At 37.9% G+C, this 115,343-nt stretch carries 111 protein-coding genes (1 of these 111 only partly in view); 59 read left to right on the top strand and 52 right to left on the bottom strand.

The genetic code is table 11. From position 1 onward, the window contains the following. Positions 1 to 92: 92 nt before the first annotated feature. The 3 genes from ACVWYG_RS04975 (at position 93) to ACVWYG_RS04965 (ending at position 2,686) form a co-directional block, all read left to right on the top strand. On the top strand, positions 93 to 452 hold the full coding sequence (locus tag ACVWYG_RS04975; RefSeq protein WP_457269050.1) for a winged helix-turn-helix transcriptional regulator: 360 nt from the start codon (positions 93 to 95) through the stop codon (positions 450 to 452). A gap of 564 nt (positions 453 to 1,016) precedes the next feature. Continuing rightward, positions 1,017 to 1,463 (top strand): DUF1003 domain-containing protein, encoded by a 447-nt coding sequence (locus ACVWYG_RS04970; RefSeq protein ID WP_457269049.1) that lies wholly within the window; start codon positions 1,017 to 1,019, stop codon positions 1,461 to 1,463. Positions 1,464 to 1,996: 533 nt separating this feature from the next. Further along, positions 1,997 to 2,686 carry a VIT1/CCC1 transporter family protein gene (locus ACVWYG_RS04965; RefSeq protein ID WP_457269048.1) on the top strand — a complete coding sequence of 230 codons (690 nt, stop codon included), beginning with the start codon at positions 1,997 to 1,999 and terminating at the stop codon, positions 2,684 to 2,686. Between the two features lie 299 nt (positions 2,687 to 2,985). On the opposite strand, the gene ACVWYG_RS04960 is transcribed toward ACVWYG_RS04965, so the two are convergent. Then, on the bottom strand, positions 2,986 to 4,185 hold the full coding sequence (locus ACVWYG_RS04960; protein ID WP_457269047.1) for a multidrug effflux MFS transporter: 1,200 nt from the start codon (positions 4,183 to 4,185) through the stop codon (positions 2,986 to 2,988). A gap of 313 nt (positions 4,186 to 4,498) precedes the next feature. Here ACVWYG_RS04960 and ACVWYG_RS04955 point away from each other — a divergent pair, with 313 nt between their 5' ends. After that, on the top strand, positions 4,499 to 5,605 hold the full coding sequence (locus ACVWYG_RS04955) for a glycoside hydrolase family 18 protein (RefSeq protein WP_457269046.1): 1,107 nt from the start codon (positions 4,499 to 4,501) through the stop codon (positions 5,603 to 5,605). Between the two features lie 241 nt (positions 5,606 to 5,846). On the opposite strand, the gene prfB is transcribed toward ACVWYG_RS04955, so the two are convergent. After that, positions 5,847 to 6,921, bottom strand: a protein-coding gene (prfB, locus tag ACVWYG_RS04950; RefSeq protein WP_457269045.1) for a peptide chain release factor 2 whose coding sequence is annotated in 2 segments (ribosomal slippage) — positions 5,847 to 6,860 and positions 6,862 to 6,921 — 1,074 coding nt in all. Because the reading frame shifts where the segments join, the coding sequence is not laid out codon by codon here. Between the two features lie 83 nt (positions 6,922 to 7,004). Between prfB and rlmF the strand changes: the two genes are divergently transcribed. Then, positions 7,005 to 8,012, top strand: a complete 1,008-nt coding sequence (gene rlmF / locus ACVWYG_RS04945; RefSeq protein ID WP_457269044.1) for a 23S rRNA (adenine(1618)-N(6))-methyltransferase RlmF — start codon at positions 7,005 to 7,007, stop codon at positions 8,010 to 8,012. Positions 8,013 to 8,209: 197 nt separating this feature from the next. After that, positions 8,210 to 9,160, top strand: a complete 951-nt coding sequence (locus ACVWYG_RS04940; protein ID WP_457269043.1) for a zinc dependent phospholipase C family protein — start codon at positions 8,210 to 8,212, stop codon at positions 9,158 to 9,160. A 23-nt stretch (positions 9,161 to 9,183) separates the two neighbouring features. Here ACVWYG_RS04940 and ACVWYG_RS04935 read toward each other — a convergent pair whose 3' ends face one another. The 8 genes from ACVWYG_RS04935 to ACVWYG_RS04900 form a co-directional block, all read right to left on the bottom strand. Then, complete coding sequence (locus tag ACVWYG_RS04935) at positions 9,184 to 9,858, bottom strand: DedA family protein (protein ID WP_457269041.1); 675 nt, start codon at positions 9,856 to 9,858, stop codon at positions 9,184 to 9,186. Positions 9,859 to 9,913: 55 nt separating this feature from the next. After that, positions 9,914 to 10,600: a DUF4397 domain-containing protein gene (locus ACVWYG_RS04930; protein WP_457269040.1), complete on the bottom strand. Its 687-nt coding sequence runs from the start codon at positions 10,598 to 10,600 to the stop codon at positions 9,914 to 9,916. A gap of 126 nt (positions 10,601 to 10,726) precedes the next feature. Continuing rightward, a complete protein-coding gene (gene dnaN, locus ACVWYG_RS04925) occupies positions 10,727 to 11,851 on the bottom strand; it encodes a DNA polymerase III subunit beta (protein WP_457269039.1) in 1,125 nt (374 codons plus the stop codon). Positions 11,852 to 11,884: 33 nt separating this feature from the next. Continuing rightward, positions 11,885 to 13,561: a gliding motility-associated ABC transporter substrate-binding protein GldG gene (gene gldG, locus ACVWYG_RS04920; protein ID WP_457269038.1), complete on the bottom strand. Its 1,677-nt coding sequence runs from the start codon at positions 13,559 to 13,561 to the stop codon at positions 11,885 to 11,887. Continuing rightward, entirely contained in the window at positions 13,558 to 14,283 is a 726-nt protein-coding gene (gene gldF / locus ACVWYG_RS04915) for a gliding motility-associated ABC transporter permease subunit GldF (protein ID WP_457269037.1), read from the bottom strand. Before gldF ends, gldG begins: the two co-directional genes overlap by 4 nt. A gap of 35 nt (positions 14,284 to 14,318) precedes the next feature. Then, on the bottom strand, positions 14,319 to 14,855 hold the full coding sequence (locus ACVWYG_RS04910; RefSeq protein WP_457269036.1) for a hypothetical protein: 537 nt from the start codon (positions 14,853 to 14,855) through the stop codon (positions 14,319 to 14,321). Continuing rightward, entirely contained in the window at positions 14,855 to 15,571 is a 717-nt protein-coding gene (locus ACVWYG_RS04905; protein WP_457269035.1) for an ATP-binding cassette domain-containing protein, read from the bottom strand. Before ACVWYG_RS04905 ends, ACVWYG_RS04910 begins: the two co-directional genes overlap by 1 nt. Before the next feature lie 124 nt (positions 15,572 to 15,695). Next, complete coding sequence (locus ACVWYG_RS04900) at positions 15,696 to 16,280, bottom strand: hypothetical protein (RefSeq protein WP_457269034.1); 585 nt, start codon at positions 16,278 to 16,280, stop codon at positions 15,696 to 15,698. A 265-nt stretch (positions 16,281 to 16,545) separates the two neighbouring features. On the opposite strand from ACVWYG_RS04900, the gene ACVWYG_RS04895 reads away from it, so the two are divergent. The 7 genes from ACVWYG_RS04895 to ACVWYG_RS04865 all read left to right on the top strand — a co-directional run bounded on the left by ACVWYG_RS04895 (position 16,546) and on the right by ACVWYG_RS04865 (position 22,105). After that, positions 16,546 to 18,027, top strand: a complete 1,482-nt coding sequence (locus ACVWYG_RS04895) for a glycine--tRNA ligase (protein WP_457269033.1) — start codon at positions 16,546 to 16,548, stop codon at positions 18,025 to 18,027. Positions 18,028 to 18,200: 173 nt separating this feature from the next. After that, complete coding sequence (locus ACVWYG_RS04890; RefSeq protein WP_457269032.1) at positions 18,201 to 19,475, top strand: hypothetical protein; 1,275 nt, start codon at positions 18,201 to 18,203, stop codon at positions 19,473 to 19,475. A gap of 213 nt (positions 19,476 to 19,688) precedes the next feature. Then, on the top strand, positions 19,689 to 19,856 hold the full coding sequence (locus tag ACVWYG_RS04885) for a hypothetical protein (protein WP_457269031.1): 168 nt from the start codon (positions 19,689 to 19,691) through the stop codon (positions 19,854 to 19,856). A 250-nt stretch (positions 19,857 to 20,106) separates the two neighbouring features. Continuing rightward, a complete protein-coding gene (locus ACVWYG_RS04880) occupies positions 20,107 to 20,568 on the top strand; it encodes a PIN domain protein (protein WP_457269030.1) in 462 nt (153 codons plus the stop codon). Further along, positions 20,561 to 20,713 (top strand): hypothetical protein, encoded by a 153-nt coding sequence (locus ACVWYG_RS04875; protein WP_457269029.1) that lies wholly within the window; start codon positions 20,561 to 20,563, stop codon positions 20,711 to 20,713. The genes ACVWYG_RS04880 and ACVWYG_RS04875 overlap by 8 nt, the downstream gene beginning before the upstream one ends. Positions 20,714 to 20,764: 51 nt before the next feature. After that, a complete protein-coding gene (locus ACVWYG_RS04870; protein WP_457269028.1) occupies positions 20,765 to 21,004 on the top strand; it encodes a DUF6364 family protein in 240 nt (79 codons plus the stop codon). A gap of 207 nt (positions 21,005 to 21,211) precedes the next feature. Next, positions 21,212 to 22,105, top strand: a complete 894-nt coding sequence (locus ACVWYG_RS04865) for an NAD(P)-dependent oxidoreductase (protein ID WP_457269171.1) — start codon at positions 21,212 to 21,214, stop codon at positions 22,103 to 22,105. A gap of 62 nt (positions 22,106 to 22,167) precedes the next feature. Here the strand turns inward: ACVWYG_RS04865 and ACVWYG_RS04860 are convergent, their stop codons facing one another. Next, a complete protein-coding gene (locus tag ACVWYG_RS04860; protein WP_457269027.1) occupies positions 22,168 to 23,553 on the bottom strand; it encodes a DASH family cryptochrome in 1,386 nt (461 codons plus the stop codon). Positions 23,554 to 23,757: 204 nt separating this feature from the next. On the opposite strand from ACVWYG_RS04860, the gene ACVWYG_RS04855 reads away from it, so the two are divergent. Beyond that, positions 23,758 to 24,732, top strand: a complete 975-nt coding sequence (locus ACVWYG_RS04855) for an NAD(P)H-quinone oxidoreductase (RefSeq protein ID WP_457269026.1) — start codon at positions 23,758 to 23,760, stop codon at positions 24,730 to 24,732. Positions 24,733 to 24,875: 143 nt separating this feature from the next. Here the strand turns inward: ACVWYG_RS04855 and ACVWYG_RS04850 are convergent, their stop codons facing one another. Beyond that, positions 24,876 to 25,352 carry a DinB family protein gene (locus ACVWYG_RS04850; protein WP_457269025.1) on the bottom strand — a complete coding sequence of 159 codons (477 nt, stop codon included), beginning with the start codon at positions 25,350 to 25,352 and terminating at the stop codon, positions 24,876 to 24,878. A gap of 120 nt (positions 25,353 to 25,472) precedes the next feature. Between ACVWYG_RS04850 and ACVWYG_RS04845 the strand changes: the two genes are divergently transcribed. From ACVWYG_RS04845 to ACVWYG_RS04835, 3 genes are all read left to right on the top strand, one after another. Further along, positions 25,473 to 26,252: an NIPSNAP family protein gene (locus tag ACVWYG_RS04845; RefSeq protein ID WP_457269024.1), complete on the top strand. Its 780-nt coding sequence runs from the start codon at positions 25,473 to 25,475 to the stop codon at positions 26,250 to 26,252. Between the two features lie 8 nt (positions 26,253 to 26,260). Next, positions 26,261 to 27,379 carry a sialidase family protein gene (locus ACVWYG_RS04840; RefSeq protein ID WP_457269023.1) on the top strand — a complete coding sequence of 373 codons (1,119 nt, stop codon included), beginning with the start codon at positions 26,261 to 26,263 and terminating at the stop codon, positions 27,377 to 27,379. A gap of 81 nt (positions 27,380 to 27,460) precedes the next feature. Then, entirely contained in the window at positions 27,461 to 31,021 is a 3,561-nt protein-coding gene (locus ACVWYG_RS04835) for a glycoside hydrolase family 2 TIM barrel-domain containing protein (RefSeq protein WP_457269022.1), read from the top strand. A gap of 73 nt (positions 31,022 to 31,094) precedes the next feature. Here ACVWYG_RS04835 and ACVWYG_RS04830 read toward each other — a convergent pair whose 3' ends face one another. Then, positions 31,095 to 33,245 carry a DPP IV N-terminal domain-containing protein gene (locus ACVWYG_RS04830; protein WP_457269021.1) on the bottom strand — a complete coding sequence of 717 codons (2,151 nt, stop codon included), beginning with the start codon at positions 33,243 to 33,245 and terminating at the stop codon, positions 31,095 to 31,097. A gap of 129 nt (positions 33,246 to 33,374) precedes the next feature. Beyond that, positions 33,375 to 33,554, bottom strand: coding sequence for a hypothetical protein (locus ACVWYG_RS04825; protein WP_457269020.1), 180 nt, complete (start codon positions 33,552 to 33,554; stop codon positions 33,375 to 33,377). A gap of 340 nt (positions 33,555 to 33,894) precedes the next feature. Between ACVWYG_RS04825 and ACVWYG_RS04820 the strand changes: the two genes are divergently transcribed. The 18 genes from ACVWYG_RS04820 to ACVWYG_RS04735 all read left to right on the top strand — a co-directional run bounded on the left by ACVWYG_RS04820 (position 33,895) and on the right by ACVWYG_RS04735 (position 50,667). Next, positions 33,895 to 35,469: a glycoside hydrolase family 3 protein gene (locus tag ACVWYG_RS04820; RefSeq protein WP_457269019.1), complete on the top strand. Its 1,575-nt coding sequence runs from the start codon at positions 33,895 to 33,897 to the stop codon at positions 35,467 to 35,469. Between the two features lie 78 nt (positions 35,470 to 35,547). Further along, the gene (locus tag ACVWYG_RS04815; protein WP_457269018.1) at positions 35,548 to 35,763 is read left to right on the top strand and encodes a hypothetical protein; all 216 of its coding nucleotides are present in this window, start codon (positions 35,548 to 35,550) and stop codon (positions 35,761 to 35,763) included. Between the two features lie 52 nt (positions 35,764 to 35,815). After that, positions 35,816 to 36,364 (top strand): hypothetical protein, encoded by a 549-nt coding sequence (locus tag ACVWYG_RS04810; protein WP_457269017.1) that lies wholly within the window; start codon positions 35,816 to 35,818, stop codon positions 36,362 to 36,364. Positions 36,365 to 36,724: 360 nt separating this feature from the next. Next, on the top strand, positions 36,725 to 37,438 hold the full coding sequence (locus tag ACVWYG_RS04805) for a GNAT family N-acetyltransferase (protein WP_457269016.1): 714 nt from the start codon (positions 36,725 to 36,727) through the stop codon (positions 37,436 to 37,438). Between the two features lie 35 nt (positions 37,439 to 37,473). Continuing rightward, positions 37,474 to 38,664: an argininosuccinate synthase gene (argG, locus tag ACVWYG_RS04800; RefSeq protein WP_457269015.1), complete on the top strand. Its 1,191-nt coding sequence runs from the start codon at positions 37,474 to 37,476 to the stop codon at positions 38,662 to 38,664. Positions 38,665 to 38,759: 95 nt separating this feature from the next. Continuing rightward, entirely contained in the window at positions 38,760 to 39,797 is a 1,038-nt protein-coding gene (gene argC, locus ACVWYG_RS04795) for an N-acetyl-gamma-glutamyl-phosphate reductase (RefSeq protein ID WP_457269014.1), read from the top strand. 79 nt (positions 39,798 to 39,876) lie between these two features. Beyond that, positions 39,877 to 40,245 carry a four helix bundle protein gene (locus tag ACVWYG_RS04790; protein ID WP_457269013.1) on the top strand — a complete coding sequence of 123 codons (369 nt, stop codon included), beginning with the start codon at positions 39,877 to 39,879 and terminating at the stop codon, positions 40,243 to 40,245. 33 nt (positions 40,246 to 40,278) lie between these two features. Then, positions 40,279 to 41,415: an aspartate aminotransferase family protein gene (locus ACVWYG_RS04785; protein WP_457269012.1), complete on the top strand. Its 1,137-nt coding sequence runs from the start codon at positions 40,279 to 40,281 to the stop codon at positions 41,413 to 41,415. 18 nt (positions 41,416 to 41,433) lie between these two features. Next, complete coding sequence (locus ACVWYG_RS04780) at positions 41,434 to 41,808, top strand: four helix bundle protein (RefSeq protein ID WP_457269011.1); 375 nt, start codon at positions 41,434 to 41,436, stop codon at positions 41,806 to 41,808. A 29-nt stretch (positions 41,809 to 41,837) separates the two neighbouring features. Then, positions 41,838 to 42,836, top strand: a complete 999-nt coding sequence (locus tag ACVWYG_RS04775) for an acetylornithine carbamoyltransferase (RefSeq protein WP_457269010.1) — start codon at positions 41,838 to 41,840, stop codon at positions 42,834 to 42,836. Positions 42,837 to 42,917: 81 nt separating this feature from the next. Beyond that, on the top strand, positions 42,918 to 43,739 hold the full coding sequence (gene argB / locus ACVWYG_RS04770) for an acetylglutamate kinase (RefSeq protein ID WP_457269009.1): 822 nt from the start codon (positions 42,918 to 42,920) through the stop codon (positions 43,737 to 43,739). Between the two features lie 102 nt (positions 43,740 to 43,841). Beyond that, complete coding sequence (locus ACVWYG_RS04765; RefSeq protein WP_457269008.1) at positions 43,842 to 44,372, top strand: STM3941 family protein; 531 nt, start codon at positions 43,842 to 43,844, stop codon at positions 44,370 to 44,372. Between the two features lie 331 nt (positions 44,373 to 44,703). Continuing rightward, positions 44,704 to 45,513, top strand: coding sequence for a pyrroline-5-carboxylate reductase (gene proC, locus ACVWYG_RS04760; protein WP_457269007.1), 810 nt, complete (start codon positions 44,704 to 44,706; stop codon positions 45,511 to 45,513). Between the two features lie 143 nt (positions 45,514 to 45,656). Then, entirely contained in the window at positions 45,657 to 46,736 is a 1,080-nt protein-coding gene (locus ACVWYG_RS04755) for a M20 family metallo-hydrolase (RefSeq protein ID WP_457269006.1), read from the top strand. Positions 46,737 to 46,776: 40 nt separating this feature from the next. Continuing rightward, positions 46,777 to 47,019: a four helix bundle protein gene (locus ACVWYG_RS04750; RefSeq protein ID WP_457269005.1), complete on the top strand. Its 243-nt coding sequence runs from the start codon at positions 46,777 to 46,779 to the stop codon at positions 47,017 to 47,019. A gap of 218 nt (positions 47,020 to 47,237) precedes the next feature. After that, the gene (argH, locus tag ACVWYG_RS04745) at positions 47,238 to 48,569 is read left to right on the top strand and encodes an argininosuccinate lyase (protein WP_457269004.1); all 1,332 of its coding nucleotides are present in this window, start codon (positions 47,238 to 47,240) and stop codon (positions 48,567 to 48,569) included. Between the two features lie 94 nt (positions 48,570 to 48,663). Beyond that, the gene (locus ACVWYG_RS04740) at positions 48,664 to 49,311 is read left to right on the top strand and encodes a DUF6036 family nucleotidyltransferase (RefSeq protein WP_457269003.1); all 648 of its coding nucleotides are present in this window, start codon (positions 48,664 to 48,666) and stop codon (positions 49,309 to 49,311) included. A 102-nt stretch (positions 49,312 to 49,413) separates the two neighbouring features. After that, a complete protein-coding gene (locus ACVWYG_RS04735; RefSeq protein ID WP_457269002.1) occupies positions 49,414 to 50,667 on the top strand; it encodes a pyridoxal phosphate-dependent aminotransferase in 1,254 nt (417 codons plus the stop codon). A gap of 243 nt (positions 50,668 to 50,910) precedes the next feature. Here ACVWYG_RS04735 and ACVWYG_RS04730 read toward each other — a convergent pair whose 3' ends face one another. Next, positions 50,911 to 52,494 carry a peptide chain release factor 3 gene (locus tag ACVWYG_RS04730; RefSeq protein WP_457269001.1) on the bottom strand — a complete coding sequence of 528 codons (1,584 nt, stop codon included), beginning with the start codon at positions 52,492 to 52,494 and terminating at the stop codon, positions 50,911 to 50,913. A gap of 283 nt (positions 52,495 to 52,777) precedes the next feature. Here ACVWYG_RS04730 and ACVWYG_RS04725 point away from each other — a divergent pair, with 283 nt between their 5' ends. Then, positions 52,778 to 53,764, top strand: a complete 987-nt coding sequence (locus ACVWYG_RS04725) for a pyruvate dehydrogenase complex E1 component subunit beta (protein ID WP_457269000.1) — start codon at positions 52,778 to 52,780, stop codon at positions 53,762 to 53,764. An 81-nt stretch (positions 53,765 to 53,845) separates the two neighbouring features. Here the strand turns inward: ACVWYG_RS04725 and ACVWYG_RS04720 are convergent, their stop codons facing one another. Next, positions 53,846 to 54,544, bottom strand: coding sequence for a DUF2490 domain-containing protein (locus ACVWYG_RS04720; protein ID WP_457268999.1), 699 nt, complete (start codon positions 54,542 to 54,544; stop codon positions 53,846 to 53,848). Between the two features lie 145 nt (positions 54,545 to 54,689). On the opposite strand from ACVWYG_RS04720, the gene fabV reads away from it, so the two are divergent. The 3 genes from fabV to ACVWYG_RS04705 all read left to right on the top strand — a co-directional run bounded on the left by fabV (position 54,690) and on the right by ACVWYG_RS04705 (position 58,415). Further along, the gene (gene fabV, locus ACVWYG_RS04715; RefSeq protein ID WP_457268998.1) at positions 54,690 to 55,883 is read left to right on the top strand and encodes an enoyl-ACP reductase FabV; all 1,194 of its coding nucleotides are present in this window, start codon (positions 54,690 to 54,692) and stop codon (positions 55,881 to 55,883) included. Positions 55,884 to 56,506: 623 nt separating this feature from the next. Then, a complete protein-coding gene (locus tag ACVWYG_RS04710; protein WP_457268997.1) occupies positions 56,507 to 57,712 on the top strand; it encodes a DUF4185 domain-containing protein in 1,206 nt (401 codons plus the stop codon). A 421-nt stretch (positions 57,713 to 58,133) separates the two neighbouring features. Then, positions 58,134 to 58,415 carry an ATP-dependent Clp protease adaptor ClpS gene (locus ACVWYG_RS04705; protein ID WP_457268996.1) on the top strand — a complete coding sequence of 94 codons (282 nt, stop codon included), beginning with the start codon at positions 58,134 to 58,136 and terminating at the stop codon, positions 58,413 to 58,415. Positions 58,416 to 58,437: 22 nt separating this feature from the next. Here the strand turns inward: ACVWYG_RS04705 and porN are convergent, their stop codons facing one another. The 6 genes from porN to ACVWYG_RS04675 form a co-directional block, all read right to left on the bottom strand. Further along, positions 58,438 to 59,313: a type IX secretion system ring subunit PorN/GldN gene (porN, locus tag ACVWYG_RS04700; RefSeq protein ID WP_457268995.1), complete on the bottom strand. Its 876-nt coding sequence runs from the start codon at positions 59,311 to 59,313 to the stop codon at positions 58,438 to 58,440. Positions 59,314 to 59,320: 7 nt separating this feature from the next. Further along, positions 59,321 to 60,853: a type IX secretion system motor protein PorM/GldM gene (gene porM / locus ACVWYG_RS04695; protein WP_457268994.1), complete on the bottom strand. Its 1,533-nt coding sequence runs from the start codon at positions 60,851 to 60,853 to the stop codon at positions 59,321 to 59,323. 36 nt (positions 60,854 to 60,889) lie between these two features. Further along, positions 60,890 to 61,696 carry a type IX secretion system motor protein PorL/GldL gene (gene porL, locus ACVWYG_RS04690; protein WP_457268993.1) on the bottom strand — a complete coding sequence of 269 codons (807 nt, stop codon included), beginning with the start codon at positions 61,694 to 61,696 and terminating at the stop codon, positions 60,890 to 60,892. Positions 61,697 to 61,732: 36 nt separating this feature from the next. After that, on the bottom strand, positions 61,733 to 63,049 hold the full coding sequence (porK, locus tag ACVWYG_RS04685) for a T9SS ring complex lipoprotein PorK/GldK (protein ID WP_457268992.1): 1,317 nt from the start codon (positions 63,047 to 63,049) through the stop codon (positions 61,733 to 61,735). Between the two features lie 219 nt (positions 63,050 to 63,268). Continuing rightward, entirely contained in the window at positions 63,269 to 64,039 is a 771-nt protein-coding gene (locus ACVWYG_RS04680) for a uroporphyrinogen-III synthase (protein ID WP_457268991.1), read from the bottom strand. Between the two features lie 15 nt (positions 64,040 to 64,054). Beyond that, a complete protein-coding gene (locus ACVWYG_RS04675; protein WP_457268990.1) occupies positions 64,055 to 65,029 on the bottom strand; it encodes a DUF4271 domain-containing protein in 975 nt (324 codons plus the stop codon). A 173-nt stretch (positions 65,030 to 65,202) separates the two neighbouring features. Here ACVWYG_RS04675 and ACVWYG_RS04670 point away from each other — a divergent pair, with 173 nt between their 5' ends. Genes ACVWYG_RS04670 through hemW form a run of 3 tightly spaced genes read left to right on the top strand, consistent with a single transcriptional unit; the run spans position 65,203 to position 68,207 of the window. Continuing rightward, a complete protein-coding gene (locus ACVWYG_RS04670) occupies positions 65,203 to 65,952 on the top strand; it encodes an HAD-IIB family hydrolase (RefSeq protein ID WP_457268989.1) in 750 nt (249 codons plus the stop codon). Between the two features lie 9 nt (positions 65,953 to 65,961). Further along, entirely contained in the window at positions 65,962 to 67,023 is a 1,062-nt protein-coding gene (locus ACVWYG_RS04665; RefSeq protein ID WP_457268988.1) for a glycoside hydrolase family 130 protein, read from the top strand. A gap of 53 nt (positions 67,024 to 67,076) precedes the next feature. Further along, a complete protein-coding gene (gene hemW, locus ACVWYG_RS04660; RefSeq protein WP_457268987.1) occupies positions 67,077 to 68,207 on the top strand; it encodes a radical SAM family heme chaperone HemW in 1,131 nt (376 codons plus the stop codon). Between the two features lie 65 nt (positions 68,208 to 68,272). Here hemW and typA read toward each other — a convergent pair whose 3' ends face one another. After that, complete coding sequence (gene typA, locus ACVWYG_RS04655) at positions 68,273 to 70,078, bottom strand: translational GTPase TypA (RefSeq protein ID WP_457268986.1); 1,806 nt, start codon at positions 70,076 to 70,078, stop codon at positions 68,273 to 68,275. 515 nt (positions 70,079 to 70,593) lie between these two features. Between typA and ACVWYG_RS04650 the strand changes: the two genes are divergently transcribed. The 4 genes from ACVWYG_RS04650 to ACVWYG_RS04635 all read left to right on the top strand — a co-directional run bounded on the left by ACVWYG_RS04650 (position 70,594) and on the right by ACVWYG_RS04635 (position 73,350). Next, a complete protein-coding gene (locus ACVWYG_RS04650) occupies positions 70,594 to 71,136 on the top strand; it encodes a ferritin (protein ID WP_457268985.1) in 543 nt (180 codons plus the stop codon). Between the two features lie 107 nt (positions 71,137 to 71,243). Next, positions 71,244 to 72,131 carry a DMT family transporter gene (locus ACVWYG_RS04645; protein WP_457268984.1) on the top strand — a complete coding sequence of 296 codons (888 nt, stop codon included), beginning with the start codon at positions 71,244 to 71,246 and terminating at the stop codon, positions 72,129 to 72,131. A gap of 40 nt (positions 72,132 to 72,171) precedes the next feature. Beyond that, complete coding sequence (locus tag ACVWYG_RS04640; protein ID WP_457268983.1) at positions 72,172 to 72,570, top strand: GlcG/HbpS family heme-binding protein; 399 nt, start codon at positions 72,172 to 72,174, stop codon at positions 72,568 to 72,570. A gap of 117 nt (positions 72,571 to 72,687) precedes the next feature. Continuing rightward, the gene (locus ACVWYG_RS04635) at positions 72,688 to 73,350 is read left to right on the top strand and encodes a nucleoside-diphosphate sugar epimerase (protein ID WP_457268982.1); all 663 of its coding nucleotides are present in this window, start codon (positions 72,688 to 72,690) and stop codon (positions 73,348 to 73,350) included. Between the two features lie 171 nt (positions 73,351 to 73,521). Here ACVWYG_RS04635 and ACVWYG_RS04630 read toward each other — a convergent pair whose 3' ends face one another. Next, a complete protein-coding gene (locus ACVWYG_RS04630; RefSeq protein ID WP_457268981.1) occupies positions 73,522 to 74,298 on the bottom strand; it encodes an alpha/beta hydrolase in 777 nt (258 codons plus the stop codon). Between the two features lie 293 nt (positions 74,299 to 74,591). Between ACVWYG_RS04630 and ACVWYG_RS04625 the strand changes: the two genes are divergently transcribed. From ACVWYG_RS04625 to ACVWYG_RS04580, 10 genes are all read left to right on the top strand, one after another. Beyond that, positions 74,592 to 75,299, top strand: a complete 708-nt coding sequence (locus ACVWYG_RS04625) for an esterase family protein (RefSeq protein ID WP_457268980.1) — start codon at positions 74,592 to 74,594, stop codon at positions 75,297 to 75,299. Between the two features lie 69 nt (positions 75,300 to 75,368). Next, positions 75,369 to 76,490, top strand: coding sequence for an ATP-grasp domain-containing protein (locus ACVWYG_RS04620; RefSeq protein WP_457268979.1), 1,122 nt, complete (start codon positions 75,369 to 75,371; stop codon positions 76,488 to 76,490). A gap of 26 nt (positions 76,491 to 76,516) precedes the next feature. Beyond that, a complete protein-coding gene (locus ACVWYG_RS04615) occupies positions 76,517 to 77,617 on the top strand; it encodes a carboxylate-amine ligase (RefSeq protein ID WP_457268978.1) in 1,101 nt (366 codons plus the stop codon). Between the two features lie 3 nt (positions 77,618 to 77,620). Continuing rightward, complete coding sequence (locus tag ACVWYG_RS04610; protein WP_457268977.1) at positions 77,621 to 78,448, top strand: glutamine amidotransferase-related protein; 828 nt, start codon at positions 77,621 to 77,623, stop codon at positions 78,446 to 78,448. 77 nt (positions 78,449 to 78,525) lie between these two features. Then, positions 78,526 to 79,713 (top strand): hypothetical protein, encoded by a 1,188-nt coding sequence (locus ACVWYG_RS04605; protein ID WP_457268976.1) that lies wholly within the window; start codon positions 78,526 to 78,528, stop codon positions 79,711 to 79,713. Between the two features lie 78 nt (positions 79,714 to 79,791). Further along, positions 79,792 to 79,944: a FeoB-associated Cys-rich membrane protein gene (locus ACVWYG_RS04600; RefSeq protein WP_457268975.1), complete on the top strand. Its 153-nt coding sequence runs from the start codon at positions 79,792 to 79,794 to the stop codon at positions 79,942 to 79,944. A 19-nt stretch (positions 79,945 to 79,963) separates the two neighbouring features. Further along, a complete protein-coding gene (locus tag ACVWYG_RS04595) occupies positions 79,964 to 80,551 on the top strand; it encodes a Crp/Fnr family transcriptional regulator (protein ID WP_457268974.1) in 588 nt (195 codons plus the stop codon). A 125-nt stretch (positions 80,552 to 80,676) separates the two neighbouring features. Beyond that, positions 80,677 to 81,207: a YceI family protein gene (locus ACVWYG_RS04590; protein WP_457268973.1), complete on the top strand. Its 531-nt coding sequence runs from the start codon at positions 80,677 to 80,679 to the stop codon at positions 81,205 to 81,207. A gap of 37 nt (positions 81,208 to 81,244) precedes the next feature. Then, positions 81,245 to 82,117 carry a pirin family protein gene (locus ACVWYG_RS04585; protein ID WP_457268972.1) on the top strand — a complete coding sequence of 291 codons (873 nt, stop codon included), beginning with the start codon at positions 81,245 to 81,247 and terminating at the stop codon, positions 82,115 to 82,117. Positions 82,118 to 82,352: 235 nt separating this feature from the next. Then, the gene (locus tag ACVWYG_RS04580; RefSeq protein WP_457268971.1) at positions 82,353 to 85,757 is read left to right on the top strand and encodes a glycosyltransferase; all 3,405 of its coding nucleotides are present in this window, start codon (positions 82,353 to 82,355) and stop codon (positions 85,755 to 85,757) included. Between the two features lie 105 nt (positions 85,758 to 85,862). Here ACVWYG_RS04580 and ispF read toward each other — a convergent pair whose 3' ends face one another. Together ispF and porV are read right to left on the bottom strand one after the other, a co-directional pair. Beyond that, complete coding sequence (ispF, locus tag ACVWYG_RS04575) at positions 85,863 to 86,342, bottom strand: 2-C-methyl-D-erythritol 2,4-cyclodiphosphate synthase (protein WP_457268970.1); 480 nt, start codon at positions 86,340 to 86,342, stop codon at positions 85,863 to 85,865. A gap of 37 nt (positions 86,343 to 86,379) precedes the next feature. Beyond that, positions 86,380 to 87,570 (bottom strand): type IX secretion system outer membrane channel protein PorV, encoded by a 1,191-nt coding sequence (porV, locus tag ACVWYG_RS04570; protein WP_457268968.1) that lies wholly within the window; start codon positions 87,568 to 87,570, stop codon positions 86,380 to 86,382. Between the two features lie 287 nt (positions 87,571 to 87,857). On the opposite strand from porV, the gene ACVWYG_RS04565 reads away from it, so the two are divergent. Next, positions 87,858 to 89,495 carry an SUMF1/EgtB/PvdO family nonheme iron enzyme gene (locus tag ACVWYG_RS04565; protein WP_457268967.1) on the top strand — a complete coding sequence of 546 codons (1,638 nt, stop codon included), beginning with the start codon at positions 87,858 to 87,860 and terminating at the stop codon, positions 89,493 to 89,495. Between the two features lie 89 nt (positions 89,496 to 89,584). On the opposite strand, the gene ACVWYG_RS04560 is transcribed toward ACVWYG_RS04565, so the two are convergent. The 26 genes from ACVWYG_RS04560 to ACVWYG_RS04435 form a co-directional block, all read right to left on the bottom strand. Beyond that, positions 89,585 to 90,085, bottom strand: coding sequence for a biotin/lipoyl-containing protein (locus ACVWYG_RS04560; RefSeq protein WP_457268966.1), 501 nt, complete (start codon positions 90,083 to 90,085; stop codon positions 89,585 to 89,587). A gap of 2 nt (positions 90,086 to 90,087) precedes the next feature. Beyond that, positions 90,088 to 90,672: a DUF4159 domain-containing protein gene (locus tag ACVWYG_RS04555; protein WP_457268965.1), complete on the bottom strand. Its 585-nt coding sequence runs from the start codon at positions 90,670 to 90,672 to the stop codon at positions 90,088 to 90,090. A gap of 123 nt (positions 90,673 to 90,795) precedes the next feature. After that, positions 90,796 to 91,500, bottom strand: coding sequence for a 16S rRNA (uracil(1498)-N(3))-methyltransferase (locus ACVWYG_RS04550; RefSeq protein WP_457268964.1), 705 nt, complete (start codon positions 91,498 to 91,500; stop codon positions 90,796 to 90,798). Positions 91,501 to 91,510: 10 nt separating this feature from the next. Next, complete coding sequence (locus ACVWYG_RS04545) at positions 91,511 to 92,827, bottom strand: hemolysin family protein (protein ID WP_457268963.1); 1,317 nt, start codon at positions 92,825 to 92,827, stop codon at positions 91,511 to 91,513. After that, positions 92,827 to 93,378, bottom strand: coding sequence for an inorganic diphosphatase (locus ACVWYG_RS04540; RefSeq protein WP_457268962.1), 552 nt, complete (start codon positions 93,376 to 93,378; stop codon positions 92,827 to 92,829). Before ACVWYG_RS04540 ends, ACVWYG_RS04545 begins: the two co-directional genes overlap by 1 nt. A 5-nt stretch (positions 93,379 to 93,383) precedes the next feature. Next, positions 93,384 to 94,043 carry a DedA family protein gene (locus tag ACVWYG_RS04535; protein WP_457268961.1) on the bottom strand — a complete coding sequence of 220 codons (660 nt, stop codon included), beginning with the start codon at positions 94,041 to 94,043 and terminating at the stop codon, positions 93,384 to 93,386. Positions 94,044 to 94,090: 47 nt separating this feature from the next. Next, positions 94,091 to 95,467 (bottom strand): NADH-quinone oxidoreductase subunit N, encoded by a 1,377-nt coding sequence (locus ACVWYG_RS04530; RefSeq protein WP_457268960.1) that lies wholly within the window; start codon positions 95,465 to 95,467, stop codon positions 94,091 to 94,093. 7 nt (positions 95,468 to 95,474) lie between these two features. After that, positions 95,475 to 96,950 carry a complex I subunit 4 family protein gene (locus ACVWYG_RS04525; protein ID WP_457268959.1) on the bottom strand — a complete coding sequence of 492 codons (1,476 nt, stop codon included), beginning with the start codon at positions 96,948 to 96,950 and terminating at the stop codon, positions 95,475 to 95,477. Between the two features lie 21 nt (positions 96,951 to 96,971). Further along, the gene (gene nuoL, locus ACVWYG_RS04520) at positions 96,972 to 98,873 is read right to left on the bottom strand and encodes an NADH-quinone oxidoreductase subunit L (protein WP_457268958.1); all 1,902 of its coding nucleotides are present in this window, start codon (positions 98,871 to 98,873) and stop codon (positions 96,972 to 96,974) included. A gap of 16 nt (positions 98,874 to 98,889) precedes the next feature. Continuing rightward, positions 98,890 to 99,219, bottom strand: coding sequence for an NADH-quinone oxidoreductase subunit NuoK (gene nuoK / locus ACVWYG_RS04515; RefSeq protein WP_457268957.1), 330 nt, complete (start codon positions 99,217 to 99,219; stop codon positions 98,890 to 98,892). 13 nt (positions 99,220 to 99,232) lie between these two features. Then, positions 99,233 to 99,724, bottom strand: coding sequence for an NADH-quinone oxidoreductase subunit J family protein (locus tag ACVWYG_RS04510; protein WP_457268956.1), 492 nt, complete (start codon positions 99,722 to 99,724; stop codon positions 99,233 to 99,235). A gap of 123 nt (positions 99,725 to 99,847) precedes the next feature. After that, positions 99,848 to 100,351, bottom strand: a complete 504-nt coding sequence (locus tag ACVWYG_RS04505) for a NuoI/complex I 23 kDa subunit family protein (protein ID WP_457268955.1) — start codon at positions 100,349 to 100,351, stop codon at positions 99,848 to 99,850. A 74-nt stretch (positions 100,352 to 100,425) separates the two neighbouring features. Then, positions 100,426 to 101,463 (bottom strand): NADH-quinone oxidoreductase subunit NuoH, encoded by a 1,038-nt coding sequence (nuoH, locus tag ACVWYG_RS04500; protein WP_457268954.1) that lies wholly within the window; start codon positions 101,461 to 101,463, stop codon positions 100,426 to 100,428. After that, positions 101,463 to 102,473: a 2Fe-2S iron-sulfur cluster-binding protein gene (locus tag ACVWYG_RS04495; RefSeq protein ID WP_457268953.1), complete on the bottom strand. Its 1,011-nt coding sequence runs from the start codon at positions 102,471 to 102,473 to the stop codon at positions 101,463 to 101,465. Before ACVWYG_RS04495 ends, nuoH begins: the two co-directional genes overlap by 1 nt. A 25-nt stretch (positions 102,474 to 102,498) precedes the next feature. Then, entirely contained in the window at positions 102,499 to 103,863 is a 1,365-nt protein-coding gene (gene nuoF / locus ACVWYG_RS04490; RefSeq protein ID WP_457268952.1) for an NADH-quinone oxidoreductase subunit NuoF, read from the bottom strand. Between the two features lie 81 nt (positions 103,864 to 103,944). Further along, entirely contained in the window at positions 103,945 to 104,457 is a 513-nt protein-coding gene (locus ACVWYG_RS04485) for an NADH-quinone oxidoreductase subunit NuoE family protein (protein WP_457268951.1), read from the bottom strand. Next, a complete protein-coding gene (locus ACVWYG_RS04480; protein WP_457268950.1) occupies positions 104,450 to 105,664 on the bottom strand; it encodes an NADH-quinone oxidoreductase subunit D in 1,215 nt (404 codons plus the stop codon). The genes ACVWYG_RS04485 and ACVWYG_RS04480 overlap by 8 nt, the downstream gene beginning before the upstream one ends. Before the next feature lie 88 nt (positions 105,665 to 105,752). Beyond that, positions 105,753 to 106,253, bottom strand: a complete 501-nt coding sequence (locus ACVWYG_RS04475) for an NADH-quinone oxidoreductase subunit C (protein ID WP_457268949.1) — start codon at positions 106,251 to 106,253, stop codon at positions 105,753 to 105,755. After that, entirely contained in the window at positions 106,253 to 106,795 is a 543-nt protein-coding gene (locus ACVWYG_RS04470; protein WP_457268948.1) for an NADH-quinone oxidoreductase subunit B, read from the bottom strand. Before ACVWYG_RS04470 ends, ACVWYG_RS04475 begins: the two co-directional genes overlap by 1 nt. 148 nt (positions 106,796 to 106,943) lie before the next feature. Beyond that, on the bottom strand, positions 106,944 to 107,318 hold the full coding sequence (locus ACVWYG_RS04465; RefSeq protein WP_457268947.1) for an NADH-quinone oxidoreductase subunit A: 375 nt from the start codon (positions 107,316 to 107,318) through the stop codon (positions 106,944 to 106,946). Positions 107,319 to 107,390: 72 nt separating this feature from the next. Continuing rightward, positions 107,391 to 109,112, bottom strand: a complete 1,722-nt coding sequence (locus ACVWYG_RS04460) for a tetratricopeptide repeat protein (protein ID WP_457268945.1) — start codon at positions 109,110 to 109,112, stop codon at positions 107,391 to 107,393. Positions 109,113 to 109,240: 128 nt separating this feature from the next. Continuing rightward, complete coding sequence (locus ACVWYG_RS04455) at positions 109,241 to 110,146, bottom strand: substrate-binding domain-containing protein (RefSeq protein ID WP_457268944.1); 906 nt, start codon at positions 110,144 to 110,146, stop codon at positions 109,241 to 109,243. A gap of 226 nt (positions 110,147 to 110,372) precedes the next feature. Continuing rightward, positions 110,373 to 111,191, bottom strand: a complete 819-nt coding sequence (locus ACVWYG_RS04450) for an energy transducer TonB (RefSeq protein ID WP_457268943.1) — start codon at positions 111,189 to 111,191, stop codon at positions 110,373 to 110,375. 18 nt (positions 111,192 to 111,209) lie between these two features. Then, complete coding sequence (locus ACVWYG_RS04445; RefSeq protein ID WP_457268942.1) at positions 111,210 to 111,716, bottom strand: ExbD/TolR family protein; 507 nt, start codon at positions 111,714 to 111,716, stop codon at positions 111,210 to 111,212. 3 nt (positions 111,717 to 111,719) lie between these two features. Then, positions 111,720 to 112,334: an ExbD/TolR family protein gene (locus ACVWYG_RS04440; RefSeq protein WP_457268941.1), complete on the bottom strand. Its 615-nt coding sequence runs from the start codon at positions 112,332 to 112,334 to the stop codon at positions 111,720 to 111,722. Positions 112,335 to 112,407: 73 nt separating this feature from the next. Further along, on the bottom strand, positions 112,408 to 113,244 hold the full coding sequence (locus ACVWYG_RS04435; RefSeq protein ID WP_457268940.1) for a MotA/TolQ/ExbB proton channel family protein: 837 nt from the start codon (positions 113,242 to 113,244) through the stop codon (positions 112,408 to 112,410). Between the two features lie 554 nt (positions 113,245 to 113,798). Between ACVWYG_RS04435 and ACVWYG_RS04430 the strand changes: the two genes are divergently transcribed. Then, positions 113,799 to 114,440, top strand: coding sequence for a DUF47 domain-containing protein (locus ACVWYG_RS04430; RefSeq protein ID WP_457268939.1), 642 nt, complete (start codon positions 113,799 to 113,801; stop codon positions 114,438 to 114,440). Positions 114,441 to 114,451: 11 nt separating this feature from the next. Continuing rightward, a protein-coding gene (locus ACVWYG_RS04425) for an anion permease (RefSeq protein WP_457268938.1) crosses the window boundary here: on the top strand, positions 114,452 to 115,343 show its 5' portion. 128 nt of this gene lie beyond the right edge of the window; 892 of the gene's 1,020 nt are visible here — the first part of the coding sequence; the start codon lies at positions 114,452 to 114,454; its stop codon lies off the right edge, out of view.

Raw genomic sequence — 115,343 nt, 5'->3', positions numbered from 1 at the left:
GTTTGATTTATTTATTTAGCACAAAAGTAGTATTTTTGCTTTCCAAAATATAGTTATTACCTTTAGGTAAGTAGTTACCCTAAAGTAACTAGATGAATATTAAGATAATCATGAGCCAAAAACAAGACATGTGCCAGCATAAATTATTGATTTTGCGAGATACCATGGAGGTAATTCAAGGAAAGTGGCGCTTACCAATCATTATATCTTTAAATCACGGCAACAAGCGCTTCGGCGAAATACAGAGAGACATAAGCGACATTTCTCCAAAAATGCTCTCGCAGGAATTAAAAGCGTTGGAAACGAATAAAATCATCACTCGTACTTTATACGATAGCATGCCGGTAACGGTGGAATATTCGCTAACTCCATTAGGTAGAACGATGAACAAACTGCTTGACGAAATTTTGAATTGGGGCACGCATTTCCGAAAGACTGTCGTAGGAAAATAGTACCATAAAATGCACGCCCATTGAGTATTCATTAACCTTTGCAAATTCCTTTGGGTTCGTTTTAGCTATGTGTTGAAAACAGAATTCTTATCATTAAAACGGGGAAAGCAAACAGGAACAATCAAAATTGGATAAATGAAATAAGCAAAGATCAGTAATATGGCCAATAAAATAAATGCTTCCTCAGCATGCGTCATTAAGCCGACGCTGATCACTTGAAAGATTTCTGAAGAAATTCATTTAAACTTCATTCTTGAAAATTATGTTTACAGATAATTTTTTTTCAATAAACCTCTAACAATAAAAAGACATGTTATAGCATTTCGCTGGCACTGATTATTTAGTCTGGTAGTGTTTTCTAACTTTCTAGAAAGTTGTCGGAACAACAAACATGTTGGTTCAATCGACCAATTTCACCGCATAATTCAATCTCGTACTAATACATTGTCTAGATCGTTTGACCGCGCTAAGCACATTATAAAAAGTACGGAGGTTAGATGAGTAACTAAATCTATTATCAAAAGCAAAGACAAACTATCGAAGAAAATTGATCAAACTGTAAATATGAAAAAAACCAAGGATACTTTGGAACCAAAAACCTGGCATGAGACCCACCGACATTCCTCTACATTTGGGCAGAAAATAGCCGATTCCGTTGCGCAGGGAATGGGTTCTTGGAGATTTATCATCATTCAAACTATTTTTGTAGTGGTATGGATGGTTTTAAATGTAGTCGCCTTTGTACATCATTGGGATGTGTACCCTTACATATTGTTGAATTTGCTGTTTTCTACACAAGCAGCATATGCAGCACCGATCATTATGATGGCACAAAATCGACAGAGCCAGCGTGACCGAGCGCAAGCAGATAATGACTACAGAACTAATGTCGCGGCAAAAAAAGAAATCGAACATTTAGTAAAACGGCTAGATGCCATAGAAATAGAGAAACTGGACAGAATTATCTCCTTACTTGAAGGTGAAAATAAGCAGGCAAAAGATGTTAAATAAACTTTATCCAGTAAAAGGTATTTGCATTACTTATTCCACGAGACCAACTGTCGAATCTGAAACCAAAATTTGTTAAAGTGCGCAGTGTTAATAAGTGGAGAAAAAGAGGAACTAGTTTGCATCAACTCGTATTGTCTATTGGGATTTTCCTCAATACTGAAGGATAGGTGACAGATAAAGAGGCTATAAAATTACTTATTGATGGAGCGACTTCATTACAAAAGGGAGTATATATTTTAGTTACGCATACCAATAATAAGGATCGTATAACTAGTAACGGGAGGAATTCGATTAATAAGCGCGTGTAAAAATGCCCAAATAACTATTAGTAGACCTTTTTAAGTTCAGATTAATAATAAACTTCATGACTTACCTTGGACAGCGAAACAAGTAGAGACCGTACAAATGAGTTTTTTCTATATTTACCTTATAATCCTTAGTATGTGGTGTAACAGGCATGTTTTAAGAATTTGTTATATTTATAGATGGTTGGATAAGGGTAAGATTGCAAGATTAGTCTTAATAAGAAATAAATGAACGGAGAACATCACTATGGTTCCCGAAGCGGATGGCTGAGGGCGGCAGTATTGGGTGCAAATGATGGCATACTTTCTACAGCAAGTATAATTATTGGCGTATCGGCAGGAAGTGCGTCAAAGGAAAACATATTTTTAGCTGGAGTTGCCGGTTTAGTGGCCGGCGCATTCTCGATGGCTGCTGGAGAATATGTTTCGGTAAGTTCTCAAAGCGATATTGAAACCGCTGATATTGAACGGGAACGAAAAGAGCTCTCGGACACTCCAGATGCAGAATTGAAGGAACTTGCAAACCTATATGAAAACAGGGGCTTAGAAAAGGAATTGTCGGTAGAGGTTGCCAAGCAGCTGATGGCACACGGTGCTTTGGAAGCGCACGCGAGAGACGAACTCGGAATTAACGAGATTACTCAAGCCAAACCTTTCAAGGCTTCTTTATCCTCTTTTGCTGCATTTGCGTTTGGAGGCATAATGCCCGTATTAGTTACCCTATTGGCACCCTTAAAAGACATGGAGTATGCGCAATATTTAACTGCCATTATTTTTTTAATGATTTTGGGCATCGTATCAGCTAGGGCCGGTGGATCTAATGTTAAGATAGCAGTTGTTAGAATTGCTTTTTGGGGGACCTTCGCTATGGGGATGACTGCGCTGATTGGGTATTGGTTTGGCACAATTATTTCATGATCATTACTACGAGCGCGTAGGTTAACTCTCTTAACACATTTTAAAATTTATCGCTATCAATTCTAAATAAAACTCGCTAAAGACTTTAATAATGCTCCAAAAGCACTTTTTATACATTTTATTTGGACTGAGAAGTTTAGGCAACTATGTAAAAAATATTTTCATAACTCAATACATAAAAAATAATCCCATTCCGATTTAAATATCGTAAACATTAAACTTAGACTTTTAATCCAAATGCAATGATCGTTTTGTGGAAACTGAGAAAATATCACCATAATTAGTTGGTGTTATTTCTTTTAGACATTGGTATTCTTGTCATTGTCTCTTGCAAATAGAAACAAAATCATTGCGCCCAATATCGTTGCAATTGTCATTATAAGTGGCATTGGGAGCACAGAACTACTTGGAAACGAGCTCACCACCACAGATGCCAACGCTCCCAAACCCATTTGGCCGGCGCCCATTAACGCAGATGCACTGCCTGCATTCTTCTCAAAAGGAGCAAGCGCAAGTGCAGCCGCATTTGGATTAATAAAACCCAATCCTATTAAATACAAGCTCAAGAAAACTAGTGTGTTGATTAGATTGAGCCATCCTTCAAAGGCAAATAGGAGAAAGACAATACTCGCCAAAACCTGTAACACAATTGCATAGCCGATAATTTTCTTGCTCTCATACCATCTTAATAATAGGCTATTTAACTGACTAGAGCCAATAAACATAACGGATAACCCTGCAAATATCCAACCATAGCCAGTCTCAGAAACCCCATATAACTCTATAAATACGATTGGCGATGAGGCAACGTAAACGAATAATCCTGAAAACACTAAAGCGCCTAAACCGGCATAAATCGCAAACTGCCTTTCTTTAATAACTGCTATGAAATTTTTGACGATTGGAATGGGCTTTAAAGAATAATTGGGATCTGGCACAAAGACATCTGGAATAAAAAAATAAGACAACGCCAATGTTACAAGCGCCATAAAACTTAAGAAAATAAAAACAGATTGCCAACCGAAAGCACCTATTAAATACCCGCCGGCAGTAGGTGCAAGCATTGGTGAAAGTGCTATAACCAACATTAAGGAAGCAAAAACCTTGGGCCGCTGATCAGCCTCGAACAAATCTCTTACCAACGCAATCGCTGCAACTGCGGCTGCACAACTTCCAACCGCCTGAATAAACCTAAATAGGATAAGCTGATTGATATTAACTGCCATAAAACAAGCAGCAGAAGCCATAAGGTAAAGTGCGATCCCGAAATACAGTGGCTTTTTACGGCCAAACTTATCAAGTAATGGACCATATAATAGTTGTCCGGCAGAGATTCCGATAAAATAGCCTGATAGCGTTAAAGCAACCTCATTTACGGTGGTATTTAATCCAACAGCAATCACCTTAAAACCTGGCAAATACATATCGATAGAAAACGGACCTAAAGCCGCTAGCATGCCCAATACAAAGATAAGGAAGGTGTTTGATTTGTGTTTCATAAGCAATTTGACGCGCAAAGATGACTATCTTTTCCATATAATCCTTGATAATTAGCTTCAAATTGACAAACTGAAGGTCAATCTGGATCGCCTGCGCGAAATTAGGAAGTCTGTCCATAATTAGTTTTTGGTTGTGCATAACATAAACACGTCGACTGAAACTATAAACTTCTTAAATTTTCGGCCATGGCGCAGGAGATCTTTTTTTGCCTTATTATGCTATCTTCAAATTTTCTGTTGTGAAACCATTTCAATTATTGTAACTTATCCAGATTTAAAAATCCAATTTTATTAGCTATAAAGCCCTAAATCATTGAAATACCCTGCAGTTTTAACACTTCTATTTCTGTCGTTTTTTACGACTTTATTTGCTCAACATAGCCAAAAACCAAATGTAATTGCTTACGATAAAAGCTCGAACACCGTTATTGACAGTTTTCCAGTTGAAAAAATTACCCACCTAATATATAGTTTCGTTCATTTAAAAGGTGACAGTATGCAGATTGGAACTGCAAAAGATTCCTTAATCATCAAACAAATGATAGCCGTAAAGAAACGAAATCCCGATTTAAAAGTGATGTTAGCATTAGGAGGTTGGGGCGGTTGTGCAACTTGTTCTGATGTTTTTTCTAGTAAGCAAGGAAGGAAAACATTTGTGAATACAGCAAAAGAACTACTAAAAAGCTTTGAGGCCGACGGCATCGATTTAGATTGGGAATATCCAGCTGTTGAAGGTTTCCCAGGCCACACCTATAAACCCTCTGATAAACAAAATTTTACTTTATTGATAAAAGAGCTGCGCAAAAAATTGGGTAAAAATGCCGAAATAAGTTTTGCAGTAGGCGCGTCAGAGAACTGTTTGGATTCCTGCTTCGAATGGGAAAAAGTAATGCCTTTGGTTAACAGGGTAAATCTTATGACGTACGACTTGGTGAGTGGCTATGCGACGGTTAGCGGACATCATACCGCGCTATATTCAACTCCTCAACAACAGCTTTCTGGAGATTTTGCGGTAAAATATCTTCTAAAAAAAGGAGTGCCGTCCAATAAAATTGCATTAGGTGCAGCTTTTTACGCAAAACTTTTTACCAACTCAACCGATGCAAATCAGGGATTAAATCAACCCACAAAGTATGTTGGGGGAACTTCATATAAAAACTTCGAGGAGGAATTTTCAGTAGAAAAGGGATACATTTATTACTGGGATGACACGGCGAAGGCACCGTATTATTACAACGCAACTACCAAAACCTTGGCTACTTGTGATGATCCGAGATCGATTGCCTTGAAAACGAATTATGTAATCGATCACAATCTAAATGGACTTATGTTCTGGGAACTTAATGATGATCGCTATCTGAACGGATTGTTGGATGTAATAGACAATACCATTAAAAAGCATTCTGAAAATGAAAAATAAGTTTTTTTTTAGCAAAGTTCAGCGAAAAATGCGACATAATTATTTATTTAAATCTATCGTAGATTAGATGCGCTCCTGGATCTACTCCTATTAGAATATGTCACAGATAGAATTCTAAAGCCATGTTAACAACGTCATAACCTTTAAGTAAACCAGCTGTTTAGAAACAGCTACTTTACCCTAGAAACTTTTTATTCTCGAAAAAATCCAATAATTACGTCACACCACAAAGAATAGTAACTTAAAATTCCATTAGATAAGCCTTTATAAAATCGTCTATCTCGCCATCTAAAACTGCCTGAGGGTTACTTGTTTGGAAATTGGTGCGATGATCTTTCACTCGCCTATCATCCAACACATAACTGCGAATTTGCGAGCCCCATTCTATTTTCATTTTTGATCCCTCAATTACGGCTGTCTCTTCGGCACGTTTACGTTCCTCTAATTCATACAATTGAGATTTTAAAAGTCTGATGGCATTTTCTTTATTTTGCAGTTGGGATCGTGATTCCTGGTTTTTTATAACAATGCCAGAGGGCTTGTGATGTAACCTAACGGCAGTTTCTACCTTATTTACATTTTGACCCCCAGCGCCACCGGCCCTAAAAGTCTCAAACTCTATGTCTCCCGGGTTTACATCGATTTCTATTGTATCATCTACCAATGGATACACATAAACTGATGCAAAAGAGGTATGTCTACGGGCATTACTATCAAATGGAGAGATGCGTACCAAACGATGTACGCCATTTTCGCCTTTTAAATAACCGTAGCTAAAATCTCCGTCAAATTGAATGGTTACGGTTTTAATTCCTGCCACATCTCCATCTTGCCTGTCTTGCTCACTAACTTTATAGCCATTTCTTTCGCCCCACATTAAGTACATTCGCATAAGCATGGCTGCCCAATCACAACTTTCTGTACCGCCTGCGCCAGCTGTAATTTGCATAACCGCAGAAAGCTGATCTTGCTTACTGCTTAGCATATTTTTAAGTTCTAGACCATTTAACGCGTCCAGAGCTGCATCGAACTGCTCTTGCATTTCTTCTTCAGAGGCTTCATTGGCTTGAAAAAAATCGTGCATTACCGCGGCATCTTCAATCAACGCATTAGTTCCTTCCCAACCGTCGGTCCATTTTTTCAGAACGCTAATTTCGGCAAGGATTCTTTCGGCTTTTTTAGGATCATCCCAAAAATTGGGTGCCATGGTAAGCTTTTGTTCTTCTCTTATTTGGTAAAGTTTCTCGTCGACGTCAAAGATGCCTCCTCAGAGACGTTATTCTGTCCCTTAAATCCTGAATTTGTTCTTTTGTCATAGACGCAAAGATAGTGGTTTTCCTAGGATGTAACCGCGAGTTAAACTCCAAAGACGCAAAAACAGATTAAAAATTCTATCTTTGTGACAGAAACCTATGGCACAGTAGGATTACTTAACTTACACCACTTGGAAAATTTAAAACAGAGTAACCGAAATAAAAAGAGCGAGTTACATCCCCGCAATCGTCATCGCGCACGGTACAACTTTAAGCAACTCATTACAAATTTTAAAGAGCTTAGGCCATTCGTTTTTAAAAATGAACATGGCGATGAATCCATCGATTTTGCCGATCAAAAAGCTGTAAAAGCATTGAACCAAGCGCTTTTAAAACAATTTTACAACATCGCACATTGGGACATTCCACAAGATTATCTTTGTCCGCCCATACCAGGCCGTGCAGATTACATCCATTACGTGGCTGATTTATTAGGTTCAAGCAACAAGGGCAAAATCCCCAGCGGCACCGATATAAAGGTATTGGACATTGGCGTTGGTGCCAATTGCATCTATCCAATTATTGGTCATCAAGAATATGGTTGGAGTTTTGTTGGAACGGATATAGATACGCACTCCGTCGATTCTGCAAAACGCATAGTTGAGCATAATAAAGATTTAAAAGACAGCATCGAAATTCGCTTGCAAAGTTCTAAAATGGGAATTTTTAGAGGAATTGTAAAAACCACGGATCAATTTGACGTAACCGTTTGCAACCCACCATTTCACTCGTCATTAAAAGAAGCTGAACAGGGAACTCGCCAGAAGTGGAAGAATCTGAAAACAGGCTCTGAAATTAAACATGTATTAAACTTCGGTGGAAATAAGGCCGAACTTTGGTGCCCAGGCGGTGAACGCGCATTTGTTGAACAGATGATTATACAAAGTGCAGAAATGCCAAATAAAAGCTTATGGTTCACTTCTTTGCTAAGTAAAAGCGCAAACCTTAAAAAAGTCTATAATTCTTTAGTTAGGGCTAATGCTTTTGAAGTGAGAACGGTACAAATGGAACAGGGACAAAAAATAAGTCGGTTTGTGGCCTGGACTTTCCAAGATGATAAAGCCAAAGCAGAATGGGCAAAGCGCTGGAAATAACAAAGCATTGTTTTAAGGAAATTATTTTTCAAATATTAGTTTTTAGCCTTTGGATGGTGCGCTAACGATTGCCGCGGCATCCTATTTAGCTTTTTTGCTAAAGAGATACAGCAGAAAGCGTGTAAAAGCGCCCAAATACTTCTTAAACAACACCTTAAGTTTCGTAGGTTTTAAGGTAAAAACATTTATCTTTAGTTATGAAAAGGTCGACGCTCTTGCCTTTACTCCTAACCACTCTGATTTTATGCAGTTCTTGGGGGTTTTTCGCACATCAAAAAATTAACCAAACGGCAGTTTTCACACTTCCTAGCGGGATGATTGGTTTTTACAAACGGAACATTGTTTACCTAACAGCGCATTCGGTAGATCCCGATAAACGCAGGTATATTGACACCGCAGAGGCGCCGAGGCATTATTTGGATGTCGAAAATTTTGAAGCCGATATAGACAGTATCCCCGAAAAATGGATAGATGCTGTTGCCAAATATGGGCGAGTAAAACTGCATGAAGACGGTGAAGTGCCTTGGCAGATTCAGAAAACTTATTACCGCTTAGTTAATGCTTTTAAAACGCTGGATTCTGTCCGAATTCTTAAATACTCCGCAGATTTAGGCCATTATATCGCCGATGCACATGTTCCGCTGCATACAACCAATAACCACAACGGACAACTGACCAACCAGGTAGGAATTCACGCCTTTTGGGAAAGTAGGTTACCAGAACTTTTTTCTAAAGATTACAACCTTTTCGTCGGAAAAGCAAGTTATTTGGAAAACCCTTTAAAGGAGGCTTGGAAAATCATAAAACACACGCATGGTTTATTGGACAGCGTTTTAATGCTAGAGGCATCGCTAAACAATACTTTTCCATCCGACCAGAAATATGATTATTCTGAGCGAAATAATGTAGTACTTAAACAATATTCTTTTGCATATTCTAAAGCTTACCATGAAAACATGCAGGGAATGGTAGAGAAACAAATGCGTTCCTCTATTCTTAAAATCGGTAGTTTTTGGTTTTCTGCTTGGGTAGACGCGGGTCAACCGGTACTCAAAAATCTTATTTTAACGCCGCTTACCGAAGATGAACTACTAGAAAACATGCACCGCTCTGCAACAAATAAAGACCCGATTCGAGAAGAAATGTAAGAAAAACTGGACTATGCAGAAAATTAAAGTTCCTCATCCATCACCGCAGCTACCTTTTTTGGCTTCATTTTACTTTTTACCGCAGCCCAAATGGCTGGTACAAAAGTTACTACCGCAATAAAAATAATAACCAGCTCGAAGTTTTCTTTTATAAACGGAATTTGCCCTAATAGAAAACCACTGAACAGCAGTAGCACAATCCAAGTAACACCGCCTACCACGTTGTAAAATGTAAATCTACCAAAAGGCATTTTTGCAATGCCTGCGACAAAGGGTGCTATTGTCCTAAAAATTGGCAAAAATCTACTCAAAACTACGGCCTTCCCACCATGTTTTTCAAAAAACTCGTGAGATTGATGGTAGTATTTTAACTTTAGAATTTTATTGTTTTCCTTAAAAACGCCGGCACCTAGAACCGTGCCCAATTTATAATTTAAAGAGTTGCCTAAGATAGCAGCAACCATAAGTATTATAGCCATTACCCAAATGTTTAATCCAGTTGCACCTCCAGCAATTAATGCGCCCATGGCAAATAACAAAGAATCGCCTGGCAAAAATGGGGTTACTACAAAGCCAGTTTCAGCAAAAATTATTAAGAATAAAATGAGGTATGTCCAGGTTTGGTAATTCCGCACAATTTCTGCCAAATGAACGTCTATGTGCAGTATAAAATCCAATAGTTGCTTTAATAGTTCCAATATTTCTGATTTTTTTAGTAAATTAATTTAAGGAGGGCGTTTTTAAAACAGGGATTTAGTTCTCTGTTACCAACCGGGTTCTCATCGCTCCAGTTGAAGAGCCATCTATTAATATGGTATAGACTTTACCTTTCGCCAATGATTTGCTGACGACACTATCCTGTCTGGTCGAATCGACTTGTTTAAAATATAGCCTAGTAGTTGCGGGATCTAGTTTTACATATCCAAACGTATCATTGTATCCAAGATTTGTGTCGGCAAATGTCTTTAAACTATCACTTACCAAAACCTTTGAAAGCAGCGTATAGCCCAAATTGATGATAAAAATCTTTGCCTTATCGGGATCTGGTGTTACGTCATCTCTTTTAATAAAGAGCAAAGAATCTGTTGCTGAACTTTTAGTGTAGAAGACAGAATAATTTTTGCCAATGTTAAAACTATATTCAGCACTTGCGTTAGGACCGGCAGTAGGCGAAGCGGTATTTTTAGAAATTACATTGTATTTAATTGCAGAATCACCTGGTACAACTACGTAAGGTGTATTTGCGCCATAAACAACTCCAGAACCATAGCGATCTGGTCCGAGGTAAAAATCTTGCGCTTTCCCCGTCTCTACGGTGTTGTAGAACTTAACTTTTGCATCGCCTTTAATAAAATCGCTATTTTTTATACACGACGAAATAAATAAGGAAGACAATCCCAAAAAAGTTAAGCCAAGAACAACGCCAAATTTATTTTTCATCTCTCACTAACTAGTATTCTTTACAAAGATAACACAAGAATTTAAATAGGCTTAAGATTAGAAAAATTTGACTATAAAAAAGGATTCGAATTAATCGAATCCCACGTATTTTCTATTTAGAAAAAATTAATAGCTGTTGTTGAGCATAACTGGCATGACCAACATCAGCACATCCTCATTTTCATCGTTGCTTTGTGGAATTAATAATCCGGCTCTATTTGATGTAGAAAGTTCTAGTGTAACCTCATCGCCGCTAATGTTGCTTAACATTTCTATCAGAAAACGCGCGTTAAACCCAATTTCCATATCCTCGCCATCGTATTGACAACTTAATCTTTCGTGCGCTTCGTTTGCAAAATCCAAATCCTCGGAAGAAATATTAAGTTCGCTGCCGTTAATTTTTAGTCTAACTTGATGGGTTGTTTTGTTTGCAAAAATAACAACCCGACGTAACGTATTTAAGAACAAGCTCCTATCTATAACCAACTTATTTGGATTATTGGTTGGAATAACCGCCTCATAATCCGGATAACGTTCATCAATCAATCTACAAATTAGATTTATATTTTCGAATTTAAAAAATGCACTCGTCGCATTGTAATCTACAGAAACATTAATATCTGTGGTAGGCAATGCAGCTTTTAAAAGCGTTAACGCTTTCTTTGGCAATATAAAAGATGCAGCTTTGTCTGCCTTTGCATCCATACGGCGATAACGTACCAGTTTATGTGCATCAGTTGCAACAAACGTAATATTTGTTGGAGACAATTGACAAAATATACCGGTCATCGCAGGCCTAAGTTCATCATTGCTAACTGCAAAAATAGTTTTCGTTATTGCTTCATTTAGCACAGAGGCAGGTAAATTTACAGAGGAAGCGTTCTCTACCACTGGTATCCTTGGAAAATCATCTCCATTTTCGCCACTCAGCTTATATTTTCCATCTCCTGCACTGATTTCTATCGCAAAAGTGGAATCGTCGATGTTGAATGAAATGGGTTGGTCAGGAAGCGTTTTTAAGGTGTCGAGCAAAATCTTAGAGGGAACTGCAACTTTACCATCTTCTTTAGAATCTACAGCCATGGCCGTTGTCATGCTGGTTTGTAAATCGGTAGCAGAAATGGTTAAGTTTCCTTCTTTAATTTCGAAAAGAAAGTTTTCTAATATTGGTAGAACAGTACTGCTGCTTGCGGCGCCATTAACGGTCTGTAAATGTTTTAAAAGGGTCGATGTGGATACTATAAATCTCATGATCTTGTTTAGTCTTCCTCAAAAATATAAAAATTATCTTGCGTACCTGTATTTGCGGTAATAATGTTGAAAAATTGCGAACAACCCCAACAACAATAGTGGTGCAACAACATTAATAAATTGCCATTTTCCTTTTTCCGCTCTCACCTTTTCTTTGTTTAGCAACCTAAGTTTAAGTTCTTTGTTTCGTAGGGTGATTAGATTGTCTGTATCGGTAAAATAATCGACGATATTTTGAAGCAAAATCTTATTGCCATAGGTTCTTTGCGTATACCTATCATAACCTAGTGCAAGTGGTGAATTGTCTTTCTCTACCACCTGATTTTTAAACACATCACCATCTCCAATTACCACCATTTTGGAAGGTTTACTTTTTATTGGAGTGGGATAGGCTTCTTTAATGCCATCGGGAATTGGCCTACCGGCAAAAACTGATGGGAAAATCCCTTCTAACAATACTGCTACATGTTGCGGAATGTGGCTAAATTTTTTTGGATCGGGCTTTTCGGCAACCATATTTAAGCTGAACAACTTAGGTGCGTCAAAAACGAGGTTATATGATGAGGTACTTAACAAAAACCGCTTTTTTATGCCTTTTGCGCCAATGGTGTCTACAGTGCTTGGGAACTCCGACTTTATCCCATCTAGCTTTTTTGCCAAGGCAACAGAACTATCGGGAATTAAAATTGGATAGTACAACCAAGGCACAAGTTGAATTTGGCTCTGGCCACCAACATTTCCGGTAGCAACCGGGATTTCGCTACAATTTACATCGGCGATAATGTTATAGTTTATGCGAACGCCATACACAAAAAGCATGTCGTTTAAATTTAACTCATTCCCGACAACCATTTGTCCGTTTTTGCCGCGAAGACTATCCAAATCTGCATTGACTTGATCGATGCTCCAAATTACCCGGCCGCCATTCATCACAAAATAGTTTATTTTATATTTTTCTGCTTCGGTAAACGGCTTCTTTGGTTTTGCAATTACCATTAGGTTTAGTGCGTTCAAGCCCGCCTTAGTAATGGTATTTAAATCTACTCTGCCAACTACATAACTGTTAGACAGGGTATGCAATGCGTCATACAATTGCAGATCACTTAATTCGCCGTTACTTTCTGTAAAGCCGATCCGCGCATTTGCCCCGGTTAATAATTTTTTTAAACCTGAAGTAAATGTGTATTCAAGGTTTTCGATAGATTGGTTGATGTTTTCGTCATAACTTTTCCCGGTATCAAAATTTTGAAACAACCTAACGGGATACTGTTTCCCATCAGCCTCTAACATGGCCATTGGAAATACCAATTTTTGGGTAAGGCCGTTTTCTGTCTTTACACTCAAATTTGTAGCTTCTATTCCATTTTGATAAAGATTGTTGATTACTGTATCCTGCTCTCGATTATTTAAACCGACCAAAGGATCTAAAAAAACGATTTTTACATCTGCTGCAGAATAGCTTTTATAATCAGCAAGCAAATCTTTTACACTTGTTTGTAAACGCTTGAAAGCCGGCGGCAAACTTCCATCTAAAAATACGGTAATGGTGATAAGCTTTTTATTGTTGTGTAGGAGTTTCTTAGTTTTCTCCGTTAAGGTAAATCGCTTATCCGCAGTAAAATCAAAGCGGTGGAAGAAACTATTGCCAAAAATATTTATCGCGACAAGCACAACAATTAAAACAAGAAACTGCATTTCAGGTCTTTTCATCCTTTTCCCTCCATGATCAGTTTGCTGCCCGCTAAAAAGACAGCAATAAAACTTAAAAAATAGGTAAGATCTCTTGTGTCTAATACACCCCTACTTACCGCTTGATAATGTTGATTGATGCCAAATTCCCTAATGACGTTGCCAAAGTTTTGAAGGGATAGAAATTCGCTACTTAAATCGAACCCTAAAAATGAAAAGGCACAAAGGGCAACACAAATAACAAAGGCAACAACTTGATTTTTAGTGAGCGTAGAGGCAAAAATGCCAACTGAAGTAAAACAACCGCCCAATAAAACTAAGCCCAAATAAGAACCAATCACTTCGCCAGTATCGATATTTCCTTTCGGAAAACCAAGCTGATATAGCGTATAATAATAAATTAATGTGGGCAATAAGGCTAAAATGATCAGCGCAAAGCAAGCCAGATATTTTGCCCAGATAATATGCCAAATGGTTATGGGTTTAGTCACTAATAGTTCATAAGTTCCTTCGCGTCTTTCTTCGGCAAAAGAGCGCATGGTGATCGCCGGGATCAAAAACATGAAGAGATAGGGAACTAAGCTAAAAAATCCGCCAAGTTCTGCATACCCATATTCTAATAAAGAGGTATCTGGAAAAAACCACATAAGCAGACCGCTTACGAGTAAGAAAATCCCAATAGCCATATAAGCGACCATGCCATTTAGAAACCCAAAAAACTCTCTTTTAAAAACTGCAAACATGTAAGTTTTTTAATGAATCTGCGCGATTCGTTCAATTAAAATCCAAATACATAACCAACGCGCAAAGCAATATACCCAAAATTGGTTTTACTGCTTGTTTGGATTACCTGTTGGATGGTGTTCGTTAAGGCCTGGTACCTTAATCCAATGTCGAACTGCCCATCATTATTCATGGTTTTTACAAAACTACCAACGCCAAGTGCCCAAGTAAGATTGGATTTTCCTTGGTTGTTTATTGGAATAGCGAGGCCACCTTGACCTTCAAGATAAAAATTTTCGCTAGGAAAATATTTCAAACCCAACTTAACAGGTAAATAGGATAGGTTTTGGGAGCGGACATTCAAAAATTTCTTACCGAAAAAAGTAACTAATTCTGCGGTTTCTGTAACCGCAACCTTTGGTGCAACAGCTTGTTCAAATTTCACGTATCCGCCAATACCTATATTGGTAATGTTTGAGGAATTGCCGGTGGGCACCCCAAGTTCTGTTCCAGCGCCAAATTTAAAAATTTGGGCTTTTGCAGCTCCGCCAAGCATCAGCCCGGTAAATAAAATAAGCATTGACTTTTTCATTAAGCTTCTATCAAGGTAAGTTTCTTAAATATCTCTTCTAATCCTAATGGCGAAAATTGCTTTTTTAGGTCACATAATGGAGAATTTGCCACTATTTTTCCCTTGGTAATGATGACTACATCGTCGCAGATGGCTTCAACTTCCTGCATAATGTGCGTACTTAAAATCACGGTTTTGTCAACTGACAGATTTTTGATCAACATTCTAATTTCTACCAATTGATTTGGATCTAAACCGGAAGTGGGCTCATCTAAAATCAAAACTTTTGGGTTGTGAAGGATGGCTTGAGCAAGACCGACACGTTGACGATATCCCTTAGATAGAGACCCAATTTTTTTATGCTGCTCAGGCATTAAGCCAACCATGTTTATCACCTCATTGATTCTTTGCGATAAGTGTTGCAATTTATAAGCTTGTCCGATAAATGTTAAAAATTCTTTCACGTACATTTCAGGATAAAGCGGCGTATTTTCTGGCAAATACCCTATGTTTTTTTTAGCCTCAATTTGCGATGAACCCATATCGAAACCTGCAATTTTAATGCATCCTCCACTGGGAGTCAAATAGCCGGTCAGCATGCGCATAGTGGTTGATTTACCAGCTCCATTTGGACCCAAAAAACCCAAAATTCTCCCTTCTTTTCCCTCAAAAGTTACCTCATCAACCGCCTTTTGATTAGCGAAATTTTTAGATAAATGTTCTACTAGGATGCTCACATCCAAAGATGCAAATTTTTATCTGCATCAAAAACTTTCTTGCTACGTCAAAAAGGTGCTTAAAAAAAAGGGATGATCCATTTATGGACCATCCCTTTTTAAAAAATTGAGCTAAAGCTAATTTTTAGTTCATATCATTTTGAACTTTCTTAGCAGTTGCACGACCCGGAAGATAAATCTGTAGACCTACACCTAAATTTAATCCATGGGCATAAGCGCTACTTCCAAAACCAACTGTTCCGTTATACTTTAATAAAGTCTCTAAACCAATGTTAGGTGTAACAAAATAAGCAAAACCAGGGCCAAAGCTAAAGCCTAAGCCATTTGTAGAACCACCACCTGATAAGTTTCTTCCATTAATGCCTACTGTAGCTTCACCAAAAAACCGTGAATGTTTAACCACTTCATTAGCGCCTGTAGAACCGTAATACCGACCCAAAGCAGCAATACCATAGTTAATTGTCGTACCTAATCCTTTACCGGCAGTTGCAACACCCAAATTTAAGTCTGCACCGATAGCTAAACCATCTTGAATGAACCAAGCTGCTTTAGGATTAAGGTCTAAGCTAAATGCATTAGGCTTGTCTAATGTATAACCAATGTTAGCAATGTTTGCTCCAACCAACACATTTCCTTTTTGAATTTGTGCATTTGCGGCACCTGCGATCCCAGCGGCTGCAAAAATTGTAAATAGTAATTTTTTCATCATGTAATTTTTAAGGGTTTTTAAATAATTGTTATTTTTTTGAATCTTAGCAACAATTGAACCAAATGTTTAAAATTGTGCCATTTAGTAGTACAAACACCTTTTTTTTGATTATGTTTTTTTATTTTTAGAAATTTTAACTTGTATTAAAAACGACTAAATAATCGCATCCTTCGTCACCTTATACAAATCTTTTAGGAAATCCAAATCATTAAACGCCAGGATTACAACAGCAAGTAGACAGCCTTTTATTATCTTTGCGCCTAATATGGCACAGAAAAACAACGACGAGCAATTTAAAAATGTAATATCACATGCTAAAGAATACGGCTTCGTATTTCAGAGTAGCGAAATATATGATGGACTTAGTGCAGTGTACGATTATGGGCAAAATGGCGCAGAACTGAAAAACAACATCAAAACCTATTGGTGGAAAGCCATGGTGCAAATGCATGAGAATATCGTAGGCATAGACTCTGCGATTTTTATGCATCCAAAAATTTGGAAAGCTAGCGGTCACGTAGATGGTTTTAACGACCCGATGATCGATAACAAAGATTCGAAAAAACGTTATCGTGCCGATCAATTGCTAGAAGATAAGATTACCAAATATGAAAAAGATGGTAAAATCGAAAAAGCTGCTAAACTCCAAAGTGATATGGATAATGCGTTGCTTGCTGAAGACTTGCCTCAACTAAAAACACTTATAGAAGAACACGAAATTGCCTGCCCAGTTAGCGGTACCAAAAACTGGACTGATGTGCGCCAATTTAATCTAATGTTCAGCACTCAATTTGGTGCGATGGCAGAAGGTAGCGATGAGATTTATCTCCGCCCGGAAACCGCACAGGGAATTTTTGTTAACTTTTTAAATGTGCAGAAATCTGGAAGGATGAAAATTCCGTTTGGTATTGCCCAAATTGGAAAAGCCTTTAGAAACGAAGTGATTGCACGTCAATTTATTATGCGCATGCGCGAGTTTGAGCAAATGGAAATGCAATTTTTTGTTCGCCCGGGTGAAGACCAAAAATGGTTTGAATATTGGAAAGAAGCCAGACTAAAATGGCATAAAGCTTTAGGAACGCCTGCAGAAAAATACCGTTTCCACGACCATGTGAAACTTGCACATTATGCAAACGCAGCAACAGATATAGAATTCGAATTCCCATTTGGATTTAAAGAAGTAGAAGGCATTCACAGTCGTACAGATTTTGATTTAAGTCAGCACCAATCTTTTTCTAATAAGAAGATGCAATACTTCGACAACGACTTAAACGAAGAAGGCAAACCTTATGGTAACTACATTCCTTATGTAATAGAAACCTCAATCGGTTTAGACCGTATGTTTTTGCTTACGATGATTAATGCGTTCGAGGTGGAAGATTTAAGCACAGACGAAAAGCAAGACAGCAGAACGGTATTGCGACTTCACCCTGCTTTGGCGCCAGTTAAAGTCGCCATTTTTCCATTGACCAAAAAAGATGGCTTGCCAGAGAAAGCGCGCTTGATTATGGACACTTTGAAATTTGATTTCAATTGTACGTTTGAAGAAAAAGATGCTATTGGCAAACGCTACCGCAGACAAGATGCGATCGGAACACCTTTCTGCGTTACCGTAGATCATCAAAGTTTAGAAGACGATACCGTTACGATTAGACACCGCGATAGCATGGAACAAGAACGTGTTGCCATTGCAGATTTAGGAAAGATTATTGGAGAGCAGGTGAGCTGGAAGAATTTGTTGGGGTAGATTTTTGTCTTTAAATATTATTGAAACCACGCTGGAAATAGGGTGGTTTTTTTTGTGGATTAAGTGTTGTACAAATAAAAAACTATAGGGCAGAAAAACAAAATAGTTTCGCATATTTGGAAGATAGACTTTTTTCCTTGGCAAAGGCTTGAAAGAAACAGCAGATTATACTTATGACAAAAGAATATACTTTCGAATTATTGATTATTGACCCAAATGGAAATAGTGAAATTCAATCACAAAAGAGTTTGTTGTACGGGCTTTTATCCACAGAGAAACTATGGGAAAATCCCGAAGAAATAGATGAGAAAGGCAAAAAGTATATAAAAGATACAAATCTAACTCTAAAAATAAAACCTGTTGACACCAGTTCAGTTCTTTATAACCTTTATGAAGCTGCCTTCATATTAAAACTTGAGTCGAGTAATTTTGAAAAATTGGAAAAATTTAGATATCCTTTGGTTGTTCATTTAAAGAGCAGATTGAGATTCGACCATATAAGAATTTTAACGGATGATATTTCAACTGAGATTTCAAATAAAATTTATCCTCTAATAAATGAGTTAGAAAACATATTAAGACGGTATTTAGCAAAGTTTTTTACGCAAAAAGTAGGATTAGATTGGTGGAAGCAAGCAGTGCCTGATAAGGTGATTGAGAAAACCAAAATGAGACAAGATAATGAAAATGTATTTTCAAAAATTGTTGAAACAGATATGACTTTAATCGATTTTAATGATTTGGGAGAAATTATCTACAAGCATAAATTAGGCTTTAACAAACCTGAGAATCTGATGGATAAGATTCTATCCATAAATTCAGAAGACGAACTTCAGAAACTTAAACAGGATCTTGATGGAAACTACAATCGTTTTTTCAAACAACACTTTAAAGATTTTAACTTTGACACAAAGTGGAAACAACTCTTTCAATTAAGAAACAAAGTCGCCCATAATAATTTATTTATCAGACCCGATTTAGATAATTCACAGATCTTACATAAAGAGATAAAAGACATTATTTTAAAAGCTGAAGAAAAAATAGATGAATTTAGATTTTCTGTTGAAGAACAGGAGGCAATGATTAAAACATCCACTACTCCATCGACTATTATTTCAGAAGGTTTGCCAACAAATAGTGTAAAGGTTATCGGGAAAATTGATTTGCCTGAAAAACTCGAAAATAATTATGAGATTATTTCCGAAGAGACGTTATTAAAAGAGTTAGTAAAAGCCGAGGATTCATTAAACCACAAAAATCTCACCTTTATAGGTTTGAAATCATTCGTTACAAATGTTTTAGCGAATAAAGGGTACTCATTTGGCCCAACTTATGCTCAGATTAATGTGCTTAAGGATAAAGGGAAAATAGAAATATACGATGTCGAAAATGCAAACGAAAATTCACCTTGGCCTGTCAAAGCAATTCGGATTGTCACGGCAGGTTAAATGAATGAAAAACCCCTCTTGGCGCACGAATGTCCCGTGTGAGATACACGTAAACGAACAGTAATAACAATTAGGTTTGCCAAGAATAAACATTGAAACCCACAGGAACAAGCAAAAAAATCTTTCTTCGATTTAACATCTCGCTTAATGTCGTAAAAACTGCAGAGTGCTATAAACCAATAGATATTCGTTCACCAAGAGAATTAATGAATTATGAAGACTGAAGAAAGAAAAACAAAGAAAACTTTTGATGCCGTAAAATTTATGCGCGAACAAAGCGACAGAATTTCTACAGACATAATGGATTTAAGTCCAGAGGATGTTGTTAAATATTTTGAGCAGAATAAAAATCATGGTTCGCTGTCATCCGTGAATAGCTAGAGCATAACTGATGTAATATAGGACATGAACAAAAACCTCCCCCATTAGCGCACGCGTGCCGGTGTGAGATAACAAGCAAACGAGCAATAATTATATCGAACCGTCGCAGAACAAACTTTTATCTTTAAAACTATTGTCATTGCAAAGATAGAATACTCTAAACTTCAAGCGTTTGAGCTTCAACATCGACAGCCCAGGCCGTTACCATCGGATGCAAAATTTTGAGAAATAATATTTGTATTTTTGTTTAATGAGTAAACCAAGATTGTATTTTGATACTTCTGTTTTTGGTGGAATATTCGATATTGAATTTCAGCAAGAAACCGAATTGCTCTTTGAAATGGTTAAAAATGGAGAGATAATTTGTGTATATTCTGACCTTTGCGAGTATGAACTCGAAAATGCGCCAAAAATTGTAAAAAAACATTTTCTAAGTCTCAAAAAAAATGAAACAGAGTTTGTAGAAGTAACTGAAGAAATTAACCAACTTGCTGAAGAATATGTCAAGGAAAAAGTGGTAGGAGAAACGAGTATAGATGATTGCCGACATATTGCCTGTGCTACCATAAACAAAGTTGATTATTTAGTAAGTTGGAATTTTAAACACATCGTAAATGTTTTTAGAATAAGAGGTTATAACGCAATAAACATAAAACATGGACACTTTCAACTAGATATCCGTTCACCTAAAGATATAATTACGAATGAATAACAAATCGAGCATTAAAGAAAAAGAATTTGACACTGTCAAATTTTTTAGAGAAGTAAAAGTAAAAATAGCCAAGGAAACTAAGGGAATGTCTTTTGCCGAATTTAAAGAATATTTAAACAAAAGAAAATTGAGGTTGGCGAAGTGAATGTACGGCAACAGCGCCTGCCCGCGGCGTATGATGTAATATCTACATGACATGAACAAAAAACTCACTTTAAATATCGACAAGGAAATAATTCTCAAAGCTAAAACGTATGCTAAAAGTCATAGTGTAAGCTTATCTAAACTTGTAGAAAATTATCTCATTTCTATAACTAATGCGTCAAAAACAAACTCGACGGTTAGTCCGTTAGTTGAAAGTTTAACGGGAATAATTCCAAGTGATTACGACGAGCGGGCTGACTATAGAGATTATTTTGACAAAAAATATTCATAATAGAGGTTTTATATTTATGAATAACGAAGCAGATGTTATAGTTACTCGAAACAAGAAAGATTTCAGAAGTTCTAAAATCCCTCTAATGACTGCTTAAGAATATTTGAGCAGTATTTTATAAAATTAGCATCACAAAACACTTCCCTTCAAAAACTTTTCCTAGAGCAAAACGTTCAAACGTAGAATTTTGAGCTATCGTCTCAATATATTACCAAAAACGATTTTAACTTAAAGACCATGAACATTACCTTTATAGGATTAGGAATTATGGGAACCGAAATGGCTTCCAACTTAGCTAAGAACAACGTAAATTTAACGGTTTACAACAGAAGCAAAATAGAAAATAGTCCTTTCGGCGAGCATGTGACTATTGCAGATTCTTTAGAAAACGCGGTTAAAGACGCCGACCTAGTTTTTAGCATGCTTTCTACGCCAAAAGCAGTTAATGACGTATTTTTTGGTGAAAAAGGCACGCTGAGTTTAATGAAGAAAAATGCCATTTGGGCAGATTGCTCTACCGTTAATCCATCCTTTAGTTTGGAAGCTTCCGCGGAAGCGAAATCACACGACATTCGATTTTTAGATACGCCGGTTTCTGGATCTAAAGTTCCGGCGCAAAAAGCGGAATTACTGTTTTTAGTAGGTGGCGATAAAGAAACAGTTAAGGAAGCAGAACCATTTATGAATATGATGGGCAAAGAGGTGTTGCACGTTGGCGATACCGGGAAAGGCGCATCGCTTAAAATGTTGATCAATATGATGCTCGCGCAGTCGATGTTGATTTTTGCGGAAGCGGTACTATTAGGCAAAAAAATGGGCATTGATAAAGATTTCTTGCTCGATTTTCTGCCAAATTTACCTGTATGTGCGCCTTTTACAAAATTGAAAGCAGCAGCTATAAAAAACGACAATTATGATGTTCAATTCCCTTTAGAATGGATGCACAAAGATTTGCATTTAGCAGCGCTTACTGCGTACGAGCTGAATCAACCTTTGTACATCGCAAATTTGACCAAAGAAATTTATGCAGCGGCAAATAAAAATGGCTTGGGCAGGTTGGATTTTTCAGCAATATTTAAGTATTTGGAGGAAAGTAAGTAATATGAGTTGATGATGTATAAGATTTAAAGTGATTGAAAGATCAAATTTCCGTCTCTTTATAGCTATAGCTTTTCTATCAAACCAATTGCCCTCCCCCATTTGTTATAAACTTCAATTGGTTTTGGGTAATCGGGAATATCAAACTCCCAAGGAATTAGTACTTCGATATTGTTTTTATCACTGATTTCGGGAATCCATTTGCGGATAAAATCTTGTGCTTTGTATTTGTTAGATTGATGCACCGGGTTTGTATACCAAATTTCGAACGCCTGCATGTGCCAATTCATCCAGTTAGAGCTTACATCATAATCTATTAGTTTGCTTTCGAAATAAGCGGCACCCCATGTCCAGTTTATTTTTAAATCATGTACAAAGTAACTCGCGCAATTTACACGCCCGCGATTGCTCATATAACCGGTTTCATTTAATTGACGCATGTGTGCATCTATAAATGGAACTCCGGTGTTGCCACCGCACCATTTTTGGAATTTTACGGGGTCATTTTCCCAATCAATTTCTTTGTTTTTGTAACCTTTGGTATAAAAAATTTTGTCGCCAAAACGCATTCCTTTAAATGTAAAATAATCTCGCCACACCAATTCGAAAACCAACCACCAAGTACTTTGGTTCTTTTTTACTTTTGCCTCGTAGTCTTTTACAGTTTTATAAATTTCTCGCGCGGAAATGCAACCTAAAGCCAAATAAGGCGAAAATTTGGAGCTATAATCCAATCCATCCGATCTATTTCTACTCCATCTATAACCAGTTAAAAGTTCAGAGTTGAAGGTGTAATACTGTACCCTTTCTAACGCTGCAGTTTCCCCTCCATCTACAAAAGGCTTTGCTTGATCATATTCTTGTTTGGTAAAACCATAAACTTGATAAGAAGGAAATGGATCGCTTTTGACTTTTGCAAACGCATTTAACTTGGTTGGAGTTTTAAAAGTTTGTCGCGGCTCAGCGTTTTTTCCAGCAGGAATTCTATACGCTTTGCTCGTGAGCGGAACGGCGGCGATTTCGAAAGGAATGTCGTCCTTATGATAAAGTGTTTTACCCCAAAAGAAATGAAAATTGGTTTTCGGCAATACTTTTTTAAGTTCTTCAATTAAACTTAGCTCCTCGCTCGCATATTCTTCTTCTGCATAAATATCTGTGATGGCAAATGCCGCAATTAATTTGGGTAAGGTTTCCAGAGCAGAAGTTTTTCCAACAATTAAATGTGCGTTCAGGTCTTCTAAATTTCTCTGCAGGTTGAGCACGGATTGTTCCAAGAATTTAAATCTCAGAACATCTGTTTTTCGGAAACCCAAATCAAGATGCTCAAAGATTCTTTGCTCTAAACAGAAGCAAAATAGTAATTCCTCACATTCTTCCTGAGCTTTTGTTAAAGCTTCGTTATCGTGTAATCGCAAATCATTTTTGAACCAAACCAAACCGCGTTTCGCCATTTACAAATTATTTTAGGTGTAGTTCCAAATATTTTGGTACTATGGAGTGCTCTTTTATATGTCTTAAAAAATTAGACTTTTAGATTAACTCAAAACCGATAAAAAAGTTCACGTTAAATTCAATCGAATTAAAAACCTTTCATACTCTTGCAATCTATTCTGCGTAAATTTTGTTTATAAAGTTTGATTAAGAAAACACATAAAATGAGAGCAATTCAAATAACAAAATCGGGCGGACCAGAGGTTTTAAAATTAATTGAAACACCAAAGCCTCGACCGATGGAAAACCAAGTTTTAATCAAAGTGAAAGCTGCAGGTGTAAATCGGAGCGACGTAATCAGCCGTCAAAATCTAAGTGCTTATGGCAAAGGATCTGAGAAATTGCAAATTCCAGGATTAGAAGTTTCCGGTGAAATAATCGAACTTGGAAATGAGGTAAAAGACAAGAAAATTGGCGACAAGGTATGTGCGCTAATTGCGAATGGGGCTTACGCAGAATATGTTGCTGTCGACGCTTCTCACTGCCTATCTATACCTGGGGGGATAAGTTTAACAAATGCTGCTGCGCTGCCAGAAACTACTTTTACTGTTTGGTTTAACGTATTTAAATTGGGGAACCTTCAACGAGGTGAAAAATTATTGATTCATGGCGGCACAAGCGGCATCGGAACCATGGGGTTACAAATGGCCAAAGCTTGGGGTTGTAACACTTATACGACGGTCGGTAGTGATAAAAAACTCGACTTTATAAAGGGAATGAATCTTGGTCGTGTAATAAACTATAAAAAAGAAGCTTTCGAAGAAGTTTTTAAGGCTGAAAAAATAGATGTAATATTAGATATGGTCGGTGGAGATTATACGCAAAAGAACCTCGAAATCCTCAATGAAAGCGGTCGCCTAGTTTATATCAATGGTATGAAGAGTGCCAACGCAACTATTGATTTGCGTACCATAATGAGCAAAAATCTACTCGTAACTGGCAGCTTTCTAAAACCCCAATCAGCAGTAGTAAAAACTCAGATTGCTAGAGAAGTGGAAAAAAACATATGGCCAATGTTTCAATCGAAAAAAATAAATCCGGTGATTTACAAAACTTTTCCGTTAGCAGAAGCCGCCGAAGCTCATAAATTAATGGAAAGCAGCGAGCACATTGGTAAAATTTTATTAACTATGGGATAAACGAGAAAACTGTGCGTGGTGCTAGATAAAAGTGAAATTAACTTTAACTTGTTTATAGACAATTAACCTAGCAAGAGGTTTATATTCTTCCAATAGGACTTGTGAACTACGAACTTAATGGTGTACGCGCAATTTATGGTGGATTAGCTAAGCCAATTTCCTTGCAATCTCCGTATGACTACAATTTCTGCAATATGGTAAGCATTGTGATCGGCAATTTGTAAGGCTTCTAATAAAACCGTTTGCCCATCACCGGCAGCTATTTTTTCATACACATCTGCTCTGTGCAGAAACGAGATAAATACCTCTAAGTCTGCATCAATTTGCCTGATCGTATCCTCCCATTCTTGATCATTTTTCGGGGCAACTTCTTTTGGCCAATATTCATTTGGCCATTCTGGCGATTGATGATTAGGGTTTTTACAAAATTCGAGCATGTCCCATTGTGCAATTTTTATATGCGCAACGAGTTGCCAAATACTATAAGGAAGCTTTGCTACAATTTGTCCTCTCGCAGCTTTCGGCAAGTCTTTTAATGAATCTGCAAAACCAACGTGCGCGATTCCGCCATGTAGCAGTTTTTCTAACGTTTGGATTAATACTTGATGATGATTTTCCATTGATAAAGTTTAAACAATTGGTTTAATTAACAATCAATTTACAATTTTGATTGCAATAATATTTAAGAAATTCAAGTGATTAAAGCTAAAAGTGTATCTTGCTTTCAAAAATTTATAGATATGTTTAAAAAGTTAAATTTACTGTTCTGCCTATTCTTTACATTGTTTTCTTTTTCAGGCAAGGCAGATGCATTCGCCGAGAAATCCTCAAATATATATCAGCTGCAAATATTTCAGCTGTCTACTAAAGCACAAGAAACACGTTTAGATGCCTATTTAAAAAATGCTTATATGCCTGCTTTACATCGATTCGGGATTAAAAGTGTAGGCGTTTTTAAAACAATAGAAAAGGACAGTTCAGCGAATTTAGTCTATGTTTTTGTCCCGTTCAAAAGTTTAAATGATTTAGATAAACTATCGAAGCACCTAAAAACGGATGCGGACTATTTGAACAACGGTAAGGAATTTATAGATGTTCCTTATAATAACGTTCCATACGTACGCATGCAGTCGATTATATTAGAGGCTTTTTCGGGTATGCCAAACTTTGCGGCTCCAAATTTAACATCGCCAAAGAGTGAACGCATTTACGAACTAAGGGATTATGAGAGCGCAACAGAAAAAATTGGATTGAATAAAATAGAAATGTTTAATAAATATGAGATAGACATTTTTTCTAAGTTAGATTTCAACGCCATCTTTTATGGACAGGTACTGTCCGGACCCAAAATACCAGATTTAATTTACCTGACGACATATAACAATATGGCAGATCATGAAACAAAATGGAAAGCATTTGGAGCAGCATATGATAAAGTAAATAAACTTCCCCAGTATCAAAATAATGTATCGCACATTACCTCAACCTTTTTAAGACCGACGGAATATTCTGATCTATAGAACAACAAATGAGATACCTATTATATTTATGTTGCTGTCTACCTATTTTAGCCACGGCACAAAATATAAAATGGGATAAATCAACGTTGAGAAAAGTAGCGCCTATTGGCAATGATCAATCCGCCAACTATGCTAGGATAATCCAGTTGGCCTCAGGCCAGTTAATTTGCATTTATGAAACAGCCGGGAATGTTGCTTGCCTATTTAGCAACGACTTTGGAAACAGCTGGAGTGGCGAAACGACTATCGCCAAGCAAGAACTTGGACTAAGCATGACCGTTCCAGAGATTTTGGAACTTCAAGATAAATCGTTGTTGGCCTCTTATAATCCACGGCCATACCTGATAGATGGCAAGGCCGATACTAGTAAACATTTCGAAATTCGCACAAAAAAAAGCTATGACAGCGGTAAAACATGGAGCGATGAAAAACTTGTTTATCAAGCCAGTCATAGATTTGAAGATGGTTGCTGGGAACCTGCCCAAGTACAACTGGAAAGTGGCAAAATTCTATTGTTCTTTTCAAACGAAAACATCTATAGAAAATCAAATGAGCAAAATATTTCTTTATTAACGTCTACCGATGGCGGATTAAATTGGAGCAAAAACCCGAAAATTGTTTCATTTACGCCTCATTTTAGAGATGGTATGCCCGTTCCAATCGTATTGAAAGGCAAGAATAAGGTATTGTTTTCTATCGAAGACAATGCGGTAGGAAACTTTAAACCAACACTTGTTGAACTTCAATTAACCAAGTTACAAGACAAAACTAAAACGCTTACCATAAGGCATCAACCCTTTGCAAATCCTTTACCCGATACGGTTTATGCAGGCGCCCCTTATGTACGCCAGTTGCATAATGGAAAAATGATCTTGTCTTTTCAAAGCACGTTAAACAGACCGAATAATTGGCAGCATGCTACCATGCAAGTAGCACTTGGAAATAAGTTTGGGCAAAATTTTAATTTGGTAGACGATCCCTTCGAAGTACCGAAAAACAAACACGCTTTGTGGAATTCTTTGTGTGTACTTTCAGATGACACGATCATCGCAATATCATCAACCAACACATACAACAGCAAAGGTGCTATTTGGATGATAAAAGGAAAACTTATTGACAAAAAATAAGTACGTATTGATCGCATTTAAACACGATGAATTGAGCTTTGTTTTTTACATTTGACATCTTGTTATGTTAAAAAACAAATTATGAAATTAAAATTTTTTACCTTTTTCATCTCCATTTTATTCATTTCCCTCAATTCTTTCTCACAGCTTTTTCAAAACGGGGTAAACTACAAGCTTACTAATAGTAGTGGCCTCTCTGTAGACACGCGCGGAAGTTTAGCCGATGACGATAACATCTTTTTAGAAAAAGAAATGGCAACCAGTGCGAGCCAAGTCTGGCTACTTTCTACCTTAGGGAATGGATATTACACCTTTACCAACCCTGTTAGCTTTAAAAGTATAGACAATGCGAATGCCGGCGGCGGCAACGGCAATGCCGTTGTATTATGGACAAAGGACGAAAACAATCCAAATCAACAATGGAAACTAACTGAAAACGGTAAAGGCCGATACACCATAACCTCAAAACCTAGTGGTTATAATTTGGCTCTACGCAATGGCAAGGTGTATCAGTTAAAACCAGATTTAAATGATCTTACCCAACTTTGGAGCATTACAGAAACTAAGGAAAAAATTAAAATTGTTAAGCGTGTTAGCGAAAATGACTGGGAAAATGAAACCATTCTTGGAATAAACAAAGAACTACCACACGTTCCCTATATCCCGTTTGCAACAGAGGCAAATCTTAAAAAAGATGCCTCTTTTGATAAACCGTGGCAGCGAAATAATTCTTCTCTTTACCAATTATTAAATGGGAATTGGAAGTTCAATTGGGTAAAAAAACCATCTGAACGCCCGATGGATTTCTTTAAATCTAATTTTAACTCTTCTTCATGGAAAGAAATTCCTGTGCCTTCTAATTGGGAAATGCTCGGATATGGAACTCCTATATATACGAACATTACCTTTCCTTACAAAAATAACCCTCCGTTTATCGAGCCACAAAAAGGCTATACAAACGAAACAGAAGTTAATCCGGTTGGCAGTTATCTAAGAAACTTCGATGTCCCTCAAACTTGGAATGGAAAAGCAATTTACCTACGTTTTGATGGTGTTTACAGCGCAATGTACGTTTGGGTAAATGGAAAAAAAGTTGGCTACAGTCAAGATTCTAACGGCATTGCAGAATTTAATGTGACGGGCTTTGTAAAGCCAGGCAATAATAGTTTAGCTGTTCAGGTTTTTAGATGGAGCGACGGCAGCTATATAGAAGATCAGGATATGTTTAGGCTGAGCGGCATTCACAGAGATGTAGCAATTTATGCAGTACCAAAAACACATATTAGCGACTTTGAAATCACGACCAAATTTAGCGGAGACGATCTTACATCTTCTACGATGAACGTTAAATTAAATGTTGTCAATGCCCGAGATATGGCTAACAAAGGCGGAAATATTAAATTAACCGTACTCGATATTGCAGGAAAGGAAGTTGTCACCGTAAATTCAAAGTTTGCTGCAGTTAAAAATGCCGGCGAAAGTATATTCAATTTATCCTCCGTTTTTAAAAATCCAAAATTATGGTCGGCAGAGATGCCAAACCTCTACACCGCAATGCTATCTGTATTCGATAACTCAGGGAAATTGACCGAAGTTCTTTCTTCTAAGTTTGGCTTTAGAAAAATTGAAGTAAAAAATAACCGTGTTTACATCAACAACAAACAAATATTTTTTAAAGGTGTAAACAGGCATGACATGGACCCAATAATGGGCAACGCATTGCCTATTGAGACGATGTTGAAAGATGTTACTATGATGAAGCAAAACAACATAAATACCATTAGAACTAGCCATTACCCGAACGACCCGAAAATGTACGCCATGTATGACTATTATGGTTTGTATACGATGAGCGAGGCAAATTTGGAATGCCACGGAAATCAATCCATTAGCAAAATGGCAAGTTGGATACCTGCATTCGTTGATAGGAACGTACGCAATGTGCAGGAGCATAAAAACCATGCGGCAGTTATATTCTGGTCTATGGGCAACGAATCTGGTAATGGAAACAATTTTGATGTCGTTTATGCAGCCATTAAAAAGTTAGACGCTGTTCGGCCAATTCATTACGAAGGTAAAAATGCCATTGCCGATATGGATTCTCAAATGTATCCGGATCTTGTAGATATGGCAAAACAAGACAAAAATGGCAAGCAAAAACCATATTTTCTCTGTGAATATTCGCACTCAATGGGCAATGCAATTGGTAATTTGCCAGATTATTGGGATTACATCGAGAACAAATCAGAACGAATGATTGGAGGCTGTATTTGGGATTGGGTAGATCAGGGAATAATTAAATTTGGTGGACCAAAAGATGAATACTATTATGGGGGCGATTTTGGAGATAAACCCAACGATGGCAATTTCTGCCTCAATGGTATTGTAACGCCCGATAGAAAGGTTACACCAAAGCTTTTGGAAGTTAAAAAGGCTTATCAATACATAAAACTCGCCGCAGTTGATTTAGAAGGGGGATTGATCAAGATTACAAATAAATATGATTTCTTAAATCTAGATCAGTTTAACATTCGCTATAGTATATTGGAAGATGGAAAAGTGATTGAGAACGGAAATCTTGCGCCGTTAAACCTAAAACCAGACGAATCTAAAATCGTTAAATTTAATTTTAAAACTAAGACGGATAATAAGCATGAATATTTCATTAACCTTTATTTCTCGAAAATAAAAAATCTACCTTACGCAGATGCAGGGCATGTAGTAGCGACAGAACAGTTTGCGTTAAACCAAAGGCCTGCTGTCGTTTCGGTTCCAAACTTTGCAAAAGCGCAATTGACTTCCCATAAGACTGATGCGCAACTAACCGTTGATGGAAGCAACTTTTCTGCAAATTTTAATGCTCAGAACGGCATGATTACTTCCTTAAAAATGAACGGTGACGAAATGATCTACAAAGGCAAAGGGTTTACGTTTAACTGGTACAGAAGTATTGATAATGATAAGCGCGACTACATAAACCCCGATACAAAATTGACTGGCTTTAGTACAGAAAACATTGGGAACGGCGATAAAATTTTGGTTAATACGAAGATGGAAACTACTTTAAAAGGCGCAAAAACAAGCATAATTCCATTTGCTATCAACTATACCTTTTATAAAAGTGGCGCTGTAGACGTTGCGGTTTCTATAGATAATACCAAGGACGATAATAAAGTGCCGCGCCTTGGTTTGCAAATGGCAATGACTCCAGGTTTTGAAAAAGTAGCCTGGTATGGTCGCGGTCCTCAAGAAAATTATCAAGATAGAGAAGCTTCTGCCTATTTTGGTTTGTTTAACAATACTGTTACCGGGATGGAGGAAAGTTATGTGCGCAGCCAAAGTATGGGAAACAGGCAAGATGCAAGATGGCTGACTTTTTCTAATGGAAAAGGCGGTTTCAAAATAACTTCCTTAAACAAGTTAAACTTCACTGCACTACATTTTTACGATAAAGATTTGTGGGAAATGGCACACGATTTTAAATTAAAAAATAATCGCTTGCCAGAAACTATTTTGAGTCTAGATTATATGCAACGCGGACTTGGAAATGCGAGTTGCGGTCCTGGTCCTTTGGCGAGATGTGAGTTGCCAGTTTCTGCAAATAATGATTATGCATTTCGGATAGAACCAATTGAGAAATAAGAAATAGCATTGTATCCATAAAAAAAAGGGTTGCAAATTTCATTTTGCGACCCTTTTTTAATCTTTAATCGTTTTATTTCACCACAGTGTATTTCATTTTGTAATTAATTGGCGGCTCTTTATCTAGAAGATTTTTAACAAAGTAATCCCAACGGCGACGCATCATATAATAAGAATCCGTTCCGTACCCATGAGCTGCCTGCGGAAACAAAACAAGATCAAATGTTTTATTTGCCTTTATAAGCGCATCCACCACCAACATGGTATTGCTCAATGGTACGTTATCATCCATCATTCCATGCGCCAGCATTAACTTCCCTTTCAAATTCTTTGCGTATTTCTGATTTGCCTGCGCTTCATAATCTGAGTTCTGCAACAGACCATTGTAGCGTTCGCCCCAATCATCTTCGTAGTTTCGATTTTCGTGATTGCCAGATTCTGCAATGCCAACCTTGAAGAAATCTGGATATCTAAACATTGCGGCGGCAGTTGCAAAGCCACCACCAGAATGCCCCCAAATACCAACCTTATTAGTGTCAATCGGGAACTTTAAAGACAGTTGTCTGATAGCGGTAACCTGGTCGGGCAAAGTGTTTTCTGCCATATTTCCATAGCTCATGTCATGAAAACTTTTAGATCGATTTGGGTTGCTAGTTCCTTCCATCACAACCACAATAAAGCCTAGTTCCGCTAACGCTTGATTATCTCCTCGAGATGCTGCAAAATTCCAACTTCCCACGCTTCCACCCTGCGGACCGGGATAGATGTAATCTATTACCGGATATTTTTTTCCTTCAACCATTTTTGTGGGCGTAAATACCAGCCCATAAATATCAGTTTTCCCATCATGCGCTTTTGCTGTGAATTCAATTGGGGGTTTCCATCCGGTCGCTTCTAGCGCAGTTAAATCTGCTTTTTCAAGGGTGGAGATTAGTTTTCCTTTATTATTTTTCAAAGCAGAAATTGGCCCGGAGCTCGGCGTAGAATAAGTATCTACAAAATAATCTGCCGATGGCGAAAAATCTATTTGATGAGCGCCTGATTCTGGAGTTAGGTCTTTAAAACTTTTGCCATCGAATTTAATACTGCAGAGATGAGTAAAATATGGGTTTTTAGGATCTAAACCATCTGCCTGAAAAAAGATCAATCTGTTTTTTTCATCAACTTTGATCAATTTAGTTACGACATAATCTCCCTTAGTAATTTGATTTCTTAACTTACCTGTACTCGAATCATATAAATATAAATGACCCCAATTGTCTCGCTCAGAGTACCAAATGATTTCTTTTGATGCCGGTAAATACCGCCAATTAATGGCGCCTTGTCCAGACTCATATTGTGTTTTTACTTTCTCTTCAAACACCTCTCTAACGACACCAGTTTCTGCATTTGCGATGCGAAATTTTTCTTCTTTGTGATCTCGAGACGTTGATACGAAGGCCATTTCGGTTCCGTCGGCCTTCCAACCAATGTCATCAAAAGTGCCACTGCTGGAAACATCATCGCTTAAAGTAGCGCGGTGTGGGTCCGGTGGGATTTGCAAGCTAACAACTTTTGGCTCTTCAACGTCAATAATTATCCGCCTAATTGTGGCTATAACAGAATCGCCTGGCAATGGATATTTCCAAGTGGTTAATTTTGGAGCGCCAACATTGGTGCTCACCATATACATATCGCTCACCTTTCGCTGATCTTGTTGAAAAGTGGCTACTTTTTTAGAATCTGGGGACCAACGGACAATTGCTGCATCACTATGTTTCCAACCTGCATTATCTGTAGCATAACCGTAATTCTTTACGCCATCGAAAGTAAGTTGTTTTTCTTTTGCTGTTTCCAAATCTCTTACATAGAGGTTAAAATCCTTAATAAAAACAGCTTTCTTCCCATCTGGTGAAATTACATCAGTGCTTCTCCTAGTCCTTCTTTTTTCGGCCGATGATAAAAAATCTCCTAAATCTGCCCTATTGCTTTTCTCAATCCGACTATTGGTTTTTGGATCGAAAAGCACATAGCTTGTCCCGCTATTCGTATTTAAGGTATACCAAAAACGCCCGTCAGGCAACCAATTTGCGCTAACATTGCCATGATAAACCAACTGACTGGTATTGTAAGACATGAAACTTTCTGCATGTTGATAATCGAGTACAGACAACGAATCTTTTATTTGGGCATTTACACTAGTTCCGAAACCAATAAAAATTAAGAGAATAAACCTTCTGTTCATAAATGTGTTAATTTACAGCCTAAATTAAATAAAGCGCCTCCTATATCGGTTAAAGTATTAACAATAATACACAGGTCAAAAAAAAAGGCCACCAAACAAAAAAACACCTTTCGGTGCTTTTAACAAATATTATTTTTTATTGTCGTGCTTTCGCTGATTGTCTTTATTAGACGTTTGATCTGAACGTTGTCCACCCGCGTTTGAAATGCCTTGCATTTTCTTATCAGTGATGACATCATGGTTTGCTCTGTTTGAGGTAGGATAACCTTGATCTTCTGGATTGTGGATTGGTGTTTTGGTCCTTTTCATAATGATAAATTTAAATTTGTATTAAACCTTTATTTAATAACGCAGTAAAGGTCATGCTGTTTTAAATAATGCAAATTAGTACCGTGTGCTAAATTAATCACAAAGCAAACACTAAATGGAGTGATTTTTAGTCTAACTTTCCTACTCCAAAAAGTAAAAAAAGAGATTTTCTTGAATTTGATTGCTAATTTTGATCAAATTTTAGCTTTATCCTGTGAATAAAAAAATAATACTCTTTTTTGTTTTAAGCCTCTCTACATTTTATGCCTCTGCACAAAATCAGAGTTTTTTAGACCTTTTAAAAAACAAACCGACGTGGGTAGATAGTGTATTCAAAAAAATGAATCGCCGAGAACGCATTGCCCAAATGTTTTTCGTTCGAGCACACACAAATTTGGGCGCAAAATATGCAGATTCGGTGGGTAAAGTAATTGAGAAAGAGCAATTGGGTGGCGTAGTCTTCTTTCAAGGTGGCCCGAGCAGACAGGCTTTATTAACAAATGCATATCAACTCGTCAGCAAGGTCCCATTGATTGTAACTTCTGATGGCGAATGGGGTTTAGGCATGCGTTTAGACAGCACGATTTCCTATCCTTATCAAATGACCCTTGGAGCGATACAAAACAATGATTTGATTTATCAAATGGGCTTGCAAGTTGCAAAAGACTATAAACGCATGGGTATGCAAATGAATTTTGCACCCGATGCCGATGTAAATAATAATCCGCAAAATCCGGTTATCAATTACCGCTCCTTTGGAGAAAATAAATTTAATGTAGCTACAAAAGCCGCTCAATATATGAAGGGCATGCAAGCCGGTGGACTATTAACTACCTTAAAGCATTTTCCTGGCCATGGCGATACAGACGTAGACTCGCATAAGGATTTACCCCAATTAAATTTTACCCCAGAACGTTTGGACACGTTGGAGATGTATCCGTTTAAACAGCTTATAAGGGAAGGCGCCACCGGGATAATGGTTGCGCATCTAAGCATCCCCTCATTGGACACCACTGCACATCTCCCTTCCTCGCTTTCCAAGCCGATTGTAACAGGTATTCTAAAAGATAAATTAGGGTTTAAAGGACTCGTCGTTTCTGATGCGATGGATATGAAAGGCGTCGTAAAATACTTCAAAGATGGTCAAGCAGATTTACTTGCTATCATAGCAGGAAACGATATTTTAGAACTCTCTGAAAACAGCGATCGGGCAATCCATTTAATAAGAAAAGCCGTTAGGCAACGCTTAGTAAGTATGGATGCAATAGACATGAGTGTCAAAAAAATATTGACAGCAAAGTATTGGGCCGGATTAAATAAGCCAGACACCATTGTTATTAAAGGGCTTTCAGCCGATTTAAACCGAGCGGAAAGCAATGCTCTGGTGCAGCAGTTGGCTAATGCATCTGTAACTTTATTACGTGGCAAAGACTACATCCGGAATCTGATTCCTATCCGCAGAACAGCTATAATTAGCATTGGCGAACCAAGTGTCACAACCTTTCAAAAAGAAGTTAGAAAAGGGTTTTACAATTCAGTTTATTACGTACTTGATAAAGATGCTACTGCAGAACAGATATCAAACGTTGCCAGAGAAATAAATGCATTCGATCAGATTATAGTAGGTATCCACGACAGCAGGTCTAGGCCTGGAAATAATATTGCTTTGAACGCCGGCGTAAAAAAATTTATTACTGAACTCACCGGAAAAAATACAGTTTTTGCACTTTTTGCAAACCCTTATAATCTTGCTGGCTTACCAGGTTTAGAAAAAAGCAAAGGACTTATTGTAGCCTATCAAAAAGAGGATTTTATGCAAAAGGCCGCGGCAGCATTAATTAACAACAGGCTTATCGCCAAAGGCAAACTTCCGGTAAGCATCCTCTCTTTCTATAAGTATGGCGATGGCTTTTAAATCTTAGTTTATTAAATTCATGCATATTTTTTAAAACAATTTGTTTCGGGAAATCGTCTTTACTAAAAAATAAAAATCATGATGGAGCCAAAAGACCAAACTTTCAGTGACGATAACTATTCTGTCGATAAGAATGATGCGTTACGTAGAGAAGACAACACTGAAGATATAAGAGAAATTTCGGGAGATGACAGCAGTATCAGGGCAGATGTGGATAGATTACAACAAGCCGATGATGCTTCAAAGCCATCTTATGAATTAAACCTGGACGATGAAATAAATCCTGATGCATAACATAAAATACGTTAAAAACATCTGCCCGAACCTTTAAAAACAATAGTCAGGCATGCTAAAGAAAATCAATCCATTTTTATTTTTAATTGTTATTTCTTTTGCCCTAGGTAATTGTCAATTAGGCAAGAGGAACCAAGATAAAGAAAATACAACGGATTCTATAAATACGTCGGTTGGCAGGGAAGAAGCAGAAAAATCTACAAATTTGGTTTCTCAGGTGTATTATGTTGCGGTACCTGATACTGCTCTATTGGGAAAGCGGTACGAAGCTCGAGTTAAAGTTAATGATGCTTTGCTGATGCCACTTCAAGACCCAGATGGCAAATCTGCCGGATCTGAACTAAGTGTTAAGTTATCACTAACCAACAAAAGTACTTTAGCCGACAAAAAGTTTTTTTCCGTATCAGCGTCAGATGCTCGTCTAGAAATGGATACTGACCAAGCAATACCTCCAACAAGTACTAACGGTAAAACGAATCCAAAACCAGATTCCACAAGTTTGGTAGAATGGAAATTTAATTTGCCTCCAAATGCAAAACCGTCAAAACTGCACATGTATTTAGATGGCACTAGAGTAACTTTAAATCTCCAAATAAAATAAATGAAAACCCTGTTCTGCAGGGTTTTTTAGTGTGAGAGAAAACAATAAACTGTAAAAAAAACTAGATAAAGTTGTGTAACTCAATTATTATTTAAATATTTACAACTTAATAATATACAAGCCGTTTAAAACGCTTAAAAAAATGTTGAAACAAATTATAGTTAAACTTTCTGTTTATGTGACGAATTTATTTGTCATACCTAATTTGTCTACAAATGTTCCTCAGCCCGCATATCTTTATTCTAAGTGCCGGCAAATGTTTACACCACGTATTTAGTACTTCTTACTAATACTATGAGGAATTGATCCTCTCTAAAAACCCAATTAACAAAAACCCCTCAATTTTTCGTTAGAAAACGAATGGATATTAACGATTTTATAGTACAAGTTGCCATCGCAGAGCATAAAATCTTTGCCGAGCAAATTGTAGAAGAGATGGCAGAATCTGCTAAAGCACGCGGCACTGGTATTGCTAAACGATCATCAGAGTATGTTTCAGGTAAAATACAAGATGGAAAAGCTGTCATTGCCTTTCATAAAGATGGGTCTTGGGCAGGGTTTTGTTATATCGAAACCTGGAGCCATGGTCAATTTGTTGCAAACTCGGGTTTAGTAGTTGCACCTCCTTATCGAAAGATAGGCTTAGCACACGCCATTAAAGAAAAAATCTTCGAGCTTTCGAGAGTAAAATATCCAAAGGCGAAAATCTTTGGCTTAACTACTGGATTGGCCGTTATGAAAATCAATTCAGATCTTGGTTATGAACCTGTAACTTATTCTGAATTAACGCAGGATGAAGATTTTTGGAAAGGATGCCAGAGTTGTATAAATTTCGAAATTCTCAAAAGCAAAGAACGTAAAATTTGCATGTGTACTGCGATGCTCTATGATCCTGCCGAGAAGAAACATGAAGCTGCAAAAATGTTTGCAGAAGAATTGGAGAAAAAACCAAAATTATACGAGCGTTTTATGCGTATAAAGCAGCGGCTTGTGCTTAAGAATAAACCAAAACCGCGCCTAAAAACGATTATAGCCTTTTTAATTTTGGTTATTAAGCATAAGATCACCGGATAAAATATAAGTTACCCCAATAAAAAACAAAAAGTAAAATGAGTAACAAAGTAGTTTTAGCGTTTAGTGGAGGATTAGATACTTCCTTTTGTTGCATATATCTTGCGCAAGATAGAGGATTAGAAGTTCATTCTGTAATTGTAAACACGGGCGGTTTTTCTGCCAGTGAACTTAATGAAATTGAGGAGCGCGCTTATGCTTTAGGTGTAAAATCTCACGCCGTAGTTGATGAAACGGAAAGCTATTACAGCGGTTGTATAAAATATTTGATTTTCGGCAATGTATTGAAAAACGCAACCTATCCACTTTCAGTGAGTGCAGAACGCGTTAGCCAAGCTACCGCAATTGCGCATTATGTGAAAAAGATTGGTGCTGATTATGTAGCCCATGGCAGTACTGGTGCAGGAAATGACCAAGTGCGCTTTGATATGATTTTTAACATCTTAATTCCCGAAGTAGAAATCATTACGCCAATAAGAGACTTGAAATTATCCCGCGACGCGGAAATTAAATACCTAAACGAACACGGTGTGGAATATAGCGCCGAGAAAGCACAATATTCTATCAATAAAGGCCTTTGGGGAACTTCTGTTGGCGGTAAGGAAACGCTAACTTCTAATGAGACATTACCAGAAAGCGCTTGGCCAACTCAAGTTTCAGAAACTGAAAGTCGTAAAATAGAATTAACATTTGAAAAGGGAGAATTGGTTGCCCTTGACGGTGAGCAGTTAGATCCTGTAAAGGCGATTCAAAAATTACAATCCATCGCTCAACCGTACGGCATCGGCCGGGACATGCATGTGGGTGATACCATTATTGGCATAAAAGGCCGAGTTGGTTTTGAGGCTGCAGCACCTATCGTAATTATTAAAGCACACCACACGTTAGAAAAACATACGCTAACTAAGTGGCAATTAAGTTGGAAAGAGCAATTGTCTTCCTTTTACGGGAATTGGCTGCATGAAGGGCAATTTCACGATCCGATTATGCGGAACATTGAAGCTTTTCTAACAGACACCCAAAAAATGGTAAGTGGAAAAGTTTTTGTTGAGCTTCTACCCTATCGTTTCCAAATTATCGGTATCGAATCGAACCACGATTTAATGAGCAATCAATTTGGCAGCTACGGCGAAATGAACAATGCCTGGAGCGGCGAAGATGTAAAAGGCTTCTCGAAAATATTTGGGAATCAGGTGATGATATGGAATAAAGTTAATTCGAAAGCGTAGCTTTTGAAGGTTTAAGGAGAAAGGTAAAAGGTGGAAGAGTAGCACTCAACTCCTACACCGTACACCCTAACCCTTAACCCCTAAACACATTGAAAATGAAGATAAGAGTTGGAATTATTGGCGGTGCAGGATACACCGGTGGAGAAATGCTGCGTATTTTGATTAATCACCCAAACGTAGAAATCACTTTCGTACATAGTACAAGTAATGCAGGCAATTTAGTTTGTGATGTTCATACGGATTTAATAGGCGATAATGATTTACGTTTCACAGATGACACTGATTTTGATAAACTTTATAAAGCCTCCCCTTCTGGGGGAGGTTTGGAGGGGGCTGTATTGTTTCTATGCGTTGGCCACGGCAATGCAAAGAAATTTTTGGAAGCAAACCCGATCAACGCTGCTGTAAAAATTATTGATTTGTCGCAAGACTTCAGGCTAACTGATAACTCGCAACTCGCATTACGTAACTTTGTGTACGGTTTGCCCGAACTAAATCGCGAAGCGATAAAAACCGCCAACAACATTGCCAATCCAGGGTGCTTTGCAACATCTATTCAATTGGGACTGCTGCCATTGGCATCAAAAAACTTACTAAAGGGAGAAGTTCACATTAATGCAACTACGGGATCAACTGGCGCTGGTCAAGGCTTATCAACAACCTCCCATTTTAGCTGGAGAAATAATAATTTGTCTATTTACAAGGCTTTTGATCACCAACATTTAGATGAAATTGGAGAAAGCTTGGCTCAAGCTATTGGCAAAAAGTCCGCTTTAGGGGATTCAGGGACAACCTTAAATTTTATACCCCAAAGAGGTGCCTTCCCAAGAGGAATTTTAGCTTCCATGTATTTGGATACTAATTTAACTGAAGACGAAGCATACGAATTGTTCGAAACTTATTATCAAGATCATCCATTCACTCACGTAAGTAAGAAAAATATCGATTTAAAGCAGGTAGTAAATACCAACAAAGCTTTGATCCATTTAGAAAAACACGGTAATAAACTTTTGATTGTTAGCATGGTAGATAATCTTTTAAAGGGTGCAAGTGGTCAGGCGGTACAGAATATGAATTTGATGTTTGGGCTTGCCGAAGATACTGGATTGAAATTAAAAGCTAGTTATTTTTAGATTAAAGCTGAAAATACTCAAAGTTTTAAGTCATACGTTTTACGTGATAAGTTTTACCTTTCCGATTGAAAAAAAAGATATGCAGAATTTTAAAGAGTTAAAAGTTTGGGAAAAGGCACATCGAATTACGTTGAGTATTTATAGAGAGAGTGCAAAGTTTCCAAAGGAAGAAATGTATAGCCTTACAAATCAACTTCGGCGTGCCGCATCCTCAATTCCTGCAAATATTGCAGAAGGTTGTGGCAAAAATTCTCAAGCAGATTTAGCTAACTTTTTAAATATTTCACTTGGTTCAGCAAATGAGACAGAATATTTTCTCATTTTATCTAAAGATTTAAAATACCTGAGCGAAGACACATTTACACTATTATCAGACAATATAAACGAAGTAAAGGCAATGCTTATCAGTTTAATTGCAAAGGTGAGAAATAAACACCCTGCCCCTTAACTTAAAACCTATTACTTACAACGTACAACTAACATGACCCTATTCGACGTTTACCCACTTAACAATATAGAAATAACCAAAGCAATTGGCAGCAATGTTTGGGATGCTAACGGCGATAAATATTTAGATTTATATGGCGGGCATGCGGTAATCTCTATCGGCCATACGCATCCGCATTATGTAAAGCGACTAACAGATCAACTTAGCAAGGTTGGTTTTTACTCAAATTCTGTTATCATTCCACTTCAAAAACAACTTGCTGAAAAACTTGGCGAAGTGTCTGGAAAAAAAGATTTTCAATTATTTCTTTGCAATTCAGGTGCTGAAGCGAACGAGAATGCACTAAAACTTGCTTCTTTTTATAATGGCAGAAAAAAGATCATCGCCTTCAATGGCGCCTTTCACGGCCGTACTTCTCTTGCTGTTTCGGTAACCGACAATCCAAAAATTGTTGCGCCGATAAATCAAAATGAAAATGTAATTTTCTTGCCATTAAATAATGAGGTTGCTTTAGAAGAAACTTTTACCGCTCAGGGCAATGAGATTTGTGCGGTTATTATTGAAGGCATTCAAGGAGTCGGAGGAATTAAAGAGGCATCAAAAAGCTTCTTGCAAAAAATCCGTTCGCTTTGCGATGAACATAATGCGGTCTACATTGCAGATAGCGTGCAGTGTGGTTATGGCAGAACAGGAATATTTTACGCGCACGATTACGCTGGCGTAGAAGCCGATATTTACACCATGGCAAAAGGCATGGGAAATGGTTTCCCAATTGCCGGGATTTCAATTGCCCCAAAATTTAAACCATGGTATGGCGAGTTAGGAACTACTTTTGGAGGAAACCACTTAGCTTGTGCTGCAGGCTTAGCTGTTTTGGAAGTAATGGAAAAAGACAAATTGATGCAGAACGCAGAAGAAGTTGGCAATTATTTAATTTCCGAACTTAAGAAATTCGATCAAGTAATAGAAGTTCGTGGAAGAGGATTAATGATTGGAATAGAACTTCCCGAAGAATTAGCTCATGTTAAGAAAAACCTATTGTTCAATCACCATATTTTTACCGGTGAAGCCAAACCAAATGTAATTCGCTTGCTTCCCGCCTTAAATGTTACAAAAGAAAATGCCGATGAGTTTTTGGAAGCATTTGAGATAGAGGTTGAAAAGGTTTAAGGCATAAGGCTTAAGGTAATGAGAGTCTACAAAAAATTAGATGTTTGGAGGAAGGCGCATGAAATGAATATGTTTATCAAGAAAGATATTTCGACTAAATTTCCAAAAGAAGAAAAATTTGAATTAACGTCTCAACTTACACGAGCGTCGTTATCTATTCCTTTAAATATTGTAGAAGGTTGCGGAAGATTCACAGATAAGGATTTTGCCCACTTCTTAGATACCGCATTAGGGTCGACCAATGAAATAGACTATTGCTGCTTATGTGCATTTGAATTGAAATATATAAGCGAGCAAGATTATGAAAAAGTAAATAAATCAATAAATGAAGTTAGAGCAATGTTGATTTCGTTTTTAAAATTCTTAAGAGCAGGTGGAGGGATAAAACCTTAAACCTTATACCTAAAACCTTATACCCTAGCATGACCCAATTCACCTCTGTACACGATGTACCTGACATTAAACAACTAATAGAAGATACTCTCAAGTTGAAAGCGAACCCTTACGCGCACCAACATTTGGGTAAGAATAAAACCTTGGGTCTTGTATTTATGAATCCAAGCTTGCGGACTAGGTTAAGCACGCAAAAAGCGGCTATTAATTTAGGGATGAATGTTATGGTTATGAATCTCGACAAAGAAGGTTGGGCGTTAGAAACCGCAGATGGCGTTATAATGAATGGGGGAAAAGCAGAGCACATTAGAGAAGCAGCCGCCGTAATGGGTCAATATTGCGACATTCTAGGTCTAAGGTCTTTCCCAAAGTTAGAGAACAGAGAGGAAGATTACAGCGAAGATTTTTTCAATAAATTCATTAAATATTGTGGCGTTCCAGTAGTAAGTTTAGAGAGTGCAACTCGACATCCTTTGCAGAGTTTTGCCGATTTGGTAACGATAAAAGAAACTTGGAATCACGTTCCAGCTCCCTTCCCTTCAGGAAGGGTTGGGGTGGGGATTCCAAAAGTGGTTTTGGCATGGGCGCCGCATATCCGCGCTTTGCCGCAGGCAGTGCCCAACTCTTTTTCAGAGTGGATGTGCCGCGCGCAAAAAGAGGGGATGTTAGACTTTACGATCGCTCACCCAAGTGGCTACGAACTTTCGGAAGATTTTACTCCTGGAGCGAATATTTCCTATAATTTAGAGGAGGCTATAACAGATGCTGATTACATTTATGTGAAAAATTGGAGCAGTTACAAAGAATACGGAAAAATACTGTGCTCTGATAGCCAGTGGATGCTAACCAACGAAAAACTGAAACCAACCAACAATGCAAAAGTAATGCATTGCCTGCCCGTTCGTAGAGATTTGGAATTATCCTCAGAGATTTTAGATGGACCAAACTCCTTGGTTATTCAAGAAGCAGGAAATAGGTTGTGGGCTGCACAAGCAGTACTTAAATCGATGTTGGAAGAATTAAAATAGGAATTGTTACAAGTTATGGGTTACGTGGTGTGTGTCTAAGCGACCTGACTTGTAACTTAAAACTTTCAACTTATAACTTAAATGAGAAAACTTACCATCATCAAAATAGGCGGAAACGTAATCGATAACTCCGAAAACCTCCATCAGTTTTTGCTGGATTTCACTGCCTTGCCGGGCGAAAAAATCTTGGTTCATGGAGGTGGAAAAGTGGCTACAGAACTTGGAAAAACGCTAGGGATCGAACCAAAAGTGATTGATGGTCGAAGAATTACCGACATAGAAACCCTGCGGGTTGTAACGATGGTTTATGCAGGTTTGATCAATAAAAATATAGTTGCGCAATTGCAGACGAAAGGTTGTAATGCCATCGGACTTACCGGAGCTGATGGAAATATAATTAAAGCGAAAAGGCGACCAATTGTTAAAATTTCCCCTTCCGGAGGAGATTTAACTGAGGAAATAGATTTTGGCTTCGTTGGGGATTTAGATAAGAATTCTGTTTCTACTTCGATGGTAACTAACTTGTTAAATATTGGACTTGTGCCGGTACTTTGCGCGATTACGCACGATGGAGATTCGCAGTTGCTAAACACCAATGCGGATACCATTGCATCGGCAGTTGCTGTTGCCATGTCTTCAGTTTATGAGACGCGTTTGGTCTATTGCTTTGAAAAGAAAGGCGTGCTAAAAGACATCAATAATGATGAATCAGTTTTTAGAGAAATAAGAGCAACAGATTTTGAGCGGCTGAAAGCAGATGGAACTGTAGCAGGCGGAATGATTCCGAAACTACATAACGCGTTTGAAGCCATTAAAAAAGGAGTTTCTATGGTATATATTGGTAAGGCCGATGAGCTTGACGAATTAGATAAAGGGACTTTTGGAACGAAAATGGCAATTTGAGGTTAATGGTTAGAAGGTTAGCGGTTAAAGGATTTGTGGTTAGTTAGGCGTTATTTTATCGAAACGCATACCAAAAATTAAGATAAAAAAACGAAATCGAGAATGGAAAAAATAGAGATTTACTCAAGTAAGGGAAAATCGTTTTTATTATTAGTTGGATCTCTTTTATTTGTTGTTGGTGGAATTTATATGTTTATAAATGCTGAAAATTTCGCTGGTTACGCAGCAAGAAGCCCACTTTTTATAAAAACAATTGGAAGTGCTTCAATTTTGTTTTTCGGATTAGGAATATATGTTTCAATTAGACAACTTTTAGCAAATCAACTACTTGTAATTGTTGACAAAATAGGACTAAATGTTAACCCAAGAAAGTCGCTTACCGAATGTATTGAATGGAAAAACATAAATGGTTTTTCCGAATTAAAAATACAAAGTCAAAAGTTCGTAATCGTTGATGTGGATAATTCAGATTATTGGATTGAAAAAGAAGAAAATAGAATACGAAAAAAATTAATGAAATTCAATGTGGATAAATGTGGTTCGCCTTTTAATTTATCCGCAAACTCAATGCAAATCAATTACGCTGAACTTATGAAAATATTAAACGAAAACTTGAGTAAATATAAAACCTAATAGCGGTTTCAAAAAATGGCGACAAATCTGCTAAATTTACATTTTTCTTTAGTAAGAAAAATTATCCTGGCAGAAAATATGTGGTTACGAAGTTCGCCACTCGTAAAAGCTGCGAAATGTAGGCAAGATGCTTACACAGTTGATAGGAAAACTTAAAAGAGCACCACTGCTACGAGTACCTAAACCTGATAGTAGCGAGCACGTAGGATAACCCCTTGGGGGTTACCCGAAGTAAAGCGAATAGCAGGAGCAAACTTTAAAGATAAGCAGACAACTGCTTTTCAAAATCAAAAAATTATTAGTGGTTTTAATTACAAAAATCTTATAAAAAATGACAAAAAAAATAGCCATTATAGGCAGCGGGAATATCGGATTATCTTTAGCAAAAGGCTTGGTTAAAACCGACTTTGAACAGTCAGGAAATATAATTTTGACTAGAAGAAATCTTGCTCACCTTTCATCTTTAGCCGCTGATGGATTTAAAACTACCTCCGACAACCACAAAGCTGTTGAAGACGCAGACATCATTATTTTAGCGGTATTACCGCAGCAACTTAACTCCGTTTTAGAAGAAATTCAAAGCGCTATTGTAGAAGAAAAGCATCTAATTATTTCTGTAATATCTGGTGTTACCTGCGCAGAAATCAAGAGTAAACTCGATAAAAAAGTGGAAGTAATTAGGGCAATGCCAAATACTGCGATTGCCATTGGCCAAAGCATGACCTGTATTGCGACTGATGGCGCAGGCGAAGAAAATCTAAAACACGTGACGAAAATGTTTGAAACCGTTGGCATGGTAATGAAAATAAATGAAGACTTAATGACTTCTGCAACTGCACTTTGCGCTTGCGGCGTGGCTTTCTTTTTAAGAGCAATTAGGGCAGCATCTCAAGGTGGTGTAGAAATCGGATTTCATGCAGATGAGGCGTTAAAAATGGCTGTCCAAACTGCAAAGGGAACCGCAGACTTACTGTTGATAAACCAAACTCATCCGGAAACCGAGATAGATAAAGTAACTTCGCCAAAAGGCTGCACCATTGCCGGCCTTAATGAGATGGAGCATAATGGTTTTAGTTCCTCACTAATAAAAGGCATTAAGCTTTCTGCGCTTAAAGCAGGGAATTTGTACTCAAAAGATTAAGGAGCAAGTAATAAACCAAAAGGGTGAGCGCATAGGCGAATGCTGACTTGATACTTGATACTAAATATTCGATATTGTAGAAAGGTGTAGGGTTTTTGCTCAATGTCTTGATACATGATACTAAATACTCGATACTTGAGACCATGTTAGAAAAAATAAAAGAGGAGTGCTTTAATTTGTTGCGAGAGTTGATCAAAATTCAATCTTTTAGCAAAGAAGAAGATAAAACGGCAGATTTAATTGTCGATTTTTTAGAAAATCGAGGTGTTAATACTCATCGTAAGATGAATAATGTTTGGGCGTACAATAAACAATTTGATACTGCAAAACCTACGTTGCTTTTAAACTCACATCACGACACCGTGAAACCAAATTCAGGATACACCCGCAATCCTTTTGATGCCGAAGTGGAGGGCGACAAGCTTTTTGGTTTAGGCAGCAATGATGCTGGTGGTTGCTTGGTTTCGCTAATTGGCACTTTCTTATATTACTACGATCAAGAAAATTTAAAATATAACATCTGCTTGGCTACCACTGCGGAGGAAGAGATATCTGGCAATAATGGGTTAGAATTAATTTTACCAGATTTAGGAGAACTAGAATTTGCAATCGTTGGAGAGCCAACAGAGATGCATTTAGCCATTGCAGAGCGGGGATTATTGGTACTGGATTGTGTGGCGCGCGGTAAGGCTGGTCATGCCGCGAGAGAAGAGGGAGATAATGCCATTTACAAAGCCTTAAAAGATATTGAATGGTTTAAAACCTATCAGTTTCCTAAAACTTCGGAAGTTTTTGGTCGGTTGAAAATGACTGTAACCATAATAAATGCAGGATCGCAACATAATGTGGTGCCGGCAGATTGTACTTTTACGGTAGATGTTAGGGTTACGGATGCCTACACAAATGAAGAAGTTGTAAAAATAATTAGAGCGAATGTAGATTGTGAGGTAAAGCCGAGATCTGTTAGGTTGAAACCTTCCTCTATCGATAAAAACCATCCGGTTGTATTGGCTGGTATTGCATTGGGTAAAGAAACTTATGGCTCGCCAACTACTTCAGATCAAGCTTTGCTCAGCATTCCCTCTGTAAAATGTGGCCCAGGTTTTTCTGGTCGTTCACACATGGCTGATGAATTTTTATATGTTAAAGAAGTTGCGGAAGGAATCAAAGGATATGTTGGAATGTTGAAGGAGGTTTTAGGAAGTATGAGTTACGAAGTTTGAAGTACGGTATAACCAATTCGAAAACAGTAGTTAAAAAGATATGGCTAGCGAAGAATTGAAAATCCGAACTAAGAAATTCTCAATTTCGATTGCGAAGTTGATTCAAGACTTGCCTTATAGTTTAATTAACAAGAGCTACACCAATCAATTGATAAGATGTTCGAGCTCAGTTGGTGCAAATTATAGAGCAGCGCAACGAGCAAAATCTACAGCCGACTTTATTAATAAGTTAAAAATTGTAGAGGAAGAATTAGATGAATCTATGTTTTTTTGGAACTATTAACAGAGTTTAATACCGATAAAAAAGTAATTATTATCCAAAATTGGAAAGAAGCTAACGAATTACTTTCAATCATTGTTTCTTCTATTGTAACTTCACGGCGCAATGAAACGAGTAAATAATTTTAATTACCTCATTCCATTTTTAAATTATAGCTATAAAATATTTATTCATAACCCACAAACCCCAGCGTACTTCGTACCTCGTAATTCGTAATTCTCATGAAAATTTGGCAAAAAAATATAGACGTAAATCAACTGGTGGAAAGCTTTACCGTTGGTAAGGATAGAGAGTTAGATCTGCAAATGGCAAAGTTTGATGTATTGGGTTCGCTTGCACACACTCAAATGTTGGAGACCATTAATTTGCTTAGTGCCGATGAATTAATCATCGTACAAAAAGAATTAAAAAATATTTATGCAGAAATTGAAGCAGGAGATTTCGTAATCGAAGATAGCGTAGAAGATGTACACTCGCAGATTGAATATCTGCTTACACAACGTATTGGTGAAGCTGGTAAAAAAGTTCATAGCGGACGATCGCGTAACGACCAAGTTTTGGTGGATCTGAAACTATTTTTCCGCTCATGCATTGAGGACATGGTTGGACAAACTTCCATTTTATTTAATGAGTTGATCAAACTGAGCAACGAACACAAAGACAAATTACTACCCGGCTATACACATTTGCAAATTGCTATGCCTTCCTCTTTCGGATTATGGTTTGGCGCATATGCAGAAAGCTTGGCAGACGATATGGAATTGATGCTTGCAGCATGGAAAATATGCAATAAAAATCCATTAGGTTCTGCAGCCGGTTACGGCTCCTCATTCCCTTTAAACAGAACTTTAACTACAAAACTATTAGGTTTCGAAAGTTTAAATTACAATGTGGTTTACGCACAGATGGGTCGAGGGAAAACAGAAAGAATTTTGGCGCAAGCCATGAGCGGCATAGCGGCAACTTTGGCTAAAATGTCAATGGATGTTTGTTTGTTCATCAATCAGAATTTTTCCTTCATCAGCTTTCCACCAGAGCTTACAACAGGCTCGAGCATTATGCCACATAAGAAAAACCCTGACGTTTTTGAATTGATTCGCTCACGTTGTAATAAAATTCAGGCGCTGCCGAATGAAATCGCCATGATGATTACCAATCTTCCATCCGGTTATCATCGAGATCTACAATTGCTAAAAGAGAATCTTTTTCCAGCCATAACATCGCTAAATGAATGTTTAGAAATTGCTACTTTCATGTTTCAAAACATCAACATCAAGAACAACATTTTAGAAGATAAGAAATACGACTACCTATTTAGCGTAGAAGTGGTAAACGATCTTGTTTTAAAGGGTGTACCATTTAGAGAAGCTTACAAAATAGTTGGTGAGCAGATAGAAAATGGCACGTTTGCACCATCGAGCGAAATAACGCACACACATGAGGGTAGCATTGGCAACTTGTGTAACGATGACATTTCTAAGGCGATGCACCAGGTTTTATCTCAATTTGGTTTCGAAAAAGTGAACAAAGCAATAAAAGATTTGGTGAGCTAAATTTTAGTAAATTTGTTTGAAATCCTCATTTAGAACGTTTAGCCTAAAATAGCGGATTATTTATCCATACTTAGAATTTAAACGGAAAGAAAAAATGAAAATCAAGGATCAACATATTGAAATCCGAGAATATGCTATCTCCACTTCCAAACAGAGGATGGATGCTCTATTTTACATGCAAACACATTGGATCAACAATAATGGGAAACTCATGGATATTGCAGACGATTTCTACTTGGAATTTATTAAACTCCTAAACAATAATAAGGTGGAGTATTTACTTGTTGGAGGGTTTGCCGTTAATTATCATGGCTATCCTCGAACTACGCACGATTTAGATTTATGGGCTAACAACAACCCGAAAAACTCAGTTAAACTTTTAACCGCAATAGATGAATTTGGTTTTAATGTGGATGTTTTGAAAGGCGTCTATTTGAAGGGGAATGAGCCAATAAAGTTGCCCCACGATAGCATAAGCTTTAAAAAGATAGAAATATTAGCAGATATTTCTGGAATGTATGATTTTGCTATTGCTTATGAAAATAAAATTATAACCTCGTACGATGGCGTTGAAATACCATTTATCGGTTTTGATGATTTAATAAAAAATAAATTATCATCCGGCCGAGCAAAGGATCTCGATGATATATCCATTTTAAGAAAGATTGTTGAGGAAAGAAAAGAAAATAAACCCGTTAATTCAGACTCTAACACTTTGAAACGTAAAGTTCCAAAATCTTAATTAAAGAAACATTTAGATTCCGAAATAAACACCCCATTACGGAACTTAGCTCACCTTTTTTTTAGAAATGTGTGCAGGTTGGAAAAAAATTAAATTAAAATTATGAAAGTTTCAAAAGTAGCCAGCACTTTAATTGGCTCAGAGATTATAAAAATTGGCAACGAAGTTAATGAAATGAAGCGCAAAGGCGCCACTATTGCTAACCTAACTATTGGCGATTTCGATTCGAACGTCTACCCAATACCGACGGCATTAAAAAACGGAATAATAGAAGCTTACAATGACAATCAAACCAATTATCCGCCCGCTGATGGTGTGTTGGCGCTCCGCGAAACAGTCTCCGATTTATTAAAAGACCGATTTAATTTAGATTACTCAGCCAAAAGCATTCTAGTTTCTGGCGGATCTAGACCGTTGATCTATGCCACTTATTTGGCACTGATAGATCCAGGAGATACCGTTGTTTTCCCTTCTCCATCTTGGAACAACAACCACTATTGCCACTTGACTTCTGCAAAGGCTGTGGTAGTGAAAACCGATGCAGCGCATCATTTTATGCCAACCGCCGCACAACTAAAACCTTATTTAAAAGGTGCAACCTTATTGGCTTTGTGCTCGCCTTTGAATCCAACAGGCACGATGTTCGATGCAGACTCACTAGCGGAGATTTGCGACGCAGTGTTAGAAGAAAATGCATCTCGCAAGGCAGATGAGAAGCCACTATATGTAATGTATGATCAAATTTATTCCTTACTAACGTTCGGAAAAGAACATGTAAATCCAGTAACCTTGCGTCCAGCCATGACTCCATATACCATTTTTATCGATGGCAGTTCGAAGTGTTTGGCAGCAACCGGCGTGCGTGTAGGCTGGGGTTTCGGTCCGGAGGATATTATTGCGCGGATGAAAGCATTTGTAGGTCACATGGGTGCATGGGCTCCAAAAGCAGAACAAGTGGCCATGTCTAATTTTTTCAATGATAAAAAAGAAGTCGACAACTTTTTAACCGATTTTAAAGCTAAAATAAGAGAAAGTTTAACCACGCTGTACGATGGTTTTCACGACTTAAAAAATCAAGGTTTTGCGGTAGATGCCATCGAACCAATGGGTGCTATTTATCTAACTATCAAAATAGACTATATTGGAAAAACCACCGCAGATGGGCAGGTTTTAAAAGACAGTAACGATGTTAACTTTTATTTAATTAAAGAAGCAGGCGCTGCGTTGGTGCCCTTTTCTTGCTTTGGCGACGAAAACGATATGCCTTGGTTTAGAGCCTCAGTTGGCGCTTGTACCTTGCAAGACATTAAAGATATGCTACCAAAAATTAAAATCGCACTGAGTAAATTGAAATAGGTTTTCTTTGAAAGTAGGGTAGCAATTTTTTCAGTAATTGCTACCCTACATTTACAACAAGACAACTTCATCGAACAACTTTCTTTAGAGTATTTGATGGATTACTTTGCAACAGGTAAGCGCTAACGATCGAGGTGGCATCCGTTCTTCGGACTTCGTCCTAAAAGGATACAATGAAGAGGGTGTAAAAGCGCCCAAACTAGGTTGAAAACAAAACTTAAGGAATTGAGATTGTCAGTTAATTTACGCCTTAAATTCACTGGTTTTATGAAAATCTATATCGGGATAATCCTGCTTGGTTAAATTTATCATATAATCACTATCTGCTAGATACACTGGATTTTCTTCTTTATCCATTCCGATATGCTGTTGTTTACGTTTTACAAACTCTTCTAATTTTTTTCTATCAGGAGACGTTACCCAGCTAGAACGAGAATAACTTAAGGTCCGAAATCTACATTTTGCGCCATATTCATGCTCCAGCCGAAAATTTATTACTTCAAACTGTAATTCACCAACTGCACCAATTACTTTTCTATTTCCGGGCTGCATCACAAACAACTGGGCAACCCCTTCATCTGTTAATTGCTCAATTCCTTTTTCCAACTGTTTGGTTCGCATTGGATCTGTGTTTTCTACCTCCTTAAAAATAGATGGCGAGAAACTAGGAATTCCTTTAAATTGTAATTTTTCGCCTTCCGTTAAAGTATCGCCGATTTTAAAATTGCCACTATCGTACAAACCCACCACGTCTCCCGGCCAAGCTTCTTCTACAATACTTTTTTCGTTGGCCATAAAATCCATCGGGTTACTAAACTTTAGCTTTTTATCTTGTCTAGTGTGATAGTAAAATTTATTACGTTCAAATTTTCCCGAACAAACTCTTAAAAATGCAATTCTATCCCGGTGTTTTGGGTCTAAGTTGGCATGAATTTTAAACACAAAACCACTAAAATTTTTCTCATCAACCTTTACATCGCGCTCTTCGGCCTCCCGGTGTTTGGGACTTGGAGCGATCTCTATAAATGTGTCTAGCAACTCTTTAATCCCAAAATTATTGATTGCACTACCAAAAAACACAGGCGCTACCAATCCTTCTGTATAAAGTTCTGCGTCGAGCTTCCCGTAAATGCCATCAACCAACTCTACATCATCTTTTAATTCTCTGATCTCTTTCTCTTTAAGATAATTTAATAATGACTCGTCGTCTAAATCATTCGCAGCGACTACAGAATCGGTTACTTTTGTCTTATCAGAATTAAAAAGATTTAAATGTTTATGGTAAATGCTATACACACCCTTAAACGTGTGCCCTTGACCAATTGGCCAAGAAAGCGGGCAAAGGCTAATGCTTAATTTAGTTTCTATTTCATCTAACAAATCATACGCGTCTTTACCTTCCCTATCCATTTTGTTTATAAAAATGATTACCGGCGTGTTACGCATTCTGCAAACAGACATTAACTTTTCCGTCTGTTCCTCCACTCCTTTTACACAATCTACAACCAAAATAACACTATCTACCGCAGACAAAGTTCTATAGGTATCCTCCGCAAAATCTTTGTGACCCGGAGTATCTAAAATATTTATTCGCTTTCCGCTATATTCAAAACCCATTACAGAAGTAGCTACAGAAATTCCACGCTGCTTTTCAATCTCCATAAAATCAGAAGTATTGCTTTGATTGGCTTTATTACGCTTCACAGCGCCAGCAGTGTTTATTGCGCCGCCAAACAACAGAAACTTTTCTGTTAAGGTTGTCTTACCTGCATCAGGGTGACTTATAATGGCAAAAGTTTTACGTTTTTCTATTTCTGGGTGAAGCATTTTGTTATTTAAGTTCTAAAAAATTGTAACCTTATTGGAGGTTCGCGAAGCCCGCAAAGATACAAAAATGAAAATGGTAGTTGCTGCTTAAACTACAGCCAAGGAAGAGATGATAACTAAGAAGGAGCTAAATTTCCTTTGCAAATTATTACAACTCTATCATAGTTACATAATGAAGACAAAATAAGTGGATACAGCGTATTTAACGCAAAATTAAAAACCTCTTTAGATTTTAATCAAAGGCAATTATAATTATATTTGTGACCGTAAGCTAAAAATAATAATGAGAGAAATTCAGTTTAGAGAAGCACTTCGCGAAGCCATGAATGAGGAGATGCGTAAAGATGATCGTATTTTTTTAATGGGTGAAGAAGTTGCGGAATACAATGGCGCATATAAGGTAAGTCAAGGTATGCTCGACGAATTTGGCGCAAAACGTATTATCGATACGCCAATTTCTGAAATGGGTTTTACCGGTATTGCTACAGGTGCAGCAACTGCGGGCCTAATACCTATTGTAGAATTTATGACTTTTAATTTCTCTTTGGTAGCGATAGACCAGATAATAAATGGCGCTGCCAAAATTTTGTCTATGAGTGGAGGTCAATTCTCTTGTCCGATGGTTTTTCGCGGACCAACTGGGAATGCTGGTCAATTGGGCGCGCAACATTCTCAAAATTTCGAGAACTGGTTTGCAAATACTCCAGGCTTAAAAGTAGTTATCCCAGCTAATCCATACGATGCAAAGGGACTTTTAAAACAAGCTATAATAGATCCAAATCCGATAATCTTTATGGAATCTGAAGTGATGTATGGCGACAAAGGAGAAGTGCCGGAAGAAGAATATTATTTAGAAATTGGCAAGGCAAACACTGTAAAAGAAGGTAGCGACGTGACAATCGTTACTTTTGGAAAAATGCTTAGCCGTGTGGTAAATCCTGCGGTAGAGGAATTGACGAAAGAGGGCATCAATGTAGAAGTTATAGATCTGCGTACTGTACGGCCAATAGACTATGCTGCAATCATAAATTCTGTTAAAAAGACAAATCGTTTGGTCATTGTAGAAGAGGCATGGCCGTTGGCTTCCATTTCTTCTGAAATTGCATTTAACGTTCAACGAAATGCTTTCGATTATTTAGATGCGCCAGTATTAAGAATTACATGTGCCGATACCCCACTTCCATATGCACCAACATTAATTGCTGCGAGCTTACCTAATGTAGAGCGCGTAGTTAAAGCCGTTAAAGAAGTAATGTATGTAACAAAGTAACATCAGGCAAAAAATAGAGGTCCAAATCTCTCGAAATAAAACCTCGAGAGATTTTTTTTGACTTTAATTTTAAAAAGCCCGCTAAAACTTTGAATTCAATGCAAGCTGTAAAATATGGGTATATTTATCGCTTTCAGTTCCTACTACAAAAGTATTTAAGTAGCTTAAATCTACATCTAGCCCTTTAGAAATTCTGTATCCAATGCCCAGTAGCCATCTATTCTGATCGAAAAAGTGATTGTTTAATTTATCCTTATTTTGAACATTTACAAAGACCTCATCCTGCACTACGGCGTAACAGCCGTTGGTAAATTTTACTTGGCGGCTGCTTAGAGGCTGTTGCGCCTTAAAACGATAGCGCAAACGTTGCGTAAAAAAATCGTGGTTAGATGTCGGTTCGATAAATCGCTGTTCTAACCTAAATCTGTGTGTTATACCGGCACTCCACAAATTTTGTTTTAATAAATATTGTTCGAAAACTCTTCTATCGTCTTCTTTAAGATGAACAAGTTGACTTTGCCTGGTACTCGCAAAAACGCCTCCAAAGCCAATTTCTTGGTTTGTTAGAAAATTATAGTTTATGCCAGCATTTACTTCCACCTGTTTTAGGAACGATAAATGATCTGAGGTTCGCAATTGCACATCGGTAAAACCAGAAAGTCTTTCTGTTAATTTAACATTGTTGGTTAATGTAAACCAACCGGCATGAGCTGCTTTACTTTGTGCCAATAAAATGTAAGGCACTAGCAGAAAACAGAAAGTAACAACGTATTTTATCATATTAAATGGCGACGAAACTACGAATTTTTATTTGGTCATTAAGCATTAGGTTTATATGCCTGAATTGAAATGTTCAAAAACTTAATCCCATTTTTATCAAACAAAATTTTCTTAAATTGCAGCCCTTATCTAAAATAGAACAAATATGATTATTGAGCCAAGAATGAGAGGTTTTATCTGTTTAACTGCGCACCCTGAAGGATGTACTCAAAACGTAAAAAACCAGATAAACTACGTAAAATCAAAAGGTAAAATAGATGGTCCCAAGAAAGTATTGGTTATAGGTGCTTCAACAGGCTTTGGCTTTTCTTCTAGAGTAACGGCTGCATTTGGCTCAGGCGCTGCAACTATCGGCGTATTTTTTGAAAAACCACCTCAGCCTGGTAAAACTGCTTCGCCAGGTTGGTACAATAGTGCTGCTTTTGAGGTTTTAGCAACTCAAGAAGGTCTCTATGCTAAAAGCATTAATGGTGATGCATTTTCTAAAGATATAAAAGCAGAAACATTAGCCTTAATCAAAAAAGATCTTGGCCAAATAGATCAAGTCATTTATAGTCTGGCATCTCCGGTTAGGAAAAATCCAGAAACAGAAGTTTTACACCGCTCTACGCTTAAACCTATTGGACGAAGTTATAGCAATAAGACAGTAGATTTCCACACAGGAATCGTCTCCACGGTATCGATAGAACCGGCAACGGAGGAAGATATAGAAAATACCATTGCTGTTATGGGCGGCGAAGATTGGTCGATGTGGATAGACGCTCTTAAAGCAGAGAATCTGCTTGCAGATGGTGCGACAACAATAGCCTACTCATATATTGGCCCTGCAGTAACCAAACCTGTTTACAGAAAAGGAACTATTGGCCGCGCGAAAGATGATTTGGAAGCAACCGCTTTTAAAATCACTGAAAGACTCGCTGACATAGGTGGAAAGGCATATGTGTCTGTAAATAAAGCGCTAGTGACACAGGCAAGCTCTGCAATACCAATTATACCTTTATACATTTCATTATTGTATAAAGTGATGAAACAGAACAACACGCATGAGGGCACGATCGAACAAATCCAACGATTATATGCAGATCGCCTGTACCAAAACGGTATCGTTCCTGTAGATGAAAAAGGACGGATTCGCGTAGACGACCTGGAGATGGAGGCCGACGTACAACAACAAGTTTCTGATTTATGGGAAAAAGCTAGCACAGAAAATCTTCAAGAAATCGGCGATTTACCCGGATACAAATCTGATTTTCTGAATCTTTTTGGTTTTGCAGTTGACGGTGTTGATTATGAAAAAGACAGCAACGAGATGGTGAAAATTCCTAGTATCGCTTCCTAATCGACCTACTGTTGATTTGGAATAAAAATGTTATCTGCATCAAAATTTAGATTGATGAATAGCTAAAAGAGCTCGATCATTCCAATTGAGCTCTTTTAAACTACATGCACTGATTGTAACTTAACTGCTTTTAGTAAAATTTAATCCCTCAGAGTTCGTTTGGCGCTCAGAGCAGCTCGGAAATTCGCAATCGAAATGTCCTTTCGTTATGCATTTATTAGCTTCTGACCCTACAAAATATGTTTTTCGCAAAGTATTTTAAACACCTAATTGAATACATTTCTTTGGTCAGGATTTGCTTTGGAAATCCTGCAAAAATTTTGCGAGCGAATATTTTTTTTGATCCAGATAGATCTATAGCTCTTAAAATTGAATGCCTTTCCAGCCGGATTTACTCATTTCGAGTTGCAGAATTCGTATTGATTTTGTTATTTTAGCTGATTCACATCAGAATAGATCAACGATCTCTAAAATGTAACGAAATATAGATGTTATATACGAATGCTCAATAAAGGACAGACGTATGTTAGACATTGCGTACGTTTGAAGGATTTTTGGCCTTTACTTTCGTAATTCTATGTTAACTCCAAAAATGGGCGCAAGAAATGAAAATGATTAGCGCAATGATATTAAAAAAATTAGTTCTTGCAACCGTCCTTAGCGCCGGCATCTGTATTGCCTTCATGACCCAATCTAATAGATTAATTCCCTTAAAAAAGGGAGATCAAGACACTTTAAAATTTACAGTGAGCGACGCGCCAGAATGGTCTGCACTTTTTAAACGAAGTAGCGGTTGGTTTGGTGCCGATGGAATTTTTGCAGTACCAGTAAATGGTATAGACAAACAAAATAAAACCCCGGTAAAAACTATGCTTATATTTAGTGATACGATGCTGGGCGAAATCTCAAAGGGCAAGCTACAGCCGGGTTTCCAAATGATCCACAACTCTATAGCCTATCTAAATGGTCGAGAACCGCTCAAAGAGACCATTTCGTTCTATTGGAAAACAAATGAAAAAGATCAGCCGTTTTCTGTTTTCGAACCAAAAACTAAAAACACTAAATCCTGCGAGTATTTATGGCTAGGCGATGCATTTGTAAATAAAGATTTAAATAATGCGACGTTTATATTTGCATATCGCATTAAAACGATAAACGAATCTGCATTTGGTTTTGCCGAGGTGGGCAATGTGTTAATCAAAATACCTGCAGGCAGTAAACCTCCTTTCGTTGATCAAAAACAAATGGATACACCATTTTTTATACCTGCGCAAAACGGAAAGGATGAAGTAACTTTTGGAGGCAGTATATTTGTAAATACAGCCAACGCAGGAGCAAGCAAACCCGATGGATATGTTTACGTATATGGGGTTAAGGGAAAAGAAAAAAAGGTGGTTGTCGCTAGGGTTCGACCGAAGGAATTTGAGCAGTTCGGCACCTGGCGTTTCTGGGATGGAATTAAGTGGAGTAACAACATCAATAAGGTGGCTGGCATTGCAGATCAAGCTTCGAATGAACTAAGCGTAAGTGAGCTTCCCGACGGTCGGTACGTGATGGTTTTTATGGAAGGTATTTTTACAAACAAAGTTGGGCTGCGTGTTGGTAAAACACCAATAGGTCCGTTTGGGTCAGTAATCAATGTTTGGGATGCAGAAGACGCTATTGAAGATAAGAATTTCTTCACCTATAATGCGAAGGCACATCCTGCGCTATCAAAACCGGGAGAATTGCTCATCAGTTATAATGTGAATTCGTTTGATTTTTCGCACGATTTAAAGAAGTACCCAAACCTATATCGACCTAGATTCATCAAATTGAAATTAGAGTAAGCGTTTAGCAAAATTACGGCCCCATCATCTCTTAATGATGCCTCTAAATCTGTCGATATTTTTGCCGACTGTCTTATTATAGAAGGCACCAAAGAATAAACTTATGACTGCTTAACCTAGAATGGAGCTCTATTTAAAGCATTGCAATAGATTGGAGAGAAGCAATTTAAATGGACATGTTAGCGCTGACTGGTCGCAATTCGAGGGAAATATTAATAGAAAGCACGAAAGCTTTTGAAAATGAGTAACAGATTGTATGTCAATTTTTAGAGATATCGATCAAAGCGGCATCAGATAATAATTGATCTGTTTAATAAACTTCTTATTTCTCGCGTTTGATCTTATGATTTACAAGCGACAACAATACATTTTACCTTAAAAAAGCAGCGCTCCTAAACAAGGAATGCGTATTTTTGTAAATATGCATACGGAAACCCAAGAAGAAACCTTTACGCTCGACGAGATTTTAACATCTATAAAAACGGTCCGTAGGCTTATTCTGTGGAATGATGAAGTAAACACTTTTGAACATGTCATTTTTTGTATGACAAAATACTTAAAATACAGTGAAGCGCAGGCCGAAAAAATCGCACTCAAAGTTCATACCGAAGGGAAATGTACGGTGTTAGAAGGAAGCTTTACAGAAGTGGAAGTTTATAGAAAGATTCTCAAACAAGAAGGGCTTACTGTTTCTGTAGATTAAATATTGCTAAAAATTGATTTATTTAATATTCCCAAAGTCCTTGCTCGTAATCGAGTAAAGAATTTTGAATTTTACCGGATTCGTATAATCGCTCTCTCGGATCGGCAATAATATCTTTTAATTTATTATCTCCAGGGTTAGATTCCTTTACAATGTAACTGGTAAATAACCTACGAATGAAAAAATCGTCAAAACTTAAAGTAGACGCATCGTTCATTGTGTTTACCAAGCGTTTTTTAGAAAGGACCTCTCTTGCTTCTGGATAGTAAATCCAAAAAATTGGTTGCCATTGGTTGGTGGTAGGATTAAGCTTAAGTGGCGCAATTCCCACTATCCTTGGCTCAAACACAGACCTCTTGCTGTCGAAAATCCAGTCTTCTTTTATTCGATATTTCAAAAAAGATTCAGGATTAAAATCATTTACTACTGTTGTAACAGTTCCTGTTTTATTGTCAGAAACCTCCACAGTACCCAACGCGACACTGTTCGCAGAATCTGCTTGCATGGGATTGTTGAAAGCGTCGTCTTCATTCAGTAGACTATCAATTGGCGCATATGCTGTCAATTCACCGTTTTTTACAGCATTTAAAATGACATCTATCAATCTAGATTTTGGAGCTCTTAAAACGGAATTAACTGTATCGCGTAGATCTATTTCGCGCCAAATTCTTTTCGCATAAAATACGTCTTCGTCTCTTACGTCAGGTAAAGGAACCATTTCGGTGCTATCGATATCCTTGCGAGCATAAAAACCGTCTTTCGGCGGTACTTTAAGTTTCTTTCTAGCCGACTTTGTACTTTGAAGCGTATCTGCAATTGCTTTAGGTGTATTTGGAACTTGAGCGTAAACCGAAGCCGCGAACAAAGTAAAAACTAAAATGCCTAAATTCTTTTTCATAACTGTATTATTTAGCAGAAAATGCCACTGAAGGCAAAATTCTCTGCCGACCGTCGGGCCCTTGAGAAACGATATCCTCGAAGAACACCCTCGTGCCGGGAGTAATGGCATTAATTGCAGACCGAACTGCACCTGTAAAACTTCCACCACTACCCGAAATGGTCACAGCGTCTGAGCGGGGCTTAATAATGGTCACTTTATAACGCAGTATGGTAAATTTTACATCAAATGGAAAATCATCCAAATCTGCTTCAATTTCCGACTCTCTTTTAAGCTGTACAGACGCAACGTCGCCACCTGCTCTACCCCCTACTTTTGCTACAGGAGCCGGAATTGCTTTTACCCTGAATTTTTGAACACCCAAACTGACAGGCTTTCCATTATTGTCAGCAGAAACACTTATCGAAACTTCCGATCCAACTAGGCCACCAGCAACGTTTACCATGTAATTTCCATTTCCACCACTCATAGATCCTTTAGAAATAGATGCTCTAACACTTTGCAACGGAAAACCGGCAGCAGAAACCGAAAACGGGTTGGGTATACCTGCGTAGATTACATTTAACTTTGTTGATGATACGGTTGCAGAAGGCTTCGCCACCTGATAACTTTGCTCTGCTGTTTTATATTCTTTAATTTGCCCATCTGTTTGCTTTACCCTGATTGTACCAACCCATTTAAAGACCCCTACGCTACCGGTAGAGCCGGTATAAGTTGCTTTACCTTCTCGAACTGCCAACGGACTTCCATTAACAGTTATATTTGGATTTGACTTAGAATCGCTAGCAGTTAAAAATACTTGCGCGCTATACGGTTGCCCTTGGATAACGTAAGAAGTCGGTGCCACTGCTACTGCAGCGAATTGATCTATATTGACTAGTGCCTTATCCATATTTCCAAACAATTTCTTTACTACTTCAGCCTCCGCGTTTTTAGTGTCTGTTTGTAACTTCGTAAGTATAGTCATTGCTGCTGTTAGGGGCGTCCCCTCTCCAAAATAAACATCTTCCCACTTTCCCTTCCTTTTCTGGGCCGGGTCTTTTGCTTCTAACGTAAATGAAATATTTTTCCCGTCAGTTGGGCCCAGTAAAGCGATCAACTTTTCTCGAGTTTGATTAATTTTTTGCTTAAGCTTTTCCCCTTCTTTCTGGTTAATCATGATGGTCTGGGCGATGTCCATATTCTCACGGCGCTTTAAGTCACCAGTTTCTGGGTCAATTCCATCGCCTGCAAGTGTAAATTTTTGTTTTAGACTTTGTATGTAACTGTTCAATCCATCGGCAACTTCTTTAGCCTGTTTAGCTCTTTCGTAAATTGGCTGAGCACGGGCAGGTTCTTCCTTGAGTTTAGAATTCTCAAAAGCAGAAAAAAGTTGATCGATACTTACATTGACATTATTTTTTGATGTTTCTAAACTATCGTTTATATTTTTAAAAGCATTTAATATCGTGTCTGATACATTTAACGCAAGCATAGCAAGCAATACCAAATACATGATATTGATCATCCGCTGCCGCGTTGTTTCTTTTCCTCCAGCCATTTGTTAGGTAGTTCTTTTTAAATTAAAATTAAACCGTTAAACCCTTGGCCCATTCATTGCCGATAACATATTGCCGTAGATAGCATTTAGAGAAGATAAGTTTTTGGCTAGTCTATTCACCTCTTCTTTAAACTGTTTAGAATCCTCCATAGATTCATTAAAGTTTTGCATGGTTTGCGATAAGTTTGCATAGAACTTATTCATAGACTTCAGGTGCGCACTAGAATCTTGCAACTCTAACTCATATACCGCATTCAACGCAGATAAATTTCTTGCTAAATTATTAACCTGGTCGTGATAAGCCTGAGAATCTACCTTGCTTTCGCCCATTGCTCTTAAATTAGAGGTTGCACTTTCAAAGGCTGAGCTCAGATTGTCAAATCCGGCGGAGGCAGTCTTAACTTTGCTAGTAAATTCATTAGTAGCCAAAGAAGCATCGGAAACTTTAGATATATTGGCCACTTTATCACCAAATGTTCTTAGACCGGTTCCCAAACTCTCGATTAACTCTGGGCCTATTTTAGCGTCATTAAGCATTCTGTCTAAAGCAGCAGTGCTATTTGCCGGGGCTGCTGCAACTGGTCGGGCTGAAACTGTCGGTAGTTCACCTTTAAAACTTTCATTCAATTCCGGATAAACTCTATCCCAAGCCGGCTCAGGTTCTGGCGGAAAAAATCCTGTTAGGAAAAACAGACATGCTTCTACACCCAACCCTATACCAATAGCATAATTCCCAAGTATTCCACCAATGTGTAGAATCTTAAATAATGCACCGATGATCACAATACTTGCTCCCCACGAGATTGCTAAGTGTAACCAATTTGGTTGTTTTTTTGCAGCCATAAAATTTATATTATTTTTTAATTTTTATTTAAAACTTTAATTTTTCATAGTGGTACCGGGATACGCAGAAACGCACCTGAAACCAATGTAAGATCTTTGCTGATCCTGATACTCGTATGTAGAAACCGAGTTTTGCAAAAAATAACCTGTATCTTTCCAAGAACCACCTTTTACCACTTTTCGTTTTAGATACTTGCTGTCATTTACACCTGCATCGTATGTAAAAGTTGGATTCAAATCATGCAGCATCGGTGATGCCGATTTGTTATAGGCGGTTTTAGTCCACTCTGCCACATTGCCTGCCATATTATACAATCCATAATCATTTGGGAAATAAGAATACACGCCAACTGTGTAAATTCCACCATCGCTTGAATAATCTCCGCGGCCAGGCTTAAAGTTTGCCATTAAGCAACCTTTTGCATTTCTGATATATGGTCCGCCCCAAGGATATTTAGTCTTAATGTTTCCACCTCTCGCGGCGTACTCGAAGTTAGTGGCAGAGGGCAACTCATAATCTAACCTTGCATTAACAGGTATTTTTCTAGCCGCTGCGGCCCCTTGATAAAGCTGACTTCTCCACTGCGCAAACGCACTTGCCTGTTCCCAACTAACACCAACCACTGGATAATCGTCATATGACGGGTGGTTGTAATATCCACGAACCATTGGATCGTTCTGAGAATAGGTAAAATCCGTTTTCCAAACCATAGTATCTGGATAAACCGCAACTGTAAATCGATCGATATAGTCTTGACGTCTGCTATTCGGATCCTTATGTCCTTTAGCCGCTTTATCAAGATTTAGGTAGCCGTAAGCATAAATTAGCTTTCTAACATCAATCTCTTTTTTTCCAGGCAGTGCATCTAACCCAGAATAATACATACCGTCCAACTGACTTGTTGCGGCGGTTGCTTTACCCTTCCCACCTCTCCAAATATTTTGTCCGTTCTTGCCTACCTTCTTCCAGTCTATAAACTTTTCGCCACCCAAGTTTTGACCGTTTTTTGATTGCTTGGTAAACTGTGCCGGCATGCCCATCATAACCAGCGCAATAGAATCTCTAACCCAGTTTGTAAACTGACGATAATCGGCATTGCTAATTTCCGTTTGATCCATGAAAAAAGCGCTTATCGTAGTCATTTTGCTAGGGCCATTCTGAGAGAAAGTAATGTCTTCATCATCGCCTCCAAGCGGAGTATGCCCAGGCGGAATGAAAACCATCCCAAAGGGTACCTTATTGTTCTTAAATTTCTTATTGTAAGCTCCTCTCAGCTCGCCGTCATTACTAGAGCCGCAGCTCGCCAATAACACGGTAACACTTACAAACACCAACAGGTAAATTTTCTTCATTTTTTATCAATGTGTACAGCACACCACCATATTCAATTTTCAAACATCACGGAAATTATCAACAATTGCAAATTTTTTACTCGAAAATACGATAAATAGGGGCTAATATAGCCAATAGGGATACTTTTAAAAATCTATAGATGCTTAAAGTATTAACAGCTACCAATATAACAGTTTTACTCCTCTTTTATTGCATTTTTTTAATGTGCAGAAAAAAGCCTATTTGTTAGAGCGCTTTACGTAATTCTCTATCGCCATCGTCATTGACGGAACACCGGGAGCCGGAGCTGCTATATCCACAATTAATCCGGTGTCTTCGGCAGCTTTTGTAGTACTCGAGCCAAACGCTGCTATTCTAGTAGCTTTCTGCTTAAAATTAGGAAAATTTTGATAGAGCGACTGGATACTCGACGGGCTAAAAAATGCAATAACGTCATAAAAAACGTCAGCTAAATCGGATAGATCACTCACTACAGTCCTAAATAAAACTGCCGCAGTTATGTTAAACCCTTTGTCATCTAAAATATTAACAAATTCTTCTGTGGCCATATCGGAGCAGGGATACAGAAACTTTTCATCTGCATGTTTTTTTAATACATCCGCAAGATCAGTGATCCCCTTTTTTCCGAAAAAGATTTTACGTTTGCGATATTGAATGTATTTTTGAAGGTAAAGTGCAATGGTTTCTGAAAGGCAAAAATATTTCAAATCGGTAGGCACTTCATATCGCATTTCTTCACATATTCGAAAAAAATGATCTGCTGCAGTTCTGCTTGTAAATACCACTGCGGTAAAATCGCCAAGATTGATTTTGTCTTTTCTAAAATCTCTTGCAGGCACGCCTTCTACGTGAATAAAAGACCTAAAATCTACCTTGAGGTTAAGTTTTTTTGCTAAATCGTAATAAGGGGATTTTTCGGCTTCTGGTTTTGGTAAAGTAACTAAGATGCTCTTTACTTTGCTAAGTCTTTCGTTAATCTGTTCTTCCATCTTTTACTTTTTATTCTATAATCCTATCGCCTTTATTAAAATCAAAATGGGACATATTTCAAGGGCGCAAAAATACAACAATAAATGCGTTTTAGAAAACTTATTAACAGAAAGTATAGTTGTTGCAACTCTAACTAGCTGAAAGATAAATACAATACCCAAAAGCACGCAACCAACGATTACAAATAGGTTTGCGTAGGCAATTGGAGATAGCGCATAGGCGACCACTAACGGTATAAACAAGATTGACACGTTGAAATAACTCAAATAAAGGATGGAGATATATTCGCTTATGGGCCTTTGAAGATCAAATAAAAACCCTAAAAATCGCAGAAACAGTAATTTTAATCCCAATAATAATACAACCAAGCCAGAAACCCCGAAGAGAAACTTAAATCCACTGCGCGCCTGCGGAAGCTGATAATGCTGCGCCACGAGAAATAAGAACATACCAAAAATTAAACCAAACAATAAAAATAGCAATAAAAAAGGCCAAGAGTTGAGCAAACTTTCTTCTTTATTGATATTTACAAGTGCCCTTTTACTAAAAAAGGATTGCATGATTGCAGCGAACTGTTTTGGGAAAGAAAACTTTAGAATACCGAAAACAATTAACATCAAAAAAATGATGCCCAAAAATGCCGGATTGCCTTTAGGGATCGGCGTACCTAACTTGTAAGGATTGTCTGACTTTTTATAGCTTTGATATTTCTGCTGCCAAGCCCATAAATTTAATGATGGAAAAACATAATCCTTCACTATACTGTCTATAAGCGCATTCTTATTTAATAACTTGCTGGGCAACACCCAGGTGTGACTAATGATTGAATCAGTAATGCTTTTCTGCTTTGCGAGAAAATAAGGATCAATCTTATTTTTATAGATAGCTGCCGAAGAAAGTTGAATGGAATCTTGTTGCCGAGCGGCAAACGCAAAGCATGCGTTACAAAATGCTGCAAAGATTAGTACAAGAAAAAAACACTTTGCCATCAACCAATTTTTTTTGCAAAACTACTTTATATCTGATGCTTTACCTAAAAATTAGACGTCAAAGTTTAACAATAGCCAAACGACTAATGTCACGTAAGTTTTTATTTGGCCAATGTAAACACCACACAAACAATAAATTGTTGAGTTTGTTAACATCCATAAATAGTGGGTTTATGAAAAAATTAGTGGTGTTCGATTTAGACGGAACTCTGGCCAAGAGTAAATCTATCATTACCAAAGAGATGGTTAACACACTTACCTCCTTGCTAGATCACGCAAAGGTGGCCATTATTTCTGGTGCAGATTGGCCGCAGTTTAAAAAACAGGTGCTCGCAAAAATGTTGTATGCCAGAAATCTGGGAAATCTCTCTATTTTACCAACTTGTGGAACAAAATTTTACAGCTACCAAGCATCCTGGACAAAAGTATACGCAGAGGACTTTACTAGAAAACAGAGTGAAAAAATAAAAAAAGAATTAACAGTTGCCATAGAACAGTCCAATATAAACTTTGGTGAACTTTGGGGGGAACAAATTGAAGACAGAGGAAGTCAAATTACATTCTCCGCCCTTGGGCAAAAAGCGCCTTTGAGTGCAAAAAAAGATTGGGATCCGGATTTTAGAAAGCGGAAGAAAATTAAAGCAAAACTAGATAAAAAATTAAAAGACTTTGATGTAAATTTAGGCGGCTCTACATCTATCGACATCACAAAAAAGGGTGCAGACAAAGCATATGGCATTGAAAAATTAAAGGAGAAATTTAATTTACAAACCTCAGAGATAATGTTTGTAGGGGATGCACTTTTTGCTGGTGGAAACGACCATCCAGCCAAGAAAACAGGCGTAGATTGCATACAGGTTCGCGATCCCACCGAAACTAGGGCTATTGTAGAAACGATTATTGCCTGTCTATCGTCTAAATAAAAAATGCTCATGAATAAATTTCAGCTTAACCGCATTTGTACAATTATGGAACCTGAGGCGGGTAATGCCAATGAGGTAGAGGGCGTTTTAAACCCTGCTGCAGTTAGAGGCAAAGATGGAAATCTTTATCTTTTTCCTAGATTGGTTGCAAAAAACAATTATTCTCGAATTGGGATTGCGAAAGTTCTATTTGATGAAGAAGGCGAACCGACCGGCGTAGAGCGCATAGGCATAGCACTAGAACCAGATGCGCCCTATGAGAAAAGGTCTAATGGCGGAGGCGGGTGCGAAGATGCGAGGGTTAGTTTTGTAGATATTTTAGATCGTTACGTGATGACCTACACTGCTTTTGGTCCAGACGGACCGCGGATTGCAGCTGCTTATTCATACAATTTAATAGAATGGATACGGGTTGGGTTAGTTGAATATTTGCCATACAAAGACATAGATTTTAACGATGTAGACGATAAAGATGCTTGTACTTTCCCTATATTAATTCCAAGTCCACACAATCACGGCTCTTTGGCCATGTTGCATCGCCCGCTTTTTCCGGGCACAAGTCCCGATGAGTTGGTTAAACACCCGGAAAGAAAACCGAGATATGAGACACAATCCATCTGGATTTCTTATTGCAACTTAAAGCCTAAACAAACGGTAAAAAACGCTGAATTTACTTCCCATCATCTGCTCGCTAAGCCTGAGTACGATTGGGAACAAGTAAAAGTGGGTGCTGGCGCCCCCCCGATTTTAACAAAACACGGGTGGCTACTCGTTTATCATGGTGTACGAGAGATTGATGATTCCTGCCGCGAGAAACCAAAATTTTGTTACGCTGCCGGTGCAATGATTTTATCCGTAGAAAATCCGCACAAAATCTTATACCGATCAAAGGAACCAATTTTGGAACCAGAGCTGGATGCTGAAAAAATTGGCACTATTGGAAACGTGGTTTTTCCAACCGGAATAGATCGGCGAGACGATTTGGGTAAACCAGACCGAATAGATGTATACTATGGCATGGCCGATAACCGCATTGGCGTTGCAAAGATGACAATACCAGAACAGTTGTAGGCATATTATCCAAACAACCATCTCAAAAACAGTTAATTTTATAACTTTGCCAAATGCCAGGCATCTACATCCACATTCCTTTTTGTAAAAAAGCTTGCCATTACTGCGATTTCTATTTTACCACCTCCCTGCAACAAGAAAGCAGTGTTGTGGATGCAATTTGCAAAGAACTCGAACTCAAAAAAGGCAGACTAGAGAGCGAGGTGAAGAGCATTTATTTTGGTGGTGGAACGCCTTCTATTTTGAGTGAACAGGGTTTAGCCAAAATTTTTGATTCCGTTTACAAACATTACACAGTCAATACTAAAGCGGAAATTACTTTTGAGGCCAACCCTGATGATTTAACGGAAGAGAAAATTAAGCTATTTAAGCATTTCCCGATAAATAGGTTTAGCGTCGGAATCCAGTCTTTTTTTAATGAAGATTTACTCTGGATGAACCGTGCACACAACTCTACTGAAGCGGAATCTTGCGTAAAGCTCGCTCAAGACAACGGTTTCGAAAATCTAACCATCGATCTTATTTATGGATTTCCGTTGTTAACTGATGCTAAGTGGGAAAGCAATTTGAGCCGAGCGATTGACCTAAAGGTGCCACATATTTCTGCTTATGCATTAACCGTAGAGCCCAGAACTGCTTTGTACTATGCCATTAAAACAAAAAAACAACCACCCGTAAGCGATCAACAAAGCGCCGATCAGTTTATTTACCTGATGGATAAACTCTCGGCAAACGGCTTTGAGCAATATGAAATTTCCAACTTTGCCAAACCTGGTAACTACGCCGTGCACAACACAAATTATTGGCGAGGTGTCGATTTTATCGGCATCGGTCCATCTGCGCATGGATTTGACGGGGGAAACCGAACCATGAATCCAGCAAACAATGCGCTTTATTTACAACAATTAGAGCAAGGCATTTTGCCAGAGCAGGTTGAAGTATTAAGTATCAATGACCGCTTTAACGAATACGTGATGACCTCACTTCGCACCATGTGGGGATTAGATCTACAAGCGATCGAACAAGATTTTGGGTCTGCTTTCTTATTAGAAACTAAAAAGCAATTTCCCATATTTTTTGAGAAAAACTGGATTGAACAAAGAGACGAAACCGTGTTTCTAACGCAAAGCGGAAAACTTTTCGCAGATCACATTGCATCAGAAATGTTTGTGCTTAACGAATAAAAAAACCTTCCCGATTGCTCAGAAAGGCTTGTATTTTTATCCGCGGAAGCGAAAAAGCTTAAAGATTAAGCAAACTGCTTACCTTTAACCTTACGCTCTTGCTCGGTTAAATAAACTTTACGCAAACGCATACTTACCGGTGTAACCTCAATATATTCGTCGCCTTGGATGTATTCCATTGCTTCTTCCAAAGAAAATTTAATGGCAGGTGCAATACGAGTATTGTCATCAGTTCCAGAAGCACGCATATTGGTTAGAGGCTTGCCTTTTACCAAATTGACAACTAAGTCATTGTCGCGAATGTGCTCGCCCATAATCTGTCCTTCGTAAACATCTGCGCCTGGATCTACAAAAAAACGACCTCTATCTTGCAACTTATCCAATGAATAAGCGGTAGTCATTCCTTTTTCCATAGAAACCAATACACCATTTAACCGACCAGGAATTGTTCCTTTCCAAGGCTCATAACTTTTAAAACGATGTGCCATAATGGCTTCGCCAGCAGTAGCAGTTAAAACGTTGTTACGTAAGCCGATAATTCCACGTGCAGGAATTTCAAATTCCAAATGCTGCAAATCGCCTTTGGGCTCCATAATCAACAACTCGCCTTTGCGCTGAGTTACCAGTTCAATTACTTTACCAGAAACTTCTCCAGGTACGTCTACAATTAAAGTCTCAATTGGCTCGTGTTTTTTACCGTCAATTTCTTTGATGATAACCTGTGGTTGACCAACCTGCATTTCGTAACCTTCGCGGCGCATGGTCTCAATTAATACCGATAAATGCAAAATGCCACGACCGTAAACCAACCAAGCATCTGGAGAGGCTGTTTCAACCACTTTTAAGGCCAAATTCTTCTCCATTTCCTTCATCAAACGATCTCTGATGCGTTGAGAGGTTACCAACTTTCCCTCTTTACCAAAAAATGGAGAGTTATTAATGGTAAACAACATGTTCATGGTTGGCTCGTCGATGCTAATCACCGGCAACTGTTCCGGTGCATCAAAATCAGAAATGGTGTCGCCAATGTCGAAACCATCAATGCCAACTACCGCACAAATATCTCCAGAGCTAACTTCTTTAGCCTTAACTTTTCCTAAACCTTCAAATGTATAAAGTTCTTTAACGCGCGATTTTACGATTTTACCGTCACGCTTGATTAACGTAATGGGTTGGTTTTCTTTAATGGTTCCGCGATGAACACGACCAATGGCAATACGACCTACAAAGGACGAATAATCTAAAGAGGTAATTTGCATCTGCAAAGTACCTTCGTTTATTGGCGCTGGCGGAATAAATTCTACGATTGCATCTAATAATGGGAAAATATTATCGGTTGGTTTGTTATAATCAGTGCTCATCCAACCGTTTTTAGATGACCCATAAATTACAGGGAAATCCAATTGATCTTCAGTAGCTTCTAAATTGAAGAAAAGCTCAAAAATTTGCTCGTAAACCTCTTCTGGCCGACAGTTTTCCTTATCCACCTTATTTACAACAACAATTGGCTTTAAACCTAAGGCTAAAGCTTTTTGAGTAACGAAACGAGTTTGCGGCATCGCACCCTCAAACGCATCGCAAAGCAATAACACGCCATCTGCCATTTTTAATACACGCTCTACCTCACCACCAAAATCTGCGTGACCAGGAGTATCTATTATGTTGATTTTAATGTCTTTATACATCACCGACACGTTCTTAGAAACAATTGTAATGCCTCGCTCACGTTCTAAATCGTTGCTGTCTAATATTAAATCTCCGCTCTCTTCGTTGTCACGAAAAATAGAACATGCGTGTAGAATTTTATCAACCGTGGTTGTTTTACCATGATCTACGTGTGCTATGATAGCAATATTTCTAATTTTTTGCATAAATGCCTTCTAAATTTTTCGCAAAGATAAGTGTTTTTGTTCGGTTTTTTTTAATCAAACAGTTTATTTCTGAAAGAATATTTCTGTTAGAATTTGATTGTCAAGAGATTGTGTGCAACGGATGGGAGAAAAAAGTTGGTTGGTATCAGCCCTAAGTTTTTTTTGAAAAGCAACTGCAGCAATTATTCTGCAAGCTTCGGTCCCGCTTTTCATTCCAAGTTCGAGCTCGTTCCTCGCTTCGGGCTCTCCATTCCAATCGGGTTTAGCAAGTTGGGGCAGAAGCTACTAACGGAGTTTGTTTTTTCCCAAAAAGGATAATAATATTTTTTTGAAAGGGGGCCACTTTATTTGAATGAAATGAATTGAAGTGCCAAACTGCACCTATTGTTTTTCACTCGGTATTATTACAATTTGATAAACTATTTTCTGTGTTAAATCTATCTCAGACTTTACAAACAAATTTAGCCAACCGCTGTTTTTTCATCTAATAGTAAAAAATTAAATACAATACTAAAATGAGCAATAAAAGAATTTCTGATCGAATGGAGGCATTATTAAATGCACAAATGACCAAAGAGGCTTATCAGGCACAAGTGTATCTTTCTTATGGCAGCTGGGCGGAAGTACATAATTTTGATGGAATAGCAACTTTTTTATACGGCCATATGCAGGAAGAACGCGAGCATATGTTTAAAATTTTAAAATACATCAATGATCGTGGTGGAAGCGCAAAAATACAAGCCATAGATGCCGCGCCGGTACATCCACAAAGCGTTGGAGAATGCTTGCAAAACATCTTAAAACACGAAATTGAAAATTCTGCGGAAATTGATAAAATTGTAAATTTAGCTTTAGAAGAGAAAGATTGGGCAACATTTAGTTTCGGCCAGTATTTTGTTAAAGAGCAAATAGAAGAAGAAACGCTTATTAGTGGTGTAATTGCCAAATACAATCTTGCTTCTAGTCAGAATGCAGAGCATAAAAACCTTTACGAGGTTGATAAAGATTTAAAAACCAATCCGCAAAGCGCTACAGTCCCAAGAGAAGAGAAGATCTAAATTCACCTTCCTAAAATGTTTCAGAATATAAAACGCCTACCTTGGCGTTTTTTTGCTGGTTAGGTAATTTTTTTTTCGTGCGACATGCGGCTTTTGAATTTTACAATATGGGGAGACTTCTAGAAAATCGTTGGATATTGTTAACAATAATCGCCTTGACTTGGGGCAGCTCATTCATCCTTATTAAAAAATCTTTAGTTGGATTTTCACCTTACCAAATCGGCGCAATTCGGGTTGCTTTTTCCGGATTAATCTTACTCAAGATTGGTTTTCCTGCGATAAGAAAAATGGATCGAAATACGATTTTTTGGTTAAGTGTCACGGGCTTCTTCGGGAACTTTCTGCCTATGTTTTTGTTTCCACTCGCCCAAGAAAAGGTTAGCAGTTCTTTGGCTGGTATTCTAGATTCGTTAGTCCCAATATTTGTGCTTGTTTTTGGCTACCTATTTTTTAATATTAGGACCAAACAATTGCAAATAATAGGCGCCGCGATTGGCTTTGGAGGTGCTGCATTATTAATGTGTTTATCAAAAGGAGATGCCGAAAACGCTCATTTAAGCTATGCTTTTTTAGTGGTGTTGGCAACCGCGTGCTATGCGCTTGCCGCTTTGCTTATTAAAGAAAAGTTAAGCAATGTTCCGGCAATGCAATTGTCGGCCGCTGTTTTTGTAATCTGGATCGTTCCATCACTTTTAATTCTTTTAAGCTCAAACATCTTCGGCACAGTTGAAAATACACCGCAACAATGGCAGGCTACTGGCTACTTAGCAATATTAACATTTGCAGGAACTGCTGCTGCGATGATTTTATATTACAAACTAATCCACATTACTTCGGCGGTTTTTGCAAGCTCCGTGACCTATTTATTACCGGTGGTAGCCGTTACTTGGGGATTGCTAGACAATGAACCATTTAACGTGTGGTACTTGGTGGGCGGCGCCTTAATATTGCTTGGCGTTTCCTTACTTAAAGAACAAAAAAAATTAAAACATTAAAACTTTGAATACGTTAATTATTGAACCAATAAAAAACAATATGATGAACATAACGTTGTCGCAAGCTGAACAAATAATTAATAAGGCTAAGCAGAAGGCCGACGAGATGAATTTAAAAATGAACATTGCCGTGGTCGATGCAGGCGCAAATTTAGTTGCGTTCGGCAGAATGGATGGCGCTTGGTTAGGTTCTTTAGACATCTCCATTAAAAAAGCAAAAACCGCACGTTTTTTTGATATGGATACTGGCGAAGTAGGAAAACTTTCACAACCGGGGCAACCTTTGTACAATATTGAACATTCTAACAATGGCTTAATTACTTTTCCTGGCGGCATCCCAATAAAAAATAATGAAGGTGAAATTATTGGAGCCATTGGCGTAAGTGGTAGTTTGGTAGAAAATGATCATACTGTTGCATCTGCAGGCGTCGAGATTTAATTAAATCATTTGTAAAATTATTGAAGGATGTTCTAATAAACATCCTTTTTTGTTGTTAAAAAACGCAGGTTCGAATTTAAAATTCGTTAATTACATAAAATCGATAAAAATTCAATTATGGGCAGAACTGCAATTATATTTGGAGCAACAGGTTTAATAGGCGACATTTTGCTGCAAAAACTAATAGATGACGAAGCTTATGAAAAGATAACTGTGGTTGCAAGAAGACCACTCACTTTAAAGCACGAAAAAATTTATTTCGTCGAAACAGATTTTGACAATCTTGAAAATCATTCAGCACAAATTGTTGGAGATGATATTTTTTGCTGCATTGGCACTATTCAGAAAAATACGCCAGATTTAAAAATCTACAGAAAAATAGATTACCAATATCCTTTGGATTTTGCAGCAATCGGCTTAAAAAATGGATCAAGCTCATACAACCTAATTTCTTCAATGAGTGCAAACGCAAACTCTCGATTTTTTTATACAAAATTAAAGGGCGAGCTAGAAAGAGATTTATCGAAAATGTTTTTCAAAACCATAAACATTTATAGACCATCCCTTTTAGATGGAGAAAGGACAGGCACTAGAACTGCAGAGAACTTTTTCATAAAGGCGATGCGCTTCCTCAATCCATTGCTTATCGGGCCATTAAAAAAATACCGCAGCATTAAAGCTGAAATTGTTGCACGAGCAATGTTGCAGGAAGCGAAAAAAGAATCTCCCGGGATACACATTTTTCAGTCTGATCAGATTGCGGATTTTGGCGAAAAATAAGCCGAAACGAAAAAGTTTTGCTTCGAGAGATGCTTTCTAAATTTATTTAAATTCCAACTGTAAATTTCCGCGTCAGTGATGCGGGCATTTTTTTAAACTTCTAAATCAAAAATCCAACGAAATATACAGTCTGTAAAAAAAACTTTAGTACCCCAAAGACCGCGCTCCCACTCAATCGCCAAATGCCCATTGTAAAAATGCTGGCATAACTGCTGCCCAAGTTTCAGGATTGTGCTTTCCGCCTACTTTTTCAAAATAGCGAATGTCATGAGGACGTTTGTAGCCCTTCTTAACCAAGCATTTTATCACGTCGATCGTATCGTCGATCGAATCTATGATTCCGTTTCCGTTACGGTCCGAGGTTTCATCGTCCGTACCGGTCATAAGCCAAAATCTGAGATCAGGTTTTGAAATAGACTCATCAATCATCGCATGCAAAATTCTATCTGCATCTGTGTAACCTGCCTTCAAATCTTTCTTTCTCCACCAAAATGAACCAGAGAAAACGCCAACTACATCAAAAATATGATCGTTGTTCCAAGCAACGTCAAAAGCAGATAAGCCTCCCAAAGAAAATCCTGCAAAACCAATTCTACCTTGTATTGGCTGCGACACCTTATTTAAAATAAACGGCAACAGTTCCTCTACAATAAAGCTATTGTATAGTCCGGCTTTTTTTCCGCGCTGCTTAAAGTCTGGCCTATCCAAAACGCCATATTCTGCAAGTCTTTCAAAAGAAGCGTCTATAGTTACGACAATAAGTTTTCCCTTAGTTTTTTTTTCTTGCACGCCTGCTAAAATGCTTTTAAAATTCATTTTCGCAACGTCTTGGCCATCGTTTATCAACAACAAATCTATTACATCATTACCATACAAAACAGCGGGCAAATAAAACGTGACAGCTACTTCTTTTTTAAGAAAATTAGAATTTATTTTTTCTTTAACCAATTTATCGCCTCCTCAAATATAAATCACATGTAATGCGCTAACAATGGGCAAAGTTAAAAAACTCAAATGTTTTACGAAGCTAACCAGGATTTTTTGTTTCAAAACGGTCTGTCGCTAGCCTTTTTTAAACATCTACGCCAAAATTCCTTATTTCTGTTTTTATTCATCGAGCATAAATTTTATACTGTTTTTGCTGGTATAGTTATCAAATTTTTAATAACTATGTATATTGGTTAAAACGAGACAATTGTGCTTTTATAACCAACTAGAAATAACTTATTTTTTTGTTCATTATGGCCGAAGAAGCACATAAAAAATGGTATAGCCCGAATTTAAGCATGGATTTAGACCTCTTAATTTTTGGTCATTCTGGTATACCGATAATACTATTTCCTACCAGTATGGGTCGTTACTATGAAAATAAAGATTTTAAGCTGATAGATGCAGTGGAGGGTTTCTTAAACGAGGGCAAAATCAAAATCTATTGTCCCGATAGTATAGATAAATTTAGCTGGCACAACAAAAGTATTTCTCCAGCAGATCGGGTTAAAAATCACATTTGGTACGATAGGTATTTGTTGGAAGAATTGGTTCCTCTAATGCAAGATGAAACCGGGCATCAAAAAATAATAACTGCCGGATGCAGTTTTGGTGGCTATCACGCGGCAAATTTTGCGTTTAGACATCCTTGGGTGGTGAGCCACCTATTTAGCATGAGCGGCGCTTTTGATATTTTGGGGCAGTTGGATGGATTTTACAACGACGATGTTTATTTCAACAATCCGGTAGACTATGTGCCCAATAACAGCAATCCAGAAATACACGATATAAAAATAGTGCTTGGCACTACAGACAGGGATATTTGCAGGGCAGATAATGAGCGCTTCTCCGATATCCTTAATAAAAAGGGAATAAATCATTGGCTAGACATGAGGCATAATGCCGATCATGATTGGCTTATATGGAGGGAAATGTTTCCAACTTATGTCGCACAACTCTGAAAACAATCTTACAACGAATTGCATTATATATACAAGGCGCAAGTTTAAACAGTATTTATTGAAAAACTAATGAAAAAAATAGGAATATTATTTGGCCAAGAAAGATCTTTCCCGGAAGCGGTAATAGAAAGAATTAATAGCAAAGCAGAAAAAGGAATAACTGCAGAGGCTGTCAAAATTGAAAAGATGCTGCAAAATAAGCCTCTGGATTACGCTGTAATTATTGACCGCATCTCTCAAGATGTTCCTTTTTACCGAGCAAGCTTAAAAAACGCTGCGATAACTGGCACAGCGGTAATTAACAATCCATTTTGGTGGAGTGCCGACGAGAAATTTTTTAACAATGCTCTGGCAGAACAGATAGGCGTTCCGGTACCAAAAACTGCTTTAATTCCTTCTAGAGAACACCCACATTCCACCACGGAAGCGTCTTTTTCTAACTTAGCAATGCCATTAGATTGGGATGCGATTTTTGAATACACAGGTTTTCCGGCATATATGAAACCCTTTGACGGAGGCGGATGGAGAGATGTGTACAAATTGCATAACAAGGAGGATTTTTTCCACAAACACGCTGGAACACACCAATTGGTTATGTTGCTGCAAGAAGAAATTATTTTTGATGAATATTTTAGATGCTACTGTATCGGAGGAAAGCATGTTCGAATAATGCAATACGAACCTAGAAATCCTTATCATTTGCGTTATGTGGTAGATACGCCTCCATCTAGCAAGCAGTTACTAAAAACCATTGAAGAATACACCATAAAATTATGTAAATATTTGGGTTACGACTTTAATACGGTTGAATTTGCAGTAAGAGATGGTGTACCTATTGCAATAGACTTTTGCAATCCTGCGCCAGATGCAGAAAGAAATAATGTTGGAGAAGAAAATTTTGAGTGGGTTGTTGAAACTGCTGCCAACTATGCAATTGAACGTGCCAAAGCACAAAAAATTGGGCAAGATAATTTGACATGGGGAGAATATATCAAACTTTCTGTGGCGGGCAAGCCGATTGCCTCTGCACTCGTACAAAACGCAAAAGCAACTGCTAAGCCGGAACCAAAATCAACATCAAAAGCAACTGCGGTAAAGAAAGTTTCTGCCAAGGTAGTTGTTGAGAAAAAAACCCCAGTAAAGTCAGATTCAACAATGAAGTCAGATAAGCAGAAAGCAAAAAAATCTTGAGTTTTTAACGCTAAAACCTAACCACTATGAACGAATTTACGCTTGGCATTGAAGAAGAATACATGGTTATAGACCCCGTATCAAGGGAACTTACCTCTCACGACCAGAAAATTGTAGAGGCTGCTCAAAAAATACATAAAGATCAGGTAAAGGCAGAAATGCATCAAGCGGTAGTGGAAGTCGGTACAAGTATTTGCAAAAACACCGAAGAAGCACGCAAAGAAATTACGCAATTAAGGTGTACAGTATCCAATCTTGCCGGGGAGCAAGGGTTGAGGATTGGCGCAGCAGGAACCCATCCATTTTCTCATTGGGAAAAACAACTTATCACCTCCCACCCCCGTTATGATGAAATTGTAAACGAACTACAGGAGGCAGCACGTTCTAATCTGATCTTTGGATTGCATGTACATGTGGGTTTTCAATCTAGGGAATTGGCCATCCATATTGCAAATCAGGTTAGGTATTTCTTACCACATGTTTTTGCTTTATCTACAAATTCCCCATTTTGGGAATCTAGAAATACGGGGTACAAATCTTATCGAACGAAGGTATTCGATAAGTTTCCTCGAACAGGCATTCCTGGCATTTTTAACAGCATCGAAGATTATGACAATTATGTAAAGCTACTTATCAAAACCAATTGCATGGATAACGCAAAAAAGATTTGGTGGGACATAAGGGTTCATCCTTTTTTTGATACGGTAGAATTCAGAATCTGCGACTGTCCTATGCTTATAGACGAAACCATGGCTTTTACAGCATTGTTTCAAGCCCTATGTGCTAAACTATACAAGTTGCGTTTACAAAATATGGAGTTTATAAGCTACAGCAGAGCACTTATAAATGAAAATAAATGGCGCGCCGCGCGTTATGGAATAGATGGGAACTTGATAGACTTTGGAAAGGAAACCGAGGTAAACTGCAGAAATTTAATTTTAGAATTGCTTGATTTTGTTGATGATGTAGTAGATGATTTAGGTTGCAGAAATGACATTGAATATGTACACAAAATTTTGGAAAACGGTACTGGTGCCGATAAACAATTGGCAGTTTACAAGCAAACAGGTAGCTTTGAGGCTGTAGTAGACTTTATTGCTGCTCAAACACTTATTGGTACTAAATAAAAAATGGAAAAAAACAGTTTAAACGTCGCCATCATAGATATGTATGATGGGGTAGCAAACCAAGGCATGCGGGGCATAAACGAAATTTTGCACCGCTTTGAACTTGAAAACAATATTGCAGTAAATTATAAAATTTTTGACTTGAGGGGAAAAGGCGAAATTCCAACCTTGGATTTTCAAGTTTATATTTCAAGTGGAGGCCCAGGAGATCCTTCTGAAAGCTTGGGGGAAAAATGGGAAAATGATTTCTTTGCTTTATTAGACAACATAGAAATTTTCAATAAAACTCATACAGATAATAAAAAATATGCTTTCTTAATTTGCCACTCCTTCCAACTCGCATGTAGGAAATATGACTTGGGCAAAGTGACGAGAAGAAAATCAAATGCGTTTGGGATATTTCCAATAACGCTTACTGCGGCCGGTGAGCAAGATGAAGTGTTTGCCGGCATTACCAACCCTTTTTATTCTGTCGATAGTAGAGATTGGCAAGTAATAGAGCCAGACTTAGCGGATTTTGAGAAAAAAGGAGCAATTATATTGGCAATAGAGAAGGAGCGAAAACACGTTGATCTAGCACGCTGCATTATGTCCATTCGTTTTACCAACGAAATTATTGGAACTCAATTTCACCCAGAAGCAGATCCTGTAGGCATGAAATTACATTTATTGACAGCGGAAAAAAAATCTGCCATAATTGAAACACATGGCGAAGCAAAATATTTCGATATGTTAAATAGCTTAGACGAGCCGACTAGGATTGTACTTACTCAGCGTATTATTCTCCCGAATTTTTTGCATAAAGCGATCGGCACACTACAAGAAGTTTAGATATCTAAATTTAATAACATAATTTTCTTAATAGTTGGCACTCATAAAAGTGATCTATTTCCGATAATTTAAAATGTATGATTCCTGAAGAAAGGCAAAATTTCAACAAGCAATTTACAGTGCAAAAATATGCTGATTTCTTAGCTGATTTAGAAACGGATTATCCAAAAATACCTTTTAGAGTTGCCGAAACTCCAATTTTTATCCCAAAAGAACTCGCAAAAAAATTAGTAGACGCTGGCCAAGAGATAATTAAATTAATAAAGCGACCAAATTTTAGGCAACTTACAAAAAAAGCCATTCCAAAACTTTGGGAGGTTCCCAATGAGAATGACCATCCGCATTTCTTAACCTTCGATTTTGGCATTTGTAAAGATACAAATGGGGAACTGCAACCGATGTTAATAGAAATGCAGGGTTTTCCTTCGCTCTATGGTTTTCAAATGCATCTTGCAGAAACATTTAAAAAACACTACCAGATCAAGGAAAATCTCCACTATTTTTTAAATGGTTTTGATAAAGAAAAATATATAACGCTTCTAAAAAAAGTGATTTTGGGCACGCATGATGCCAAGCATGTTGCCATTATCGACATCGACGCAAAAAACCAAAAAACAGCTATAGATTTCTTTGTTACCCAAAAATTGTTAGGTATAAAGATTTTATCTGTTAATGAGATCCATCGGGCGGGCACGAAACTTCTCTACACCGAAAACGGCGAAGAGGTTCAGTTAAAAAGAATTTACAATAGACTAATTTTTGATGAGATTGACAACGATGAGGTGTTGTTCAAAAATAGTTTCGACCCTCGGCAGGATGCAGAAGTAGAGTGGGTTACACACCCTAATTGGTTTTATAGAGTGAGTAAATTTACCATGCCTTTCTTAAAAAGTAAATTTGTGCCCGAGACAATTTTCTTAAATAGAGTTACAGAAGCGCCAAAAGACTTAGAAAATTATGTGCTAAAACCATTATTCTCTTTCGCTGGTATGGGCGTTATTATCGATGTACAGCAGAGCGATATAGATGAAATTATAGACCCTGACAACTGGATTTTGCAGAAAAAAGTGGTTTATGAGCCGGTTGTGCAATCGCCAGATGGCGGCGTTAAAGCCGAAATTAGACTTATGTATCTTTGGGCAGATGGCGAAGAACCTCAATTATGCATCAATTTGGCGCGACTGAGCAAGGGCAAAATGATCGGCGTTAGGTACAATGCGGATTTTGATTGGGTAGGCGGAACAATCGGGTTTATGGAACAATAGTTAAAAATATTCTTCCTTAATTTTTTCAATTTTACATAAAACTGAAATCCTAAATCTATTCTATTGTTACATTTGTGTATGAGCACGCAAGCCATTATCGTTTTTCTACTATTTATCGCGGCCATAGCCTATGTTGCAAGAATGGTCTATAGGTCTATCCAATCTAAAAAAAATGGTTGTGGTACAGGATGCAATAAATGTGGCGTAGATTTTTCGAAAGTAGAATCGTAATAGAAATCAACTTGCTGTTATGCTAGAAAAATTTAGAGATTACCTCAAACAAAAAATAGAGATAACAGATGAACAGTTTGCTCAAAACTTCGGCCATTTAAGAATTAAGAAAGTTAAGAAAGGTGAAATTATTTTTCGAGAAGGAGAACACACCCAACATATTTTTTTTGTAAGTAAAGGATTGTTAAGGGCATATTCCTTAGATAGCAAAGGAAAAGAACACATTTTACAATTTGCTCCAGAAAACTGGCTCATAGGCGACAGGAATTCTATGGTAGATCAGCCATCGATTTTTTTTGTTGATGCGATTGAAGATACTGAAACTGTTTTATTGCCAAATAATTTTCTAGACATGGCCGCCGCAAAGATTCCAAATCTTTTACCCATGCAAATAACACTACTAAATAATTCTATTCGATTTATGCAGAAGAGAATAAATATGCTATTGGGCGCTACTGCCTCTGAACGTTATTTAGATTTTTTAAAAATTTATCCCAATTTAACTCTTCGGGCACCACAATGGATGATTGCCTCCTATCTTGGTATAACACCAGAATCTTTGAGCAGAGTTCGTAAAGAGCTCGCCAAGAACCACTTTCGCACTTAAAAATTCCTGAGAATCCGCATTTACACGCAAAATCACGAACTGATTTATTAACATACATCAATAGTCACCATTATATTCTGCTGTACTTTTGTTCGGTAGGAACAAACTTCCTAACACGAAAAAATATGAAAACACAAAAATGGAGTTTAGATCAATCCCATAGTGAATTACAGTTTAAGGTTAAGCATTTAATGATCACAACTGTAACAGGAAGTTTAAAATCATTTACGGCTGAGCTAAACGCCGAAGAAGATACCTTTACAGGCGCCGAGATTTCGTTTACTGGCGATTTAAAGTCTTTAGATACCGGAAATAGTGATAGAGATAACCATTTAAAGAGCGGCGACTTTTTTGATGCAGAAAATTTCCCAACCATTGATTTTAAATCTAATTCGGTTGAAAAAGATGGTGATAATTACATCGTAAAAGGCAACCTTACTATAAAAGACAAAACCAATCCTGTAAAATTAACTGCAGAATATGGTGGAACCGTAACAGACCTTTACGGACAAACGAAAGCTGGCTTTACATTAACCGGAAAAATCAATCGCACTGATTTTGGGTTAACTTGGAATGCAGCTTTAGAAACAGGCGGAGTAGTTGTGAGTGAAGAAGTGAGAATAGTAGGTGAATTACAATTTATTAAACAGGCCTAAAGATAAATTCTGAAAAGAATTAGATTGGATAAATGTAATGGAAAACGTAAAGGAAGTATTGGAAATACTAAGTGCACCGGCACCGCACATGGTTGGTGATGGTTTTAGGGTACATAATTTTTTCCCAAGCGGTTATAAGATTGACATGAATCCATTCTTTTTGCTTGATTATGGGTCAAAGATTGAATTTTCTGCTCGAAAAAAACCTAGAGGTGTAGGCAGCCACCCGCACCGGGGATTTGAGACAGTTACCATTGCGTATCATGGTTCGGTTGCACATCACGACAGTTATGGAAACAGCGGCGTTATTTATCCTGGCGATGTACAATGGATGACGGCTGCCAGTGGCATTCTGCACAAAGAATATCATGACGAAAGTTACAGCATTAAGGGCGGTACTTTTCAAATGATACAACTTTGGATCAATCTTCCTGCGAAGGACAAAATGGGAAAACCTAGGTATCAACCCATTAGACACAAAGAAATGGCGAGTGTAGACATTTCAGATTTTGGCGGTAAACTAGAAATTATAGCAGGAAACTACCGAGGTGTCAAGGGCACTGCACATACATTTAGTCCAATAGAATTGTACAACGCTCGGTTAAACAAACATGGGAAAGTTGACTTTAATTTTCCGAGTAGCAATAACACGGGTTTTATGGTGGTAGAAGGAAAAGCGAGAATTAACAACAATCAGTTGGCGGATGTTAATACTTTGGCTTATTTTAAAAATGAAGGCGAAAAAATTACTTTAGAGGCGCTTGAAGACAGCGTTGTTCTGATTATGAGCGGTGAACCAATTGATGAGCCAATTGTACAGTACGGACCTTTTTTAATGAATTCGGAAGCCGAAATAAGACAGGCGATTGATGATTATAATATGGGCAAATTCGGCTATTTAGAGGAATAAAATTTTTACTCTTACCTGATCAATTCAAAAAAAAGCCCGATTTTCATTGAAAGTCGGGCTTTTTTGGATGGAAAATTTTTCTGTTTCTCTAAGCCAATTCAGCTCAAAAAAGGATTACATTTGAAGTCTAATAAACCCTCTCAAAAACCGATAAAAACTTTTTTTCTCCATAAAAAATAGTTTCACATGTTCTTCATGTTACTTATCGACTTTTGATGATAAATCAGAAAAAAAAATGTCCGGAAAACAAATTTTTCAAACTGAGAAGAAAACCCGCTGGAATACCTTTACATGGATTAGCAGAACTTTTCTTATCGTTTTTGTAGTTGCAATAATATGTGTTGTACTTACGCTTTCTTCTGTTCAAGCACCGAAATTGCCTTTTTTAGACATCAGTGGAAAATTGAACGCCAAACAATTAAACAAACTGAAGAAGTCTCAGAAGTACAAGGATTTCTCCATCGCAAAGTCCCATTTGGAAAAAATCCGAAAAGACAGAGAAAAGCATGTAGCGTCTGTACATGGCGATAAAAAAAGGATAAACATGGGCTTTTATGTTAGTTGGGCAGCGACTAGAGAAAACTCGCTATCAGATTTAAAACGCAATATTGGCCATTTAGATATGGTTGCGACGGAGTCGTTTTTTCTACGTGGAGATTCTATAAATGAGCAAGTCGATACTGCTGCCTTAAACGTAATCAATAAAGCAGGGAAATCTGCAATTGCTGATATTTCTAATTATAACAAAAGTGGTTGGGACGGCAAAGCTGTAAAAAAGCTTATAAGCGATACCAGTGCGCAGCAGGCATTTATCAAAAATCTAATCTCTTTGGTAAAAAAATACAATTATAAAGGCATAAATATTGACTTTGAAGAAGTAAATGCAGACAGCCAAGGGGGGTTTAACAACCTCATGAAAAACATCTACACGCAATTTCATGCGCAAAACTTACTAGTTATGCAAGATATTGCTGTAGACAATGACGACTACAATCCAAAGATTTTACAGCATTACAATGATTATTTGGTATTAATGGCATACGATCAGCACAGTGAAGAAAGTAATGCTGGCGATATTTCAAATCAACAATGGGTAGAAGAAAAATTAGATGATTTGTGCAGCAAAGTGGATGCGGATAAAGTGATTTTGGCGCTTGCGTGTTATGGCTATGATTGGCCCGAGCAAAGCATTGGCATACCGATGACATATGAAGAAGCAATGACTACCGCAGTAAGTTACAAAAGCAAAATAACTTTCGATCCGGTTTCTGCCAATTTAAACTACAAATATAAAGCGGATAACGGCACGCAGCATCACGTGTATTTTACCAATGCCGCAACGTATTTTAATCTAATTCGCAAAGCAGATGATTGGGGAATAGCAGGAATAGCCCTTTGGCGTTTGGGCTCTGAGGACAAAAGATTATGGCAATATATTTCAAAGGATTTAAGTCTAGAGGCTTTAAAAAAGAAACCTTTTGACTTAAGAACGATTTCTGCACTTACAATGAATGGCATTAACTACATTGGTGAGGGAGAAATATTAGATTTGATATCTACACCAGCGCCCGGAGTAGTTAGATTTACCTTAAATAAGGATAATTTTACGATTGCCAATCAACGCTATATCAAAATGCCAAGTCCGTATGTAATCAAACGATTTGGTTATGCGGAGAAAAAGATTGTATTAACCTTTGATGATGGGCCAGACCCTACCTATACGCCGCAAGTATTAAATATTTTAAAAGAAGAAAAAGTGCCCGGCGCATTTTTTGTAGTGGGCATTATGGCCGAAAAAAATATGGGGCTTTTGCGCCAAGAGTATGATGACGGTTATTTGATCGGAAATCATACCTTTTTCCATCCAGATATGTCGTCGATAGGTCCTGCGCGAGTTAAATTTGAGCTGAACTCAACAAGACGTCTTATAGAAGCGGTTACCGGACATAGTACCATTCTGTTTAGAGCACCTTTTAACGCAGATGCAGAACCGCAAAATACATCAGAAATTTTACCAGTTGCACAAAGCCGAAAAGAAAATTACATAAATATTGGCGAATTTATAGATCCTGAAGACTGGGAGCCTGGGAAAACAGCCGATCAAATATTTAATGAGGTTGTAAAACAAAAAGACAACGGAAATATTCTCCTATTACACGATGCCGGAGGAAATCGCGAAGCGACCGTTGCGGCCCTTCCACGAATTATACACTACTTTAAAAAACAAGGTTATACTTTTACCACCATTGGAGATTTGATGGGGAAAAAAAAATCTGAATTAATGCCTGAAGTAAATTCGGCAGCAAATACCGGCTTTTTGGGCTCAGGTGATTATTTTTTTATCAATTTCTTCTACTATGGCAATATAGTTTTGAATGTGATCTTTACTGTAGCCATTGTATTGGCTATTCTGCGTACATTATTCATTGCCTACCTAGCGTTACGCCAGCGAAAATTAGCGCGTAAACATGCAGATTTGCTTATCAAAGACCCGAAAGATTTGGTTAGTATTATAATTCCTGCATACAATGAGGAAATTACAGCCGTGCAAACCATTAATAGCTTGTTGAAGCTAGATTATCCGAATTTTGAACTTATTTTTATAGATGATGGATCTAAAGATAAGACCTTCGAAATTGTTACCGCGAGGTTCAGCAATCATCCGCAAGTGAGGCTTTATAGCAAAATAAATGGAGGTAAAGCATCTGCGTTAAATTTTGGTATTGAAAAAGCTTCGGGAGATTATTTGGTATGTATCGATGCAGACACGCAGTTGAAAACAAATGCAGTAACAGAGTTGATGAGGCTTTTTTACGATGAAGACATTGCCGCTGTTGCGGGTACAGTTAAAGTCGGTAATGCCCACAATTTAATAACCACTTGGCAATCTATCGAATACATAACCTCGCAAAACATGGACCGCCGTGCATTCGATTTGTTGAATACCATTACAGTAGTTCCCGGAGCAATTGGTGCATTTAGAAAATCAGTTGTTTTAGAAGTCGGCGGCTTCACGATAGATACGTTGGCAGAAGATTGCGACCTTACTATGCGCATTTTACGTGCGGGATATAAAGTGAAGAATTGTGATACCGCAATTGCCTACACAGAAGCACCCGAAAGTGTAGAAATGTTACTGAAGCAGCGCTTTCGTTGGAGTTTTGGAGTGATGCAAAGTTTTTGGAAGAACAGAAAAACTTTTATGAATAAAAAATTCGGCTATTTTGGAATGGTAGGAATGCCAAATATTCTGATTTATCAAATTATATTACCGCTCTTCTCGCCTTTGGCTGATTTCTTTATGTTGATTTCTCTTATTGGTGGCATATTCTCTTTGAGTGCCATAAATAACCTGACGCTTACCGGTTTTTCCGGTATACTAAGCTTGCACAATGGATTTGGACAAGTACTCTTTTATTACATCATTTTTATTGTGGTAGATATGTTTTTCGCTGCGATTGCTTTTCGTATGGAAAAAGAGAAGATGAAAAATCTCCTTTACCTTTTTCCACAGCGGTTTTATTGGAGGCAACTGATGTATATAGTGCTTTTTAGAGCCTGTAGAGGAGCATTAAGAGGACAGTTAGAAACCTGGGGAACACTAAAACGAACCGGCAATGTAAAAGAAGCAGTTGTTTGACATTTTTAGAAAAGCTGGAATTTGCCTGAACAATAGGTTTTCAAAAGATATGGTTCAGGCAAATTTTTGGTATTAAGGCGATTAAGGTAACTTAGCATTAAGTTGTTATATTTTTTCGAGAAGACAGACCGCGTAAGCTACCACACCTTCTTCTCTACCAATAAAACCCATCGTTTCGTTGGTAGTTGCTTTTATAGAAATATCTTCAACAGAAATGCCCATTACTCTAGCAATGTTTTCTTGCATTTTCGTGATATGAGGATTGATTTTTGGCGCTTCCAAACACAGCATTGCATCGACATTGCCCACTTCAAAACCCTTTCCCTTTATTAGCTTTACTGTTTCCTCTAATAATAATAAACTACTAATGCCTTTCCATTGCGGATCTGTATTCTTGAAATGAAATCCGATATCTCGCAAATTTGCCGCTCCAAGTATGGCATCGCAAATGGCGTGTAAAAGCACATCGGCATCAGAGTGACCAAAAGCACCTTTATGGTGTTCCAAATTAACACCGCCAACAAAAAAGGGGTGTCCGTCTTTTAACTGATGTACATCAAATCCAAATCCTATCTTAATCTTCATCACACAAAACTTTGCTTCTTAAACAAACTGCAAACTACTACTTTTTGAGCATCTTCTGTTCTCCAAAATTAAACAAAAGACTAAAGCGTAAGGTATTTGCCAAAGGACTTGTTTGAGTATTCGCTACGAGATAAGCAAAATCTATATTAAATACATTGTACTTCAAACCAGCCCCAATGGTAAAATAACGGCTATTTCCTTTACTAGGACTCTGATAATTGTAACCTGCGCGCAGCGCGAATTGTTGATTGTACCAGTATTCTGCTCCAGTAGAAACTCCAACTTCCCGCAACTCCTCGTTAAAACCGCCTGGCGCATCAATAAAAGATCCGATAATGCCTGAAGGTAAAGATCTGTTGGGATCTCGCCCAGCTATTATATGGTTGTTGGCATCATAAAAAGGTTGTGTGGGCACGAGTAATTTATTAAAATCTAATGCAAAGGTGAGGGTGCTTAACTCATCCACCTCGGAAGTAGCGGCGGCACCAATTTTTAAATTCCCAGGCAAGAACAAACTCGGTCCGGTGTTTCCATAACTCATTTTTGTGCCAATGTTAGATATATTTACACCTGCAGAAATTAGGGCATTTTTATTAAATAATTGAGCAGGAGCTTTATAAAAGCCCGATACATCAACCGCAACTGCATTGCCTGCATGGCTCTCTCCATTTACCACATACTGGCCACCAGTAACATTAGAATAAATGTAACGCACAGCGCTTCCCAAAGAAAAATGATCTCCAAAACTTGTTGCAAAACTTACATCAACCGCCAACTCATTTGGGTTGGCAATACCGAGCTCTTGTCCACTACCATCTGCAAGCGCCAGTTGTCCTAAGGAGAAATATCTAAAAGAACTGGCCAAAGTATATCTATCTTTAAATTTATAGTATCCGCTTAAATAGGCTAAATTAATGTCAGGCACAAGATTTTTAAGCCATGGGCTATAAGACACGGAAAATCCGTATGGTTTATCTAAGAAAGCAAGTTTAGCAGGATTTATGCTAGCAGCGTTCACATCGGGTGATACAGCAACGCCAGCATTACCCATAGCACCAATTCGAGCGTCGGGGGTGATCAATAAGAAAGGGACAGCAGAAATTATATTGTTAGATTGGCTTCCGTTCGTTTCAGCCCCAGATATAACCACTTGTGCATTTGCGTTTTCAAACACCAAGACAGTAGACCATATAGAAAAAGCAAGCGTGCCGATAGACTTGAAATTCATTTGTTTAAAAGTACACAATTTTAGATTTTGCAGTCAACACTAAAACGAATAACCCGAGCTAATATTTCAAATTTTAACAATTTACAAACACTAAATTTACCTCGCAAACATTAAACAAAACATCCATTTTCTTGTATTTTTACCACTACATTTTTCACAAAAGTCTAGTTTTTAATGATTTATATGTAAAATATAATTTTAAAACTATTTTTATAAGTCTATTAATTGACTTAAATTTGCGTAGTTTTAAAGATTAAACTTGCTTAAAACGTTATTATCTAGTATTTATGAAAAAAACATTCATATACACTTGTGTATGTTTATCTACCTTATTAGCACTTACCAGTTGCAGCCATAAAAATCGCGACAATGTATCTAGCAAAACTGGAATTCCCTATGCAGATGGAAAAAATCACAAATATGGCAGTTTCGTTGTTAACACAAAATACAAACGGGATGCTGGCCCTGGATTAGTTCCTATAGAAGGTGGAGTTTTGGTAGTTGGAGGTAGCGCCATCGCTGTTCCTGGTATCGAACCAAGCATTTACAATTACCGTAGGCAAGTTACAGTTCCATCTTTCTATATGGATGAAACCGAAGTAAGTAATACAGATTGGCTGGAGTATTTGCACTGGATAAGGGTAAGCTTTCCTGATGACCATGAATATTATTACAATGCCTTGCCAGATACATTGGTTTGGCGACGTGCACTATCCTATAATGAGCCGTACGTAAACAACTATCTTCGTCATCCTGCCTATCAAGACTATCCCGTTGTAGGAGTTTCTTGGGAGCAAGCAACAAGATTTTGCGAGTGGAGAACTTCTCAAGCAAACGAATATATTCTGAGAAAAAAACAAATTTTAACCGGATACGACCAACTGGCTGGAACTAAACAAGGAAAAAATAATACCACAACACAAGCCAATACTGAAAAACCGACTCAGCCTTTTAATACAGATGCTTATTTAAATGGGCAGTACAATGATCTTGGTGCGAAAGCTCCACAAGATTATACGGCTGCAGCGGGCGCATCTATTGGAAACGCAGGTAAAAAAGGTGGAGATGTTGCAAGAAGACATGTTACCTTGGAAGATGGTATTGTATTACAACCATATCGTTTACCGACAGAAGCAGAGTGGGAATATGCTGCGCTTGGTTTGATTGGCAATACAGATTACGAAAACATTAAGGACGAGAAAATTTATCCTTGGAATGGCTTGGGTGTAAGTTCTGCCGATCGTAAGACGCGCGGTATGATACTGGCCAACTTTAAGCGAGGCGCTGGAGATTATATGGGTGTCGGAGGTTCTTTAAACGATAAAGGCGATTTAACTGTTCCTGTAAAATATTATCAACCTAATGATTTCGGCTTGTACAATATGGCCGGAAATGTGAATGAGTGGGTAAATGACGTATATAGGCCGGGAACATTTGAAGACGTAAATGCTTTTAATCCTTATCGAGGTAATGATTTCCAAAACAACAAGCTTTCAGATCCAGCTGCAGGAAAACTCGCTTTGGATAAATACGGAACACCAGTTAAGGTAAGTGCTTATTCCGGTAAAAAATTAACCTGGGAAGAGAAGCAAATTTTAGGAAAACGTGCAGACTCAATCTCAAATTCTATTGATCCATCAACACCTGTTACAAACTATACTTCAGATGAACGGGGTTATAGAGACCGTCAAAATAAGTTATTAAATGAAGAAGGAGTTTCTTTGGTAAACGATAAATCTCGCGTTTATAAAGGTGGTTCTTGGAACGATATGGCTTATTGGTTGAATCCTGCCACAAGGAGATTTCTACAACAGGATGAATCTTCTGCAGAGGTAGGCTTCCGATGCGCGATGACGATGCTAGGCGCACCTGAGATAAGCACTGTAGGTAAAAGAAATTTTAAAGCAGGTAAGAAACGAAGATAAATATTTGAAAATTGCAGCCAATTCAAATGGCCAACTTTTTATAAGGTTGGCCATTTTAATTTAATAGGAAAATTTTTTGTAGCGAAATTCTACTTGAAAATTAGCAAAACCTGATTCTTCTCCACTTTGCTTCCTTCTTGCACTAAAATTTTTTTGATTATTCCATCGACTGGAGACTTCAACACGTTTTCCATCTTCATTGCCTCTAAGATTAACAATCTATCCCCTTTGGCAACCTCATCATTCTCTTTAACTTTTAATGCCAAAACGAGTCCAGGCATCGGCGCTTTCACCTCTGAAACTTTACCGGCAGCTAGATTATCCATCCCTAACTGATGCAATAATTTATCAAATCTGTCCTCAATGTTCAATTGATATGCGTGACCATTAACTTTCAATACATAGCTTTTTTCAGCGCTGTTTACATCAACCAATTCAACCTGATATGACTTATCGGCATAAATAATGCTCCAAAATCCTTCGCCCAAATCACTTACATCAATTTCTAATTCTTTTCCATCTGCAACTATCCGTTTGCCGAAAAACTCAACTTGAAAATCATTCCTATCGTTTACTTTAATTTTGACCATAGCTATTGCGTTAATGCATATTGGACTAAATTTGCGCCCATTTTCAAGGCCTGCGTGCGCGCTTCTTGTGTATCCGTTGGGTAAGTCCCAAAATCTTCCCAGCCATTGCCAAGGTCACATTCGTAAGTATAAAAACAAATAACCCTCCCTTTCCAAGTAAGAGCAAAGCCTTGAGGGCGTTTCCCATCATGTTCGTGGATTTTTGGTAAGCCGTTAGGGAATTTATATTTTTGGTTATAAATTGGATGATTGGCAGGAAGCTCTACAAAATTAAGCTCAGGAAAGACTTTTTTCATCTGAGGCCTCACAAACTTATTCAAGCCATAATTATCGTCTATATGTAAAAAGCCACCGCCAGTTAAATAGGCTCTCAAATTCTTAGCTTCCTGCTCGCTAAAAACAACATTTCCATGTCCCGTCATAAAAACAAAAGGATAGTTAAAAAGCTCTTTGCTTCCCACATCAACAGCACGCTCTTGAGGGTAGAAATTTGTTCTCAAATTGGAATTGCAAAAGGCAATTAAATTCGGCAACGCAGTTCTATCTCCATACCAATCGCCACCGCCGCTATACTTAAGCTTCCCCATTCGATATGTTGGCGTCGTAAAACTAAAACAAAACAGTAATAAGAACACGATAAGAATACAACCAGAGATGGTCTTCTTTAATCTAACCAACAAAAATTTAACAATTGGAAATTTCAACTTCGTCTATCTGTTAAGATAATTAATTTCAAAACATGCGGCTAAAGCAGCAGTTTCGGTCCGCAACCTTGTGTTTCCTAAAGTTACGGCTTTATATCCTTTTTGCAAAGCTAAGTTAATTTCGTCGGCAGTAAAATCGCCTTCAGGCCCCACTAGCACTGTGCAATCTTCGCCGCTAATGATGGTTTGTGACAAATACTGTTTGCTATCTGCGGACAGACAGTGAGCAATGTATTTATTTGCACAGGTATTTGTATTTATAAACGATTCAAAACTTACGGTTTCATTTACTTTGGGAAGGTACGCCTTTAAAGATTGCTTAATCGCGGAGGTAACTACTTTTAAAAGCCTTTCTAGTTTTACCACTTTCCGTTCAGATCGCTGACAGATAATCGGCGTAATTTCATCTATACCCAATTCTGTCGCTTTTTCTAAGAACCATTCTAACCGATCGATATTTTTGGTGGGAGCAACGGCAATGTGCAATCTAAATGGTCTTTTTCCGTATTCGGTTTGCGCTTCAAAAATATGCAAACCAACTTTTTTAGGATCGGCTGACGAAATTTCTGCGGAATAAAACCCTCCCCTACCATCAACTAGATTTACCACATCGCCGACCACCAACCTCAAAACCCGCACACAATGTTTGCTTTCCTCTCCGTTAAGCGTGTAGTTGGGCAGCGAAATGTCTGGCGTATAAAAAATGTGCATGGCTTATCTGCTAATGATCATCCTCTCCATCTTCTTCAGCTTTTACAAGCTCCATTTTTACAGTCTCTATATTCTGTTCTGTTTTCTTTAAAATGGTAAATAGATAACCGTAAGACTCATTACTTTCCCCAACCTCGGGTATTTTGCCGAATACATGAGACACTAAGCCACCAATGGTATCAAAATCTTCGTCTTCCGGTAAGTCATGGGAAAGATGCTCGTTGACATCATATACCGTTGCGAAGGTATTTACAATAAATTCATTTTCACTGACTTGCTCAACAAGCGGCTTTTCCTCATCATATTCGTCTTGAATGTCTCCCACTAATTCCTCTACAATGTCTTCCAAAGTAACCATCCCTGCGGTACCTCCAAATTCATCCAAAACAATGGCAATTTGCATTCTTTTCACCTGTAATTCACCCATCAAATCATTGATTTTCTTGGTTTCCGTAACAAAAAAGGGTTTTCGAATGATATCACTAAGCGTCCAACTTTTATTTCCTGCAGCTACCAAAGGTAAAATATCTTTGGCATGAATAATTCCAACAATTTTATCCATTATTTCATCATATACAGGCAACCTAGAATAACCTTCTTTTATGATAACTTCGATCACCTCTTCTTGTTGAGTGCGAAGCTCTACACCAGAAATTTTAGTGCGCGGAACCATGATGTTCTTTACCACCCGCTCGTTAAAATCGAACACGTTTTTAATCATCTCATGTTCGTTAAAATCCAGCGCACCACTTTCTCTTCCCTGATCTAATAAGTATTGAAGTTCTTCTGTACTATGTAAAGACTCGTGCCCCGCAGATGACTGCATACCTATTAATTTTAAAATTAACGATGCCAGTCCGTTTAACATCCATATAAATGGCTTAAAGATAAAATGAAACGCTTGCAAGGGAAGCGATATAAACATGGTTGTAGCTACCGGGCGTTGTATGGCAATAGATTTAGGCGCAAGCTCGCCAAAAACGATGTGCATTACCGTAATAATTGAAAACGCAATGATGGTAGATGTAGTGGTGATGTAAGCTTCTGCTATGCCTACATTAGCCATAGAATCATGCACAATCTGATGCATAACGTTTTCGCCAATCCAACCTAGCCCAAGGGAGGCAAGTGTTATGCCCAGCTGCGTAGCTGCGAGATAGTTATCCAAATTATGGACGATTAACTTTGCAACTTTACCAACCTGACTGCCGTCTTTGGCCTTAATTTCTATCTGTGAGCCACGTACCTTTACGATCGCAAATTCGGCCGCTACGAAAAAACCATTTAGTAATACTAAAGAAAGAGTCCAAAATAAATCCCAACCCATTAGGCTTTATCTCTAAATAATTGGTTATAAAGTTCTATACTTTCCAATATTACTTTGTGCGCGTACCTCACCCCAAGCAAATGCTCTATGGTTACATTTTTTCCTTCCAATGCTTTATAATCTTGAAAAAAACGTACAATTTCTTTCATTTGATGTGGAGGTAGTTCGTCTAAATCATTAATATAATTTACAGACATATCATGTGCTGCAACTGCAATGATTTTATCGTCTTGTTCGCCACCGTCTACCATATGCATTACGCCAACGACTTTTGCTTCTACCAAGGTGAGCGGATAAACATCTACCGAACACAAAACCAAGATGTCTAGTGGATCTTTGTCATCACAATAAGTTTGGGGGATAAATCCGTAGTTTGCCGGATACATCACGGAAGAAAATAGAACGCGATCTAACTTAATCAATCCCGACTCTTTATCTATTTCGTATTTTGCTTTGGAACCTTTCGGAATTTCTATAATTGCGTTAACTATTTCTGGTACGTTTTCGCCCGGGGATACGGAGTGCCAAGCATGATGATCGTCATTCGCCATTTTTTCTACTTAATATTTATGTCTTCTTTATCAGAGGATTTATCTACTCTGTTTTTTACAAAGGTAATTAATAATGGAATGGTTGTTATTAATATAAATCCAATTATTATATAAAAAAGATAATCCGTAATTTCCTTCTCAAATCTTTTGCCAAGAAAATAACCAAGAACCGTTAACGAAGTGACCCATAAAACAGCGCCTACAATGTTGTATAGCGCGAATTTCCTTTCATCAAGCTTTACAATTCCCGCCACAATTGGTGCGAACGTCCTCACAATTGGCACAAACCTGCCCATAATCAGGGCAAATGCCCCTTGCTTCCTATAGTATTCTTCAGCAGCCTTCAAATAACGTTTTTTAAAGAAAAGACTATCATTACGCTTGTACAATGCCGGCCCGGTTTTTTGTCCGAACCAAAAACCAGTAAAATTACCAGATATGGCTGCAATGATTAGGCCAATTATTAAGGTACCAATATGAACATCTAGTTTACCAGTGGCGACGAACATTCCCGCTAAAAAAAGTAAATAGTCGCCGGGAAGGAAAAACCCGAAGAATAGACCTGTTTCCGCATAAATAATGAACAAAACAACATAGAACCCACCTTCTCTTAAAAGTTTATCCGGAGAGATGATTTGGTGCAGGCTGTTCCAAAATTCTTGCATAATGACTTATTCGTAAAACTACAAATAAATATCAAACAAAGTGGGCGTTAAAATAAGTTTAAGAGTATTGACGGATAAATACCTAAAACGATGGTAATCACTGCAGACAAAACCATCACTAATTTATATTGAGTAGGAATTGTAATGCTAACATCGTCCTCTCCATCTCTAAAATACATGGCAACAATTACTTTGAAGTAGTAATAAAATCCAACAAGTGCATTTAATATTGCAAATCCGACCAGATAGACGTGATAACTCTGCATCACATTTAAAAACATTATGTATTTACCAATAAAACCGGCTGTAAGCGGTATTCCTGCAAGAGATAACAACGCAATTGCCATACAAATCGCGAGCAGAGGATTTCGTTTGCCTAATCCGTTAAAACGCTCATAACTATCGCTTCCTGTGCGTTGCTTTACCAAAATCAATCCCGCAAACGCGATAATGGTTGCAAATGTATAGGCTGCTGCATAAAACAAAATCTTGTTGCTACTGCCCTGATTTAGCTCGATAAGTGCAAAAAGCATATAACCTACATGAGAAATACTGGAGTAAGCTAACATTCTTTTGAAATTGTTTTGGAATAACGCGGTCACATTGCCAATAAACAACGTTAAAAACACAATAACGGTAAGCGGAAGTTCCCAAAAATCGTGTAGTGGTGCAAGTGCAAACAAGAATAACCTTAAAAAAGCAGCAAAACCTGCTGTCTTTACAGCGGTCGCCATAAAGGTAGACACTAAAGATGGAGAACCCTCGTAAATATCAGGCACCCAAAAATGAAACGGTGCAGCCCCAACTTTGAAACACAGTCCTATCAGCATTAGGATAATGCCAGGGTAAAATAATGGAGAAATATTGGTTGGATTATCTAACACATAAGTTTTAATCGCTAATAGATCAAAACTACCGGTAGCCCCGTAAAGGAGCGTTATGCCAAACAGCAAAAAGCCAGTAGAAAAAGCACCCATTAAAAAATATTTTAACGAAGCTTCGTTCGAAGCAAAATCAGACTTTCTAATTCCGGCAAGAATGTACAGACTTACCGACATGATTTCGATGCCGATAAAAAGCATTGCCATGTTTTGAAATGAAACCATCATAACCATTCCTGCGAGAGAAAACAGGATTAATGTAAAATACTCGGCCACGTGTTCTCCTTTACTAGCAAAGTAATTTTGAGAGAGCAGCAGTACAAACAAGGTGCTTATTACGCAAAGCGATGAAAAGGCCAACGCAAAATTATCCATTTTCATCATATCGTAATACACAATATTGGTATCCCACTTAAAGAAAACGAAGCCCAAAGCAGCTAATAAACCAACGATAGCTATTGGCAATAACGCCTTACCTGCTTTAAACAAACCTGCATAAAGCACAATAAAGGCGGTAATACTAATGGTAATAATAATATTCATTGCTCTGTTACTGAATTAATTTTTGGTGTACTTGTTCTAATAAATGCTGGACCGATGCTTCTGTTAAATGTAAAATTGGCTTTGGATAAACACCAATTGCGACTACCAAAATACAGATGGTGTACAGCACTAACTTCTCCGATCCTTTAATGTCCGTCATGCCCAACGTTAAACTGTTGGTTTTACCAAGCATTGATTTTTGATACATTCTAAACATATAGACCGCACTAAAAATCATGGTCAAACCTGCAAAGGCGGCGGCCCAAATGCTGTAATGATAAACGCCTAATAACAATAAAAACTCACCAACGAAACCATTGGTTCCCGGTAGCGCAACAGTTCCTAGTAGAATGATTAGAAACGCAATGGACAACTGTGGTGCCATTTTAGCAATCCCGCCTAGTTCTGCGATGGTGTTTGTTTTTAAACGAGAAAATATAATGTCTATCACAAAGAACAGACCGATAACATTTATACCGTGGCTAAGCATTTGAATCATTGCGCCCTGTAATCCTTCAATACCCTGATTACCAAGACTGAAAGAAGCAAAGATTGCGGCCGCAATTAACCCTACGTGGGCGATCGATGAATAAGCGATAAGTCGTTTCGCATCTCTTTGTGTAAATGCAATAATAGAAGCATACACAATACCAATTATTGAGAGCACCAACGCTAAATCTCCCCATTCTTGCACCCCTTTTGGAGCAATCGGTAATAACCACCTGATCAACCCGTAAATACCCATTTTAAGCATAATTCCGGATAACAACATGGTTCCGGGAGTTGGGGCTGCATTGTAGGTATCTGGCTGCCAAGTATGAAACGGAAATATTGGCATCTTAATCGCAAATGCTAAAAAGAATGCCCAAAATAGCCAACTCTGTTGAGAAGCGTCTAAGTTAAGATTGTAAAACGATTGAATTTCGAAATTATGTGCGGGATTTTGAAGGTATAAAAATATAATGCCCATTAACATAAAAAGAGAACCAGCAATGGTATACACGAAAAACTTCATATTAATGCGGATCCGGTCTTTCCCACCCCAAGCAGCACAAATAAAGTAGATTGGTATTAGTGCAGCTTCCCAACCGATGTAAAACAAAAAGGCATCCATTGCAGTAAAAACCAATAACATGCCACATTGCATAAAAAGAATTAGCGCGTAAAAAGCACCTGGGTTTTTATAGTCGTGCTTTAAACTCGATAGAATAATGATAGGAATAAGTGCATTGGTAAGTAGCACCACCAACATGCTGATGCCATCTATGCCGGCATGAAAATGAATGCCCAACTCATTTATCCACGGCAAATTAACCTCAAACTGAGTGGAAGCATCTGGCACAAAAGAAAAAACTAAATACAGCGTAAGAATTAACGATGCAACAGAAAATGCAACAGCAACAAACTTTGCCTGCTTCCCTGCAAATGAAGTTATCAATGCGCCCAATAAAGGAATAAATAAAATAAGTAAAAGTTGTTCCATCAGTAAAATTTTGAACCCTTTTTATATGTATAAAAATGTATATAACAGCAGTGCGATGATTCCAAAAACCATCATAAATATGTAGAAACCGACGTTTCCTGATTGTAATAACCTCACTCCTTTACTCGTTTCCCTAGTGCTCCACCCAAGTCCGTTCACTATCCCGTCAATAAATTTAGTGTCGATTACCTTATAAAAGAATCTAGAGAGTCCGTCTAAAGGCTTTACGATGATAAAATCGTAAATCTCATCAAGGTAAAATTTATGATAAGATATTTTTGCCACTATTGACCGGTGCGCAACGTCTGCAACTGGTACATGATTTGTTTTAAGGTAACGACTGTAGGCAAAGAAAATAGCGACCAAAGCTGCAAACACAGATATCCCCATTAACAAATATTCTGTTGCCCGATCTAAACCTAGCTCATGTTGTGTAACGTTAGCACCAGTTAGCCAATGTGCCAACCATTCATTTCCTCCAAATATATGTGGAATGTTTATTACACCACCTATAGCTGCCAAAACTGCCAATACAACTAGTGGAATAGTCATAACTGCAGGAGATTCGTGTATGTGCTCCTCTTGATGATGCGTACCCCGATATTTACCGAAAAACGTCAAAAACATCATTCTAAACATGTAAAAAGCCGTTAAGAAAGCTGTAAACACGCCAATAACCCACAGCACTCTGCTGTGTTCATAAGCGTTCGCTAAAATTTCGTCTTTAGAGAAAAATCCAGAAAAAGGTGGAATTCCAGAAATCGCTACGGTGGCAATCATCATGGTGATAAAAGTGATAGGCAATTTCTTTCTTAAACCGCCCATCGACCTCATGTCCTGCTCGTGGTGCATGGCGTGAATTACAGATCCTGCACCTAAAAACAGTAAAGCTTTGAAAAAAGCATGTGTTAATAAATGGAAAAAAGACCCTGTATATGCGCCAACGCCTAGGCCTAAAAACATATAGCCCAATTGAGACACGGTAGAATATGCGAGTACCTTTTTTATATCTGTTTGCGTAAGCGCGATAATTGCTGCAATAAGTGCCGTGGCCGTTCCAATGATGGCGATGATATTTTGAGTAAGTGGAGCTAAATCAAAAAGCACACTGCTACGTGCAATCATGTAAATACCAGCAGTAACCATGGTGGCTGCGTGAATGAGTGCAGAAACCGGAGTCGGGCCAGCCATTGCGTCTGGCAACCAGGTAAATAACGGCAATTGCGCCGATTTTCCGCAGGCGCCAATAAACAATAAAATGGTAATAAGGACGATTGTATTGTTTCCCGGAAGCATGTTTGCTGCCTGTGGAAAAACCTTGGAGAACTCTATACTTCCAAAAAAATTGAACATTAAAAAAACGCCTAATAGGAAGCCTAAATCTCCTATCCTATTCATAATAAATGCTTTCTTGGCTGCAGAGGCAAAACTACCGTTGGTATACCAAAACCCAATTAGTAAATACGAACACAGCCCTACGCCTTCCCACCCAATAAACATAACAATGTAGTTCGAGCCAAGCACAAGCAAAAGCATAAAAAAAACGAAAAGGTTTAGGTAACTGAAAAACTTTCCAAAACCTTCGTCGCTGTGCATGTAGCCGATGGAATATAAATGGATTAAAAATCCCACGCCAGTAATTACGAGGAGCATAATAGCACTCAGCGGATCAACCAAAAAAGACAAAGGGATTGTAAGCTTACCTGCGCTGATCCAGTCAAACAGTAAAACGGTGTGCTGCTTTTCTGTATCGCCGGTTAACCGGAAAAAAATAATAATGCTAATTATAAACGAAGCCAATACAACACCACTGCCTATAAAGCCGATCAGTTGTTTTGATAACGTATTTCTGCCAAGTCCATTAATTAAAAATCCTAGTAGAGGAAGCAACGGAACCCACCAAATTAAATTTTCTATTGTCATTATAAGCAAAATATATTTACCACTTAAGGCGATTCAACACATTAATATCTATAGATTTAGTATTCCTGTAAACCATTACAATAATACTTAACCCAATGGCCACTTCGGCTGCTGCTAAAGCCATAATAAAAAACACAAACACTTGCCCAGATGGATCGTTGTGATAAACAGAAAAAGCAGCAAGTAGTAGATTTACCGCATTTAACATTAACTCCACTGACATAAAAATAACAATGGCATTTCTACGTGTAAGTACGCCCACTACGCCGATGGTAAAAATAATGGCACAAAACCAAATGTAATGGTTAAGTGGCACGCCCTGCATTTGGGTAGTTATGTTTTGCATAGTAAGATTTTACTTAATCTTTTTTTGATAATAAAACTGCGCCAACCATAGCAGACAGCAACAACAATGATGAAAGCTCGAATGGCAATAAAAATTTATGAAAAAGAACATCCCCCAGGTTTTCTACTAAACCCAAGTTTGAAGATTTTAAAGTGAGCGGATTTGTAATGGAAGCGGCCTTAAACGATCCAACGAGCGTAACTACCAAACAGCATCCTGCAATAACCCCCACAATTTTGATCAAAGGAGATTTTGATGGTTCTGTTTCCTTATTAAGATTTAGCAGCATGAGCACAAATAGGAAGAGCACCATGATGGCTCCCATATAAACAATAAAGTTTACGACGGCCAAAAACTGGGCATTTAACAATACGTAATGAACCGTAAATGTAAAAAACGTAATAATTAAATATATAACGCTATGTACGGGATTCTTTGCAAAAATAACCATTAGCGAAAACAATACGCTTAAGGTTGCAACGAAGTAGAATACTTGTGTACCCATTTATCTATCAATTTTATTTGTTTGTTTTCTCATAACACCATTGCGAAGTATGAGGCAATCTTTATTCTATTTTTATCCCTGTCAATCGAAAATTCTAATCTCTATAATAGGGCACACTCTCAGTTATTTTAACATTTCTAATGGAGCCTCAACCAATTTATCCTTTCCGTAAATAAAGTCTTTACGTAGATAATCTGCAGGCACAATTGGTCCATCCAAATAGATTGCTTCCTTTGGACAAGCTTCTTCACACAATCCACAAAAAATACAACGTAACATATTGATTTCATAGGTTGCAGCATATTTTTCTTCCCTATAAAGATGTTTCTCTTCAGGTTTTCGCTCAGCCGCAATCATGGTAATCGCTTCAGCAGGACAAGATAAAGCACAAAGCCCACAAGCAGTGCAACGCTCTTTTCCTTCTTCATCTCGCTTTAGCGAATGCATGCCTCTAAAATTGATCGAAAATTCTCTCTGAACTTCTGGATATCTTATCGTAGCTGGTTTTTTGAACAAATGGCTAAAAGTAATGGCCATGCCCTTGCCAATTGCAGGGAGATATATTTTCTCCATGAAACTTAAAGGCTTTTGTTCTAATACTTTTTTGTTTTTTGTTAATGCTTCCATATAACTTCCGCCCTAAATGGGTTTTTTAATAAATAGGTATTGTCATTCTCAACTCTCCTATTGAGTCGGCAATTTTAAAATTTCTCTATAAATGCGATGACTATACTTGTTATAACAATATTAGCGATAGCCAAAGGTATCAAAACCCGCCACCCTAAATTCATCAATTGATCATAGCGGAAACGTGGAATCGTCCACCTAATCCACATGAATAAAAAGATGAAGAAAAATATTTTCGCAAATAAAACCGCTGTTCCAATAAGCGGCGCAGCTACTGTTCCTAAATGTGCTGCAACCCAATCCATGCCCGGATAGTTATAGCCTCCCCAATACAATGTTGCCATAACTGCTGAGGAAACAAACATGTTGATGTACTCAGAAAATAGGTAAAAACCAAGTTTCATGGAAGAATATTCTGTATGATAACCACCGATAAGCTCGGTTTCGCATTCCGGTAAATCGAATGGTGCACGATTGGTTTCGGCAAATGAACAGATCATAAAGATTAAAAAACCCAACGGCTGATAAAGCACATTCCAGTTCCACCCGTGCTGTTGGTCTACAATTTCTTTTAAACTAAGGGTATTTGTCATCAACAGCAAAGCGATAATAGATAAACCCATTGCAATTTCATAACTGATGTTTTGTGAGGCTGCACGAATGGCACTTAACAAAGAATATTTATTGTTTGATGCCCAGCCACCAATCATCACACCGTAAACACCAAGAGATACTACGCCAAAAATATATAACACACCAACGTTAATGTCGCTAACTTGAAGAGGGATGGTTCTGCCGTTTACAATCATTGGACTTCCCCAAGGAATTACCGCACTTGCAATACACGCGGTAAGCATTGCCAGGCCGGGACCAACCATAAAAAGCCATTTGTTTGCAGAGGTAGGAATGATTTCCTCTTTCATAAACATTTTCATTCCGTCTGCCAACGGCTGAAGTATCCCAAACGGTCCTGCGCGATCTGGACCTAACCTATCTTGTAAAAAAGCAGCAACTTTCCGTTCTGCATACGTAGAATACATCGCAATGACCAAGCTGATGCCAAAAACCACGGCAACCAATATAAATTTCTCAACAATGAAACCGCTTTCCATTAATATTTTACTTTTTTATGTAACTCGATCTCATTTGCAGCTTGCAACATCGGGTTGATTTTAATTACCGGCAAAGGTATCAAAGTTTCGTAATGGTTCGAAGAAATTACGGAAGTATCATCAATATGGGTTGGATTTTCTATCACCCAATCTGAAGTACTTTTCTTCTCGAACCTACATTCGTTGCAAATAAAAGATTCTACCTCGCCAAACTCATCCTTTCGAGCAGTAACTCTAAGCACATCTTCACCACGGTACCAGAGCGTTACTTCCCCTTTACAGTTTGCGTGCGAACAATCTCTATGCGCCTGTACAGGTTTCGTGAACCAAACTCTATTTTTAAATCTAAATGTTTTATCAGTTAAGGCACCAACTGGACAAACATCAATTACGTTTCCAGAAAAATCATTTTCTATAACGTTAGTGATGTATGTAGATATTTCTGAATGATCGCCTCGGTTTAAAATTCCATGCACGCGGTTATCTGTAAGTTGATTAGCGACATAGACACAGCGATAGCAAAGAATGCAGCGATTCATATGTAGTTGCACCTTATCTCCAATATCTATGCGTTCGAAAGTTCTACGCTCAAATTCATAGCGAGTTTTCTGCAAACCATGTTCATAACTTAAATTTTGTAAGTCGCATTCCCCAGCTTGATCGCAAATTGGGCAATCTAAAGGATGGTTGATCAATAGAATTTCGACCACACCAGCCCTAGCCGATAAAACTTCAGGAGAAGTAATGTTTTGCACTTCCATCCCATCCATTACCGTAGTTCGACATGATGCAACTAGTTTTGGCATAGGCCGAGGATCTTTCTCCGAGCCTTTACTAACTTTGACTATACAGGTACGGCATTTCCCGCCACTACCTTCTAATTTAGAATAATAACACATGGCAGGAGGCACAATATCGCCACCAATTTGCCTTGCAGCATTTAAAATAGTGGTTCCGTTATCTACCTCTACTGTTATTCCGTCTATAGTAACTTTTACTTTATCACTCATTATTGAAAATCAGACATTCTTCATTTTAAGCTTCAACTTCTTTAGCCTTTTCAATCGGCACTGCATAATTTGCCAACCCATAATTTTGGGTTTGGCTTTTGATCGGCTCATTTATATACCACTCAAATTCATCTCTAAAATGACGTATTGCACTGGCCACAGGCCAGGCAGCGGCATCCCCAAGCGGACAAATGGTATTTCCTTCTATATTTTTAGCAACATTTACCAATAAATCTATGTCGCTCATATTGCCATGACCGTTTACTATGCGATGCAATACCTTTTCCATCCACCCAGTGCCTTCTCTGCAAGGAGAACATTGCCCGCAACTTTCGTGGCTGTAAAACCTAGCAAAGTTCCAAGTGTTCCGTACGATAGATTGATCTTCGTCAAAAGCAATAAAACCTCCAGAACCAAGCATGGTTCCCGTTGCAAAACCACCTTCAGACAAAGATTCATAGCTCATTAATCTTGGCTCGCCATTGGCAAGTCTCAACGTTAAATTAGCAGGTAAAATAGGAACGGAAGAACCGCCAGCAACCGTAGCTTTTAACCTTTTCCCATTTGCTATGCCACCGCAATATTCATCAGAATATATAAATTCTTCTACAGGTAATCCAAGTTCTATTTCGTAGACACCCGGTTTTGCAACATTTCCACCCGCAGAAATTAATTTTGTACCAGTACTTCTGCCAATTCCAATTTTAGCGTATTCTTCTGCGCCGTCATTGATAATTGGAACCACAGCAGCAATGGACTCTACATTGTTTACCACTGTCGGGCAGCCATACAACCCGGCAATTGCAGGAAAAGGTGGTTTTATCCGCGGATTACCTCTCTTACCCTCCAAAGATTCAAGCAATGCAGTTTCTTCTCCACAAATATAGGCACCACCGCCAGGTTGAACATAGAGTTCTAAATCGTAACCAGTACCTAAAATATTTTTACCTAAAAAACCTGCGGCCCTCGCTTCGGCAATTGCTTTTTCCAAAATACGAATTTGGGGCATCATTTCGCCACGAACATAAATGAAAGAGGTTTTTGCTCCAAGGGCAAAGCTACCAACAATCATACCTTCAATAAGCGCGTGCGGAATATGTGTCATCAAATACCGGTCTTTAAAAGTACCGGGTTCAGATTCATCTGCATTGCATACCAGATATCGAGCAACACCCTCTGGTTTGGCCAAAAAACTCCATTTCATACCTGTTGGAAATCCAGCCCCACCTCGCCCTCGAAGACCTGATTTTTTAACTTCTTCTACAATATCTTCTGGAGACATTGTCTTTAAAGCTTTTTCCACGGCTCGATAACCTCCTTTTTGGCGATAGACGTCAAAAGTATTAATGCCAGCTACGTTAATGTGTTCAAGTAATAATTTGCGGCTCATTTATTTTTAGATGTGCGATGTGAGATGTGAGATATTGGACAAATTGCCCATTCTCCTATCCCATATCTAGTTTCTCGAATCTTATTTATTCTTTAAATCTTCAATCAATTTATCTACACTATCTGGTGTAAGGTTTTCATAAAAAGTATAATCCGGACTAATTTGCAGCACTGGTCCGTAACCGCAGGCGGCCAAACATTCTACGCCTCTAAAACTAAAAAGGCCGTCTTCTGTAACTTCTCCCTCTTTGACACCAAGTTTTTGCTCTAAATGAGCCAATATTTTCTCTGCACCAACCAAACAACATGGTCCGGTTCTACAAACCTCCATGGCATATTTGCCTTGAGGCTTTAGAAAATACATGCTGTAAAAAGTCGCTACTTCGTACACCTCAATTGGCGAAATTTCCAAATACTCGGCAATTTTATCCATCGCCGGAGTACTTATCCAAAGATACTGCTCCTGCACCAAGTGCAACATGGGCAACAATGCAGATTTCTCTTTGCCGACTGGGTAACGCCCTTTTATTTCGTCGAACTTAGAGACCATCGCTGATGAAAACTCTACAGGTGCATGTTCTTCTACTTTAAGCATCTAATTCTCCCGCAATAACATTCATACTACTTAAGTTAATAATCGCGTCAGAAAGCAACATTCCTTCGCTCATCTTGGCAAACATCTGATAATTGACGAAGCTCGGTCTGCGAAAATGAAGTCTGTAAGGAGTACGACCACCATCATTAATCAGATAAAAGCCAACCTCACCATTTCCTCCTTCAACCGCATGGTAAATTTCTGCCTTTGGCGCGTCAATTTCTCCCATCACAATTTTAAAATGATAAATAAGCGCCTCCATATTGTTATAAACCTCTTGTTTGGGTGGCAAATAAAAATCAGGTACTTCGGCATGGAAAATACCTTTAGGCTCTCCTTTAATTTTCTCCAACGCTTGTTCAATCAAACGTAAGCTTTGCCACATTTCTTCGTTCCGCACAAGATACCGATCATAAATATCACCTTTTGTACCGACAGGCACTTCAAAATCAAAATCTTGATAGGAAGAATAAGGATCACCTACCCTAACATCGTAATCAACACCTGTTGCCCTAAGCAAAGGGCCGGTCCAGCCGTAATTTAATGCTGTTTCTTGAGTTACTTCTGCAACCCCGGCAGTTCTATCTATAAAAATCCTGTTTCGATTTAATAAATTTTCAAACTCCTTCAGCGCTACAGGAAATTCTTTCAAAAATTTATTGATCTTGGCAAACGCTACTTCGTTAAAATCCCTTTCTAACCCACCAATTCTTCCAATATTGGTGGTAAGTCTTGCACCGCAAATCTCCTCGTAAATTTCGTAAATGTGTTCCCGAAATTGAAACAGATATAAAAAGGTAGTTGTTGCGCCAGTATCTTGTCCAATTATGGTATTGCAGATAATGTGATCTGAAATCCGAGAAAGCTCCATAATGATTACCCGAAGATAATCTACACGCTTTGGCATTTCAATATCCAATAATTTTTCTACCGTCATGTGCCAACCCATATTGTTTATAGGCGACGAACAATAGTTCATCCGATCCGTAAGCGGTGTAATTTGGTAAAACGGACGGTGTTCTGCAATCTTCTCGAATGCACGATGGATGTATCCAATTGTAGAGACAGCACTAACGATGCGCTCGCCATCCATTTGCAACACATTCTGGAAAACACCATGCGTTGCCGGGTGAGTTGGCCCAAGATTAAGCGTTACGAGCTCGCTCTGTGGATCGTTATCGGTATATACTGGATGATTGTGGTCCATAGCCTCTAAAACTCTAAAAGGAGAATTTTTTATTTATTAATGATTTACTCTTATACGTTATACAAATTCTTCAGAAGAATAATAAAATTTATCTTCCAAAAAATTCGTCTTTTTTATCTACTCTGTTCGGATCTTCTAACGGATATTGCTTTAGCATTGGATGCACGCCTAAATCATCCATATTCAATATTCTCCGCAAATCTGGATGACCGTCAAACTTAACTCCGAAAAAATCAAAAGTTTCGCGCTCCATCCAATTGGCAGATCGCCACAAAACCGTGGCAGTGGGAATTGATGGATGGCTTTCATTCAAAAACACTTTTACTCTTATCCTCATTCGCTCCACCATGTTGTGTAAATGATAAACAACAGCTACACCTTCTTTCTTTCCGGGATAATGAACTGCTGTAATATCTGTTAAGAAGCTAAACTGAAGATCTTCTTTTAAAAATTTCAATACTTCAGTAATGTCTTCTTTCGATGTAGAAAAAGTCAATAAACCATAAGGTTCTGACACTGCCGTTAGTCTATCGCCAAAATTTATTAGCAACTTTTCTATTAAGCGTTGATTTACGGTTATCTCTTCCATTACTTAATTCCGTATTGGCCTAAAAGGTTTTTGTAGTAATCGGAATTTCTACGCCTGCCCGATTCATTTCTTACTAAATCCTGTATGCGTTGGAACCCGTCTAAAATTGCCTCAGGTCTTGGAGGACAACCGGGTACATAAACATCAACGGGAATAACTTCATCTATGCCTTGCAATACCGAATACGAATCGAAAATGCCTCCGCTACTTGCACAAGCACCAACCGCCATTACCCATCTAGGCTCAGCCATTTGAATGTAAACTTGTTTTAACACTGGTCCCATTTTTTTTGCTATGGTACCCATAACCATAAGTACATCGGCTTGGCGCGGAGAGAAACTTAATCGTTCTGCACCAAATCTCCCTAAATCGTAATGCGAACCCATGGTGGCCATAAATTCGATGCCACAGCAAGAGGTTGCAAAAGGAAGCGGCCACAGGGAATTAGAGCGGGCCAAGCCTATTACTTTGTCCATAGAAGTTGCAAAAAAACCAGCGCCTTCTATGCCCGGAGGCGCATCTACCAAATTAATTTCACTCATGCTTATAAATAAAAAGTGCCCAACTGAATACAGTTAAAGCACAAATTTACGACATTTAAAAACGAATATACAAAGCTTGCCTGATTTAGAAGCAATCTAAATAATTAGCTAAATTGGAAATTACACTTTCCAACCGGCAGTTAACTATCTAGTTCCAATCCAATACTTTCTTCTTTAAAACATAGATAAAACCGAGCAATAATGTACCCATAAAGATAAACATCTCTATTAATCCGTCCATTTTTAAAGCCCTAAAATTTACAGCCCAAGGATACATAAAAATAACTTCGATATCGAAAAGCACAAATAGAATGGCAACAACGAAATACTTTATAGAAAAAGGCTGGCGAGCATTACCCACAACCTTTACACCTGCTTCAAAAGTCTCTAACTTATCGCTGGTCTTTCTGCTCGGACCTAAAAAATGAGTAGCAAAAAGCGTTACCACTACAAAACCCATGGCAACAATGATTTGGAAAAGAATGGGAAGAAAATCTATCGGGGTACTTTGGACGGTTTGCATTTGTTCTAAATTTACTGCGAAATTAAAAGAAAAAGGCAGGATTACAAAATCCTGCCTTGATGTTATGTGGTTTTACTTTTTACCTTTTGGTGTCGCCTGCAATTCTTTAAGCTTGTTAGGAGCAAAAGATCCTTGTGCAGTAGGATCTAAAGCAGCACTTTTCTGCAGGTTTTCAATCGCCCTTGGCTTATCTCTACTGGCCAAATAAGCACCGATATAGTTATAAGCCTCTGTCAAATTAGCTTTACTTTTCTCTTGATCTTCCGGCTTTATCATCGAAATGTACTTTTCGTAATAATCGATGGCCAATCCTTTCAAATCATTTGGCTGTCTTGTTTGATCTATATAATCATTAATCCTTGCCTGAGTAAAATAACCCAAAGCCAAAGTTGAATCAAGTTTTACGAGATGAGTCAATGCAGAATCAGCACCAACAAGCATCTTTTCATCAAAAGGTCTCTTATTTGCTTTGTCATTATAACCTACTCGAAAAGCCGCGTATCCCATATAATAATAATTATATAGAGAACCTTTGCCATTCGGATTGTATTTAGCTGCCAAACTATAAGCATTATAAGCTTCCTTAAATTTACTAGCTTTTAAAAGCGCTGATGCCACATCAACGATAGCTGCAGAATTAGTAGAATCTTTTTCTATTGCCTTTGTTAAGTTTGCCATGCCTGCAGTAGTGTCTTTTCCATTTTTTATCAAAGCCTGACCTAAATAAAGGTAATCATTCGCCAATAGTTTGGTAGTGTCTTTTTCTTTGTTAAAAAAATCTTGCATATAAGTTAATGCATTTGGATAGTCGCCATTCTCATAAGCAGACCAACCTTTCAGTCGGGTGATGATTAAAGACTTTGGATCATTTGCGGGTACATTTATGTCGGACGCTACTTTTTGCAGTTCTTTATAATCTTTTGCGTAGGCAAGAAACTGCATAAATCTTATTTTCGATTGAGCAGATTCGTCTGTAAGACTCATGTACTTTTTGTAATTCTGAATCGCCTTGGCAGATTTTGTAGAATCAGCACCAAAATTACTCCATTGTAAATAAAGTTCGGCAAGCTCTCGATAAGCTGGACCGTAGTTTGCGTCTGCTGCAATTACATCTTCTAATTGCTTTTCTGACTCGGGAAAAGCACGGGATTCTTTGTACATCCGACCAATTTGGGTCTTAGACCTCATGTTTGCAGCATCTATATCATTTACCCTGAAATACGGCCCCAAAGCCTCAGAATTATTTTTTTGTAAAGCATAAGCATCACCTTTGGCTAAAAATATATCTGCGCTTTGATCTTTCTTATCTATCTCATCAGCCTTGGTAATGTTGGCCAACGCAGCTGTGTAATCTGGCTTAGAGGCCACATCCAAAGGTTTGTCTTGAGCCAAATAAGCTTTACCAATTTCTAAATAAGTTTCAAAATGTTTCGAATCAATATCAACAGCCTTATCAAAATTGGTTTTTGCCGACGTTGGATTTCCCGCCAACATATCTGCTTCTCCCAACCCAATAAAATTTAAGTTATTTTTTGGATCTTGTGCAATCCCCTTATTAAACACCGCCCTTGCCGAATCTGGTGAGCCTGTTTTTAGATATAAAATACCTAAGCTGTAATAATTGCTCCCTTCAGAAGGTTTGGAACTTACAAGTGATTTTAAGATCCCAAATGCCTTCTGGTACTGTTCTGCATCGATTGCTTTTTTCGCATCTTTCAAATCTTGAGCAAAAACTGCAGAACACATCACCATTAACCCCAGGTTAAAAGCTATCGCCTTCTTTGTAATTTTCATAGTTGTAATTTAATTTAATCTGTTCTAGTTACGATTAGTGAAAAATTTAGATGTGTCCAAATTTACTAATTTTTTAAATTTACTTTTTAGTATTTCAAAAATAACGCAATTGATAACATGGTTCGCCGCTATTTTTGAAAATTTAATACCCTCGGCATCATTTTATGAGGAGCCAAATTTGATTTTAATACAATAAGCTGTCCTCGTTGGCTACGCAGCCATATAGCAAAACCTGTGCCCAAACCATCCCTACCCTCACAATCAATTATATTTACGTTTCTCAACAATGGATAGATGCCATTAATCAAATTATCTTGGGTTGGCTTATAAAATTTATCATCACCAGAAGCGCCCTTCACATTTTTCACCCCAACAAACTTAACTTTCGATATGGCATCGGCCATCTTCAAATTATTTTCTGAAAGCCAGTTTACGCCAAGAATTCCTATGAAATCCTTTTCTTTAGAAACAAAATCTATAACTTGATCACTATTTTCTTTAGTAAATACACCAGACGCTGGAAACTGTCTGACTTTCGCCAAATTTTTCAAATATTGAAAAGTACTCGAATATGCATTATCGAATACGAATTTTTTAACGGAAGATTTCCCCTGTAAAGCGTCGATAATTTCTTTAACGGTTATAGTGCTATCTGTATTGTCTTTATTTGTAATAAGAGCTATTCCATCTACCGCAAAGCGAGATGAATTTATTCTAATGTTACGCTGTTGATAATATTTTTCTTCCTCTTTGGTTAACAACCTAGGCAATACAATTACTCTAATGGTATCGTTTAAAAACGTTGGCAACAGCTTTTCCTCAGGCTTAACCACCGGGACGATGTGCGCATTGGGATAATCCAACGAAAAAATATCTATTTGTTGTTGAACAATTGGTGCCACACTTTCATCTACCAATATCTTCATTGTACCGCTTGTCCGTGTTTCTTCGACGGATATGGCCTCTTTTTTTTTACTTTGACAAGCAACAAAAAAAATCAAACAACACAAATAAAAAACTAGTTTAATCTTCATCTACTGATTTTTCTTATTTAAGCTCCACATTCTTAAGAAGCCGTACAAAATAAAGAAAATGCCTATTGGTACCCGATAACCCTGAAGGTTCCCTAGGTTTAGTGCCTGCCAAAATATAAACATAAAGCCTATCACCACAAAAAACAAAAACATGAGAAGACTTAAAATAAGCAAAAATCGCTGAATGGGCGATTTTTGCTTAAACGTATCAAAATTGAACATACACTTACTGAAGGTTGAAATTAACTGCGATGTTATATTTAACCCTCACCGGAACACCATTTTGAATACCTGGATTCCATCTTGGGCTGGCCTTTAACACACGTACAGCCTCTTCATTCGTACCACTTCCCGGTCCCCTTACCACTTGTATATCTGTAAGCTTACCGTCTTTCTCTACTACGAAAGTTAAGAAAACCTTACCCTGCACATTGTTTTCTTGAGCCATAGGAGGATAACGAATGGATTTACCTAAGTAGTCGTAGAATTTTGGCAAACCACCTGGAAACTCGGGTTGTTTTTCTATACTAACGAAATCATAAACCTTATTGTCATCTACTGCAACAGCAGCTTCTCTCTTCGGACCGTTACCAACAGGTTCTGCGATTACAATATCTGCTGTTGGATCACCTTTAATGTCTCTTTGACCAGGGTCAGCAACCTTAAGCTTTTCTACTGTTGGTGGCTCCTCCTTAACCTCTATATCGGGCTTAACAATTGGAGGCGGCATCTTTACCTGATCTACCTTCGGCGGCGGTGGTTCTACCGGCGGCGGTGGGGGTGTTTTTGGATCCAAGGGTTTTGGAGGCATCAAAATAACCTCTTGAGCCTTTAACTGCTCGTCTTGCTTATCGGCATTGCCTTTAATCAAACTGTATATTTTTGGAGAGAAAAACAATAGTATAAATAACACTGAGCCAATAATAAGTGCCCTTGTGGTATTTGCCGGACTATTCTTACGCAATTGGTAAGCACCGTACACTTTATTTTTATCTGCAAAAACAACTTCGAGCCATTCTTTTCTGTAAATATCTAACTTTGACATGATTACTGATTTAATGGTTTATAATATACCCTGACTGATCATCGCTTGTTTCTCTGCAGGCAAGATATTAACATCATCAATCTGTCTTACCTTAACTTTAAGTATTTCCAACTCGTCCATAATGTCTACAAAATTTTTGAATGTAGCTCCAGAGGTTGGCTTTACCAATACAACAAAATCCCCAGGAACTCCAGATGCATCAGCAGTTTTCCTATTATCTATAATAGATTTGTCAAGCTGCGATAGACTCTCGATGTTTGGCGCACTGTCTCCAGCAACTCCCATGTACCAAGCTACCTTATCTTTTTTTCCTAACAGGATAGTCATGGTTTTTGAAGCCTTCAATTCCAATCTGTTCTCTGGTTGTTTGTCGTTCTTATCTGGCTTAACAATATCCATCGCCTGCGGGGTAGAAATAGAGGTGGTTAAAATAAAGAAAGTAACCAGCAAAAACATCAAATCTACCATTGGGGTCATATCAACCCTTGGTGCGGATTTTTTTCCGCCCGTATTTAATTCTGCCATTTTTTACTTCTTTTTAGCCTCTGCGTTTGTAACCAGCAAAAACTTGTTAACTCCTTGATCTTGTAAAATATCAATAACTTTTTTAATAACTGGGTAGCCCTCTTGGCTGTCGCCTTTAATGCTTACTTTCATATCTTCGTTATTGATTTCCTTCGTAGCTCGACGGGCGCTCAATATCCAATTCTTCAACTGGTTGTCTACCGAATCAAGTGGAATTCCATGCTGCACTCCCTTTTTCATTCTGTCGCCTCCGTCCATCGCAATAAATTGTTTGATGTTTGACATCGGCACTCCAAAACTAGAGATTACGGAAAATCGCTGAAGCTCTTGAGGTGTAAAGGTAATTTTGTATATCTCACCCATATTCTGCAGTGCCTTTTCTCTTACCTTATTTCCCGCAACTTCAAAGAAAACCTCCCCCTGTCCAATGGTTAAAATGGCGTTGTTTTCTGGTGGTACTTTTGTTTCATACGTAGATGAAGGTGTTTGTACTGCCAATGGTTCTGGTTGCCTTGCCGTTGCTGTTAAGATAAAGAAGGTAAGTAACAGCGCAGCAACGTCGCACATGGCGGTCATGTCTGTTACCGTACTAGTTCTTTTAACTTTAATTCTAGGCATAATTTAATTGATTTTTAATAATGATGATTTTTTTCCCGGTTTTCCATAAAGCCGGTAAAATTATTTTTAAAAATTAATTTTTATGCGAAGAGGCATAGGTCTGCACAATGCTAAAACCGGCTTCATCAATGGCGTAAGTTAACTTATCTATTTTAGAAGTAAGAATGTTGTACATGATAATCGCAACTGTAGATACTGAGATACCTGTCATTGTATTGATCAATGCCTCAGAGATACCAACTGCGAGTGCAGATTGATCTGGAGCACCGGAGTTTGCCAAACCAGCAAATGCACGAATCATACCGGTTACTGTACCCAATAAACCAATTAGAGTACCGATGGAAACCAACGTTGCAATAATGGTAAGGTTTTGCTCCAACATAGGCATTTCTAAGGCTGTTGCTTCTTCTACTTCTTTTTGTATAGCTACAATAGATTGTTCTACATCCATAGTCGAATCAGATTCAACTTCTTTGTATTTTTTCAATCCAGATTTAATAACGTTAGCCACTGATCCTTCTTGTTTATCGCACTCAGCTGCTGCTGCATCTATATTATGCGCACTTAGCAAACCTTGAATTTTGCGCATAAACACATCTAAACTGGTTTTGCCACTTGCTTTGCCAATTACAATTAGTCTTTCAATAGAGAATACGATAGTTGTTAATAATAAACCTACCAAGACCGCTACAATTGGGCCACCTTTAAAAGCCGTTCCTAAATAGTTTCCGGGTAAAGGTAACTTATCACTGTCCCCATCAATGAAATTGGTCGACTCGCCAAAGACGAACCTCCAGATGCAAAAACCGATAATAATGCAAATGGGAATTAAAAGTACTGCAAGGTAATTTGACGCCGTAGAAGAGCTTTCTTTTTTCTTTACAGTTGTTGGTGTTGGTGCGTTTGCCATTGTTTTTAAATTTTAGTTTTAGTTCTTGTTGTTAATTTTTTAATTTTATTTGATTAAGATACTCCTGTCAACGCAACTTGATGATTAATGTTGCGATAAACAAATTTATAAATAGATTTAACATTATAAATTAATTCATCCATAAACTAATAAATTGTTACGTTAACCACTTTAAATTATTGCATCATCTGAAATTTTACGTACAGCGGTTTTTTTGACACTACAATTATTTCACAATGAAAACTAAAAAAAACTCTAAAAGCAAATTTTTGCAGGAAAAAAACTTTATTTTATTGATTTAATAAAAGTCAGATCGACAAGTTAAGCACGCGTAAACTATAATTTTAGTCCATAAACCCCACTTCTTTAGTTATTTATCTTCCACAAATCCTGTACAACATTAATTAGAAACTATTTATGGTTATTATTCTCCGCCATTTCGGAAATTGGGTAAACTAGAAAACGCAGGCTAACACCATTTACAAGCAACGAAGTATAACTTAACATTAACTTAACATTGGTTAAGTATTTTTGCGACACATTATTAAAGAAAAATGAACAACATCTTCAAATTTTTTACGCCGCAGGATAAAAAATTCCATCCTTTATTTGAAAAAGCTGGTAGCAATGCACTTCATATTTCGGAGGCTTTGCTAGAAATGGTTAGCACAGGAGATCTTGAAGCGAGAAAAACCCTATTCAAAGAAATTGAGCGACTGGAGCATGTTGGCGATGACATTACCCATTCGATCTTTTTAGAGCTAAGTAAAAACTTTATTACGCCATTTGATAGAGAGGACATTCATCAGCTTGCTTCGGCCGTGGATGACGTAGCAGATTACATCTATGGCACTGCAAATCGCATCCAGATGTACAACATTTCCGCAGTACATGAACCAGTGGTGAAAATTGCTGAGCTTTTGGTAGAAATGTGCACTGATATAGATAAGGCCATCAAAGAATTGCGAAGCTTTAAAAATATAAGGGTTATTGCAGATGCATGCATTAGGATAAACAGTGGAGAAAATCAGGCAGATTATGTATTTACGATGGCAGTAGCCAAACTGTTTGAATTCGAAACGAATGCCATCGAATTAATTAAACAAAAAGAGGTATTACAAACCATAGAAAAAGCTTCTGATAAGTGCGAGGACGTTGCAAACGTGCTAGAAACCATTCTTGTTAAGAACGCATAACCAAATCAAAAATGTATTCTACTTTACTTATTGTTGTCGTTATATTGGCAATCGTTTTCGATTATATTAACGGATTTCATGACGCAGCCAATTCTATTGCAACCGTAGTTTCTACAAAAGTACTTACCCCCTTTCAGGCCGTTTTGTGGGCTGCAATTTTTAATTTTGCCGCATATTTTGTATTTACAGATCATAAGGTAGCCAATACCATCGCAAAAACTGTTATAGAACACTACATTACCTTACATGTTATTTTAGCAGGACTTGTTGCGGCAATTATATGGAATTTATTTACTTGGTGGCAAGGCATTCCTTCCAGTTCTTCTCACACATTAATAGGTGGATTTGCCGGGGCGGCCATGACGCACGCTTTTTTTTTAGGCTCAAGCCCTATAGACGCAGTTAACCTCGTGCCCATTATAAAAATTGTTTCATTTATTGTGTTGGCGCCAATTATTGGACTAATTATTTCTATTGCAATCACCTTACTCATTATCAATATTTGTAAAAACGCAAAACCGGCGGTTGCAGAAAGGTGGTTTAAAAGATTACAACTTCTATCTTCTGCAGCGCTTAGCTTTTTCCACGGAGGTAACGATGCTCAAAAAGTGATGGGTATTATTGCCACCGCGCTTATTGCGCAAAAAGTAATTCCAGATTTTGCATCTATGCCAAATTGGGTTCCGATTGTATGTTATTCTGCCATAAGTTTGGGTACCATGAGCGGCGGTTGGAAGATTGTGAAGACCATGGGCACAAAAATCACAAAAGTAAATGCCTTAGAAGGTGTGGCTGCAGAGAGTGCCGGAGCTGTAACATTGGCCATTACAGAACATTTTGGAATTCCTGTATCTACCACACATACCATCACGGGTTCTATTGTTGGGGTTGGTTTGGTTAAGA

This window comes from Pedobacter sp. UYEF25 (genome assembly GCF_054061655.1).
This window is presented reverse-complemented; position numbering and strand designations above follow the sequence as displayed.

Bases quoted from the DNA above. Each gene is read 5' to 3' on its own strand.
- ACVWYG_RS04840 (WP_457269023.1), top strand. From the start codon at position 26,261: ATGAGATACCTATTATATTTATGTTGCTGTCTACCTATTTTAGCCACG.
- ACVWYG_RS04895 (WP_457269033.1), top strand. From the start codon at position 16,546: ATGGCACAGAAAAACAACGACGAGCAATTTAAAAATGTAATATCACAT.
- ACVWYG_RS04610 (WP_457268977.1), top strand. From the start codon at position 77,621: ATGGAAAAAAACAGTTTAAACGTCGCCATCATAGATATGTATGATGGG.
- porL (WP_457268993.1), bottom strand. From the start codon at position 61,696: ATGGCTGCAAAAAAACAACCAAATTGGTTACACTTAGCAATCTCGTGG.
- ACVWYG_RS04805 (WP_457269016.1), top strand. From the start codon at position 36,725: ATGGATATTAACGATTTTATAGTACAAGTTGCCATCGCAGAGCATAAA.
- ACVWYG_RS04825 (WP_457269020.1), bottom strand. From the start codon at position 33,554: ATGAAAAGGACCAAAACACCAATCCACAATCCAGAAGATCAAGGTTAT.
- ACVWYG_RS04830 (WP_457269021.1), bottom strand. From the start codon at position 33,245: ATGAACAGAAGGTTTATTCTCTTAATTTTTATTGGTTTCGGAACTAGT.
- ACVWYG_RS04555 (WP_457268965.1), bottom strand. From the start codon at position 90,672: ATGGGGAAGCTTAAGTATAGCGGCGGTGGCGATTGGTATGGAGATAGA.
- porV (WP_457268968.1), bottom strand. From the start codon at position 87,570: ATGAATTTCAAGTCTATCGGCACGCTTGCTTTTTCTATATGGTCTACT.
- ACVWYG_RS04790 (WP_457269013.1), top strand. From the start codon at position 39,877: ATGCAGAATTTTAAAGAGTTAAAAGTTTGGGAAAAGGCACATCGAATT.
- nuoF (WP_457268952.1), bottom strand. From the start codon at position 103,863: ATGAGCCGCAAATTATTACTTGAACACATTAACGTAGCTGGCATTAAT.
- ACVWYG_RS04870 (WP_457269028.1), top strand. From the start codon at position 20,765: ATGAACAAAAAACTCACTTTAAATATCGACAAGGAAATAATTCTCAAA.
- ACVWYG_RS04460 (WP_457268945.1), bottom strand. From the start codon at position 109,112: ATGAAAATTACAAAGAAGGCGATAGCTTTTAACCTGGGGTTAATGGTG.
- argC (WP_457269014.1), top strand. From the start codon at position 38,760: ATGAAGATAAGAGTTGGAATTATTGGCGGTGCAGGATACACCGGTGGA.
- ACVWYG_RS04875 (WP_457269029.1), top strand. From the start codon at position 20,561: ATGAATAACAAATCGAGCATTAAAGAAAAAGAATTTGACACTGTCAAA.
- ACVWYG_RS04435 (WP_457268940.1), bottom strand. From the start codon at position 113,244: ATGGCAAACGCACCAACACCAACAACTGTAAAGAAAAAAGAAAGCTCT.
- ACVWYG_RS04705 (WP_457268996.1), top strand. From the start codon at position 58,134: ATGCATACGGAAACCCAAGAAGAAACCTTTACGCTCGACGAGATTTTA.
- ACVWYG_RS04765 (WP_457269008.1), top strand. From the start codon at position 43,842: ATGGAAAAAATAGAGATTTACTCAAGTAAGGGAAAATCGTTTTTATTA.
- ACVWYG_RS04475 (WP_457268949.1), bottom strand. From the start codon at position 106,253: ATGGAAGAGATAACCGTAAATCAACGCTTAATAGAAAAGTTGCTAATA.
- ACVWYG_RS04495 (WP_457268953.1), bottom strand. From the start codon at position 102,473: ATGAGTGATAAAGTAAAAGTTACTATAGACGGAATAACAGTAGAGGTA.
- proC (WP_457269007.1), top strand. From the start codon at position 44,704: ATGACAAAAAAAATAGCCATTATAGGCAGCGGGAATATCGGATTATCT.
- ACVWYG_RS04600 (WP_457268975.1), top strand. From the start codon at position 79,792: ATGAGCACGCAAGCCATTATCGTTTTTCTACTATTTATCGCGGCCATA.
- ACVWYG_RS04455 (WP_457268944.1), bottom strand. From the start codon at position 110,146: ATGAAGATTAAACTAGTTTTTTATTTGTGTTGTTTGATTTTTTTTGTT.
- ACVWYG_RS04450 (WP_457268943.1), bottom strand. From the start codon at position 111,191: ATGTCAAAGTTAGATATTTACAGAAAAGAATGGCTCGAAGTTGTTTTT.
- ACVWYG_RS04675 (WP_457268990.1), bottom strand. From the start codon at position 65,029: ATGGCAAAGTGTTTTTTTCTTGTACTAATCTTTGCAGCATTTTGTAAC.
- nuoL (WP_457268958.1), bottom strand. From the start codon at position 98,873: ATGACAATAGAAAATTTAATTTGGTGGGTTCCGTTGCTTCCTCTACTA.
- ACVWYG_RS04975 (WP_457269050.1), top strand. From the start codon at position 93: ATGAATATTAAGATAATCATGAGCCAAAAACAAGACATGTGCCAGCAT.
- ACVWYG_RS04940 (WP_457269043.1), top strand. From the start codon at position 8,210: ATGAAAAGGTCGACGCTCTTGCCTTTACTCCTAACCACTCTGATTTTA.
- ACVWYG_RS04440 (WP_457268941.1), bottom strand. From the start codon at position 112,334: ATGCCTAGAATTAAAGTTAAAAGAACTAGTACGGTAACAGACATGACC.
- ACVWYG_RS04665 (WP_457268988.1), top strand. From the start codon at position 65,962: ATGAATAAATTTCAGCTTAACCGCATTTGTACAATTATGGAACCTGAG.
- ACVWYG_RS04885 (WP_457269031.1), top strand. From the start codon at position 19,689: ATGAAGACTGAAGAAAGAAAAACAAAGAAAACTTTTGATGCCGTAAAA.
- ACVWYG_RS04615 (WP_457268978.1), top strand. From the start codon at position 76,517: ATGAACGAATTTACGCTTGGCATTGAAGAAGAATACATGGTTATAGAC.
- ACVWYG_RS04540 (WP_457268962.1), bottom strand. From the start codon at position 93,378: ATGGCGAATGACGATCATCATGCTTGGCACTCCGTATCCCCGGGCGAA.
- ACVWYG_RS04565 (WP_457268967.1), top strand. From the start codon at position 87,858: ATGAAAAAAACATTCATATACACTTGTGTATGTTTATCTACCTTATTA.
- ACVWYG_RS04605 (WP_457268976.1), top strand. From the start codon at position 78,526: ATGATTCCTGAAGAAAGGCAAAATTTCAACAAGCAATTTACAGTGCAA.
- ACVWYG_RS04585 (WP_457268972.1), top strand. From the start codon at position 81,245: ATGGAAAACGTAAAGGAAGTATTGGAAATACTAAGTGCACCGGCACCG.
- ACVWYG_RS04590 (WP_457268973.1), top strand. From the start codon at position 80,677: ATGAAAACACAAAAATGGAGTTTAGATCAATCCCATAGTGAATTACAG.
- ACVWYG_RS04780 (WP_457269011.1), top strand. From the start codon at position 41,434: ATGAGAGTCTACAAAAAATTAGATGTTTGGAGGAAGGCGCATGAAATG.
- ACVWYG_RS04960 (WP_457269047.1), bottom strand. From the start codon at position 4,185: ATGAAACACAAATCAAACACCTTCCTTATCTTTGTATTGGGCATGCTA.
- ACVWYG_RS04755 (WP_457269006.1), top strand. From the start codon at position 45,657: ATGTTAGAAAAAATAAAAGAGGAGTGCTTTAATTTGTTGCGAGAGTTG.
- ACVWYG_RS04730 (WP_457269001.1), bottom strand. From the start codon at position 52,494: ATGCTTCACCCAGAAATAGAAAAACGTAAAACTTTTGCCATTATAAGT.
- argG (WP_457269015.1), top strand. From the start codon at position 37,474: ATGAGTAACAAAGTAGTTTTAGCGTTTAGTGGAGGATTAGATACTTCC.
- ACVWYG_RS04510 (WP_457268956.1), bottom strand. From the start codon at position 99,724: ATGGGTACACAAGTATTCTACTTCGTTGCAACCTTAAGCGTATTGTTT.
- ACVWYG_RS04890 (WP_457269032.1), top strand. From the start codon at position 18,201: ATGACAAAAGAATATACTTTCGAATTATTGATTATTGACCCAAATGGA.
- porM (WP_457268994.1), bottom strand. From the start codon at position 60,853: ATGGCTGGAGGAAAAGAAACAACGCGGCAGCGGATGATCAATATCATG.
- typA (WP_457268986.1), bottom strand. From the start codon at position 70,078: ATGCAAAAAATTAGAAATATTGCTATCATAGCACACGTAGATCATGGT.
- ACVWYG_RS04740 (WP_457269003.1), top strand. From the start codon at position 48,664: ATGAAAATCAAGGATCAACATATTGAAATCCGAGAATATGCTATCTCC.
- nuoK (WP_457268957.1), bottom strand. From the start codon at position 99,219: ATGCAAAACATAACTACCCAAATGCAGGGCGTGCCACTTAACCATTAC.
- gldG (WP_457269038.1), bottom strand. From the start codon at position 13,561: ATGAAAAGACCTGAAATGCAGTTTCTTGTTTTAATTGTTGTGCTTGTC.
- ACVWYG_RS04625 (WP_457268980.1), top strand. From the start codon at position 74,592: ATGGCCGAAGAAGCACATAAAAAATGGTATAGCCCGAATTTAAGCATG.
- porK (WP_457268992.1), bottom strand. From the start codon at position 63,049: ATGAAGAAAATTTACCTGTTGGTGTTTGTAAGTGTTACCGTGTTATTG.
- ACVWYG_RS04530 (WP_457268960.1), bottom strand. From the start codon at position 95,467: ATGAATATTATTATTACCATTAGTATTACCGCCTTTATTGTGCTTTAT.
- ACVWYG_RS04620 (WP_457268979.1), top strand. From the start codon at position 75,369: ATGAAAAAAATAGGAATATTATTTGGCCAAGAAAGATCTTTCCCGGAA.
- ACVWYG_RS04550 (WP_457268964.1), bottom strand. From the start codon at position 91,500: ATGCACATTTTTTATACGCCAGACATTTCGCTGCCCAACTACACGCTT.
- ACVWYG_RS04595 (WP_457268974.1), top strand. From the start codon at position 79,964: ATGCTAGAAAAATTTAGAGATTACCTCAAACAAAAAATAGAGATAACA.
- ACVWYG_RS04785 (WP_457269012.1), top strand. From the start codon at position 40,279: ATGACCCTATTCGACGTTTACCCACTTAACAATATAGAAATAACCAAA.
- fabV (WP_457268998.1), top strand. From the start codon at position 54,690: ATGATTATTGAGCCAAGAATGAGAGGTTTTATCTGTTTAACTGCGCAC.
- ACVWYG_RS04820 (WP_457269019.1), top strand. From the start codon at position 33,895: ATGAATCGCCGAGAACGCATTGCCCAAATGTTTTTCGTTCGAGCACAC.
- ACVWYG_RS04580 (WP_457268971.1), top strand. From the start codon at position 82,353: ATGTCCGGAAAACAAATTTTTCAAACTGAGAAGAAAACCCGCTGGAAT.
- ACVWYG_RS04480 (WP_457268950.1), bottom strand. From the start codon at position 105,664: ATGGACCACAATCATCCAGTATATACCGATAACGATCCACAGAGCGAG.
- ACVWYG_RS04965 (WP_457269048.1), top strand. From the start codon at position 1,997: ATGAACGGAGAACATCACTATGGTTCCCGAAGCGGATGGCTGAGGGCG.
- gldF (WP_457269037.1), bottom strand. From the start codon at position 14,283: ATGTTTGCAGTTTTTAAAAGAGAGTTTTTTGGGTTTCTAAATGGCATG.
- ACVWYG_RS04855 (WP_457269026.1), top strand. From the start codon at position 23,758: ATGAGAGCAATTCAAATAACAAAATCGGGCGGACCAGAGGTTTTAAAA.
- ACVWYG_RS04445 (WP_457268942.1), bottom strand. From the start codon at position 111,716: ATGGCAGAATTAAATACGGGCGGAAAAAAATCCGCACCAAGGGTTGAT.
- ACVWYG_RS04750 (WP_457269005.1), top strand. From the start codon at position 46,777: ATGGCTAGCGAAGAATTGAAAATCCGAACTAAGAAATTCTCAATTTCG.
- ACVWYG_RS04900 (WP_457269034.1), bottom strand. From the start codon at position 16,280: ATGATGAAAAAATTACTATTTACAATTTTTGCAGCCGCTGGGATCGCA.
- ACVWYG_RS04710 (WP_457268997.1), top strand. From the start codon at position 56,507: ATGATATTAAAAAAATTAGTTCTTGCAACCGTCCTTAGCGCCGGCATC.
- ACVWYG_RS04860 (WP_457269027.1), bottom strand. From the start codon at position 23,553: ATGGCGAAACGCGGTTTGGTTTGGTTCAAAAATGATTTGCGATTACAC.
- ACVWYG_RS04735 (WP_457269002.1), top strand. From the start codon at position 49,414: ATGAAAGTTTCAAAAGTAGCCAGCACTTTAATTGGCTCAGAGATTATA.
- ACVWYG_RS04720 (WP_457268999.1), bottom strand. From the start codon at position 54,544: ATGATAAAATACGTTGTTACTTTCTGTTTTCTGCTAGTGCCTTACATT.
- ACVWYG_RS04910 (WP_457269036.1), bottom strand. From the start codon at position 14,855: ATGAAAAAGTCAATGCTTATTTTATTTACCGGGCTGATGCTTGGCGGA.
- ACVWYG_RS04485 (WP_457268951.1), bottom strand. From the start codon at position 104,457: ATGCTTAAAGTAGAAGAACATGCACCTGTAGAGTTTTCATCAGCGATG.
- ACVWYG_RS04670 (WP_457268989.1), top strand. From the start codon at position 65,203: ATGAAAAAATTAGTGGTGTTCGATTTAGACGGAACTCTGGCCAAGAGT.
- ACVWYG_RS04545 (WP_457268963.1), bottom strand. From the start codon at position 92,827: ATGGGTTGGGATTTATTTTGGACTCTTTCTTTAGTATTACTAAATGGT.
- ACVWYG_RS04525 (WP_457268959.1), bottom strand. From the start codon at position 96,950: ATGGAACAACTTTTACTTATTTTATTTATTCCTTTATTGGGCGCATTG.
- ACVWYG_RS04645 (WP_457268984.1), top strand. From the start codon at position 71,244: ATGGGGAGACTTCTAGAAAATCGTTGGATATTGTTAACAATAATCGCC.
- ACVWYG_RS04650 (WP_457268985.1), top strand. From the start codon at position 70,594: ATGAGCAATAAAAGAATTTCTGATCGAATGGAGGCATTATTAAATGCA.
- ACVWYG_RS04640 (WP_457268983.1), top strand. From the start codon at position 72,172: ATGATGAACATAACGTTGTCGCAAGCTGAACAAATAATTAATAAGGCT.
- ACVWYG_RS04430 (WP_457268939.1), top strand. From the start codon at position 113,799: ATGAACAACATCTTCAAATTTTTTACGCCGCAGGATAAAAAATTCCAT.
- ACVWYG_RS04815 (WP_457269018.1), top strand. From the start codon at position 35,548: ATGATGGAGCCAAAAGACCAAACTTTCAGTGACGATAACTATTCTGTC.
- ACVWYG_RS04845 (WP_457269024.1), top strand. From the start codon at position 25,473: ATGTTTAAAAAGTTAAATTTACTGTTCTGCCTATTCTTTACATTGTTT.
- argH (WP_457269004.1), top strand. From the start codon at position 47,238: ATGAAAATTTGGCAAAAAAATATAGACGTAAATCAACTGGTGGAAAGC.
- ACVWYG_RS04810 (WP_457269017.1), top strand. From the start codon at position 35,816: ATGCTAAAGAAAATCAATCCATTTTTATTTTTAATTGTTATTTCTTTT.
- ACVWYG_RS04970 (WP_457269049.1), top strand. From the start codon at position 1,017: ATGAAAAAAACCAAGGATACTTTGGAACCAAAAACCTGGCATGAGACC.
- ACVWYG_RS04680 (WP_457268991.1), bottom strand. From the start codon at position 64,039: ATGGAAGAACAGATTAACGAAAGACTTAGCAAAGTAAAGAGCATCTTA.
- ispF (WP_457268970.1), bottom strand. From the start codon at position 86,342: ATGAAGATTAAGATAGGATTTGGATTTGATGTACATCAGTTAAAAGAC.
- ACVWYG_RS04725 (WP_457269000.1), top strand. From the start codon at position 52,778: ATGAGAGAAATTCAGTTTAGAGAAGCACTTCGCGAAGCCATGAATGAG.
- nuoH (WP_457268954.1), bottom strand. From the start codon at position 101,463: ATGGAAAGCGGTTTCATTGTTGAGAAATTTATATTGGTTGCCGTGGTT.
- ACVWYG_RS04465 (WP_457268947.1), bottom strand. From the start codon at position 107,318: ATGCAAACCGTCCAAAGTACCCCGATAGATTTTCTTCCCATTCTTTTC.
- ACVWYG_RS04880 (WP_457269030.1), top strand. From the start codon at position 20,107: ATGAGTAAACCAAGATTGTATTTTGATACTTCTGTTTTTGGTGGAATA.
- ACVWYG_RS04560 (WP_457268966.1), bottom strand. From the start codon at position 90,085: ATGGTCAAAATTAAAGTAAACGATAGGAATGATTTTCAAGTTGAGTTT.
- porN (WP_457268995.1), bottom strand. From the start codon at position 59,313: ATGAAAAAGAATTTAGGCATTTTAGTTTTTACTTTGTTCGCGGCTTCG.
- hemW (WP_457268987.1), top strand. From the start codon at position 67,077: ATGCCAGGCATCTACATCCACATTCCTTTTTGTAAAAAAGCTTGCCAT.
- ACVWYG_RS04505 (WP_457268955.1), bottom strand. From the start codon at position 100,351: ATGGAAGCATTAACAAAAAACAAAAAAGTATTAGAACAAAAGCCTTTA.
- ACVWYG_RS04775 (WP_457269010.1), top strand. From the start codon at position 41,838: ATGACCCAATTCACCTCTGTACACGATGTACCTGACATTAAACAACTA.
- ACVWYG_RS04635 (WP_457268982.1), top strand. From the start codon at position 72,688: ATGGGCAGAACTGCAATTATATTTGGAGCAACAGGTTTAATAGGCGAC.
- ACVWYG_RS04535 (WP_457268961.1), bottom strand. From the start codon at position 94,043: ATGCAAGAATTTTGGAACAGCCTGCACCAAATCATCTCTCCGGATAAA.
- dnaN (WP_457269039.1), bottom strand. From the start codon at position 11,851: ATGAGATTTATAGTATCCACATCGACCCTTTTAAAACATTTACAGACC.
- ACVWYG_RS04930 (WP_457269040.1), bottom strand. From the start codon at position 10,600: ATGAAAAATAAATTTGGCGTTGTTCTTGGCTTAACTTTTTTGGGATTG.
- argB (WP_457269009.1), top strand. From the start codon at position 42,918: ATGAGAAAACTTACCATCATCAAAATAGGCGGAAACGTAATCGATAAC.
- ACVWYG_RS04470 (WP_457268948.1), bottom strand. From the start codon at position 106,795: ATGAGTGAAATTAATTTGGTAGATGCGCCTCCGGGCATAGAAGGCGCT.
- ACVWYG_RS04850 (WP_457269025.1), bottom strand. From the start codon at position 25,352: ATGGAAAATCATCATCAAGTATTAATCCAAACGTTAGAAAAACTGCTA.
- ACVWYG_RS04835 (WP_457269022.1), top strand. From the start codon at position 27,461: ATGAAATTAAAATTTTTTACCTTTTTCATCTCCATTTTATTCATTTCC.